Origin of the sequence: uncultured Aquabacterium sp. (assembly GCF_913773725.1) — a bacterium.
In the GTDB taxonomy this organism is placed as follows: domain Bacteria; phylum Pseudomonadota; class Gammaproteobacteria; order Burkholderiales; family Burkholderiaceae_C; genus Aquabacterium.
The window spans coordinates 1-115,343 of sequence record NZ_CAJYGK010000086.1; the positions used below are offsets into that span (position 1 = coordinate 1).

The following is a 115,343-nucleotide window of genomic DNA, read 5'->3' on the forward strand; positions in this document are numbered from 1 at the left end:
GTGCTCACGTTGATCACTCCTGCACCCCACTGCTGCAAAAAACAGCAGGGTAGGTGGATAACGTGGCTCAAAATTGGGCGTGACGGATGCCCTTTAGTGGCTCAGTTTTGCTCGTGATTCAACAGCCTTGACTTCGCCAAGGGTCTGAAACTCAGAGACAAGCTCAGACCAGCGCGGCGAAAGTCGAACCTTGTGCGGCAGATCGGGGGCGTCATGAGTTTGAATTCGCCATCCGGCAGCCGCCATTTGCATGCCGGTCTCATCGACGGCGTCGAGGTGACACGCCATCGGCAAGTGATGCAAAGCTTCTGTCTGAGCTTTACTTGACAAGGCGTGTATCAACATCGGGCTTCCTTCTCATGGGGGTGAAGTGCACCATCATGATAATGCGAATCGTTCGCATTTGCAATTTATGCACCCGATTTTTGAGTGACATTGCGATCTGGCAGGGCCGCAGCCTCACGAGGGTGTCGGAACGACGAGAAGCAGCCCGCCACCTACAGCGGTGTAGCGTTGCATGGAGTGACGGCACTTGCCTCTCTGCCTGCGGCTTGGTGGCGCCGTCGGTGGTCAAAGGTGGGCCGGTCAAGCCATCAACAGGCGAGCGTTCACGAATGATTCGACATGAAATAGAATGGAAACTATTAATGCATCCATGAGCATTATTCATTCATCGTGTTGGAGCGCATTCACCTGGCCATCGTCCAGGAGGTCGAAAAGCAAGGCTCGCTCACCGCAGCGGCGGATGTGCTGTGCGTGACGCAATCTGCACTCAGCCATTCGATGAAGAAGCTGGAGCAGCAGTTGGGCACGGACATCTGGCTGCGCGAGGGCCGCAGCCTGCGATTGACTCAGGCAGGGCAGTACGTGCTGGCAGTGGCCAACCGCGTGCTGCCACAACTCGATTTGGCCGAAGAGCGCCTGCGCCAGTTCGCACAAGGCGAACGCGGCACACTGCGCATCGGCATGGAGTGCCACCCCTGTTACCAGTGGCTGCTCAAAATCGTGTCGCCCTACCTGGCCGACTGGCCCGATGTGGAGGTGGACGTCAAACAGAAGTTCCAGTTCGGCGGCATCGGCGCGCTGTTTGGCTACGAGATCGACATGCTCGTCACGCCCGACCCGCTGCACAAACCCGGCCTGCACTTCGAGCCCGTGTTTGATTACGAGCAGGTGCTGGTGGTGCCTTTCGATCACCCATTGGCGGGCGCGGCCCACGTCAAGCCCAAGCACTTGACCAACGAGGTGCTCATCACCTACCCGGTGCCCACCGACCGTCTCGACATCTACACACAGTTTTTGATGCCTGCAGGCATTGCGCCAAATCGGCACAAGACCATCGAGACCACAGACATCATGATGCAGATGGTGGCCAGTGGCCGGGGCGTGGCGGCGCTGCCGCGTTGGCTGGTGCAAGAGTACGCAAGAAGGATGGACGTGGTGGCTGTGCGCCTGGGGCCCAAGGGCATCGGCAAGCAGATCCACCTGGGTGTGCGCGAGGCGGACACCAACATCGATTACCTCCAGGCCTTCATTGAGCTGGCGCGTCGCTCGGCCTGACACCTCAGCAGGTTGTCGAATCGTCGTTGCCGTAGAACTTCACGCCCAGTTGGATGTGCCCTCTGCCGCTCAGCGAGTGGTGCAGGCTGGTATTGCGCCGTGAATGGACGCAGCCGCAACGCGTTCTCTGGTGGAAATTCTCGCGCCTGCTGATCTCGATCAGGCGAGCAGAGCCAACGTCTTTGCGCCAGTTGTGGCAGCAGCAGCCGAAACCCCCATGACCTCGCCCGACCACGGCGCGCCGCAGGAATGCTGCATCACCTTGTCATGTCCGCCGGGCAGCAGCTTGCCTTCGACGGTGGGGGGCATCTTCGATGCTCCGGTGTCGCGACTCAAAGTTGAATGAATATTTCTCATGCATTGGTGAGAAAAGACCATTTTACGTCATTGGCTCAACTCAATACCATGGCGCCACTTGCATCACTCCACACGAAAGCAACCATGACACGACCTCTCCGCGTGGTGGCGGTTTCCGGCGCACTGCAAAGCCCTTCCAAATCGGCAGGCCTGGCTCAGCACCTGCTGAATCTGATCACTGAACAAATGCCCTGCCAGCCACGCCTGGTCGATCTGGGCCTGCTGGCGCCGCAACTCACGGGCGCGGTCTGGCGCACCCAGGTGCCCGATGCCGTGTCGCAGGCGCTGACCGCCGTCGAGCAGGCCGATGTGCTGGTCGTGGCCACCCCGGTGTTTCGCGCTTCGTACACGGGCTTGTTCAAGCACTTCTTCGACCTCATCGAACAAGACGCCCTGATCGACACGCCCGTCTTGCTGGCCGCCAATGGCGGCAGCGAGCGCCATGCCCTGGTGATCGACCACCAACTGCGCCCCCTGTTCAGCTTCTTCCAGGCCCGCACCTTGCCGCTGGGCGTCTACGCCACCGACAAGGATTTCGTGGATCGACGTCTGAGCGACGAGGCCGTGATCGAGCGCGCCAGGTTGGCCGTTCAACGCGCCGTGCCGCTGCTCGAATTGACCCGCCAGTGCCTCCGTGACGCGCTGCCATCAGTAGCCGAGCAGATGCTCGCTGCTTGAAACCAGCGACGCTCTCCGCCGCCCTTCACACCTGACTCCTTGCAAAGAACGCCGTCATGAGCAACGCCTTCACGTTCAGCCTCCAAAGCATTTGGTTCGATGAGAACTACCAACCGGCAGACAGCACGCGCCTGACCACCAATTTCGCCAACCTGGCGCGTGGTGAGAGCCGGCAGCAGAACCTGCGCAGAGCGCTGAAGATGATCGACAACCGTTTCAATGACCTGGCGCATTGGGACAACCCCACGGGTGATCGCTACGCGGTCGAGCTCGAGATCGTCTCGGTCGAAATGGACATTGGCGTGCAGACCAGCGCGGTGTTTCCGCTGATCGAGATCTTGCACACCCACATCGTCGACAAGAAACTGAACCGACGCATCGACGGCATCGTGGGCAACAACTTCTCGTCGTATGTGCGCGATTACGACTTCAGTGTCGTGCTGCCCGAGTACAACGCCGACCGGGCGCAGTTCAGCATTCCGGACGACTTCGGCGTGCTGCATGGCAAGCTATTCAAACAATTCGTCCAATCCAGCACCTACCAGGAACGCTTCAGCAAGTTGCCGGTCATTTGCCTGAGCGTGGCCACCAGCAAGACCTACCGGCGCACGGCCAATGAGCACCCTATCCTGGGCGTGGAGTACCAGCAAAGCGAGCTGTCATCGACCGACCAGTACTTCGCGAAGATGGGGATGCAGGTGCGCTTTTTCATGCCGCCCAAGAGCGTGGCCCCTTTGGCCTTCTACTTCTTTGGCGACCTACTGGCTGACTACACCGATCTCGAACTGATCGGCACCATCAGCACGATGGAGACTTTCCAGCGCATTTACCGCCCCGAGATCTACAACGCGAACTCGGTGGCAGGCCAGGTGTATCAACCCAGCCTGAGCTACGACGATTACTCGTTGACGCAGATCGTCTACGACCGGGTGGAGCGCAGCCAGTTGGCCGTCAAGCAGGGCAAGTTCACGCAAGAGCATTTCATCCAACCGCACCAGGACATCCTGGCGCAGTGGGCCGCCCAGTTTGACCAGCCTGGCCAACGCGCTGAACTTGCTCAGGCCGCCTGAATGGCCTGAGCCGAGCCCCGATACCCACCTCGTTTGCCTTGAAAGCCCCCTCGATGTTCGAAACCTCCATCACCGGCAGCCTGCCCAAACCCGCCTGGCTGGCCGAAACCCACAAGCTCTGGCCCCAATGGGCGGCGCAAGGCGATGCGCTCCTGCAGGCCAAGGCCGATGCGACCCTGCTGTGGATCAAGGCCCAGGAAGACGCCGGGCTGGACATCGTGTGCGACGGCGAGCAGTCGCGCCAGCACTTCGTGCACGGCTTTCTGGAGCAGGTCGAGGGCATCGACTTCGAGCACAAGGTGAAGATGGGCATCCGCGACAACCGCTACGACGCGATGGTGCCGCAGGTGGTCTCAGAGTTGCGCCTGAAGGGCCGCGTGCACGCCTTCGAGGCCCAACTGGCGCGCGCGCACACCAAGAAGAAGCTGAAGTTCACCCTGCCTGGCCCCATGACCATCGTGGACACGGTGGCAGACCGCTTCTATGGTGACAAAGCCAAGATGGCCTTCGCCTTCGCTGAGCTGCTCAACCAGGAGGCCCTGGCGCTGCAGGCCGATGGCGTGGACATCATCCAGTTCGACGAGCCTGCCTTCAACGTCTACATGAAAGACGTGGCCGACTGGGGCGTGAAGGCGCTGGAGCGCGCCGCGCAAGGCCTGAGCTGCAAGACCGTGGTGCACATCTGCTATGGCTACGGCATCCAGGCCAACACCGACTGGAAAAGCACCCTGGGCGATGAATGGCGTCAGTACGAAACCGTTTTTCCAGCGCTGGCCCAAAGCAGCATCGACCAGGTGAGCCTGGAATGCATGCACTCGCGCGTGCCGCTTGAGCTGCTGCGGCTGCTGGAGGGCAAGGATGTGCTGGTAGGCGTGATCGATGTGGCCACCGATGTGATAGAGACGCCTGAGGAAGTGGCCGACGCCATCGGCCAAGCCTTGCAGTTTGTGCCCAAAGAGCGGCTGTTTCCATGCACGAACTGCGGCATGGCGCCCATGTCGCGGGAGGTGGCTCAGCGCAAGCTACGAGCCCTGGCCGAGGGCACGAAGCTGGCCAAGGCGCGCTTGGCCTCGAATTGAGCGCCGGCCCCTTCCAGCCGGGGTCTTGTGGATGGGGATGGTCGCGCCTGCGCTGCGGGCGCGACCTTTGTTTTTGAAGACATGACGTGGTGAGTTCGAAATGGTGAAGGGTTTGAAGCCGATGGGGTCCATGAGCAGGATGGCGGGCCGCCATCTCCAGCGTGGAGCGATCGATTGGTTCCTGATGGGCATGGTGGGCGCTGTGCTGCTGGCATCGGTGGCGCCGGACCTGGGCCGCACCGGTGGCCTGCTGCGCCTGGACGTGGTGGGGGACATTGGCGTCTTCCTGATCTTCTTCCTGCACGGCATGGGCCTTAGCACCGACAGTCTCAAACACGGTGCCTCGCGCTGGAAGCTGCACCTGACGGTGCAGATCAGCACCTTCGCGCTTTTCCCACTGTGGTGGTTCGCGCTCAATGCGCTGGTGGGCCGCCACATCCCGCACGACCTGCTGCTGGGCTTCTTCTACCTGGCGGTGCTGCCGTCCACGGTGTCATCGTCTGTGGCGATGACGGCGATGGCTCGTGGCAACGTGGCGGCGGCCGTGCTCAACGCCAGCTTGTCGACCCTGCTGGGCGTGGTGCTGACGCCGTTGCTGGCCAGCCTGGTGTTCAGTGGCGCGGCCGACGGCCAGGCCATGGACGTGGGCGACACCATGCTCAAGGTGGCCAAGATGTTGCTGTTGCCCTTCGTGTTGGGGCAGTTGCTGCGCCCGGTGGTGGGGGCTTGGTTCCAGAAGGTCAAACCCTGGACGACCAAGGTCGACCGCACCGTGATCCTGCTGCTGGTGCTGAGTTCGTTCAGCGACTCGGTGGCCGATGGCCTGTGGAGCAAGCATGGCCTGGGCCTGATGGCGATGACGGCCGTGGGCGTGTGCCTGTTCTTGTTCCCCTTTCTGTGGCTGACCAAGCGCATCGCCAAGGCCCTGAACTTCCCGGTCGAAGACGAGATCGTGGCCGTGTTCTGCGGCTCCAAGAAGACGCTGGCCTCGGGCGTGCCCATGGCCAAGCTGCTGTTCGGCGGCAACCCGGCCTTGGGGGTGCTGGTGCTGCCCATCATGTTCTACCACCAGCTGCAGCTGTTCGTGTGCTCGGTGATGGCCAGGCGCTATGCGGAGCGGGGTGAGGTGGTGCACTGACAAGCACGAGCGAGCGGGCAGTACCTCCCATTGCCCGACGGCCACAAGAAGGTGCTGCCGCAACAACACTGACCAAAGACCGGCAGCACTCGGCAAGACAGGCGTTCTACTCCACGAACGAGCCGCAGTGCCGCTCACTCACCCGATCCAGATGCGCCAGCGGCTGCGTATCGTACGCACCGGCACTGACTCAGGCCATCCCTTGTGGCCAGGTGTGCGTCTCGCCTTGGCAAGATTGGCACCAGGCAAACAGAGCGTCGTACATCACCATGCCGTGACTCAACATTTCGTGATCGTCGGCAAACTTGCGCGACAGGCCCAGAGACAAGGCATACAGCCCCGCTGATTGCGGAGTGAGGTCAAGCCGGTCGGTATCAGCACCTCGAACGATGGTGGCCAATTGCTGCAGGGCTGGATCGCTCAACTCGTATTTCCGAAGGAAGGCGTCGAAGCTGCACAGCTCGCCCACATGCGACATCTCCACACCGGGGATGTCATAGGGTGTGGCGCTTTGGCTTACTGCTGTCGCTAACACTTGATTGGCTGGCACGTACAGAAACTCAGCTTGAGGATCAATGAAGCGCTGGATCAGCCACGGACATGCAATCCGGTCGATCTTGGGACGTTCTCGTGTCACCCATTTCATGGTCAATCTCCTCTGTGCAAACGGCATCAGTGACGGAAAGGGAACAAGGCCATGCCCACCAATGCAGCGGCCAGGATGATCCAAGGCTCTTGAACTTTTTTGAAACGCCACAGAATGGCTACCACTACCAGCGCCGTGAGGATGGTGGGCAGATCAACCAGCGAGCGTTTGGCAAGCACCACGACCGACCCGGTGATCGCGCCCACGGCCGCAGCCGTCACCCCGTCGATGAAGGCCAGCAAGCCTGGTCGCTTGCCATGCTTCTTGAAGTAAGGCGCAGGCCCGATGGTAAGCAGGTAGCAGGGAAGGAACGTTGCCAATGCGGCCACGCAGGCACCCGGCAGGCCCGCGACCAAGTAGCCAATGAAGCCCACCGTTATGACCACTGGGCCTGGTGTGATCATGGCCACGGCCACCGCATCAACGAACTGCTTCTCAGTGAGCCAGTGAAAGTCGTGAACCACCCCGCCGTAAAGGAACGGCACGATGGCCAGGCCCGAACCAAACACGAAGGTGCCAGCCTTGGCAAAGAACACCCCGATTTGCGTCAGGATGGCCGGGTCAGTGGTAAGTGACACACTTACAGCGGGGATCGCAGGCACGAGCGCCATTGCAGCATTCGACGAAAGCCGGGCTGATGGTCGCCACTTGGTACGCCATAGCCAGACCGTCACACCTGCGGCAATGAATAGTGACGCAATTTCCGACTCAGTGATGATGGTGGTGGTGGCTGTGATAGCCCAGATCGCCCACAGCAACTTGTCCTTGCCCAGGCTCTTGGTGGTGAGCTTCTGGGCGCTCATGGCGATGATGCCGATGACGGCTGCGCCCACGCCGTAGAACGTGGCCTGCATCCAGGTCAGCCCACCGAAGCGGGTGTAGGCCCATCCCAAGGCAACCACCATCAGGAAAGACGGCAGCACGAATGCGATGCCAACCAAGGTGGCACCCAGGGTGCGATAGTGGACGTAGCCCAGGTAGATGGCCAGTTGCGCGGCCATGGGCCCTGGCATCAACTGGGCCAGGGCGATACCTTCCTTGTAGTCCTCATCGCTGATCCAGCGGCGCTGCTCGACCAAGTCGCGATACATGTAGCCCGCCAGTGCCACAGGGCCACCAAAACCGATGGTGCCCAGACGCAGCATGTAGGCAACGACTTGCCAGAGTGAGTAACTAGGGCCGCTCATTGAGCACCTCCAGGCATCACAAATGCTGCTGACAAAAAAGAGAAGTCAGCACCGAAAGCTGAAATCAGTGAAAGACTGAAAGTGCGCGCGAGGCTTATTGGCCTTTTCAAGACGAACTCCTACCTGGGCTTGAGCCCATGGTCAGGAGCAGTGCTTGGACGCTAAGCGTCTTGTGCTTGCGGGGAGGACCGCTCTTACCCCCGCGTCGGGAGTCTATCACCCACCGCGACAGCATCTGTTCACGAGTTCGTGCCGCGGTTGCGTGCAAAGGGCGGGCGCTTTAGCCGCACCTCAGCCACAGCATATCGGGATTACCCTAACCCAAAAGCGGGACTCACTGCACCGAAACCGAGATCACCCCTGTTCGGGCTGCATTCCGGCGCGGCGCTGGCCACCGTGGTCGGCGTGCTGGTCGAGGTGCCCGTGATGCTGTCGCTGGTGGCACTGGTCAACCGCAGCAAGGGGTGGTACGAGCGCCAGCCCGACGGGGCCACCTGCCCCACCGCCGCGCGCTGACGCGCACGCAGCGGCTCAGACGCGCCGCTGCCCATTGGCGTCGATCACCACCTCACCGTCCTCTTTGGTGAACGGCCCCTGCTGCGGGTGGTGGAGGATGTCCAGCACCTTCTCCGAAGGCCGGCACAAGGCCGTGCCCTTCGGGGTCACGACGATGGGTCGGTTGATCAGGATGGGGTGGGCGACCATGAAGTCCAGCAACTGGTCATCGGTCCACTTGGGATCGGCCAGCCCCAGTTCGTCATACAGATCGCCCTTGGCGCGCAGCACGTCGCGCACCCCCAGCCCGGCATCGGCGATCAGCTTGACCAGCTGCGCGCGGCTGGGCGGCGTTTCCAGATACAGGATCACCTGCGGTTCGATGCCGGCGTTGCGAATCAAGGCCAGCGTGTTGCGCGAGGTGCCGCACTTGGGGTTGTGGTAGATCAGGGTGTCGGTCATGGTGGCATTGTGCCGCGCCCGGCTCACACCGACATCAGCACATCGCCCTGCGACTGCGCCAACACCTGCTTGGTCACGCTGCCCAGCAGCCAGTCCTGAAGCAGGCTGGCACCGTGCTTGCCGATCACGATCAGGTCGCTGTCGCACTCCTGCTCTTGCTCGACGATGCGGGAAGTGGGGTCGCCGTGGGCCACCACGAGGCTGGAGCGGGCAGCAGACAGGCCCGCTTCCTCGCGCAGCGCCTGCAGCTTCTGGATGGCCTCCTCGCGGGCCACGATGCGGTAGTGGTGGATGGTGTCCTCGTCCACGCTGGCGTAACGCAGATGGCCTTCGAACGGCACATCGAAGGCGTGCATCAGCACGATGTCGGCGTCGGGCGCCACGGTGCGTGCCGTGTGGATGGCCCGCAAGGACGACGGGGAGAAGTCGACGGGGATCAGCACGCGCCGGTAGGATTCGTGCGGAGGTTGTTTGACCACCAGCACCGGGCATGACGCCGTGCTCAGGATGCGCAGGGCGGTGGTGCCCAGCACCATGTGGCGAATGACGCTTTCGCCCCGCGCACCGCAGACCAGCAGATCCGGGCCGAGGGCAGTCAGTTGCCGGGACAGTTCCGGGAGCAGCCCCCCGGCCACAGCCTGGACAGTCGGTTCGACGCTGTAGCGCCGCTGCAGGGTCTCGGCCAGCGCCTGCAACTTCTGCTGCGCTGCGCCCAGAACCCGTGTCTCGAGGTCGGCTGGTTCCGCGTTCATCAACTGGCGCAGGCGGTCCAGCGGGCCCAGGTCGGCGACGTGCAACAGGTCGAGGTCGGCGCCGAGCTGCTGGCACATCAACGCAGCGCGCTCGGCGGCATGGCGGGCGGGCGCGGACAGGTCTGTGGCGGCCAGGATGCGGGTATGCGGGGTCATTGGGTCCTCCTCAAGCGGGCGAGGGCTTCGCCTTCATGGGCAACGCCCCATTATTGGCCTCAGGCGCGAGGCTGAGACCCATTCAGTGCGCCATCGGCTCGGCCTCTGCCGCCGGACGCAGCCCCCCGCCCTGCAAGGCCCACAGCACGCCGGCCACCAGCAGGGCGGCGCCGATCAGGGTGCCGGGCGGTGGCAGCACGCCGCGCAGGGCCAGGGCATAGGCGAGCGCGGCCAGGGTCTCGAAGACGATGAGCTGCCCGACGATGGCCGTGGGCAGGCGCTGGCTGGCCTCGTTCCAGCACAGTGTGCCGACCCACGATGCCAGCAGGCCGATGGCGAACATGGTGATGACGAAGGCCTCGGGCCGCGGGCCGAAGGGCATGGGGAATGCGTCGGCCCGAAAGCCGTTCCACAGCCCGAACCCGATGTAGCCGATGGCGGCCAGGGGCAGCGTGACCAGGCCCTGGGCCGTGGCCCAGGTGCGCGGGTTGCGATCCGGGTGGGCGCGCAGCCAGTCGGCATTGCGGATGGGGTACCAGGTCCAGCACACCACACCGCAGGCGGCCAGCAGCGCGCCCAGGCCGTAGTGAGACAGATCGAACCCACCCCGGTCGGCAAGCAAGGCCAGCTCGGCCCGGTTGACCAGAGCGATGCCGCCCAGGATGAGCCCGAGCGAGGGCAGCAGCCGCTGCCAGGGCAGCTTGCCATCACGCCAGGCGTTGCGGCCGTTGGCGCTCAGCGCAATGACCACGGGCAGCGTGCCGATGATGACCGTGGGCAAGGGAGCCCCGGCCAGCTGGATGGCGGTGGCCAGGAAGCAGTAGTACAGCAGGTTGCCCACCAGCGCGAGCTGGGTGGCCTCCCGCCAGTCCGAGCGGGTCAGCTGACGCAGGTTGGCACGGTCCAGCCAGCCCAGGGGCAGCGCGATCAGGCCGAAGGCCATGTAGCGCCCGAAGGACAGCAGCGCGGGCGGGTATTCCGGCAGCAGCACCGGGGCGATGAAGACGAGGCCCCAGACCAGGCCGGCAACGAGTGCAAAAAGGGTTCCGATCCACATCGGGCGGCATTATCCCCGCCCTGCCTCGGGGCCGTGTTCAGGTCGGTGGCTTGAAGCGCGCGCGCGCCGCGGCCACGTGCGCGCGGGTGACGCATTCAGCGGCATGGTCGTTGACCAGCCCCATGGCCTGCATGAAGGCGTAGGCTGTGGTTGGTCCGACGAACTTCCATCCCCGCTGGCGCAGCGCCTTGGACAGGGCGATGGAACCGGGGGTGGTGGCGACCAGTTCGGTGGGCGGGACGTCACGTTGGTCGCTCTCGTACCGCCAGAAGAAGGCCGCGAGCGAGCCGCACTCCTGCACCAGGTCCTTCGCCCGAGCGGCGTTGTGGATCACGGCTTCGATCTTCCCGCGATGGCGCACGATGCCCGGGTCGGCCAGCAGCCGCTGCACATCGGCCTCGCCGTAATCGGCGACCGCCTCGAAATCGAAGCCGGCAAACACCTCCCGGAAGCGGGGCCGCTTGTCCAGGATGGTTCGCCAGCTCAGGCCGGACTGGAAGCCTTCCAGGCAGATCTTCTCGAACAGGCGGCGGTCATCGGCCACCGGAAAGCCCCACTCCTGGTCGTGGTACGGGATGAACGACGGCGTGGCGCTGCACCAGCGGCAACGGGGCAGCCCGTCAGGGCCGGCAACAGTCTGGGTCATGGGGAGCTCCGTCAAGGGGCGGCGTGAGGGGGCATGAGGGCGGCATGCCGCTTCCAGCATATCAGCGCGGCGACGCGCGTTGAGGGGCGGGCACCGCGTTTGCCAGTCTGGTGTGTCCGCGCAAGAGCGCTGCGCACACAACCCCCTCCCCGCTGGCGGCGCGCTCGTTTTGCCCGCCCTGAGCATTCATGAAGGAAGACGTCATGCCCACATCCAAGTCCACCAGCACCAAGTCGAGTTCCTCGAAGTCTGCCTCGCATGGCAAGACCACGAGCCAGCCGGAAGCCGTCAAGCTGCTGGTCAAGGATCACCGCGAGGTGAGCAAGTTGTTCAAGGCCTACCAGAAGCTCGTCAAGGACGAGGCTTCGGCCGACGAGAAGACCGCCCTCGTGCAGGAGATCTGCACGATGCTGAAGGTCCACACGATGATCGAAGAGGAGATCTTCTATCCCGTGGCCCGTGACATCGTCGAGCAGGACATGGTCGACGAAGCCGTGGTCGAGCACGCGAGCGCCAAGGACCTGATTGCTCAGATCGAGGCCATGCAGCCCGATGAGGAACTGTACGACGCCAAGGTGACTGTGCTGGGCGAGTACATCGAGCACCACGTGAAGGAAGAAGAGGAAGAAATGTTCCCGAAGGTGACGAAGGCACGTTCCGACGTGGACTTCGACGAGCTTGGGGAGCAGATGAGCGCCCGAAAAGAAGAGCTCATGAGCGAGATGGGCGCCGACGGCGCAGTGCACTGAGACACGGAGAGAGAACATGGATACACCTGAATTGAACCCGACCGATCCCACCGTGGCGCCCTCCGAACTCACGGAAACCGCGATCCGGACTGCCGAGCAGATCTGCCAGATGAATGTGGCCGCCACCAGCGTGATGCTGCAGGCGCAGGCCCAGACGGCCTGCGCGCTGGGCATGCCCGACTGGTCCTCGGTCATTGCCGCAGGCAGCGAACAGACACGCCAGGTGCTGTCCGCTGGCACGGAGCAACTCGTGCAGGCGGCCCAGCAGACGGAAGCCGTCGTGGGTGAACTGCAGCGCAATGCATCGCAACTGATGGAGGACCAGGCCTCGCGCACGTCCCAGCTGATCCAGGACGGCATGGCGGAGTTGAGTCAGCAGACACGAGACCGCCTTGATCGCATCGAGGACTGGCGCGCGGAGGCGATCGACACCGCCACCTCAGGGGTGACCGCCATCCAGGACTGGGGGCAGTTGACGGCCGACGCCATGGATCATCTGCCCCGCCCTGACCTGCAGCTGGCGCCTTTGCCGCAAGCCGTGCAAGGTGTGCTGCCGGCCGGCCCTCGGTGAGGGCCTCCGAACCGGCCGTGTCGAATGGGCACGGTGCTTGCCCGATGTCGCATCCCCGAACCTTCCGCCACATCCACGGCGGAAGGACGAGGGCACAGGAGGCGGGTGATGGGTTCTGGATACGAGAGCGGGCGGCTGGCAGAAGGCTCGCCCTTTCCCCGGGGGGCCACTTACGATGGACACGGGGTCAACTTCGCGCTGTTCTCGGCGCATGCCACCAAGGTGGAGCTCTGCCTGTTCGATGAGGCTGGCGAGACCGAATGGGCTCGGGTGACCCTGCCCGAGTACACCGACGAGGTCTGGCACGGCTATCTGCCGGGACTGGGCCCGGGCACCCGCTACGCCTACCGTGTCCACGGCCCGTACGAGCCGGATGCCGGGCACCGCTTCAATCCGAACAAGCTGGTGCTGGATCCGTATGCCAAGGCGTTCATGGGCTCCCTGCAATGGGGCCCGGAACTGTTCGGCTACGAGATCGGGCACCCCGATGCGGACCTGAGCTTCGACACGCGCGACAGCGCCCACCTGATGCCCAAGTGCGTGGTGGTCGACTCGCGCTTCCAGTGGCAGCAAAGCGAGCGCTGGCGGGTGCCATGGGACCGCACCGTGCTGTACGAGTTGCATGTGCGCGGCTATACGCAACGGCATCCTGATGTCCCCGAACACCTGCGGGGCACGTTTGCCGGCCTGGCTCATGACGCCGTGATCGAGCGCATCCGCAGGCTGGGTGTCACCTCGGTCGAGTTGCTTCCTGTGCAGATGTTCGTGGACCAGCCCTATCTGCTGGACAAGGGGCTACGCAACTACTGGGGCTACGACACGCTGGGCTTCTTCGCCCTGCACCCGCGCTACCTGAGCGCGCCAACCATCGACGAGTTCAAGTACATGGTTCAGCGCTTTCATGCGGCGGGCCTGGAGGTAATTCTGGACGTCGTGTACAACCACACGCCGGAAGGCAACGAGCTGGGGCCGACCCTGTGCTTCAAGGGCGTCGACAACGCCAGCTACTACCGCCTTCTGCCCGATCAGCCGCGTTATTACATCAACGACACGGGCACAGGCAACACGGTGAACCTGAGCCACCCGCGCGTGCTGCAGACGGTGACGGACAGCCTGCGTTACTGGGCCACCGAGATGCGCGTCGACGGCTTCCGCTTCGACCTGGCGACCATCCTGGCGCGCGAACCCCATGGCTATGACGAGGGAGGCGGCTTTCTCGACAGCTGCCGCCAGGACCCGGTGCTCTCGTCGATCAAGCTGATTGCCGAGCCGTGGGACTGCGGCCCCGGCGGCTACCAAGTGGGAGGGTTTCCGCCGGGCTGGGCGGAATGGAACGACACCTTCCGCGACACCGTGCGCGCGTTCTGGAAAGGCGACGAGGGCCAGGTGGCCGAGCTGGCTGCGCGGCTGACGGCCTCGGGCGACAAGTTCAACCGGCGCGGGCGCCGACCCTGGGCCAGCGTCAACTTCATCACCGCCCATGATGGCTTCACCTTGCATGACCTGGTGAGCTACAACGACAAGCACAACGAGGCCAATGGCGAGGACAACCGCGATGGCCACGCCGACAACCGCTCGTGGAACTGTGGCGCCGAGGGCCCGACCTCCGACCCGGACGTGTGCCGACTGCGCGAGCGTCAGAAGCGCAACCTGCTGGCGACGCTGTTGTTGTCACAAGGCACGCCGATGCTGTTGGCGGGCGACGAGTTCGGTCGAACCCAGCAAGGCAACAACAACGCTTACTGCCAGGACAATGAGACCTCGTGGGTGGACTGGGAGGCCATCGATGACGAGGGCCGCAGCCTGACCGACTTCGTGCAACGCCTGCTGGCGCTGCGGCAGGCCTTGCCGGTTCTGCGACGCAACCGCTTCCTGACGGGTGCCTGGAGCGATGAGCTGGAAGTCAGGGACTGCGCCTGGGTCGACCCGCAGGGGCAGGACCTGTCGGAGGCGCAATGGCACGATCCAAACCAGAAGTGGCTGGGGCTGTTGATCGACGGGCGTGCGCAGTCTTCCGGCATTGCACGGCCGTCGGGTGACGCCACGGTGCTGATTGTCCTCAATGCGGGTCACGAAGAGGTGACCTTCGTGCTCCCGGACGTGGCGGAGGCCCGATGCTGGGTGGCGGTGCTGGACACCGCGGAGCCTGTTCCACCTGATCCGGAGCGGAGGGAGGCGGGCAGCACGCATGTGTCGGCAGCAAGGTCCTTGCAGTTGCACGTGCTGGTCACGGATGACAGCGACGAGCACGCCCGAACCGTGCGCGAGGCGCTCGGGGCGCTGCACTCACCCTGAGTGGCTTGACGATCAGGCGACCCGGGCGTCCACTGCGTCCGGCAGCTTGAAGATCTGCACGGTCTCCTTGACCGCCTGCGCCGTGTGCGCCAGTGTCTGTGCCGATGCCGCCATGTCGTCCACCATGGCGGTGTTCTGCTGCGTGATGGTGTCGAGCTCGCTGACGGCGGCGTTGATCTGAGCGATCCCGGAGAGCTGCTCGTTTGCCTTCTGGCTGATCGTGTGGACCAGTGTGTTGACGCGTTCGACGCCCTTGACGGCGGCGACCATGGCAGCTTGAACGGCCTCCGTCTTGTCCCGGCCATCGGCCACCTTGGCCCCCGCCCGGTCGATGAGCGCGCGGATTTCCTTGGCGGCCGAGCCGGCGCGATGCGCCAGTGCTCGCACTTCCCCTGCGACGACCGCGAAGCCGCGGCCTTCATCACCCGCCCGCGCGGCCTCGACGGCGGCGTTCAGGGCAAGGATGTTGGTCTGGAAAGCAATGTCGTCGATGAGGTGTGTGATGTCGTTGATGCGGCTCGACGCCTCTTCGATCTCCCGCATGGTTTCGCCCAGTTCGTCGACGGCCTGGCGACTGCCTGCTGCCTGCTCGCTCACGTGCTGAGCGAGGTCCGAGGCCTGACGTGCCGAATCGGCACTCTCTGTGACCGTGCCCAGCATGCGTTCCATCGAGGCGGCTGTTTCCTGGAGCTGGCTGGCCTGGGCATCCGTCCGGCGCGACAGATCCTCGTTGCCGCGTGCAATCGTTTGGCTGCCATCGACCATGAGGACACTTTCCTCGCGCGCATCCCGCACGATCGACATCAGGGTGACGTTGAGTTGGTTGAGCGCGCGCTGCAATTGGCCCACCTCGTCGTCCCGGTGGTTGAGCCGCACGGGGGTGAGGTCTCCGGCGGCCATGCGGTGCGCACAGGCGATCAGCGTGCCGATGGGCTGGACCAGTCGGGCTCGCAGATAAGCCCAGGCCAGCAGCGCACAGCCGGCCTCGATCAGCAGGGACAGCCAGAGCCAGTCACCCCGTTGCGCCATGGCCGACAGCGTGGCGCTGCCCATCACGAGCGCCAGCAGCACACCCAGGACCTGCCCGCTCATGGGCAGGTGCAGACGATCGACCCACCGTGCGATGCCGTGCTGGCGCAACACCCGACCCTCGCGCAAGGTCGTGGTCACACGGCCCGACGCCTGCTCGGCCCGCATGCGGGCATACAGCTGCTCTGCCTGATCGATCTGCGCGCGGCTCAGTTCGGTCCGCACCGACATGTAGCCGATCGGCCTGCCTTCGGACAGCAAGGGGGTGGCGTTGGCCATGACCCAGTAGTGGTCGCCATTCTTGCGCCTGTTCTTCACTGGTGCAGACCAGGGCCGGCCCGACGAGATCGTGGCCCACATGTCCCGAAAGGCCTCTTCCGGCATGTCGGGGTGGCGGATCAGGTTGTGAGGCTGCCCGATCAACTCTTCCTTGGAGAAGCCGCTGACCTCGATGAAGCGCTGGTTGCAGTACAGGATCCGCCCCTGTCGGTCGGTGGTCGACACCAGAGTCTGGCCGGTTGGAAAGGGAAACTCGGTGCCTGTGACGGGGAGGTTGTGGCGCATGGTTGTCACCGTGGTTGACCATCAGTGCACTCACTTTATGACGCGTGCAACAGGATTTGTTACATCGCCTTCGTGAAAACCCTTGGATTGCCAAACCGATCACGGAATCTGTCCGGAAATGAGGGCGCAGCTCGCACACCGGTCCTCTGGCCGCGCTCTGTTAGGCTCTGGCGCGAATCGATGAAGGTGTGGCGTGAGCGGAGATCCGGTTTTCTGGTTGGTGGCGGCGTTGGCCGTCTTGCTGATGGGCCTGAGCAAGAGCGGCTTTGCGAGTGGATTCGGCGCGATGGCGACCCCTCTGCTTGCGCTGGTCGTTCCCGTGCCGGAGGCGGCGGCCATCATGTTGCCGTTGCTGTTGGTGATGGACGCCACCAGCGTGCACCAGCTCTGGCGTCACCGTGATCCGGCTCAGCTTCGACTCCTGCTGCCGGCGGGGCTGGTGGGCACCTTGCTGGGCATGGGCCTGTTCACGGCCGTGCCGGCCCATCTGCTGGCTGCCGTGGTGGGGGCGCTCACCCTGTTGTTCCTGGCGCAGCGGGTGCTCGCGCGGTCGCCGGCCACGGCCCGTGTGCCGTCCCGCTGGTTCGGGCGGGCCATGGGCGTGGCATCGGGCTTCACCAGCTTCATTGCCCACACTGGCAGCCCCCCGCTGAACGCCTATCTGCTGCCCACCCGCCCTTCCCCGCTCTCCTTCGCGGCCACCTCGGCCGTCTTCTTTGCGGCCATCAACCTCGCCAAGTGGCTGCCTTACTTCTGGCTCGGGCTGCTGGATGGTCAGCGCCTCCTGACCTCACTCGCCCTGGTGCCGCTGGCGCCCATCGGCGTGTGGGTCGGCGTCAGGCTGAGTCAGCGCATCAGCCCCCGAGCCTTTTTCTGGCTCGTGTACAGCGGCATGCTGGTGACGGGGCTGAAGCTGATCTGGGATGGCTTCAAGCCTCACTGATCGGCGACAAAGGCATCGCGTGCCTGCTTGCCCAGCCAGGGGTGATCGGTGAAGAAGCCGTTCATGCCCAGACGCAGGAAGGCCTTGACCTGGCCGGCCATGTCGCCCAGGTCAGCCGGGCTGCTGCTGCTGTCGAATTCGTTCGGCAGGAAGGTGTTCTCGGCCCGGAAGGTCCAACCGTGCACGAGCAGCCCGGCCGCATGGGCGTCCGCCACCAGCGAGGTGGGGGTGCCCAGGGTGCCGTTGCGCAATGGGATCATCAGGTTGGTGTTGGCCCCGATGCCGCTTGCATAGGCGGCGATCTCCTTGAGCCCGGCGGGCTTTGCCAGGTCGGCATAGCCGCGCGCATCGCCGCTGACGACGAAGTCATAAGGCTTGCCCGAACCGTTCAGCAACTGGATGAGCGGAAGACGCGTCATGCGGGCCAGGTCCTTGAGGTTGGCCACCTCGAACGACTGGATGAACACGGGGGCGTCCTTGCCGCGGTAGCCATTGCGGTGCAGGGTGCGCACCAGCGGCTCTTCCAGCGACAGGCCGATGCTGTCGAAGTAGGTCGGGTGCTTGGTTTCCGGATAAACCCCGATGGGCTTGACGCGGGCCGCAGCACGGACGCCGCCTTCGGCGAAGGCCTGTTGACGCCGACGCTGGTTGGCCTGCTCTACCAGTTCGAGGACCTCCTGCAGCGTCGGGATCTCGAACATGTTGTCGAAGCGGGTGTTGGCGGTGCGCAACTGGGGCAGGCGTTCGCGTGCGCGCAGCGTCTTGAGTTCGGCCAGGGTGAAATCTTCGGTGAACCAGCCGGTGATGGCCGTCCCGTCGATCACCTTCGTCGTCTTGCGCGACAGGAACTCCGGGCGTTCGGCGACGTCGGTCGTGGCTTCCCGGATGCTGCCATCCGGGTTGACGATGGCGATCGCGTTCTCATGGCGTGCCACCAGCACGCCGTCCTTGGTGCTGACCAGATCGGGCTCGACATAGTCTGCGCCCTGCTCGATGGCCAGCCAGTAGGCAGCCAGGGTGTGCTCGGGCACATAGCCGCTGGCGCCACGGTGGGCAATCACCAGGGGTTGGGCGCCGTGCGCGGCATCCGGGCCGGGGCGATGCGCCGCGGCATGGTGCGCGGCAAGGGCCAGTGCGAGGGCGCTGAGGGTCAGTCGGATCATTGAGTGGACTCCTGTTTTGAGGCATGAGGACGGGGATGCCGTTCCAGTCTCGCCACACGATGTGTCAGGGCCATGATGGCCGATAAGGGCATCGGACCAAGGGGGCTGCGTGTCACAAACCTGTCAGCGATGGGTCAATAGGATCACGGCCGCTGCGTCAAATCTGGCGCCAGCCCGAACAAAGGTAGGAGTCCATGAAGCCCACTGGTGCACGCCGCAGCGCGGTGCCGTCTGCCCCGTTGTCACGGGGCTTCACGCTGCTGGAGTTGCTGGTGGTGCTGGTCATCATCGGCCTGCTGGCGGGCTATGTGGGGCCTCGCTTTTTCTCGCAGATCGGCAAGTCGGAAGTGAAGGCCGCCGCGGCGCAGATCGATGCGCTGGGCAAGGCACTCGATCAATATCGCCTGGATACCGGGCGCTATCCGAGCACCGATCAGGGATTGGGGGCGCTGTGGGTGAAGCCGGCCGATGAAGCCCGTTGGTGGGGACCGTATCTGCGCAAGGCCCCCCCGCGTGATCCATGGGGTCGGGACTATGTCTACAAGTCACCGGGCGAGCACGGTGACTACGATCTCCTGTCGTACGGCAAGGATGGCCGAGAAGGTGGTGACGGGGAGGATCAGGACATCACCAACTGGTGATGGGCCGGAGTTCACCATGATGTCAGCCAGCCCCACGCCGGGTGGACGCCTTCCGTCTGCTCGATCGCCGCGCCGCGTCGATTTTCCTCGTCGCCTGTTCTGCCAGGAGTTGGCGGTGCTGCTGGACGCGGGCATCCCGCTGTACGAAGCGCTGCAGACGCTGTGCGAGAAGGAGGCGAATCTTCAGGTGGCGGACGTGATGCGGGGGCTGACGCTGGCCTTGTCGCAAGGACGGACCCTGGCCCAGGCCATGCGTGCGCATCCGCAGGCGTTCAGCCCACTGCTGATCGCCTCGATCGAAGCCAGCCAGCGCACCGGCCAGACGCCTCAGGCCCTGCGCCAGCACGCCGCCTATCTGGCGTGGCTGACGGGGCTGCGTGACAAGCTCGTCAGTGCAGCCATCTACCCAGCCATTCTGATCGGCGCCAGCGTCCTGGTCATCGCGTTCCTCACAGTCTTCGTCGTGCCGCGCTTTGCCGAGATCTATGAAGGCATGGGGGGCGATCTGCCCTGGCTGTCGGGCTTGCTGTTGCGCACGGGCCGAGCAGTGGGCGAGCATCCCTGGCATGCCGTGGCGGCGCTGGTGGCCGTGGCGGCCGGCGTCGTCGCGCTGGCGCGTCACCCGGCGACCCGGGCCGCTCTGAGTGCCCGTCTGTGGCAGGCGCCGGTCATCGGCGAGCGCCTGAGGCTCATCGAGCTGGCCTCGCTGTATCGCACGCTGGGCCTGTTGCTGCAGGCGGGCGTGGCGGTGGTCCCGGCCATGGAAGCGTCTGCCGAGTTGATGGGCGCCTCGCTCAAGGCGGCGCTGGCCGAGGCGACGCGCCGGGTCCGGGAAGGCGCACGGTTGTCGGATGCCCTGCAGCAGCACGGCCTGATCACGCCGGTGTCGCTGCGCATGGTTCGCGTGGGTGAACAAACCGGGGAACTGGGAAGCATGCTCGAGCGGGCGGCCACCTTCTACGACGAAGAACTGGCCCGCTTCACCGAGTGGGTGGGCAAGGTCGTCAGCCCGGTGTTGATGCTGGTGATGGGTACCTTGATCGGCGGCATCGTGGTGCTGATGTACCTGCCCATCTTCCAGGTTGCGGAGCAGATTCAGTGAACGCCATGCTGCAGACCGATGAGATGGCGGTTGCCTCGCTGGAGGCCACGGTGGCCGCCGATGCAGACTCGCCGCTGAACTGGCGCTTGTGCTGGGAAGGCTGGCCCCTGGCCACGGCCCTGCGGCTCCAGATCGTGCTGGCCGAGGATGCCGCAGGCTCGGTCTGGGCCCTTGCTGCACAGGCGCCTTCTGCCATGCAGCGCGAGCTGGTCACGCGGGCGCGCGGCCGCCCTGTTCAGTGGCGGGTGCTGGATGACGACACCCTCGGGGTGCTGCTGGCCCGTGGCGAGCAGGCATTCGAGGCGCGTGGTGTGCTGCTGCACGCCGAGACCGAGACGTCTGCCCGTGACGAGGGCGCCTTGCACGCCCTGTCGGTCGAGGCGATCAGCCGGCAGCCCAGCCCGGTGATCCGCCTGCTCGATGCCACCTTGTTCGATGCACTGAAAGCCCAGGCAAGTGATCTTCACCTGGAGTCGACCCCCTCGGGCATGGTGATCCGTCACCGGCTGGACGGTGTGATGGTGCGTGTGGGCGAAGTGCCGTCGCGGGAGGTGGCCGAGCAGCTGGTGTCCCGGCTCAAGGTGATGGCCGAGCTGGACATCGGCGAGCGACGGCTGCCGCAGGACGGGCGGTTCAAGCTGCGCGTGCTGCAGTCGGCGGACGCCGGGGAGCGAGAGGTGGACTTCCGCGTTTCGATCATGCCGAGCAGCTTCGGAGAGGACGCTGTCCTGCGCATCCTGGACCGGACTCGCCTGACCGAGGAGGCTCAGACCCTGAGCCTGGAAGGTCTGGGCTTCGACCCGCAGGACAGCGCCATCGTCCGTGCACTGGCACGCAAGCCCTACGGCATGCTGCTTGTCACTGGCCCGACGGGCAGCGGCAAGACGACGACGCTCTACGCCGTGGTGCAGGAGATCAACGACGGCACGGACAAGATCATCACCATCGAGGACCCGGTGGAGTACCAGCTGGGTGGCGTGGTGCAGATCCCGGTCAACGAGAAGAAGGGGCTGACCTTCGCTCGTGGCTTGCGCAGCGTGCTGCGGCATGACCCCGACCGGGTGATGGTGGGCGAGATCCGGGACGCGGAAACGGCGCAGATCGCCTCCCAGGCCGCCTTGACCGGCCACCTGGTGCTGTCGACCATCCACGCCAACAACGTGTTCGACGTGGTGGGCCGCTTCATGCACATGGGGGTCGATCTGTACAACATGGTGTCTGCGCTCAATGGGGTGGTGGCGCAGCGACTGATGCGCAAGCTGTGCCCGCATTGCGCGCAGCCCTGGCAGCCTGATGCGCGGGCGCTGGCGCAGGCCGGCGTCGCTGCGGAGGCGACAGGGCGGTTCATGCGGGCGGTGGGGTGTACGGCTTGCCGGGGCACAGGCTACCGAGGCCGCAAGGCCATCACCGAGATCCTGCTGATGGACGACACCCTGCGTGATCTGATTGTCTCTCGCGCCCCGCTGACGCGGATCAAGGGCCACGCCCGGGATCGCGGCACCCGGCTGCTCAGGGAGTCGGGGCTGGCGTGCGTGCTCCGTGGCGAATCGACGCTGGACGAACTTCAGCGTGTGACGCTGGCGGAATGACGATGCACCTCACACCCTCCACCCCGTCGGACAGCGGTGGGTTGCCGCCCGCGCGGGGGCTCTGGCGCGCGCGCGCCCAGGGGCGCCTGCGTTCGCTATGGCGTCGGGAGCGACTCTGGCTCGCACCGGGGCCGGAAGCCCTTGCCCTGCCGCCGGTGGTCGACACCGTGAACGGCCACGCCGTGTTGCTGGGACCGGACCCGACGGCCATGCTGTCGGCCTGGGCAGCGTGGTGCGCGCGCCATCCGGGCGCCTGCTGCGAGATCGCCCTGTCATCCCATTGGGTCTGGGCCATGACATCGCAAGACCCGGTCGACCTGGCCGAGCAGCGGATCGCGTCTGCCCGTGCGGTCTGGGCTGAAGCTGCCGGCGTGTCGGCCGACGTGCTGGCCGACCAGATGATCTGGCGTGCCTTGCCGGCTGGCGAACCCCCGCTGGTGTGCGCCCTGCCACGCACGCTGATGGAGCGCCTGCTGACGGTGGCCACGCCATGGGGCGTGTCGATCGAGCGTCTGACCCCCTGGTGGTTGCCGGCCGCGCAGGGTTGGTGGGCCAAGGCACGAGGTGCAGCGGATGAGGCCGATGTGCACGTGGTGGCCCGTGAGCCGAGTCTGGGTGTCCACTTCCGGATCGAGCTTTCGTCGTCGGGAGGGAAAGAGCTGGCCGTGTGGTCCGAATGGCCGCGTGCGGAAGGCGAAATTGGGGACGCTTCCGTGCTGGTCGATGTTATCCGCGACGCAGGGAGCCCCCCAGGGGCATGCCTGGCCCCGCTGTCCGATCCGTCCTCGCGGACCTTCACGCGCAGGTGGCCCGCGCATGGAAAGGCTGGCTGATGCGGGTTGGACATTGGCTTGCCGCGATGAGCTGGCTGGATGAGATCGACTTCACTGCGCGGCACCGCCGTGCCTCCGTGTGGGGATGGGCAATGCTGGGCCTATCGCTGCTGATGGTGTTGATGGTCAGCGATGACGCCGCTCGCATCGAGCAGGTGCGGCGTGATGGCGAGGAGGAGGTAAGGCGGTTGGAGCGTGCCCTGGCACAGGCCTCGGCGGCACCACGTCGCCCCTCCCGACCCCTGACGCCGGATCAGCCCCACGCCGCCGGGGTGCCGACCTTGCAGAAGGGGGATTGGCGGCAGGCGGTCGAGATGGCTGAGGCGCTGGCCCATGACCCCATCGCCCTGCTCGACCGGGTGGATGAGCGTGCCGGCCGTCTGCATGTGGTGCTGACTGGCTTGCGCTTCACGCTGGCCAGCCGGACAACCGGTGGGGACGGCACCGAGGTGGTGTTGCAGGCGGCGGTACCGGACGACCGTACCGCGCTGGCCTGGGTGGACAGCCTGGGGCCGCAAGCCCGGCTGCATCGCCGGCAGCGCTTGACGGTGCCCGTGAGCGACGGTGTGCGGCAGCACGTGTGGCGGGTGGACGTGACGTGGCCGGAGGCCCAGCGATGAAGACGGCCCGAGAGGCGCTGACCTGGCTGGGTTGGCCCGGATGCCTGAGCCTCGTGCTGCTATGCGGGGTGGCGTGGGCAGAATGGTCGCTGTTGCCCGCGTGGCATGCCGATGCCGAGCAATCGGTCGATCAGGCGGTGATGCTGCGACGCCGCTTGCACCGGATGACAGAGCCGGCGGCACCGACCCTGCCGGTTTCGGGCGCCGCGGTGCTCGCCGTTCCGTCCGAGCCAGAGGCGGCCTGGGCCTTGCTGTGGCAGGCGCTGCCCACCGAGGACCAGCGCGCCACACTGCAGTCGCAGGTGCTGCAGGCGGCCGCGCGGCACGGCCTGCAGATCGAGACCGTGCAATACCGTGGCGAGCGCGTGCCCTTGTCGGACACCGGTGGCCGGCTGTGGCGGCAGCGCATGGCCATGCCGGTGCGAGGACCGTACGCTGCAGTGCGCCGCTGGCTTGCCGACATCCAGAAAATGCCGTCGGCCGCCGTGGATGAACTCGGCCTGGAACGTCAGGATCCCTCCTCGGACGAAGTGCAGGCCCAGGTGGGCGTGTCGCTGTGGTGGCGGCAGGTGGAGCCCGCACGATGAGGGCCCCGTTGATGTGGGCGCTGGCCGCCGTGCTGAGCGCCACCCTGTGGTTGGGGCAGCGGGACGACGACGCCGGCGTGGAGCCGGTGCGCCGGACGGATCGTCCTTCTGATCAGCGCCCCGCTCAGGCGCCCGGGGCACGGTCCGAAGGCCGACCGGCCCATCGGGTGGCGGAGGCCGGCAGTCGGGCGGCAGCACCGCCCACCGAGGCCGCGCACCTGCTAAGCGCGGTCGCCCGCTGGCAGCAGCGAAGCACGAGCCTGCCCGCCGTAACGCTTGCGGCCGCTTCTGTCTCGGCATGGCGCGGTGTGGCCCCTCCGCCACCGCCGGCGCCCGTGGCAGAAGCGCCGCCTCCGCCCCAGGCCCCGGCCTTCCCACATCGCTGGCTGGGGCGCTATCAGGACGCCGTGGCAGCGCCGCCGCCCGACATGGTGACGGCCGCCTTTTCGCAGGGGGCTGTCCGTCCTCGGCAGCGCGCGATCATCGCCGGCCCTGTCTCCACATGGGTGGTGGCCGAAGGCGAACTGATCGAAGGCCAGTGGCGGGTGGACCGCATCGAAGACCGATCCCTGCGTCTGACCTACCTGCCCCTGATGCAGCAGCAGACGCTCACGATGAGATGAAGATGAAGCTGTCCGTGATCTTTCTCGCTCTCGCGTGCGCCGTCCTGGCGAGCGGTTGCACGACGCCGGTCGTGCGGCAGGCTCAGGATCTGGCCCGCCAGGGCCAACATGAGGCGGCCGCCACGTTGTTGCATGCGGCGGCCACGGCCACCCCGGCGGATGCGAGCGTTCGCCAGGCCTGGTTCCAGCAGCGCGAGCTGGCGGTGTCGCAACTGGCGGTGCAGGCAGAACGTGCCCGCCAGGCAGGGCGTCCCGATGACATGGCCGAGATCCTGCGCCGCATGCAGGCCGCCGCCCCGGACCACCCCCGCACGGCCGCACTGCGGGACGAGGTCGGCAGGCGGGATCGACAACAACGCCTGATGAACGAGGCGCGGTCGGCCTTTGAGGCCCAGGCGCCGGAGCGCGCCGAGGCGGCATTGCGCACGTTGCTGGCGGAAGACCCGAGCCGGGCCGATGCCAGGGCTCTGCTGGCCCGCATCCAGGCCCAGCGCGAGAGCCAGACCCGCGTGCAGTCGACCCGCGCGCTCGCATCGGCGGCGCAGCCGATCACGCTGGAGTTCCGCGAGGCGCCCTTGAAGAACGTCTTCGAGGCCCTGGCCCGTGCCGCAGGCATCAACTTCGTCTTCGACAAGGACGTGCGAAGCGAGGCCAAGGTGACCCTCTTTCTGCGACAGACGCTGGTGGACGAGGCGCTGCGGGTCATCCTGAGCACCCAGCAACTGGGTGCCAAGCTGCTCAACGACAACACGGTGCTGGTTTTCCCGGGCACCCAGCAGAAGCAACGGGATGTGCTCGACACCGTCACCCGTTCGTTCTACCTGGTGAACGCCGACCCCAAGCAGGCGCAGACGCTGGTGCGGACCATTGCCAAGTCGCGGGATGTGTTTGTCGATGACCGGCTGAACCTGCTGGTGGTGCGTGACACCCCCGAGGTCATGCGGCTGGTGGAGCGGCTGGTCGAGAACATCGATCTGCCCGATCCCGAAGTCATGCTCGAGCTGGAGGTGCTGGAAGTCGCCGCCAAGGACGTGGACCAGATCGGGCTGAGCTGGCCCGGCACGGCCTCGTACGGCATACCGGATGCGACGGGTTCGATCTCGTCGTTCAGTGGCTTGCGGTGGAGCGCTGCCAACCCGCTGGCGCTGGCCACCCTGAAAGCCACCCGGGGGGCTACCAACCTGCTGGCCAACCCCAAGATCCGTGCGAAGAACCGCGAGAAGGCCAAGGTGCTGCTGGGCGAAAAGCTGCCCGTGTTCACGACCACCAGCACGGCCAACGTGGGCGTGACCTCGTCGGTGAGCTACATCGACGTGGGCCTGAAGCTCGACATCGAGCCTCAGGTTCAGCTGGACGGCGACGTGACGATGAAGGTGGCCCTGGAAGTGAGCAGCGTGACCGACAGAACGCAGCGCAACGATGGCTCGCTGGCCTACCAGGTGGGCACGCGGCAGGCCTCCACCACTTTGCGCCTGCGGGATGGTGAGACCCAGGTTCTCGCCGGTCTGCTCAATGACTCCGAAAGCCGCAGTGCGGCGGGCATCCCGGGCCTGGTCGACGTGCCGCTGCTGCGCCATTTGTTCGGCACCATCACCAGTACCCGGGACAAGACCGAGGTGGTGCTGCTGGTCACGCCACGCGTGATCCGCAACGTCGTTCAGCCGCCATCTGCCAGCGCCTTGATGCCTTCGGGCACCGAAGCCCAACCTGGCGCTGTTCCGCTGATGCTGCGGGAAGGCGGTGTGAGGAGCACGCCTTCTCAGGGGGCGGGGCGCGTGCCGTCCATTCGCCCTGACGACGGCAGTGGGCGTGGCAGCGTGCCCGCCGAGCCACTGCAGCTGTCAGGCCCGGAGGAGGTCGTGCCGGGTGCGGCATTCGCGGTGTCGGTGCGCAATGACACAGCGGCACCCATGTCCGGCACCCTGCTGGTGGACCAGTCCGTGCTCGAGCCCGCCGGGGCGGCGAAGGCGGGCGGGCTGGGCTTTTCTCTTCCGCCGCAAGGGCAGACCACGCTGATGCTGAAGGTGCGTGACGCCGTCAGACAGGCCGATACCGAAATCGGTCTGGATACGGGGGGCACCCCCCTACGTCTGCGTGTGCGCGGGACCGAAGGTGCCCAGGCGGCGCCCGCGGCCCCCAGCTCGCAGGACGATCCGCCGGATGCCGACCATGAGCGTTGAGCAGCTGGCAGCCGGCTCACGGGGCTTCACGCTCATCGAGATGGTGGTCGTCCTCCTGATCGTCGGGATCCTGGCCAGCGCCGCCATGCCCCTGGCCACCCTGCACAAGCGCCGCCTGCAGGAGGGCGAGTTGCGGGAGAGCCTGCGTACCATCCGCTCTGCCCTGGACGCCTATCGCAAGGCCTGGGATGACGGCCGCATCGAGAAGCGGGCGGGCGACACGGGCTACCCTCCTTCGCTCGAGGTGCTGGTGTCCGGTGTGCGCGATGTCAGCTCACCGAACGGCCCTCGCATCTACTTTCTGCGCCGCCTGCCCCGCGATCCATTTGCCCCTGCCGATATCCCGGCCGAGCAGACCTGGGGCTTGCGCAGCTACGCCAGCCCGCCCGACGCGCCGGCTGCAGGAAGCGATGTGTTCGATGTGTATGTGCGCACGCCCGGAATCGGCCTGGACGGCACGCCGTACCGGACGTGGTGAAGGCACGACCATGCAGACTGTGCCTTGCCTGACCCGGCGCGCGAAGCAGTTCGGCTTCACGCTGATCGAACTCATCGTTGTTTTTGCCATCATCGCGTTGCTGGCCAGCATCGCGGCTCCGCGCTACAACCGATCGGTGGATCAGGCTCGGGAGGTGAGCCTCAAGACATCGCTCAACGTCATGCGCGATGCGATCGACAAGTACACCGCAGACCGGGGGCAGTATCCCGAGTCGCTGGACGAGCTGGTGCAGCGCGGCTACCTGCGGCAGATCCCCGAGGATCCGATGACGGGCTCCCGACACAGCTGGCAGATGCTGCCGCCACCGGCGGACAGTGCCGTGATGGGCAACCTGGCCGATGTCCGCAGCGGGGCGGCCGGACGCGGCCAGAACGGTGTGCCCTTCACACAGTGGTAGTGAGCATGTGGCGCGTGCGCGGTTTCACTTACCTCATGCTGCTGTGGTGGGTGGCCATCGCGGGGATCATGCTGGCGGCGGCGGGCCAGAGCTGGCAGCAGGATGCTCGCCGCGCTCGCGATGCCGAACTTGCGTGGCGAGGCGAGCAGATACGTCGGGCGCTGGAGACGTACAGCCAGGCGCCCGTGGCCGAGGGCGTGCGCCGCCTTCCCCTCGATCTCGATGAGCTGCTCGAAGACGAGCGTGCCGGGCAGACCGTGCGGCACCTGCGGCGGCTCTGGCCAGACCCGGTGACGGGCGAAGCCTGGGGGCTCTTGCGCCGGGAGTCGGATGGTGCGATCACCGGGGTCTACAGCCGCTCGTCGCTGCGGCCCGTGCGGGCACCCGCAGGCGTGACGACCTATGCCGCGTGGCGCTTTGAGGTCACCCCTCAATGATGTGTGAATCGGCATTCGGATTCACACAAGTCAACAAAGCGTCACGTCCGCTTCCTAATCTGCCCCCCACATCAACACAGGGTAGTCATGCAATCCCATCCTTTTGCGCCCGAGCAGTCGGAGTACCTGCTCCGCGTCATGGAAGGCGCTCCCCACGTGTGCCGACGACACCAGTTCTTTGTCTGGAGCCAGGGCGATCTGCAACGCTGGTTGCCACACCACGTCGCGCTGTGCGGCGCCTATGACCGCGAACTGCGGGCCCTGTCGTTCGACCTCTTCAACAGCCTGCCGATGCCGGCCGACATCATCATGGGCTTGCTCGACTCGCAGTCTGCGCTGGTGCAGCAAGCCCTTCATGCGTGGCAGCGTGCGCAGCAACGGCCCACGCGCGTGAAGGTGCCCGCCTTGCAGGAGGGGTTCGGAGGCAGCCTGGCATATCGGCTGCACGATGCCGGCTATCGCGAGATGCTGGTACATGGCACGACCCGGCCCGGGCGATCGGACGAGCTCGAGAGCCTGTTCGTGCTGATGCGCCACGAGGGATCGTACGACGACGTGGCATTGGCCTCGCTCGGCATGCTGCTGCCCTGTCTTCACTTGACCTATCAACGCGTGGCGGTGACCGAACGGCTGCTGTCCTCTTCGACGCGAGAGGCCCCTCCAGGGGTGGAGTTCGCCCTGTCTCCGCCGCTGATGCGGATGCCGGTGATCACGGATCGGGAGCGCGAGATCCTCCGCTGGGTGCGGGACGGCCTGAGCAACCAGCAGATTGGCGAGCAGCTGGGCATCAGTGCGCTGACCGTGAAGAACCACGTTCAGAAGATCCTGCGCAAGCTGGGGGCATCGAACCGGGCGCAGGCGGTGGCCATGGCGATGACGATGAATGCCTTGGGCGGACCGGGCGCGGGAGGGGACCCCCTGAATGCGCTGCACCGCGGTGACGCGGGGACCAGCTCGGCTCCGGGATGAGGTGGAGGATGAAGAGCATGAACAGAGGTCTGGTCGCCTGGAGCGCATTGATGGTGGGGCTGGCCGTGGACGCGGGAGCCCAGTCGCTGGGCATGGCGCCGGATGCCACCGATGGGGTGACCGCTGTCTCTCCCTTGCAAGTCGAGATGCACCGGGCGCATCGGGACCGGGCGTGGGACGCGGTGGCGCATGGCGGGCCTTTGTTGCCCATCCCGCGTGGCACCCTGGGCGAGGCCGAACAGCAACTGTTCGAGCGCCTGCGCGCACGGGATGCCGGCGGTGCCATACAGCACCTGCAGAAGCACAACCCCCGGGTCGACCTGTCCGATGAACATCACCATACGGCTCTGACGTTGGCCGTGCCCCTCGGTGATGTCGGCCTGGTGCGTGAACTGCTGCGCCGCGGGGCGTCACCCGATGAAGCCGGCTGGCACGGCTTCACGCCGCTCGGCCTGGCTGCCTACCTGGGGCATGACGTGTCGGTGCGTGAATTGCTGCGCCGCGGTGCAGATCCGCTCGTGCGCAGCCAGGGGGGGCAGACGGCGCTGCACCTGGCCATGGCAGGCGGACAGACCGGCTCGGCCCGGTTGCTGCTGGACGCCCTCCCGCTGGATCAATGGATGAGCGCCTATAACGCCGCAGGCCGGCATCCTTTGGCCGAGGCCGCCTTCTTTGGTCGGCAGGAAGCCGTGCGAGACATGCTGGCGCGGGGTGCCAGCCCCGGCGCGCCGGATCGTCACGGGCTCGATGCCTTGCATGCTGCCGCACTCGGGCGTCAGATCCTGGTGGCAGAGCACCTGATGGCTGCCGGGTTGATGCCCCGCCAGCCCCTGACGGCCCTGCTGCTGTCGCGCATGTACCAGCCACTGGACGAGATCCCCGCCCCTTGAGCGTCGGTGCGCTGCGTCACCACAAGGCCCCGCTACCGGCGGGGCTTTGTCTTTGGTGGGCCGCGTTGGTTCCCCCGTCGGCCTGCGATCCCCCCAAGTCATGGGGGGCGCGCCCGGCCCCGATCTGATTCCGCGTGAGCCGTTCCGCCTACGTCGGCCGTGCCGTGGGTTCGGAGGGGTGACAACCCGTGTGCCTTCCGGATCACGGCGACGCCGAAAGGCGTGTGCCCCTGTGCGTTTCGGCTCATGCGTCGGCGCTTCAAGCTGTCACCCGTGCTCCGAATACTGCGCAGGCGCTCAAGGCCCTGCTTCGGTTCGGTCGGTGACCTTGACGAACTTCACTGTCCCGCCCACGGGACCCACCCTTTCACGGAGCACACATGAAACTCAATCTGATCGCGCTGGCCGCCCTGGCCGCTTCTGGCGCCGCCCAGGCCTCGCTGGACCTGCCCTCGAGCTACAACGGCTCGGTGGCCTTCATCGCCTATGACAACACCGGCGCCTCGAAGAGCTCGGTCTTCGTCGACCTCGGCTTCAACATCTATGACTTCGCGCCGGCTGCCAACCTGTCCAACGGCCAGACGCTGACCGAAGGCCTGCTGGCGAAGAAGAACACCTCGGTGGTCTGGGACTTCAACAACAACACCATCACGCTGAACGGCACCGTGCGCAGCGTGACCAACAACTTCTCGGCTGTCGCCTCGTTCCTGTCGACGGCGGACGCCTCTGACGTGCGTTGGGGCATCGCGGGCGCGTCCTTGTTCAACTCCGCAACGCAAGAGTCCCTGCTTACGCTCGCGACCGGCACGCCGAGCAACGCTCAGCTGAACGTCCAGGACGCCACCACCACGAGCGACGCCGGCTCTCTGGCCGAGCCCCTGTTCAAGACCTATGCCGGCCTGGTTCAGCCCGGCGTCGACAACGGCTCGTACTTCGCCCCGACTTCGGGCTCGGTCGGCTTCCTGCCCTCGACGGCCGGCTTCAACACCAACTGGAACAACAACCTGCGCTGGGCTTCGATGGTCTCGCTGGCGGTCGGCGCCACCAACCTGTGGCTGCTGGATGGCGAGGGTGACGAGTGGGCGGTGGGCGCCCAGCCCAACGGCGAAAACGCTGCCAACCTGGTCCGCGAGAAGGGCACGTTCCGATTCGACGCCGCTGCCAACAAGCTGAGCTGGGAAACGCCGTACTTCACCCCGTCGACCCCGGCCGTGCCGGAGCCCTCGACCTACGCCCTGGCCCTGGTCGGCCTGGCTGTGGCCGGCATCGCCGCTCGCCGCCGCCGCGCCGTCTGATCCAGGACGCCAAGCAAGCCTGACCTGATGTACCGGACCGGGGGTGTCCCCGGTCCACCTCTTCCCCGCATTCCTGAGAACGAGACCATCATGAACCTCTCCAAGCTGATGATTGGCGCGATCGCCGTGTGTGGCGTGTCGCAGGCTCTGGCGGCCGGCCCGGTCCGCCTGACCGGCGCCTCGGCCAGCTCGATCAACGTCGCCCGCGCAGCCAAGGTGCTGTGCGAGAACGCCGGCGGCACCTACACCCTCTTCAAGATCGGCGCCGCCACCAACGCGCTGGGCAACATCTTCACCGGCCGGTGCGATGTCGATTTCGAAGGCACCACCGAGAACGAACTGCGCGTGAACGTGTCGGGCGGCTCCGAGTTCGCCGTGATCAACGCGACCGCGGGCGGCGCCGTGCCCACCGACTTCATCAACGCGCTCACGGCCTCGTGCACCCCGATCGCTGCGGCGGGCACCGGCTCGCTGTCGTTCATGGGCGCCAACAGCATGCGCAACTGCGCGGCCGCCAACGAGAAGACCACCTCTGAAGGCGGCTACCTGGACGTCGAAGGTCCGGTGTTCAACCCGGCTTACAACGCCGGTGACTTCGTCGGATCGGGCTTCAGCCAGGTCTTCGGTGTGGCTGTGAACCAGCGCCTGTACAACGCCCTGCAGACCCACCAGAAGACCATCGGTCTGGTCCCGTCGGACTGCGCCATCGGCGATGCCACCGCCAAGTGCCAGCCCACCATCAGCAAGGCCGACATCGCCTCCCTGATCAACAGCAACACGGCCGGCAGCGGTCCGAAGTCGCTGGGCGGCGGCATGCTGATCCCCGGCAACACCACCAAGATCAGCTACTGCATGCGCCCGCAGACCTCGGGCACGCAGCAGGCGGCTCAGCTGTACTTCCTGAACTACGAAGCCACCGGGTCCTTGGGCGGCAAGGCCTCGATCGTGCCGGAAGGCGCGACGGTCGGCACCCGCTACTCGTCGATCGTGAACTCAGGTTCGAGCAACGTGCGCGCCTGCCTGAACGACACCGCACCTGCCACCACCACCGACTTCCGTTTCGGCGTCCTGTCGGCCGAGAACAACCCGCTGGGTGGCTCGGACACCTACCGCTTCGTGAAGATCAACGAAGTGGCCGCTTCGGAAGGCGTGGCCGGTGCCTCGCAGACCGCGACCGCCATCGCCGGCCGCTATGACTTCGTGTACGAGACGGCCGCCTACTGCCCCGAAGGCACCTGCGCTCCGATCATCGAAGCCATCGATGGCGCCCTGCCTGCCGGCTCCTCGACCCCGGGCCTGTTCCTGACCGGCGTGGAGTCGCGCTACGGCCGCGGCGGCAACTCGGCCTCGCCGTTCATCCGTCGCTGATCGACGGCGCTCCGCTGAGGATTCCGGCGCCCCGGTGCCCCGGAATCCACCTTGAAAACGACAGTCCCCTGCCCAGGGGACTGTCGCTTTGTGTTGTTGTTGGAAATGAAAAAACAGACCTTCGCCTGTGTGCGTCTCCTGTGGTGTGTGGGCGCCGTTGTCAGCGCGCCGTGGGCCGCAGCCCAGCCCCGATCCGATCAGGCCGGCGGCCCGGTGTTCGATGTGCTGGAGTACGTCGTCGAAGGCAGTGCCGCGCTCTCGCCCGCTGTGGTCGGACAGGTGCTCGAGCCGTATCTGGGGCCCGGGCGACGCTTTGCGGATCTGGAGGCGGCGCGCCAGGCGCTCGAGAAGGCCTATCAGGACGCAGGCTTCCTCTCCATCGTGGTGTCCTTGCCGAATCAGCGCGTCGATGCAGGGGAGGTGCGCCTGGAGGTGACCGAGGCGCGGGTCGAACAACTGCGCGTGACGGGGGCCAAGCACCACCTGCCCAGCCGGGTCAAGGAGGCCGTACCCGGCCTGGCGCCCGGTGCCCTGCCCTACTTCCCGCAGGTCCAGGATGAACTGGCGGCCTTGCAGACGCCGCATCGGCAGGTGACGCCGGTGATCGGCGCAGGCAGTGAGCCGGACCGGATCGACGTGGAGTTGAAGGTGGAAGACAAGCGCCCCGTGCAGGCAGCGCTCGAACTCAATTCGCGTCAGGGCTTCAACACCGAACGGGGCCGCCTGGAGACCACCGCCTCGTACGGCAACCTGTTTCAGCGCGGCCACACCTTGGGCCTGAGTTGGCAGGTTGCGCCCACGCGTCCGAGCGACGCCAACACGCTGTCGGTGCTGTATGACCTGCCGCTGACGCCCCGCGATGGGCTCACGCTGTCCGTGACGAACAGCGCGGCCGACACGCCCACCGGCACGTCCGTCGGTGGCGCCACGATCACGCGCGGCACGTTCTACAGCTTGCGCTGGCGGCATGAGCTGCCAGCATGGCAATGGCCAGTGGTCCACAGCTGGTCGGTGGGGCTGGACCGCAAGCTCAACCGAGACCGGTCGGTCACGGGCTCCGGGTTCACGACCCAGCGTCCCGCACTCAAGTACCCCGTGTTCAACCTGGGGTACGACCTGGCCTGGGACCACGGTGAGGCCACGTTGAGCACGCTGCGCACCTCGGTGGCCGGCTCCAGCCGAAGCTGGGCAGGACGGGAAGTGAACTGCGAGGGCCGCATCCTCGACCAGTTCGAATGCAAGCGGTCGGGCGCCAGCCCGGATTTCCTGGTGTGGCGCTTCGGCATGACGCACCGCCGGCCGCTGGGCGCGGGGTGGCAGTTCGACCTCAGTGCCGATGCCCAGCTTGCGTCGGGGCCACTGGCCTCGGGCGAGCAATTCGGCCTGGGTGGCATGGATTCCATTCGGGGCTACTACGACTACGAGCAGGTGGGCGATCAGGGTTGGAGCCTGCGGCTGGAAGCGCAGACGCCAGCCTGGTGGCAGCACGGTGACTGGCGTCTGAGCGCGCTCGGCTTTGTCGACCGCGGCAGCGTGCTGCTCAAGCAGGCGCTGGAAGGTCAGCTGGCGCGCGTGAACCTGGGTAGCTATGGCCTGGGATGGCGCATGCGCCACGGCGACGGGCTCACGGCCTCGCTGGACGTGGCCATGCCCGTGTACGCCACCCGCCGTGCCGCCGCGGATGGTGGCTTCGATGCGGCCACGCGCCGCACGCCACGCTGGGAGTTCAGCGTGCGTCAGGCGTTCTGAAGCAGGTCCGGGAAGAGGTTTTCATCATGAACAAGCATGTCCATCGTCTGGTGTTCGATCGTCGCCGCGGCATGTGTGTGCCCGCCGGGGAGCACACCCGCAGCGCCGGCAAGGCGTCCGGCACCGGTGAGCACGGCGCACGCCGTCGTCCCGGTGGCCTGCCAGGGGACCTGGCTGGCGCGGCCCTGGCAGCGGTCCTGGCCTATGGGCCACCGGGCGCGTGGGCGGCCGACCGCCCTTCGCTGTCCACGCTGATTCCGCGCAGTGGAGAGGTGACCGCCGCGCGTGCGACGGCCGGTCGTCCGATGGCCAACCTGCCCCAGCGGCTGCGGGACTTCAGCGGGGCGACACCGGGCAACCCGGTCGACGTCAACCGCTTCCGCATCGACACCACCGATCCGAAGACGATGCGCATTGACCAGTTCGACCAGCGCGTCATCATCAACTGGGACAGCTTCGACATCGGCCAGGGCTACACCGTGCGCTTCGTGCAGCCCACCGGCGGGGCCGCGCTCAACAACATCTGGGACAACCAGGCCAGCATCATTCTGGGCCGCATCCAGGCCAACGGCGAGGTGCTGCTGCAGAACCAGAACGGCATCCTGTTCGGGCCGACGGCACGGGTCGACACCCAGCGCTTCGTTGCCACGGCCCTGCGGCTGGCCGACGAAACCTTTCTCAAGGGGCTGCGGTCTGCACAGGGGGGCAGCACGCCGACATTCGGCGGAACCGACCAGGAGGACAAGGGCTTTGTCTCGGTGGAACGCGGTGCCGAGATCAAGGCTCTGGCCGGTGGCGACGTGATCCTGGTGGCACCCCGTGTGCTCAATGAGGGGCGCATCGAGACGCCATCGGGCCAGACCGTCATGGCCGCCGGCCAGAAGGTCTATCTCTTCAGCTCGACCGATGCCGCGCAGCGCGGCCTGTGGGTGACGGTCGATGCCTTCGACCCCGCGCTGACGGCCACCCAGGCCGGCGTGAACACGGTGGAGCAGGCCCGTGCGGGCTCCTATGCCGTGCGCGACGGCGAGACGGTGGTGGGAGACGCCACCGGCACGGCCGGGCTGGAACAGCGCATCAACGAGGTCGTGGCCGACAAGGGGCGCATCAACTTGGTGGGCATGGTCGTTCGCCAGAACGGCAAGCTCTCGGCCACCACTGCGGTGCGCGGCGAGAACGGCGCCGTCATGCTGCACGCGGTCGCAGCCACGGCGTTGAATGCGGACACCGCAGTCCATGGGGCACTGGGCACGCTGGAGATCGGCGCGGACAGCGTCACCCGCGTCACGCCCGCCGACAGCTCGGCCACCCAGAAAGATGCCGAGACCTTCTACCGATCCACCGTGGACCTGCTCGGCAAGGACATCCGCATCGGCCGCAACGCGCTGGTAGAGGCCGTTTCCGGCAACCTGTCCGTGATGGCGGCAGCGACCGCCCAGCATCCGCTCTTCACGGGTGAGGGCGTGGCCACGGGCGATGCCAGCCTGTTCATCGACCAGGGCGCCCGCCTGAGCGTGGCCGGGTTGCGCGATGTGGTGCTGCCCATGAGCCGCAACCAGCTGAGCCTGAACCTCTATCAGAATGAACTGGCCGACACCCCGGTGCAGCGCGGCGGCACCCTGTATCGCAACCAGGTCTACTTCGATGCGCGCAAGCCGGTGGCGGTGGCGAACGTCAAGGGCGCCTACAACCTGATCGAGCGCACGGCGCGCGAGCTGTCGGTGCGCGGTGGCAACCTCCGCCTGGAGGTCGATGGTGCCCTGGTGGTGGCCGATGGCGTGAAGCTCGATGTGTCGGGCGGCAGCAAGCGGTACGACGCCGGCGAGGTCTATTCCTCGGTGTTGGGGACGGGCAAGGGAACGGCGGTGCCCATTGAGCAGGCGCGTGCCGACGTGCGATACGACCGCCTGATCAACCCGGGGCAACTGCGCGGCGAGACGAGCGCGGGCGCAGACGGCACCTTGCTGGCCGCGGCCCCGCAGGCGCGGCAGAGCGGCTATGTGGAAGGCGCGGATGCGGGTTGGCTGAGCCTCAAGGGCGACACGATCTACCTGGGCGCCGACATCCAGGGCGACGCCATGGTGGGCCCGCTGCAATGGCGAGGCGATCCGACCGGCACCGTCGTCAGCGCGACCGATGCGAGCAGGCAGCTGAACACCCGCCTCTCGACCGAACTGGGGCGCTCGCTGACGCTGATGGGCTCGCCGCATCTGTATGCCAGCCTGCGGCCGCTGGGTGCCCGTGTCGACATCGAGAACACCCAGGGCGGAATGCGGCTTGTCGCAGACACCGAGGCACGGATGCCGAGCCTGCCCGCCCTCGACGAGGGCGCCTCGTCCAGCTGGTTGGCAGAGTTTGCCAACGAAACCCAGGTGTCCGCACGGAAGCTGCAGGCCAGCGGCGCCTCGGCCGTGGCGCTCAAGGCCACCCAGACGGCGGCCGTGCCCCACGACGTGGTGGTCGAGGCCGACGTGAAACTGGATCTGGGCGCGTCGGGCAGCTTCCTGGCGGCCAGCCAGGGCGCGGGCCATGTGCACGTCGCGGGTCAGATCCGGGCCGCGGGCGGCCAGATCGCGGTGGAAGCCGGCCAGGCTCGCACCAACGTGACGGGCGAAGGCAACGCCACGGGCGCCGGAACCGGCAGCGTGACGGTGGCCAGCACAGCCGTGCTCGACGTGTCGGGTGGGGCCGGACCGTCGGGGGCCCAGGCCGATGGAGGGCAGATCAGTGTGAAGGCGGGCCAGTCCGTCGCCATCGAGTCGGGCGCATTGCTGGATGTGTCGGCGGCCATGGTTCGCAGCACAAGCCAGGGACGGATCAAGGGCAAGGCCGGTGCCATCCAGGTGCAGGTGAACACCACCGTGCCGGCCGGTGTGCCGGAAGACACCGTGATCGGCAGCCTGCGCCTGGGCGGCACGCTGCGAGGACATGACTTCTCGGCCGGTGGCTCGCTGACCCTGGGTGGCATGCGGGCGCTGTGGATCGGTGACGGGCCCGTCGACAGCAACCTGGCCGATCCGCTGGGCATGGCCCTGACCCCTGCGTTCTTCTCGGAGGGCGGCTTCGGCCGCATCACCCTGCAGACCAAAGGCGACATCACGGTCGCCCAGGGCACCCGCATTGCACCCAGGCTGGTCAACCTGGTTGAAATGCGAGGCGGCACGCCGGCGCGGCAGGTGGGCGCGGTCACGGGCGGCAGCGGCCTCCTGAACGAGCTCGGCCTGGCCGTGCTCGACGAGGCTCTGCGCAAGCCGGTGTCCATCACGCTGGACGCCTCCAGCCTGCGGGCCGATGTGGCGTCGCTGGAGCGGCCGACCGGCCTGAACCTCGGGGGACGCGTCACCGTGGCCGAGGGGGCCGTGATCGATGCGGGGTTGGGCGGCAGCATCACCTTGCGCGGCAGCCACCGGGTCGACCTGTACGGGGCGCTGGTGGCGCGGGGTGGCCGGGTGAGCGTGGGACTGGGCACGGACGCCAACCTGCACCGCGTGGGTTCGTCTCCCACCAATGCCACCGAGCTCGACCCGGTGGGCTACCTCCCCGACCAGGGCGTGGCGCTGCACGACGGCAGCCGCATCGACGTGTCGGGGGCGGCGCGCGTGCGCACGGTCGCGGCTGGCAGCCAGCAACGGGTCGTGGGCGATGTGCTTGGTGGCGGCACCGTGCAGCTGAACCCCGATGCCCAGCGCGGCGGGGTGTGGATGGATGCGGGCGCCACCATCGACCTCAGCGGGGCACAGGCCGACGTGCAGATCGGGACATCGCGCACGCCAACGCGGCTGAGCGCGGGCGCCGGCGAACTGCAGGTGTCATCGCTGTATGGCTTCTACCTCGGGGGCACGCTGCTGGCGCACCGCCCGGACGACAGCGTGGCCGGGGGGCGCTTCGAAGCCCGCACGCTGGCGGGCAGCATCAAGGATTTTCTGCTGCAGGATGGGGTGACGCCGGGCACTGTGTTTCCGGTCGACAGCCTGGATCAGGTCGGCCGCATCCGACTGGTGGCCACGGCCGACCAGGTGGCGGGTGACGCCGCTGGACGGGTCTTCGGCGAGAGCCAGGTGTCTGCCGAGCAGCTGCTGAAAGGCGGCTTCGATCGCATCGGCCTCAGCGCCAGTGAACGCATCGTGCTGGGTAACGGGGCCAGCCTGAAGGGGGCGCCGTCTGTCATGCCCGGCTCGGTTGCGCTGCGCGCCGTGGTGCTGGACGCGCCCGTCATCGCGGCCGAAGGCGGCTCGTCCACCCCGAACCGTGTGGACGTCGAGGCTCAGTACGTGAGCGTGGGGTCCAGCCGGTCGGCCGACCCGGCCCTGGGCATGCGGTCCGCTGGTGCTGCGACGACGGGGAGTGCGACGCTGGACATCCACGCCGGTCTGATCGAATGGTATGGCAGCCATGCGCTGCAGGGCCTGAGCCGGACCGACTTGCGTGCCACGCTGGGCGCCGATGGCTCGGAAGGCCGGCAGGATGGCGAGATCCGGCTGATCGGATTGGGCGATGGCGCGGCGCGACCCGAGGCCCGTCTGGCCTTCGCTGGCGACCTCAACCTGACCGCCGGCAACCTGTATGCGAGCACCCTGACCGCTGCGCGCATCGAGGGGAACGCCGACGCCCGTCTGGCCACCTTCAACCCGCGAGGCGGATCGCGCAGTGCCGCGCCCCTGTCCGCCCTGGGCAGCCTGACCCTGAACGCCGGCACGGTGCGCCATGGCGGCACCATCGACCAGCCCTTTGGCGACATCGCCCTGACAGGAGCCCGGGTGTCCTTGCTGGATGGCAGTCGCTTGTCCGTCAGCGGGGCGGGCCTGACCGTGCCGGTCGGCTTCACGCTCAACGGCCAGACCTGGCTGTACGGCACCAACCTGGCAGGCGTGACGTCGTCGACCGAGGCCAAGGCCGTGCTTGACCTGGTCGATCTGCACAAGGACGTGCGCATCGAGTCGCCCGATCTGCAGGTGGCACCCACATCGATGGTTCAGGCGCAGGCTGGCGGGGATCTGCTGGCCTGGTCCTTCGTGCAGGGCGTGGGCGGCACGACCGACACGTTCAACCGGCCGGGCGTGTACGCGATCGTGCCGGGCTACCGCCATGACTTCGCACCCTACGACACCCAGACCGCGCTGGCCGCCGGGTTGAACGGCCAGCCGCTGCAGGCGGGCGAACAGGTCCGCATCACCTCGGCCAACGGGGTGCTGCCGGTGGGCACCTACACCCTGCTGCCCGCGCGCTATGGCGTGCTGCCGGGCGCTGTGCTGGTCTCGGCCACCCAGCTGGACGTGAGCCAGCCCCTGGCACGAGGACAACAGCAGGCCGATGGCAGCGTGCTGGTGTCGGGCTACCGCACGGCCGTGGGCACGGGCATCCGAGGTGGCAACCGCCCGGATCTGGCCCTGGTGCTGGAGCCGGCGGCCACGGTGGCGGCCCAGTCCCGCGTGGACCGCGTGTCCATCCAGGACTTCCTGCGGGAGGAGCCGGTGAGCCGGCCCGCAGAGGGCGGACGGGTGTCGCTGCTGTCCGACAAGGGCTTTCACTGGCAGGCGCAGTACCAGCTTCAGGGCGGCGAACTCGACCTGAGCATGGGGCAGGCGCTGGTCGTGGCTCGCGGGCCGGCCACCGGGCTCCCCCTGGAGGAAGACGAGGTGCGGGTGTCGGCCGAGGCCCTGTCGGCCACCCAGGCGGACAGCATTCTTCTTGGGGGCCGCCGCACCCAGGTGCAGGGCGAGGCCGTGGTCACCACGCTGGCCGATCGCATCCGATTCGAAGGCGATGTGGACGGCGGCGAACTGATTGCCGTGGCCCGCCAGCGCATCGACATCGGCCCGTCGGTGTCGCTGACGGTGGACGCCACGCGCCACGCGACCACCGACACACCGCGCGTCGTGCGCATCGACGGCGAGGGAGCTGCCCTGGCCGTGAGCCGCGATCTCGGCCTGGACCTGCAACGGGATCTCAGTGCGCAGGTGCCCGGCGCCGCGCCGCTGGGCACCGTCACGGTCAGGGCGGGCCATGGCGCACCGGCCTCTCTGGCGGCAGCCAACGTGGTGCTGGACGCGGCAGACCGCCTCGAGATGGCGCCGGGCATTGACCTGCGCAGCCGGGCCCTCGCACTGGCTGCGCGGGACATCGTGGTGGGGGCAGAGTCCCCATCCGACCGTGGGGCGCTGGGCATCGAGGGGCGCTTGCTCGACCAGGTCAACCAGGTCGAGCGGCTGCAGCTGCGCAGCTACGGCGGCCTGACCCTGGCTCAGGATGTGATCCTGGGCAGTGCGGCCACCCAGCGCCTGACGCTGGATGCGCCTAGCCTGCAGGGTCAGGGTGGCGAAATGCGGGTGCGCGCCCAGAACGTGACCCTGCGCAACACCACGGGCCGGTCGGCCTCGCCTGAGGTGACGGGTGCCGGCACCCTGAACGTGGCGGCGGACCCGACCTGGTCCGATGTCCGCACCGGGGGGCTCACCATCGGCCAGGGGGCTGTTCGCCTGGCGGTGGACGCCGCGCGCCTGTCCAGCCAGGGCGACATCGTCTTCGACGGTCCGGCGGGCACCTCGCACGCATTGACCGCACAGGGCGATCTGACCTTGTCGGCGGCGCGGGTGACGGCCACGTCCGGCACCACCCACGCGGCAGATGCCGGAGGGGTGCTGAGCGTGACGTCGACGCCGGGCGGTCGCACGCTCGGCGAGCACGTGGGCCTCGGCGCTGCACTGCAGTTGTCCGGTCAGCGGGTGGTTCAGGCGGGCCGGGTGGAACTGGCGTCCGGCCGTGTCACCCTGGAGGGCCGCGGTGCGGCCGGGCGGACTGACACCGTGGTGATGGCGGCCGGGTCGACCACCAGCGCGGCGGGCGCGGTATTGCAGGCTGGCCAGCAGTGGGCAGTCAGCACCGCGGGCGGGCAGGTCACGGCGCGGGCGCTGGAAGGTGATGTGCATGTGGGCGGCACCATCGATGTGTCGGCCGGTGGTGTCGCCGTGCGCGATGCCGCAGGCCGCGTGACGGGATGGCAGGCTGCTTCGGCATCGGATTCGGCCAAGGCGGCGGGCGGCATCATCCTGTCGGCGGCCACGGCAGCGGGTACCTTGCACCTGGCGGATTCGGCACGCCTCATCGGCCGCGCAGCCCCCGCCGCGCAGGCAGGCACGCTGCAGGTCGACGCCGGCCGGCTCCGGGCTGACGACGGCGGACAGATCACCGCGTCGGCAGCGCGCAGTGCGCTCGATCGACTCGCCGACCTGGCGAACCAGGGCGGTCTGCATGGGGCCTTCTCGGCCCGCGTGCGCGGCACCGAAGCCCAGAAGCTCGATACCTTGCTGAAAGCGGCCCGCGTGCAGCTGACGGTGGACCAGGCAAGCCTGACGCTCGGCGGGCACGCCCATGTGGACGCCACCGCGCCGCAAGGCGGGTTGGTGCAGCTGGCGGCGCAGGGGCTGACCCTGGAGGACCAGGCCCGCATCACGGCCGGTTCCACCCGACAGGGCGCGGCGGGGGGAGATGTCCTGCTGTCTGCCGTCGGTGGCTCACGCACCGAGCGGGTCGTGGATCCGGACACGGGTGAGGTCATGGAACAGACCCTGCCTGTGGCCGGTGTGCTGTCCTTGCAGGCCGGCGCCCAGGTCGACGCAGGGACAGGCCGCATCGTGTTGCGTGCCGAGCGCGACGACGACGCCACCTTGCTGGCGGTGTACGACGCGATGGCCCGCGCCGAATCGGACCCCAGCGGTGCCGATCCCCGGATGGAGGCCGACGCCCTGGTGAACGCGCTGCGCATGACCCCTGTGGCCGCCACCTTGACTGCGGGTGAGGTCCTGGTGGAGGCGGCGCGGGTGTATGCCCGCAACGAGGCCGGTGAGGCCTACACCGGGCTGCGCAGCGGTGGCAGCTCGGGCACCATGCTGGGTCAGCGCGACCTGAGCACCCAGGCAGGCGAGTTCATGGCCCACCGCGACATCCTGATGCGCTCGCTGGGCCTGGAGGGACAGGCCAGCCTGCGCGCAGGCATCGAACTGCGCGGAGCGGGTGATCTCACCATCGCCCAGGACTGGAACCTCTGGAATGCGGCGCGCACGGGTGAGGACCCGGTCGCCCCCTTCATGCTGACGGTTCGCGCGGGCGGCCACCTGCGCGTACAGGGCAGCCTCAGTGATGGCTTCACGAGCGCCGCGGCCACTGGCGTCATCGCTTCGGGGCCGGCGGCCTCGATGCGACTGGTGGCCGGTGCCGATCTGGGCAGTGCCGACCTGCTTGCTGTCGGGTCGGCCGGCACGGCAGGTGACCTTACCGTGGCGGGTGGCAAGCTGGTCCGCACCACGGCCGGCTCGATCGAACTGGCGGCCGCACGCGATGTGGTGCTGGCGCCCGGCTCAGGGGCGACCCCGACGCAGGGCCTGGTCTATGTTGCCGGTCAGCCGGCAACCTTGTCGCCGGAGCAGGTCTCGCTGGCGCCCGACATCGCCGCGCTGGGCTTCACCGACGGTGGTGGGCGCCTGGCGGTGCATGCCGGACGGGACATCCAGTCGGCCGCCCCGGTTCAGTTGCCCGGTAACTGGCTGCTGCATGCCGCCGTGGCCGACGGAGATGGCGGCGTGGGCGCGGGCGCCTGGGCCAGCTACCTGCCCGCCTTCAAGCAGGGGCTCGGCTCCTTCGGCGGTGGGGGCGTGCAGGTTTCGGCCGGACGCGACATCGTCAACCTCGGTGTCGTGGCGCCGACATCCGGCCGGCATGTGCAGACCTGGGAGACCGATGCCGACGGGATGCCGGTGCTGCAGGGCGTGCGGCTCGACGTCCGCAATGGCGGAGACCTCACGGTGCAGGCCGGTCGCGACATTCTGGGTGGCGTCTTTCTGCTGGGCCGCGGCGAGGGCCGCCTGGAAGCCGGTGGGGCGATGGCGCGTGGCAGCAACCAGAAGGCCGATGTGCCGGCGCAGGGCGCCATCCTGGCCTTGATGGACGGCCGATGGACGCTGCAGGCCCGCACCGGCATCGAGCTGGCCGCCTTGTACAACCCGACGGCCCTGTCGTCGCCGTCGACCACCCGCGTGCCGGCCGAGAACGCGGCCACCTTCTTCACCTACGGCGCGCAGAGCGGCCTGCATGCCAGCACCGCATCAGGCGACGTGGTGTGGGACGCACAGCGCACCTTCTCGTCGTTCGATGCTGTGGTCGGAACGGCCACGCGGCCCACTGCCGTGCAGGGCTACTTCAACTACCTGCACAGCAGCAGCCAGCTGATGCCGTCGGCAGACCGGCTGACGCGTGCACTGGCCGTCAGCAACCGACTGGCGCAGGTGGCGCCGCCCACCGTGCACCTGAGCTCGGGCACGGGCGACGTGAGGCTGCTCACAGCCGACCCGTACGCACTGTGGCTCTTCCCGTCGGCCACCGGCAACCTGAGCCTGTATGCCGGCGGCGACATGGTTCTCCGGGGGGGCGCCCGTGGCATCGTCATGCTGGAGGGCGATCCGGCGCGCTGGCCCAGCCCGAGCCGACCGGCCCTCGAGACCGGCTGGACGGATGGGGTGCAGGCCACGTTGCGGCCTGCCGAGTTGGGCCTGGCAGGGGACAACCGGCGTCTGTCGGTGGACACGCTGTATGCCAGCACCCTGCACCAGGATGACGCCCTGCCTGCCACGCTGTACGCGGTCGGCGATCTGTCCAGCAACACGCGGCTGACCTTGCCCAAGCCGGCGCGCATCGAAGCCGAAGGCGATGTGGTCGACCTGAGCTATGCCGGCCAGCATTTCCACCGCACGGACGTGACCCTCATCCGGGCCGGGGGGGACCTCATCGGGCGCAACAACATCCCGACAGACCGCGACAGCGGGATGATCCAGCTGGCCGGACCCGGCGAACTGCAGGTCGAGGCGGGCCGGCACATCGACCTGCGAACCTCGGGGGGCATCCAGACCATCGGCAACCTGCCCGGCAGCTACTACGGCATCTCTGCCTTCAACGTCGGTAACGCCGCGCTGCCGGACGAGGGCGCCAGCATCCGGGTGCGTGCCGGGATGGCGAAGACGGTGGACGTGGATGCCTTCGCCGAACGCCACCTGGCCGGCCACCCGGATGCGCAGGCCGCGCTGGTCAGCCATGTGCGTCAGGTGCTGGCATTGACGCCACAGCAGTTGCCCGAGCTGGATTACGCCGGCGCGCTGGCCTTGTACAAGGGCTTCAGCCGGGACAACCAGGTTCGCTTTGCGCAGGCCGTGCTCGACCGCGCCTTTGTCGCGCGCTACGTGATGGCCGGCCAGCCCTATGCGGCGGCATGGCAGGATCGGGCGCGATCGCAGGGCGTGGACGCCACCGACTGGCAAGGTGCGGCCTTCCAGCAGTTCAAGGACGAAATTCTGCTGAGCGAGGTACGCCGGCTGGGGCAGCAGGCGGTGGAGCTGGCTGATTCGACCGATCCGGTCGAGAACCAGCGGCGCAAGGCCCTGCGCGATGCGCTGTGGCGCGAGGTCGACGCGGCCACCAGCCTGGCGGGCCTCGGCGCGGGCTTCGTGTTCGATGGCGACATCAACCTGGCTTCCAGCAAGGTGCACACGCTGGCAGACGGCGGGCTGGGTTCGGGGGGCATCGACCTGTTCGCACCCGGTGGGCAGGTGCTGGTTGGCTACTCGTCGGCCACGGACACCGACCGGGCCAAGGCCGCGACGCGCGGGCTGGTCACCTACCGTGGCGGCAGCATCCGGTCGTTCTCGGACGGGGACTTCCAGGTGAACACGCAGAAGGCCTTCGTCGTGGGTGAAGGCGACCTCATGCTCTACACCCGGCAAGGCGCCATCGATTCGGGCCGTGGTTCGAACACCGACGTCACCGTGCCCGCGCCCGTGCCCGTGGTGGACCCGTCCACGGGTGCCGTCGTCTTCCGCTCACCGGCGGTGACAACGGGCAGCGGCATCGGCCTGCTCAAACAGCGTGACGGCACCTCTCAAGGCACCGTCGAGCTGTTTGCCCCGGTGGGCGGCGTGCTGGCGCTGGACACCTACATCCGCAACGAATCGGGCGGGGACATCCGCGTTGCCGGGCCGGTGAAGGGCGGTGACAACCTGAAGGGCAACGTGAAGGGCGCCCCGCCGGTCGTCTCGCGGCCCGCGGTCCGCGTCAACACACCTTTGCCTGCGGACGCCACAGCCGGCGCCGCGCAGCTTGCCGAGGCTTCGCAGGCCGGGCGCCGCAAGGAGGCCAACGGCATCGTGACCGTCGAGCTGCTCAGCCTGGGCGACGGTTCGTCCGTGCTGGCCTGTGCAGCCGACGACCCGGGCTGCACCCGTTGACCCCTTGATCGGACCACCCACCCCACCCGGGGGGCGGTGGTCCGATCAGCTCATCGCGTTTCCCGAGGGGGACACAGCCCCTTTTGACAATCCTCCATCTCTCCTGATCACCGCCGAGCCATGAACGCCGTACGGAAAGTTGTTTGCCTGTTTGCCTTGTTGTCCACGCTGGCGGCTGCGCCGGCCCATGCCTGGTGGAATGCCGAGTTCAAGCAGCGCACCCGCGTCACCCTCAACACCACGGACAAGGGCGTGCAGACGCAGGAGGCCCTGGCCGGCACCGTGATTCCCATCCGGCTGCATTCGGGCAACTTCGATTTCATCGCAGCCAAAGCAGATGGCAGTGACCTGCGCGTGGTGGCCGCCGACGACAAGACGCCGCTGAAGTTCTGGGTGGAACGCTTTGACAGCACCAACGAGCTCGGCGTGGTCTGGGTGCAGCTGCCCAATGTGGCGCCCGGCACCGACAAGAACACCGTGTATGTGTACGCCGGACACGACCAGGCCGGTGCAGAAGCAACCTCGCCCAAGCTGTTCGACACGGCCACGCGCCTGGTGGTGGGCTTCGCCGGCAAGTCGGGCGAGCCGGCGACCGATGGGGTCGGCGGGACGGCATCGACGGCGCCGGTTTCCCTCGAGAACAACGGCCTGATCGGTGCGGCGGGTGTGCTGCAGGGCCAGGCGCTGACCTGGTCCGGTGACACACTGAAATCGGCCGCACCGGGGCCTCACTCCGTGAGCCTGTGGATCAAGCCGGCGTCGCTGCAGGGCACGGTCTTCGAGCAGGGACCGCTGAAACTGGTGATGGAGGGCGGCGCGTTGCGTGCCACGCTCGGGTCGGCCAACGCGGCCGGGGGCAACGTGCCGGCCTCGGCCTGGACTCACCTGGCCGTCACCGTGGGCGCGGGCAAGCTGACCTTGTATGTGCAAGGCAACCAGGCTGCGCAGGCCGATCTGGGCAACACCCCGCCCGCCATCGGCGGACCGTTGAGCGTAGGCGCCGGCCTGACCGGCCAGGTGGACCAGATCGAAGTGGCCGATACCGTGCGCAGTGCCGACTGGATCCGGTTCGCGCAGGCTGCGCAGGGCGCTGAAGCGCGCCTGATGCTGGCCGTGGCCCAGACGCAGGACAGCGCCGAGGGCGGAGAAGGCGGTGAACCGGGTCACTTTGCCATCCTGGTGGACAACCTGACGACCGATGCCTGGGTGGTCATCGTCATCCTGGCCGTGATGTTCGCGATCGCCGCCTGGGTGATGTATGACAAGGCCGTGCTGGTCGGCCGCGCCGACAAGGACAACCGCCGCTTTCTGAGCGCCTTCCGCGACAGCCGCGATGTGTTGGATGTGCCGGTGCAAGGCATGGCGCACTCGCAGCTGGCGCGCCTGTATCTGGCCGGCATGCGCGAGCTCCACAAGCGCGACGTGGGCAAGCCCGGCGTGGCCCCGCTCAGCGGCCCCTCGCTGAACGCCGTCCGGGCCGCGATCGACGCGGATCTGGTGCGCGAGGGGCACAGCCTGAACAGCCGCATCGTGCTGCTGACGATCGCCATCTCCGGCGGACCCTTTCTCGGCCTGCTGGGCACGGTGGTCGGGGTGATGATCACCTTCGCGGCGATTGCCGCCGCCGGTGACGTGAACGTCAACGCCATCGCACCCGGCATTGCCGCGGCGCTGCTGGCCACGGTGGCAGGGCTGGCCGTGGCCATCCCGGCGCTGTTCGGCTACAACTACCTGGCTTCGCGCATCAAGTCCATCTCGGCCGACATGAGCATCTTTGTCGACGAGTTCGTGACCCGCGTGGCCGAGCGCCACGGCGCACGCTGACGGGGCCCGCGATGGCAGGCGATGTCAAAGGCGAGCTGCAGGCGTATGACGACATCAATGTCACACCGATGCTGGACCTGGCCTATGTGCTGCTGGTGGTGTTCATCATCATGACGACCGCGTCCGTGCAAGGGGTGAAGGTCGACAGCCCGCTGACCCAGGCGGCCAACAACCTGGCCAAGCCCCAGACCAAGGGCATCACCATCACCGCCGACGGGCAGGTCTACCTGGATGCCTACCCGGTCACGCTGGATGAACTGCGTGCCAGCCTGGCCCAGCACAAGGCCGCGAACCCGGCCTTGCCCGTGATCCTGAAGGCCGATGCGGCCACCCAGTACGACAAGGTCATGGCCGTGCTCGAGATCGCCAAGCGGCTCGACATCACCGAGATCGGGCTGGCGACCAAACGCGCGCAGTGAGTGCCGGCATGCAAGTTCAAGACGACACCCGACCCTACGACAGCATCAATGTCACGCCGATGCTGGACCTGGCCTATGTGCTGCTGGTGGTCTTCATCCTGATGACCACGGCCTCGGTGCAGGGGCTCACGGTCAACATGCCCAAGCCCAGCAACAAGCCCAGCACCGAGCAGCACGAACTCAAGGTGGTCCAGGTGATGCCCGACGGGGCCTTGCTGCTCAACGGCGCGGCCGTTTCTCTGACCGAGCTGGAACGCCATCTGTCCGAGGCGCGGGGACGTGACCCCGGCATGAGCGTCGCCATCAAGGGAGACGCCCGCACCCACTACGCCAAGGTGGTCGCCGTCATCGACCTGTGCAACCGGCTGCAGGTGAGCATGGGCCTGGTCACATCGCGGATCGGCACCTGAAGGACCGGATCGATGTCACAGACCACACTGGATCATCACCCGAGCGACCCGGGCCCGAAGCGACTGGTTGCGCGCATCGGGATGCCGCTGACCCTGGTGGCGTTGCTGGCCGGTGCGGCGTACTGGCTTTACGTGTCGCTGGGCAACGCGCCTGCATCGCCGCGCCGACAGACGGTGAAGATTGCGGTGCTGCCGGACACGCCGCCTCCGCCACCGCCGCCCAAGGAAGAGAAAAAGCCCGAGCCCGTGAAGCAGGAGGTGGCGCCGCAGCCCATGCCGACACCGCCCCGGCCCATGGACACGCCCCCCGAGCCACAGCAGCTCAAGATGGACGGGCCTGCCGGTGAGGGACCGAGCGCCTTCGCGGCCGGTGCCGTGAGCCAGGAGTACCAGGGCGGTGCCGTGGGCAGCGGCTCGGGTGGGGGTGCCAACCGCATGCAGTTCGCGTTCTTCACGAACCGGCTCACGCGCCACATCCAGACCGAACTGGCGCGGCGCCCCGAACTGAAGGGCAGCGACTACCGGGTGAACGTGCGCGTGTGGCTCCAGCCCGATGGCCATGTGCAACGCATCGAGCTGGCATCGACCTCCGGAAACCCCGAGACCGACCGCCTGCTGCAGGAGACCCTCACTCGCCTGCAGGGCATCGACCAGGTGCCTCCCAGCCTGCCCCAACCGCTGTCATTGCGCATCACCAACCGCGTGACTGGCTGACCGTGAACCACCCCATGAAGTCCCATCTCCATCCCGCTCGTCTCACCCTGGTGGCCCTGGCCGTGCTGTCGGCCCTCGCCGTGTCGCCCCTCGCCGCTCGCGCCGACCAGGCCGCGTCCATCGAGGCCGCCCGCCAGACCACGCTCAGCCTCATCGAGGTGCTGGTGGAGTCCGGCGTGCTGACGCGCGACAAGGCCGACGCGATCCTCAAGCAGGCGGAGCAGCGGGCGGCCCAGGCCGTGGCGAGCCGCGCGCCGGCCGCCCCATCGACGGCGACCCCGCCGAGCGCCGAGACCGTGGCCGGTGCACCGGGCGCGCGGCCCGTGATCCGCGTGCCTTACCTCAGCGATGCCGCGCGGGCGCAGTTGCGCAACGAGGTGCGCGAAGAGGTGCTGGCCCAGGCCCGGCAGGAGCGCTGGGGCGTGCCCAACGCGCCTTCATGGATCGACCGGGTCCGCATCGAAGGCGACATCCGCTACCGCTTCCAGAAGGACCGCCCTTCCAGCGACAACACGTCGGCCGACACCTATGTGGCCTCGTTGTTCAACGGCACCGGCGGCCTGACGCGGGCTGCGGACTTCATGGCCTACCGTGCCGTGCAGATCGATGGCACCGACTACGCGATTGCATCGGGCAACACCCAGGACGCGCGCAGTCGCGAACGGCTGCGCGCCCGGCTGGGCGTGTCTGCCAAGGTGAGCGACGAGGTGGGGGTGGGGATCCGCCTGGCCACGGGCAATGCGACCGACCGGGTGTCCACCAACCAGACACTGGGCCAAGACTTCAACAAGTACCAGGTCTTCTTCGACCGGGCCTTCCTTCGCCTGGACCCGAGCGAGTACTTCACGCTCCAGGCCGGCCGCATCCCCAACCCCTGGTTCAGCACCGAGATGGTCTGGTCCGAGAACCTGAACTTCGAGGGCGTGGCCGCGACCGCGCGCTGGTTCAGTGAAGACCGCGCCACCGTGCCGTTTGCCACGGTGGGCTGGTTTCCGCTGCGGGAGCAGCGTCCAGGCGAGCGACCGGGCCGGGCCCTCGTCGGGGCGCAGGTGGGCGCCCAGTTCGAACCGACCTCCCGCACCCGGGTCAAGCTGGGACTGGCCTATTACCGATACCAGAACCTCGAAGGCCGGGAGGACACCGGCTACTACACGGAGACCGGCGGCGGAAGCGTGGCCGATCCCCTGGTCTACGGACGGTATGAATATGGCAGCAGCCTGCGCCAGCGGGGCAACACGCTGTTCCAGACCAATCCGGCTGACCTGACGCCGGTGTGGGGCCTGGCTTACAAGTTCGAACCTGTGGTGCTGACCGGCTCGGCCGAGTTCCAGCACTTCGCCCCCTTCTCCCTGCAGGTGTCGGCCGAGTACGCACGGAACCTGGGCTTTGATGAGGCCGACTTCCGACGGCGCGCCGGTGCGGCCTTTGCGAGCACCAGCCCAGGGGGTCGTGATGACGGCTACATGCTCAAGGCGACCTTCGGCTGGCCCGCCCTTCAGGAACTGGGCCAGTGGCAGTTCGCCCTCTCCTATCGCCATGTCGGGTCGGACGCGGTGCTGGACGCCTTCACCGACAGCGATCTGGGTCTGGGTGGAACCAACCTGGAAGGCTACACGGCTGCCTTCAACCTGGGCGTGGCGCGCCAGACCACGCTCGGCATCCGTTACCTCGCGGGCCGGACGATCGACTCGCCCCTCAACAACCTGACCGACGCCTATCGCAAGGCGAAGTACCAGGTCAACACGCTGCAGGTGGACCTCAATGTGCGCTTCTGATCTCCGAGCCCAGGTTCGTCGGGGCCGCGTGGCGACACGGCTGCTTGTCGCTTTGACGCTGGCCAGCACGGCGTGGGGCGCCCTGGCCCAGTCCGGCACGGATCGCGACCGGGAGCAGATCCGCCGGCTGCGCGAGCAGGTACGCCAGCAACAGCAGGCGCAGGCTGAAATGCAGGCCAGTCAGCAGGCCGCACAGGCTGAGTTGTCTCGGCAGAAGGCGGCCGCGGAGGCTGCGACATCGGCGGTGCGTGCTCAGCATGGCGCGCTGCAGCGCCGCTTTCAGGCCCTGCAGGACGAAGCGGCCTTGCTGAAAGCCGAGCGGACACAGTTGCAGGACGAAGCCGCGCGGCTCCGTGCCACCCTGGCCGAGTCCGGAACGGCTTTGGCGCGCGTGCGAGACGGCGCGATGGCGGCCGAGCAGCAACACCGGCAACAACGTGCGGAGCAGGATCGCGCCCTGTCGCAATGCCGTCGCGACAACGCAGACCTGGCGCTGCTCGGCGAGGAACTGCTCACCCGCTACGAGCGCAAGGGGTGGGCCCAGATGCTGAGCGAAAACGAGCCGTTTGTGCAGGCCGGGCGCGTGCAACTGGAAAACGCCCGGGCGGCCTATGCCGAGCAGATCGCCCGCGCACGCCAGCGTCCGCAAAGCGGCACGCCGACCCACTGAGCGCACTCAACCTGGCGGGGTCGTTCCCGGCGGTGGCGTGACGGTGGAGGCCTCGGCCGTGGCCGGCATCGGGTCGTGCAGCACCTGCTGCACGTACAGCTTTTGCACGAGGATCATGGTGACCACCATCATCGGTGTGGCGAAGACCACCCCCATGACCCCGAACAGGAGCCCGAAGACCACGACGGACAGCAGGCCCAGCACCGGCGGCAACTCCACGGCACGGCGTTGCACGATGGGCATCAGGACGTTGCCTTCGACCTGCTGGATGACGACGGCCAGAATGGCCACATACAGGGCCTTGTCCGGGCCCTCGCCGAAGGCGAAGAGCACGGCCACGAGCCCGGAGGCGATCGGCCCGAAATAGGGCACGAAGTCCATGAGGCCTGCGATGATGCCCAGCGTGAGGGCCATGGGCATGCCGAGCAGGGCCAGCCCGATGGCCGTGCTGCATCCCACGAAGAGCATCGACACACCCTGCCCCAGCAACCAGCGCTGCAGCCCCTCCCCACTGGCTTCGAGCGCGCTGGCGACGCGGGTGCGCCATGCCAGGGGCACCAGCCGCAGCAGGCCTTGCCGATACAGACGTGGGTCGAGTGCGAGGTAGACGGCCAGCACCACCATCAGCCCGGCGTTGCCCAGCGCACCGAAGGTGAGGCCGGCAGCATTGAGGATGGGTGCCCAGGCAATGCCATCGCCGCTCAGGCCGCGCCACCAGTGCAGCAGGGCCTGGCCCGCGGGGCGTTGGCGGAGCCAGCGGGTGGCGGCGTCCATCGCAGCGGGAAGTTGCTCCCGAAGGCGGTCGACCTGCTCGGTGAACGGGTCGCCCACCAGCCATCCGCCCAGCAACAAGCCCAGTGTCACGAGCACGATCACGGCGACCACCGCGGGCCGGGGTGACAAGCCGGGCCATTGCTCCAGCCGCCGTGCGCCCGCCCGGATGGCCGTCGCCAGCACAACCGCACCGAAGGTGAGCACCAGCACGTCGTGAAGTCGCCAGGCCAGGATCAGGACGCTGGCGACGCCCAGCACAAAGCCCACCTGGCGCGCGAAGGTCGATGTCACCATGGTCGTGTACGTCGGTCGGAAAGCGGGTTCATGGCCGGCCCCATGCAGGCAGAGTGCCCGCCCCCCGCATCAGGGTGGCCGGGCTGCTGGGTACACCCCTTGCCCAGAAGACCCCGAGCCTCGGCCGCGTCATGCCTTCGCATGTGGGTGAGGCAGCGTCGGCAGCCCGGTCCGGGGCGGCCACATTGCAAAACGTGCCGCAGACCTTGCTGTGCTGTCACAGCAATTCGGGCGTGCCATCGCGGGGAGTCGGAGATGACCGAAACGGGCCAGGCCCGCTGGGTGGTGACGCTCACCGCCGTCGTGGCCCTGATCATGGGGACCGGATTGGTGGTGGGCGGGGCCTGGCTCATCAGCCTCGGTGACACACCCTACTACGCCGTCGCCGGGGCGTTGTTGTGGCTGGTGGGCGTCTTGCTCTGGCGGCGCGATCGCCAGGCGCTGGGCGTGCATGCTGCCCTGCTCATCCTGACCCTCGCCTGGGGCCTGTGGGAAGTGGGCCCGGACTGGTGGCCGTTGGCCATCCGCATGGACGTGCCCTTCCTGCTGGGCCTGTGGCTGTGCCTGCCCATGGTGGCTGGCCGGCTGCATGCGCGCCGGTCGCGTGGGCAACCTGGAACGGCTTCGGAAAGGCAGGCGACGTGGTCCCTGCCTCGCGCCCTGCTGGCCGTGTCGCTCGCAGCTTTCCTGGCCGTCGCCGTGGGCTGCTGGATGTACGACCCGCATGACGTGAGTGGCACCTTGCCTGCAGCGCCTCGCACCGCGTCGGCGGCATCCGACCCGGTTCCGGATGCAGATTGGCATGCCTATGGACGCTCGCAGTTGGGGCAGCGGTATGCGCCGCTGGCCCAGATCACGCCGGCCAATGTGGCCGATCTGAGCGTGGCCTGGCACTACCGCACGGGCGATGTCCGTGGTCGCCCGGGCGACCCCGAGGAAACGACCTTCGAAGTGACACCGCTGAAGGTGGGGGAGCTCCTCTACCTGTGCACACCGCACCAGATGGTCGTGGCCCTCGACGCCACCACGGGAGTGGAACGCTGGCGGATGTCGCTCCGCGTGCAAGGGGACATGGCCCTCCAGCATCTGACCTGCAGGGGCCTGGCCTATCACCCCGGGGCCTCAGCGGGGGCCGCGACGGGCACCGCCCCGGACCCGCTTGCCCCTGCCATGCCGCAGCCTGCCGCGTCCGCTCCGGTTACCCTGCCTGTGGCGACGCAATCCGGGCCTCGCATCAACCGGTGCGGTGCCCGACTGTTCATGCCCACGGCCGACGGGCGCATCGTGGCGCTCGATCCGGCCACCGGTGCCGTCTGCGCGGATTTCGGCGACGGTACGGGGCAGATCAACCTGTGGGAGGGCATGCCCCATGCGCGTGTCGGTGGCTACTACGCCACCTCCCCGCCAGCCATCGCAGGAGATCGGCTCATCGTTGGGGGAACCGTGCTGGACAACGTCTCGACCCGCCAGCCGTCGGGGGTGATCCGGGCGTATGACGTCCACACCGGACGTCTGCTGTGGAACTGGGATCCCGGGCGGCCCAACGACACATCGCCGTTGCCGCCCGGACAGACCTATGTGGAGAGCACGCCCAACAGCTGGTCGGTGTCTGCCGTGGACGAGACCCTCGGCCTCGTCTATGTCCCCATGGGCAATGCGCCGCCCGACCAGTGGGGCGCACGCCGCACGCCTGAAGCCGAGCGCTTCTCCTCCTCGGTGGTGGCACTGGACGTGGCCACGGGCCGGGTGCGGTGGGTCTTCCAGACCGTGCACCACGACCTGTGGGACTACGACGTGCCGGCGCAGCCCAGCCTTCTCGACATCACCTCAGGGGGGCGGCAGATTCCCGCGCTTGTGCAGGCCACCAAGCAGGGCGAGCTGTTCGTGCTGGACCGTCGAACGGGCCGGCCCATCTGGCCGGTTCATGAGCAGCCCGTGTCCCGGTCGGCGCAACACAGCGACCGGGCCGCGCCCACGCAACCCGTCTCGGCGATCAGCTTCGAGCCGCCTCGCCTGACGGGCGCAGATGCCTGGGGCGCCACCCTGTTTGACCAGTTGGGATGCCGTATCGCCATGAAGCGGCTGCACTATGACGGGCGCTTCACGCCGCCCTCGGTGCGGGGCTCCTTGATCCACCCGGGCAACTTCGGTGTGTTCAACTGGGGCGGGATTGCCGTCGATCCCCAACGCCAGGTGGCGTTTGTCACGCCCACCTACCTGGCCTTCACCTCACAGCTCGTACCCCGTCCTGATGACGAGAGCCTGGTGGTCCAGGGGCGGAATCGACCTCAGGACAGCCTGCCGGCGCTGAATGAAAACTTCGGCGCGCCGTATGCGGTCAAGCTGGCGGTGTTCACCTCTCCGTTCGGTCTGCCATGTCATCGGCCGCCCTGGGGCTTCGTCGCGGGTGTGGACCTCATGAGCGGCCGGGTGGCGTGGCGCCATCGCAATGGCACCGTGCGCGACCTGGCCCCGGTGCCACTGCCCTTCCGGATGGGGGTGCCCAATCTGGGCGGGCCCATCGTCACGGCCGGGGGCGTGGCCTTTCTCTCGGGCGCCCTCGACAACAGCGTGCGCGGATACGACCTCATCAGCGGCAAGGTGCTTTGGGAGGCCCGTCTGCCCGCGGGAGGGCAGGCCACACCCATGACCTATCTCGGGTCAGACGGCAGGCAGTATCTGCTGGTGGTGGCGGGGGGACACGGGTCACTGGGTACGCAGCCCGGCGACCATGTGATCGCCTATGCCTTGCCGCGGCCCTGAGGAGCAAACGGTGCTGTCACGGCTGATCGAGCAGGTAGCTGGCCATGAGGCGCGCGTGCTCGGGCGTGACGCCGAGCGCGGGCATCGCCGACCGTGGGTCGAGCGCATGCGGTGTCTGGAGCCACTGCGCGAGCTGCTCGGGGGTGTTGGGCCAGCGGCCCGCCACGCGCTGCTGCCGGCCCAGTCCCGACAGCGGTGGCCCCACATGGGCGTCCGGCCCGATGAGGCCGGGTGTGAGATGGCAGGCGATGCAAGCGTACTGCTGCAAGGCGAGTCGGGCCGCGGCGTCCCGTTCAGGACCCCGGACCGGCCAGGGCCCGGACGGTACGTAAGCCGGCGTGGCCGCGGCCCGTTCGTCGCGACAGTGCCCGGCGCGGCAACTGGCGGACAAGGTGGTGCATTGCCCCCCCTCGGCTCGGGTGACCGTGCGCGCGTAGTCGGCCGGCGACAGGTCGGGCAGGCGACCGAGGAAGGCGGTCAAGGCCCACAGGTCCTCCTCCGTCATCCGCATGCCCCATGCCGGCATGCCGCTCATCTTGATGCCATGGCGGGTGATCCAGTACAGCTCGGCCGGACGCCAGCGGTGGGCGGCGTCCATCAGGGGCCCGGGCAGCGGCTGCAGCCCCATGGCCAGGTCGGATGGCGCCACGCCGGGCCCACCGTGACATTGCGCGCAGTGATCGCGGTAGCAGAGGGCGCCCCGATGGATGCGCGCGGGCTCATGCAACGGGGGCGGCTCGATCCCGCGGGCGCGCACACGCACGGCCTGGTGCATGGCCTTTTCCAGCAGCCTGTAGACCGGCGGGGTGTGGCTGCTGGCAGCCGAGACGTCGTACCACCCGGTTGCCACGACGACAGCGCCGCCCAGCACGGCCACGGCAGCCGTGCCGGTCAAGGTCAGGACGAAGATCGCAAGGGGCTTCATGGCCGGCACAGGGCAAATCGCGGGCCGGGCTGCTGGAGCGGCTGCATGCTGGCCTTGGCCTTGCTGTCCGGCTGCGACCAGGCTCTGCCGGATGACGCCGATGCCCGCGTCCGTCACGGACAGGTGCTGATGACGCGTTACCAATGTGGCAGCTGCCACGTCGTGCCGGGCGTCGCCCAGGCGGATGGCCGCGTCGGTCCATCGCTGGCGCGCTTTGGCCGCCGCAGCTACATCGCGGGCGAAGTGCCCAACCGGCCAGAGGCGCTGGCACGCTGGATTGCAGCGCCGCAGAGCGTGGTTCCCGGCACGCCCATGCCGGACATGGGTGTGCCCGACCGCGATGCGCGGGACATGGCGGCCTACCTCCTGTCCCTGCAATGAAGGCCGGTCAGGATGCCCGCCACCTTGCTCGCGCCGCTCACCATACCGTCCATTTGGCGGCCGGCCGGCGCCGAGGCGGCCGTGCTGACGGAGCTGGCCTGGGTGCTCACCGTGGGCGCGGCTGTGATCACAGGATTGATGGCCGTGCTCATCGTGCTGGCGATCCGGCGACCGCGTGGCCGGCGCATGCGGCTGCGGTGGTGGGTGTGGGGCGGGGGCATCGCGTTTCCGGTGGTCGTGTTGACGGCCCTGCTGCTCTACAGCACACAGCGCACGGACACGCTGGTGGCCCGTGCTGCCCAGCCCGACCTGGTGGTCAGCGTCGTCGGGAGACTGTGGTGGTGGGAAATGCGCTACCGGGATCCGGCCAGTGGGCTCGACGTGGTGTGGGCCAATGAACTGCGCGTACCGGTTGGTCGCCGCGTCCATCTGGGTCTGGTATCGGAGGACGTGGTGCACAGCTTCTGGGTGCCCGAGCTGGGCGGCAAGATGGACCTGGTCCCAGGACGCGTCAACCGGCTGGTGGTCACCCCGACGCGGGCCGGCGTGTACAGAGGACAGTGCGCCGAGTTCTGCGGCGAACAGCACGCTCGCATGGCCCTGCACGTGGTGGCCATGCCGCCGGCCGAGTTCGATGCCTGGCTGGCTGGGCGTGTCCGCACGCTGGCAGCCCCCCCTTCCGGGGCGGCGGTGACGGCGGGACGCCGTGCTTTCGAAGCCCAGGGGTGTGCGGTCTGCCATGGCGCGGCCGATGGGCATCCGGGTCCAGCCCTCGGCCCACCGCTGTCGGGCGTGGCGCAGCGGCAGGCTCTGGGTGCGGGCGTGCTGCCCAATGGACCCGGGGCGGTCAAGCGCTGGCTGGTGGGTGTGCAGGGGCTCAAGCCGGGCGCTCGCATGCCTTCCTATGCTCATCTGGATGCCGAGACGCTCGATGCCCTGGCCCAGTATGTGGAGCAACTGCCATGACCGATGTGGCTCCGTCCCGGCCTGATCTTCCGAATGCCATGCCCCGGCCGGACGACGAGCTGCCTGCGCTCCAGCGCGCGTGGGCACGCCCGACCGGCTGGCGCGTGCTGACGGCCGTCAACAACACCTTCATCGGCCGGCTCTACATTGCCACAGCCCTGCTGTTTCTCGTGCTGGCCGGGGTGCTCGGCTTGATGATGCGGGCGCAGCTTGCCACCTCCGATGCCACCTGGCTCAGCCCCGGTACGTACAACCAGGTCTTCACCATGCATGGCACGGTGATGATGTTTCTGTTCGCCGTGCCCATCGTCGAAGCCATCGCGGTCTTCCTGCTGCCGAACATGCTGGGCGCGCGTGATCTGCCCTTTCCTCGGCTGTCGGCCTACGCGTACTGGGCCTATGCCTTTGGTGGGCTTGCCTTTTTCTGCACCCTGTTTGCCGGCCTGGCTCCCGATGGGGGCTGGTTCATGTATCCGCCTCTGACCAGCAAGGTCCATTCGCCGGGCCTGAATGCGGACTTCTGGCTGCTCGGCATCGGCTTCATCGAGATCTCGGCCATCGCCGGGGCCATCGAGCTCATCATCGGCATCCTCATGACCCGTGCCCCCGGCATGACGCTCAGCCGGATGCCCGTGTATGCCTGGTCGATGCTGATCGTGGGCGTGATGATCGTGGTGGCCTTCCCGGCCGTCATCGCCGGCACCGCCCTGCTGGAGATGGAGCGGGCGTTCGACTGGCCGCTGTTCGACCCCCGTCGGGGCGGCGATCCATTGCTGTGGCAGCACCTGTTCTGGTTCTTCGGCCATCCGGAGGTCTACATCATCTTCCTGCCGGCTGCGGGCATGGTCTCGGCCATGCTGCCTGCGCTGGTCGGTCGGCCCCTGGTGGGCCATCAGGCCATCGTGGCCGCACTGGCCGCTGTCGGCTGTTTCAGCTTCGCCCTGTGGGCGCACCACATGTTCACCGCGGGTCTGGGAACGCTGGCCGTCAGCCTGGTTTCGGTGGCCAGCCTGGCCGTGGCGGTGCCCGCCGGCATTCAGGTGTTCGCCTGGGTGGCGACGCTGTGGCGCGGACAGGTGCGTGCCGACACGCCCACCCTGTTCATCATCGGCTTTCTGCTGACCTTCGTGATCGGCGGCCTGACCGGCGTGATGGTGGCCGTGCTGCCCTTCGACTGGCAGGTGCACGACAGCTATTTCATCGTGGCCCATCTTCACTACGTGTTGATCGGCGGGCTGGTGTTCCCGTTGTTCGCGGCGCTGTACTTCTGGATGCCGCTGCACAACGGGTGGCGGCTGAGCGAGCGCTGCGGACGATGGGTGTTCGGACTGTGCTTTCTGGGCTTTCACCTCACGTTCTTTCCGATGCATCTGCTTGGCATGTGGGGCATGCCCAGGCGGGTCTACACCTACAGCCCCGGCCTCGGATGGGACGGCGCCAACCTGCTGTCCTCCGGCGGGGCACTGATGCTCGCGACGGGCGTGCTGTGTCTGTTGATTGACCTCGTCCGGACCGCCTGCCGCCCGGCACGGCCCGCCGGCAACCCGTGGCGGTCGGCGTCGCTCGAGTGGTTGCCCCAGCAGGCCTACGGGCCCCGCAGCGTGCCTCAGGTGCGCAGCCTGTGGCCGCTGTGGCGGCAACGGCGTCTGGCAGACGAGGTCGAGGCGGGAGGGCACTGGCTGCCGGGCACGGCCACCGGCCGGCGCGAAACCCTGATCACCCGAGCCCGGACGGCCGAGTTGCAGCACCTCATGATCTTGCCCGAGCCAAGTTGGTGGCCTTTGCTAGCGGCCCTGGGCACGGCGGGCTTCTTCCTTCTGCTGACGGTGAAGGCGACCCTGCTTGCCGGGCTGTTTGGCCTGCTGGCGTTGGGGGGCAGCTGCATCTGGTTGTGGGACACCGATCGGGCACTGCCGGATGCCCCGGCGCGGGCGGCAGTGGGACGCGGCGTGACGGTGCCCATCGGGGCTGTCCGAACCGCCTCGCATGCGTGGTGGGCCACCGTGATCCTGCTGGTGGTGGACGGTACGGTGCTGGGCTCGATGGTGTTTGCGCACCTGCACCTGGCGATGCGCCTGGACATCTGCCCACCACCGGGGGCTGCGCTGCCGCCCTGGTGGCGTGATGCCGTGCCGGTGGTGGGCGGTTTCCTGCTGTCGGCGGCGTTGTTTGCAGCGGCTCTGCGTGGCATCGGGCGGCACCCCTTGCCACGCTGGAGGATGGCCACGGTGCTGCTGTCGCTGGGCGCCGCGGTGTGGGCGTTGGTGGGGCTGCTCGAAGCGATGTCAGACGCCCATCTGCAACCCACGCGCCACGCCTGGTCGGCCAGCATCGCCGCGATGATCGGTTACCTCGGTGCGCACGTGGCGCTGAAGGTTCTGCTCGCGGTCTACCTGGCCGCCCGGATGTGGCGGAGCTGGGTTCAGCCGCACCAGCGGTCCACTGCGGACAACTGCGCCCTGCTGTGGTTCAACGCCTGTGCGCACGGTGTGGTCGTGACCGTCACGCCCTACGTTGTGCAGGGGCTGATGTGAAGGCATCGCCTGACGGTCTGCACGCTGAGCGCGGCTTCTGGCCCGTGGTGTGGAGCAGCGCAGCGCCGCTGCTGGTGTGGGCGCTCCACTTTGCGCTGTGCTATGTCAGCGTGAGTCTGGCATGTGATGTGCACACCAGTCAGGATCCAGACGGCAGCCCAGGCAGGGCCCATCTCGGCCTGTACGCCGGGTTGGCGTGCTGCACGGTGGCCGCCTTGGCAGCGGAGCTGTCGCTCTGCCGGCGAGCGGTGAGAGCCCGCCGCGAAGGGGCCCTGCGCAGCGTGGTCATCGCGACCACCGCTCTGCTTTCGGTGGTGGCCATCGCGTGGACGACCGTGCTGCTGGGGATGACGCGTTGGTGCGGGCTGGCCTGAAGGATGGGCAGTGCTGGCCCGTGTGCCGGGTCCCGAAACAGAGCCGACCGGCGTCGGCGTCAGACCTTCAAGTCGTCCAGGCTCTTGCCATCGGCCAAGGCGGCCTGGACCCATTTGGGTTTCAGTCCGCGTCCGCTCCAGGTGGAGCCTGTGGCGGGATCCTTGTATTTGGGCGCCACCTTGCTGCCATTACCCGACGCGCCGCGGGGCGATTTTGCGCTCATCAGATCGGCCACGGTCAGCCCATTGTCTGCCAGCATTTGGCGGATCTTGGTAATGACCCCTGCGCGTTCGGCTTGCATGGCCTCCTTGATCTGCCTTTCCAACTCGGCGGCCTGACGTTCGAGGTCGGCCTTCTTGGCGGCAAGTTCCTGATAGTTCATCTCTGTCTCCGATAAGTCAATACATTGAATGACAGCGATGATACATGCGTTGAGGGGCCCGCAACTTATTCAGATTCCACCCGCTCTTCTCTTATTTCACCTTCGCGTCGAGCTGCAACAGTTGGCAATTTCTTTCACATTCTGAAGGGGCGCACCGTGTCCGGGGCCGGCACTGGTGCTCAGCCCAGATAGCGTTCGATGGACGCGAGGTGATGAATGCCAAGGCGATTTTGCAGTTCCTGCGGAGGAACACCTTCTGCCAGCGCCATGTGAATATGTGCGCGCCGCAGCGCCTGAATGCCGCCATGGAAAAGCCAATGGTCCGGATCAGGTGAATGGGCGCCCAGCCCCTCCAGAATCCGGAAGACCGTGGAGGGTGTCAGGTGCCCCCCTTTGCCCGTCGACGGCAATATGGGGCGATCCGAACCTCGCAATGTCTCCGGCATGAGTTTCAGCCACCACTGAAGCAGGCGGTGCGCTCGAACCATTCCCGGCGAGGTGTCGATTTCGGAATCTCCGGAGGCCGTCACGAGCCGATGCCGAGCCGTGGGCGCCGTTTCATCACGGTGAATCGTCACCCGGGTCTCGTCCGCCTCGGTCGAAAATGAGCCTTGCCGCAAGCGTCTTATTTCCTGAAACCGCAAGCCCAAGTCCAACCCCAGCGAGAGGATGACCAGATTGCGTGCCAGTTTCCATGGCACGTCGCGCGGCAGGACGGGCACGCCCGGTGCCGCAGAGGCAGGGCCAGCCAGCGAAAAAACCGGGTCGGTCAGACGAAGCACTTCCTCTCCGGTGATCCAGGCGTCCATCCCCAGCGACCACGCCGCTTCGATTTCGTCGCTTTCTGCTGCCGTTTTGCTCAAGGCAGATGGCGCGGCCTCGGCCGTGGACGGCCAGCCTTTGATCACCACCAGCGAGCCGCCCTGCACCGCCCAGTGCAGCCGAGTCAGCAGACGCGCGTAACGGCGGTAAGTGCCCTCGGACCACCCGGAAGGACCAGCGCACTTGTGTTCCAAGAAGGCATTGATGGCCGCCGTCGGATCTTGCTTCGGGTCGAGCCCCTGCGTAAGCGCCCATTCCACATAGGCGCGAACCATGGTCCGGTAAACCGCAACAGCATCCTCCGAGAGCACATCGGGCGACCGAGCTCGTGCCCGACTCGTGGCGACATACGCCTGCTTGTGCAGCCCGGAGAGCAGCCATGCCACCCGGTGATCGACGAGGAAGGGATCCATTACAGATTTCAACTAACCGTAAATTGAATCTAAACAATCAAACGCACACGCTGCACGTTTAGAGGTAGGGCTCCTGCGGTTAGTTGAATTATGCGCGTCCGGCCCGGTACACCGCCGGCGTCTGCCCAGCCCATCGCTGGAACGCATGGATGAAGGCAGCCGATTCGGCGTAGCCCAGTTGGTGCGCCACCTCTTCGACGGACAGGCTGCTGTGCTTCAGCAGGTGCCGCGCCTTGGCGTAACGCGCCTCCGCCAACAGCTCGCGAAAGCCGCGCCCGTCCTCGCTGAGCGCCCGCCGCAGGCTGCGCTCGCTCATCTCGAAGGAGCGGGCCACCTCCTCCGCAGACGGAAACGCACCGCTGAACAGACTCAGGTGGGCCAGAACCCGCTCGGCCAGGGTGTCGTCGGACTGCGCCTGCATCTGCAGCTGTTGGTCGCACATGGCGCGGTACATCGCATGCCCGGAAGGATCTGCTGTGGGAAACCGCAGCTGGAGATGCTCGTTGCGCAACCAGAAGCGGGCCTCATGCTCGCCGAAGCGCACGGGACAGCCAAAGTAGGCTTCGTAGGCCGCCGCTTCCGGCGGACGCGGATAGGGCATGTCGATGCGCTCGGCCCGGATGTCCATGCCCAGCGTCGCCTGCATGTCACGCACCATCTTGTACGTGCCGGACACCTCGCCGTCGACCCGGAAGCGGAAGGCCTGGGGCGGCATCGGCATGGGCTGCAACACCAGCGCGCTCTGCCGCTCGCCCGGCTCCATGCGAAGCGTGCCGAACAGATAGGTCAGCTTCTGGTACCGGATCCCCGTCTGGAAGGCTTCGTAAGCATTGGGACAGGTCATCAACAGCATGACCAGAGGGCCGTAGCCCGCGAGCCCGTAGAACCCGCCCAGCCGCAGCCCCACCAGGGGGTCGTGCAGTCCTTCGGCCAAGTCTGCATAGATGCGCAGTTCGCGCGACCGCTCGATGCGTGTGCTCGGATCGAGCTTGTCCAGCGTGAGCCCATGCCGCTGCAGCACGGGCTCCGGGTCCTCGCCCAGCTGCTTCAGACCCTGAACCATGTAGATCAGGCCAAGAATGGATCGGGTGCTCATGTTGATTCAGGTCAATTAACTGGCCTGGGTAAACCCGAAAACGGCGGGTTTCTGGCCGGAAGAATCAATTGCTCGGTCGAATCTAGCATGGCTGCCTCGGGGGTGGGCGCGCACCATCGCGCCATGTTCGGAGACACGCCCCTGATTTGTGTCCGCCTCCCTCGGCGGCACGGGCCAGGGGGCAACACACCCAGAAAAGGCCTCGCCATGCAGCAGCACACCGCACCTCAACCGATTGTTCACCACGTCGACGTCGCGATCGCCGGCGCCGGCTTTGGCGGGCTGGCCATGGCCATCCAGCTGCAAAAGCGCGGCATCCACAGTTTCCTGATCCTGGAGAAAGCCGCCGAGGTCGGCGGCGCCTGGCGCGACAACCACTACCCCGGCGCGGCCTGCGATGTGCAGTCGCACATGTACTCCTACTCGTTCGAGAAGAAGGCCGACTGGAGCAAGCGCTACGCGCCCTGGCACGAGATCCAGCAGTACATCCTCGACACGGTCAAGAAGCACAACCTGCGCTCCAAGATCCATTTCAATCAGGAGGTGGTCAGCGCCGTGTTCAACGAAGGCACCGGCCGGTGGGTGATCAAGACCGCAGGCGGCGAAACCATCATGGCGCGGCACTGGGTGCTGGCGTCGGGCCCCCTGCACGTGCCCGCCTTCCCCGACATCAAGGGACTGGACACCTTCAAGGGCAAGGTGATGCACTCGGCGCAATGGGACCACGGCTATGACCTGCGCGGCAAACGCGTGGCGTCGCTGGGCACGGGTGGCTCGGCCATCCAGTACGTGCCCGAAATCGCGCCCAAGGTGGCGCAACTGCATGTGTTCCAGCGCACACCGGCCTGGGTGATCCCGCGCGACGAGCGCAGCTACTCCAGCCTGCGCAAGGCCCTGTTCAAGGCCCTGCCCTTCACGCAGACGCTCCACCGCTGGCGCTGCTACTGGACGAACGAGTCACGCCTGTGGCCCATCCTGAACCCGTGGATGGCCCGCATCGGCGAAGGTCTGCTCAAGAAGTTCATTGCCTACCAGGTGAAGGATCCCGCGTTGCGCGAGAAGCTCACGCCGGACTACACGCTGGGCTGCAAGCGCATCCTGATCTCCAACAAGTGGTATCCCACGTTCAACCGCAAGAACGTCGAGCTGGTCACGGATGCCATCCAGGAGATCACGCCCGACGGCATCGTCACCCGCGATGGCAAGGAGCGCAAGCTGGACTGCATCGTGCTGGGCACGGGCTTCGTCGTCGACCCGCGGATCTACATGAAGAACTTCGAGCTGCGCGGGTTGAACGGCCACACCGTGCAGGAAGACTGGAAGGTGAGCCCCACCAGCTACTACGGCATCACCACGGCGAACTACCCCAACATGTACCAGCTGGTAGGCCCCCACACCGGTCTGGGCCACAACTCGATCATCTTCATGATCGAGGCGCAGGTCGACTACATCATCCAGTGCATCGAGCTGGTCAAGCGCCGCCAGGCCGACTGGATCGACGTGAAGCCCGAGGCCATGCAGCGCTTTCTGGGCGAGATGACCCGCAGCCTGAAAGGCACGGTGTGGAGCTCGGGCTGCAAGAGCTGGTATCAGACCGCCGACGGCATCAACTTCGCCATCTGGCCGAAGTCGACCTGGCGCTACTGGCTCGAGACCCGCTCGGTGCGGGAGGCCGATTACGTGTTCGGGCGGTGCCAGGCGCACGCGGCCCATACCGGTGGCACCCCTGCCGGGCTGGCCGGACAGGCCATGGCCCGGATGGGTCAGCCGCGCTGACCGACCGGCCGATCACGGCGGACTCAGGCCGGGCGGCCTTCCACGCGGAAGACCGACACGAGGTCCGCCAGGCGGGCCGCCTGGTCCTTCATGCTGGCTGCCGCAGCGGCGGACTCCTCGACCAGCGCGGCATTCTGCTGCGTCATGCTGTCGAGGTCGCCGACCATGCGGTTGACCTGCGAAATGCCATCCGACTGGTCCTTGGTCGCCTCCGTGATCTCCGAGATGATGCGGTTGACCTGTTCCACCGCATTGACGATGGCACCCATTGACGTGCCAGCTTCCTCCACCAGGCGGGCGCCGGCCTCGACAGACTCCACCGAGGCCCCGATGAGGGACTTGATCTCCTTGGCCGCCTCCGCCGAACGCTGGGCCAGCAGACGCACCTCGCCCGCCACCACGGCAAAGCCGCGGCCCTGCTCACCGGCCCGGGCGGCCTCCACCGCAGCGTTCAGCGCCAGGATGTTGGTCTGGAAGGCGATGCCATCGATCACGCTGATGATGTCGACGATCTTCTGCGAGCGCTGGTTGATCTCGCCCATGGTGCTCACCACCTGGGACACCACCTCACCGCCCCGCTCGGCCGCACCCGCGGCCTGACGCGCCAGATCAGCCGCCGTGCCGGCCGATTCCGCGGTCTGCATCACGCCGGTGGCGATCTGCTCCATGGAGGATGCAGCACCCTGCAGGCTCGAGGCCGTCTGCTCCGTGCGGTTGGACAGGTCCATGCCGCCGGAAGCCACCTCGGAGCTCGCCACGCGGATCGAATCAGTGGAGTGCCTGACTTCCTGCACGATGCCACCCAGGGAAGTTCGCATTTCTTGCAAGGAGCGCAGCACCTCGGCCACCTCGTCCTCACCCTCGATGCGAGAGGTGCGCGTGAGGTCGCCATCGGCAATCGCCCGGGTCACCTTCACGACATGGGCCAGCGGCCGGGTGACCGACAGGGTGATGGCCCGTGCGACGAAGACACCCACCAGCACACACACCACGCCCAGCGCCACGATCGTGGTCTGGGCCGTGGCCACCTCGTCGTGCAGCGTCTGCTCGATGGCCTCCGCGCGGACCCGCTCCTGCTTGCCCAGTTCAGCAATGGCCTCGAGGTAACGCTCGACCAACGGCACCAGTTCCTTGTCGACAAAGGCGACCGCCTCGGCGTCGCCGGCCTTCAGCCGCCGGAGCGCTTCGTCACGTGCGGTGATGTACACCTTGCGGCGGGCAGCGATCTCCTGGAACGTGGCACGCTCCTGCTCCGAGGTTGCCGCGCTCTCCAGCGACTTCTGCAACTCGGTGATCTCGGCCGAGGTCTGCTTCATCAGGCCAGAGAAATGGGCCTGCACACCCTCATGGTTGCCCGACTTGGCAATGGCCAGCGTGCGGTTGGCGTTCAACATGGTGAGGCTGTGCCAGCGCGTGGCCTGGTCTGCGATGAGCCGGACCGCAGCCGCCTGCGATGCGTTGGCCCGCGTGTTCTGCAACTTGGTCCAGCCGAGCGCACAGATGCTCACGACCAGGGCGAGGACCACAGCAAAACCCAGACCCAGCCGGTGGCCCATTTTCAAGGTGTTCAGTGCTTTCATGAATGCCGCTTTCCGCCGGGTGCTCGGCCCCGGTTTTTCAGTTTCGGACACCGCAGCGCGACTCTTGATGGGGACAACCCCCTGCAACGTGACGGCCGTCACGCAAGCTCCCATCGACTCAGGGCCCAGCGAGGGCACGGCGGGAGGCGGCGGCCAGAATCAGCGCGAACAGCACGACCTGCGCCAAGGCCACCTTCAGGCTGTACGCCTGAGCCACCACACCGATGAGGGCAGGCCCGCCCATCATCCCGAGATAACCCATGGCCGACACCACCGCGATTCCGTGGGCCGGACTCACGCCGGGCACGCGGCCTGCGGCCACGAACAGCAAAGGAACGACATTGGCCAGCCCCAGCCCGACAAGGGCAAAGCCGATCAGGGCCCAGAACGCACCCGGTGCCCCCAACGCCACCCCCATGCCGCAGGCGGCCAGCAGCGCGCTGCCCCTCAGCAAGACACCTGCATCCAACCGGGCCCGGACCCAGTCGCCCCCGAAGCGGCCGGCGGCCATCGCCCCGGAGAAGCTGGCATAAGCCCACGCTGCCTGGCCCGGCGCGGCACCCTGCTCCTGACGCAGGTAGAGCACGCTCCAGTCGTACATCGCTCCCTCGCACAGCAGGCCAAGGGCGGCCAGCACGCCCATGAAGGCCAGAGCGCCCCCACCCACCGTGAAGCTCGCCGCCCCACCATCGCCTTCGCATCCTGACTGAACCTGGCTGGCGCCCCAGCAGCCCAGCAACAGGCACACGGCGCACGACAGCCACAGGTGGTGAAGGGGCGTCATGCCCGCCTGGAGGGCCAGGGCCCCGAAGCCGGCCCCGACCATGCCACCGGCGCTGAACATGCCGTGAAAGCCGCTCATGACGGGTCGCCGGCTTTGCCGCTCCAGGTCGGTGGCGGCCACGTTCATGGCCACATCGAAGGTGCTCGACACCAGCCCGAACGTGAAGACCATCGCCACCACCAGTGCGTAGGCATGCCCGATCAGGAGGAAGGCCAGCGTCATGGGGCTGATGACCGCAGCCACCCACAGCACCGTCCGCGGCCCCCATCGCCCGATGAGCCGGCCGGCCTGGGTCAGCCCCAGACAGGCCCCCACACCCATCGCCAGCATCGCCAGACCCAGCGCCTGTTCTCCCACGCCGTGGTGCACCTTCACCGTGGGCACGTGCACGCCCCAGGTGGCAAACAGGGCGCCGGCTGCAAGAAAGAGGGCCCGCACGCCGGCGGGAGAGTGGTGAAGTGCGCGCATCGGGGTGGGCAGGGCAAACGCCATACCTGCGAGGAGAGCCGCCTCACACCCTACACTGGATGCCGCACAGCCTCCTTCCTCGCGCAGACATGTCCTACCCTGCCCCGCCTCATGCGACCCCTGAAGGCCGTGGCCGGCTCGCCAGACAAAGGCATACCGGTGCACTGGTGATCCTGGCAGCCATGACCCTGAGCCCCCAGCTTGCACTGGCGCAGGACGCTGTCGCGCCCGAACTGCTTTGTGTGTTGCGCATGGCGGGCCACACCCAGCAGGTGCGCGCTCCCGCTGTGTCCGATCCGCACACCGTGCAAGGCGTGGCGGTGAAGGAGCGCTTCCGGTTCAGGGCAGTGCTGCAGCCGGCCTCACCCGATGCGCCGTCTCGCGCCGCAGTGACCGTCACCGACGTCGAGTCCGAACCGGATCCGGTGGTGCTCCAGCATGTCAGCTGGACCTTGCCGGCGGCGCGACCGACGGACGTCCTGACCGCCGGTGCCGCGTGGGCCCCCACGCTCAGCGGATGGCAACGGGTGTACTCCCCCTACCTCGGTCGTGAACTGACCTGGGGCTGTGCGCTGGTTGCGGCCGGTGCCGTTCCAAAGGGCGCCGACGACGCAGATGGCACCGTGCCACCGCTCACCATCGCACCGGCCGCCGTGGCGACCGCACAGCCCGCAGGGCCCGTGGTAAGGGTCGCCTGGGTGGGCGACATCATGCTGGCCGATGGCCCGGGCCGGCTCATCCGCCAGGGCGGCAACCCCTTCGCGCCCATGGCGGCCAGCCTGGCTCGAGCCGACCTGCGGGTCGGCAACCTGGAGTGCGTGGTTGCACGCGGCGGAAAGGCGCTCGCCAAGCCCTGGACGTTCCGGGCGCACCCGCGGGTTTTGCCGCTGCTGCAAAGACACGTCGATGTAGTGTCCCTGGCCAACAACCACTCTGGCGATTACGGCCCGGCCGCCTTCACCGAGATGCTGGACCGGCTGGATCGCGCCGGCCTGCCCTATGTGGGCGGCGGCCGGGACCGCCGGGATGCGCACCGGATCAGGGTGATCGAGCGCAAGGGCGTTCGGCTGGCCATCCTCGGCTTCAACGAGATGTTTCCCCGCCGCTTCGAAGCCGGCGATGCACACCCCGGCATCGCATGGAGTGACGATGAACAGGTGCTGCATGACATCCGCATGGCCCGCACCCAAGCGGACGTGGTGATCCCCTTCATGCACTGGGGACAGGAGGGCAACCTCCAGGCGCACGCCCGTCAACGGGCACTGGCTCGCCGCATGATCCAGGCGGGCGCAGACGCGGTGGTCGGAGCGCACCCGCACGTGGTGCAGGACACCGAGGTGATCGACGGCAAGCCGGTGATCTACAGCCTGGGCAACTTTGTCTTTGATGGCTTTTCCGACACGGCCAGCCGCACGGGGGCCGTCCTGTGGATGGACCTCACACGGCAGGGGGTGACGGCCTGGCACCTGGAGACCGTGCACCTCGACCAGCAAGGCACCCCCCACCCGGCTTCGCGGTCAGGAGCGCCGACCGTGTCAGGCCTCGCGCCACGGGTCCGGTAGCGCATCGCCCCGCACGGCTGCACGTCGCACCGCGCGGGCTTCCCGCTCGCTTTCGTCGCGCATGCGGATCAACGTGCGCTCGACGAAGTCGATGTGGGCCTCAGCCGCCGCCCGGGCACCGGCCGGATCGTGTGCTTCGATCGCGCGGAAGATCGCCAGATGCTGTTCCAGCAGCTCGCTCGACACCGTGCCGACCGCAAACAGATTGGCGATGTTGTCGTGCACGTGGGTGCGCATCATGGTGAACAGGCTGGCCAGCAGGTGGCTGAACATGGCGTTGTGCGCTGCATCGGCAATGGCCTGATGAAATGCAGCATCTGCCTTGGACAGCGCCCCGAGATCCTTGGCCTCGTGCGCCTGCTGCAGCGTGGTGACGACCCCGCGGAGTCGGGCCACATCGGCCTCGGTGGCGCGCTCGGCGGCATAGCGGGCCGTGCTGCCTTCCAGCATGCGCCGGAACTCGAGCACGTCGCGGCGCAGCTCCGGGTGGCTTGCCACCATGCTCTGCCATGGGCTGGAGAAGCTCGCCTCCAGCTTGTCCGAGACATAGGTGCCGCCGCCTTGCCGGCTCACCAGCAGGCCTCGTGCAGCCATCTTCTGGATGGCCTCACGCAGCGAGGGGCGCGAGACGCCCAGCCGCTCGGCCAAGGCGCGCTCGGGCGGCAAGGCATCGCCGGCCTTGAGGCTGCCCTCGAGGATCATCGATTCGAGCTGCTGGACGATGGCATCGGAAAGCCGGGGCACATTGACCCGCTTCAAGGACTGGGGAAGGGCGTCGTTCATGGTCTGACCAAAGTGCCAAGCCCCAACGATAGCAGGTCTGCCGCCAGCCCCGCGGCGCGTGTGACGCCGCGACACATCACAGCTGGCGGAACAGCGCGGCCACCACCACGCCTGCGGCGATGGCAGGCAGGGGCTTCTTGAGCGCCAGCATGACGACAGCGGTCGACAGCAGGGCGAGCCGGGCGCCACCATCCCCTCTCATCGCCATGGGCGCAAGCACCGCCACCAGCACCGAGCCCGACATGGCGGCAATGAAGCGCCTCGTGCGCTCGCCCAGCGGCACAAAGGACATGATGAAGACGCCGCCCCACCGGGTGGCCAGGGTCACGGCCGCCATGACGAGGACCACCGGGAAGGGGCCCCACGCAGCAAGGTCAATCGCCATGAGGTGCCTCCTTCCACGCAGCGCCCAGCAGGCCCCCGGCCAGCGCACCCACCACCACATGGCTGTTCTCTGGCAGGTGGCGGTAGGCAGCCAGCGACGCACAGGCCGCCACCCCCCAGATGGCGAAGGTGCGCCCGTTCTTCTCGCCCCCCACCGCCATCGCCAGCATGAAGCAGCCCATCACCATGTCGAGCCCCCACCGGCGGGCGTCGGCAATCAGGTCGCCCACTTGCGTGCCCAACCACGTGCCCAGCACCCAGAACACCCACAGCGCGGCGCCGCCACCGAGCAGCATGCCCAGGCCCGGCTGTCCGCGGGCCAGCGCCTGCATCGACAGGGCCCAGTTGGCGTCTGACGCCAGCGTCATCAGCCCGTAGCGGCGACCTGGTGGCAGGTCGCGAAGCCAGGGATAGAGCGACGCCCCCATCAGAAGGTGCCGTGCATTGATGGCAAACACCGTCAGGGCCATGGCCAACATCGGCATCGCGGGCCCCCACAGATCCAGCACCGCAAACTGGGCCGTGCCCGCAAAGACCAGGGCGCTCATGCAGACCACGGAGAGGGCATCCAGACCGCGCTGGGTGGCGGCCAGACCAAAGGCGGCACCGAAGACCATCACGAACAAGGCCATGGGCACCATCTGCCGAAAGCCGGTCCACACCAGATGACGGTTCAGCTCACTTTGAGAGAGGGTAGCAGGATCGGTCGAAGTCATGAGGGCATCGGCACAAGGGCAGGTGAGGATCTTCGTGCTTAGGCCTCACACTGTGATGAATTCGGGGCCTTCCGAAAAGCGCAAAATTCACATCGCTTGCATTCGATCATCGAATAGAAAGGAGCGGGCAATGCTGCAGAACCTCCAGATCGACTGGCTGAAGTGCTTTGTCGCCGTGGTGGACACGGGCTCGCTGTCGAGCGCCACCGGAGAGGTGCACCGGTCGCAGTCGGCCATCAGCATGCAACTCAAGAAGCTGGAGGAAGCCGTGGGCCGTCGGTTGCTCGACCGGGGGCCACGCAAGCTGCTGCTGACTCAGGATGGCCAGATGCTGCTGGGGTACGCGCGACGCATCCTGGATCTGCAGGCCGAGGCCTTGAGCGCCTTGCATGGCGACGAGCTGACGGGTCGTGTGCGATTGGGCGTGCCGGATGACTATGCCACCCGCTACCTCACGCCGGTGCTCAAGCGCTTTGCGCCGAAGCACAGCGGGGTCGAGATCGAACTCAACTGCGAACAGTCGCCCGCCCTCATCCCGCGTGTGGCTCGGGGTGAACTCGATCTGGCGCTCGTCTCGCGCGACCACGCGCGGCGCGGGACCCTGCTGTTTCATGAGCCCATGGTCTGGGTGGGCTCGCCTCAGTTCGAGCTCTGGCGACGCGATCCGCTGCCGATCGCGGTGTACGAAGAGGCCAGCCTGGCCCGACGCGGGGCCATTCAGTCCCTGGCGCAACAGGGGCGGCGCTACAAGGTTGTCTACAACAGCTCGAGCCTGGCAGGCCAGATTGCCGCGGTGGACAGCGGGCTGGCCGTGGCCGCGCTGACGCAGTGCAGTGCCCCGCCTCACCTGCAGGTCCTCGGGGCCGCGCACGGGCTGGGCCCGCTGGCCCCCATGGAGGTGGCGGTCTATCGGAGCCGCGAATCGCGCGGCAACAAGGCCGTGGACACCCTTCACGGCCTGCTGATCCGGACGCTGAGGCAGTCGACCTGATCGGGTCTACAGGCTACAAATTGGTCTGACCAATCATCATTTTATCTATCGCCAGGGTTAACCCTGAATTCGGGGCGTTGACGCCCCTTTTGCGCCTCTTCTACAGTCACGCCCTGTCGACGCTAAAATTGGTTTGACCAATTTACAGGCTTTCTGGCCTGGGTCTCCGAGCGTCGGGCTTCACCCCACAGAGCGCATGACTGCCCCGTCCGACGTCTACTTCTTCGCCACCTGCCTGGTGGACCTCTTCCTGCCCGACGCGGGCCTGGACGCCATCACCCTGCTCGAACGAGAAGGGGTGCGCGTGCACGTGCCTCAGGGGCAGAGCTGCTGCGGCCAGCCGGCCTACACCAGCGGCCAACGCGAGGAGGCCATGACAGTCGCCCGCGCCCAGCTCGGGCTGTTCCCGCAGACGGACTGGCCCATCGTCGTGCCCTCGGGTTCGTGCGCCGGGATGATGAAACACCACTGGCCGCAGCTGTTTGCGGGCACGCCCGATGAGGGCCGCGCCACGGCCATCGCCGCGCGCGTGGTCGAGCTCACGGACTTTCTGCTGAACACGCTGGACCTCACCCACCGGCCGAGCTGGCCGCAACACGGCGAGCCCACGCGCGTGGCCGTGCACACCTCGTGCTCGGCCCGGCGCGAGATGGGCACCCACCAGCACGGCTGGGCCCTCGTCGACGCGCTGCCCGGCGTCGAACGCGTGGTGCACGACCACGAATCGGAATGCTGCGGCTTCGGCGGCACGTTCTCCATCCGCCACCCCGACATCTCTGGCGCCATGGTGGCCGACAAGGCTGCAGCGCTGCACGGCACGGGCGCCGCCACCTTCATCACGGCCGATGGCGGCTGCCTGCTCAACATCAACGGCAAGCTGGCCAAGTCAGAGTGCGGCAGCTTCTGTGGTCAGCACATGGCCACCTTCCTGCTGAAGCGCCTGGAAGGCGCCAAGGAGGTCAAGGCATGAGCCACACGCACGCTGACGACGCCACGCCGCGTGGCCGCATCCTCGCCCGGCTGCGCGGTGCCCTGGCCGATGCGCCCGCCGCGCACACCCCTCCGGCGGCCACGGCCGTGACTAGCCACTACGCCGGCAACACGCCGAACTGGCCCCTGACCGAACGCCTGACCCGACTCGTGAACATGATGCAGTCGGTGCAGACCGAAGTGCACCTCGTGCGCGAAAGCGACTGGCCGGCCCGCCTGGCCTGGGTGGTGGGCGACAAGGGCGTGCGCCAGATCCTGCTGGCACCGCAGACCACCCACGGCGATCGTGCCGCCCGGGCTCTGCAGCAAGCCGGCGGCTCCGCCCGCATCCGCGCCTTCGACCGCGACATCGAGCACTGGAAGGCCGAGCTCTTCACCGACATCGACGCCGGCTTCACCACCGTGCGCTCGGCCATCGCGGCCACCGGCAGCCTCATCCTCTGGCCCGATGCCGACGAGCCCCGCACCGTGAGCCTCGTGCCGCCGCTGCACATCGCCCTGCTGGACGGCCGCAAAGTGCACACCCACTTTCATGAGGCCATGACGGCCGAAGGCTGGGCCGCCGTCGGCATGCCGACAAACGCCCTGCTCGTGTCCGGCCCCTCCAAGACGTCCGACATCCAGCAGACCCTGGCCTATGGTGCCCACGGCCCCCGCGCCCTGGTGCTGCTGCTCATCGTGCCCGACGAGGTCGACCTGACCGCCCTGGCCACCGCCACCGGAGCCTGCGCATGAAGCCGATCGTTCACAAACTCGAGTTCATGCCCTCGCGCGAGTTCAAGGCCCGCGCGCACGAGGCCCTGGGCAACACCGGCCAGCGTCGCAGCTTCCGCGGTGCCATGGACTTTCTGCAGGCCAAGCGCGCCGCGCAGTTCCCCGACGCTGCCGAGCTCGAGGCCCTGCGCACGCTGGGCGAAGGCATCCGCCAGCGCTGCCTGAGCAAGCTGCCCGAGCTGCTGGAAACACTCGAAGCCCGCCTGACCGCCAATGGCGTGCACGTGCACTGGGCGGAAACGCCCGAGCAGGCCAACGCCCTCATCCGTGGGCTGGTCGTGGCTGCGGGCGGCGACCTCGTGCTCAAGGGCAAGTCGATGGTGAGCGAGGAGATCGAGCTCAACCACCACCTCGCCGAACACGACATCACCGCGATCGAATCGGACATGGGCGAGTACATCGTCCAACTGGCTGGCGAAAAGCCCAGCCACATCGTCATGCCTGCCGTCCACAAGACGCGCGCGCAGATCGCCCGGCTCTTCCACGAGAAGGTGCCGGGCGCTCCTCTTACGGAGGACGTCGACGCCCTCATCCGCATCGGCCGCCACGCCATCCGTGACCTCTACCCCCAGGCCAAGGTCGGCCTGTCGGGTGTCAACTTCGCCGTGGCCGAAACCGGCACGCTGTGCCTGGTCGAGAACGAGGGCAACGGCCGCATGTGCACCACGGTGCCCGACGTGCACATCGCCATCACCGGCATCGAGAAGGTCGTCGAATTCCTGAGCGATGTACCGCCGCTCTACAGCCTGCTGACGCGCTCGGCCACCGGCCAGCCCGTCACCACGTACTTCAACATGATCAGCGGCCCCCGCCGCGACGGCGAGCGCGATGGCCCGAAGCAGGTGCACCTCGTGCTGCTGGACAACGGCCGCAGCCAGGCCTTTGCCGACGAGCAGCTGCGCGCCACCCTGCAGTGCATCCGCTGCGGTGCCTGCATGAACCACTGCCCGGTGTACGCCCGCGTCGGCGGCCATGCCTATGGCACGACCTACCCGGGCCCCATCGGCGCCATCATCTCGCCGCACCTGCTGGGCCTGCAGAACACCAAGGACCTGCCCACCGCGTCAAGCCTGTGCGGCGCCTGCGGCGAGGTCTGCCCCGTCCGCATCCCGATCCCCGATCTGCTGCTGCGCCTGCGCGAAGAGGCCGTGCGCGCGCCGGATCAATCGGTGAGCCACCCGCTCAAGGGCCAGGGCGCTGCGCACGACCCGCACCTGGCAGGCGTCTGGCGTCTGTGGGCCTGGCTGCACGCCAACCCGCTGCGCTACCGCGCCTACACCTGGCTGGCCACCCGCCTGCGCGGCCTGATGCCCCGCAAGCAACTGGGCTGGACCCTGCACCGCATCGCCCTGAAGCCTGCCCCGAAGACGCTGCAAGAGCGTCTTGCCGAACGCCAACGATGATGACCCCGCAACACCAGGCCTTTCTGGCCGACCTGTCCCGCCACCTGCCGGCCGAGCGCCTGCTGACCGACCCGCTGCGCACGCTGGCCTATGGCACGGACGCGAGCTTCTACCGCCTCGTGCCGCAGATCGTCGTGCTGGCGCGCAACGAAGCCGAAGTCGCCACGCTGCTGCGCCTGGCGCACCACCACCAGGTGGCCCTCACGCTGCGCGCAGCCGGCACCAGCCTGTCGGGCCAGGCGGTCAGTGACTCGGTGCTGGTGCTCGTCAACGAGGGGTGGACGCAGCAGGACGTGCTGGACGAAGGCGCCCGCATCCGCCTGCAGCCCGGCGTGATTGGCCAGCATGCCAACGACACGCTGCGTCCCTATGGCCGCAAGATCGGCCCGGACCCGGCCTCGATCGCCACCGCCCGCATCGGCGGCATGGCCGCCAACAACAGCTCGGGCATGTGCTGCGGCACCCGGCAGAACAGCTACCACACGCTGCACGCGCTGCGCGTGATGCTGGCCGATGGCACCGTGCTGGACACCAGCGATCCGGCCAACGTGGCGGCCTTCCGCATCAGCCACGCCGAGTTGCTGACGGAGTTGAGCTGGCTGGCCACGCAGGCCCGCGAGAACACCGCGCTGCACGCCAAGATCCGCCACAAGTACCGCCTGAAGAACACCACCGGCTACGGCCTGAACGCGCTCATCGACTTCGATGACCCGGTGGACATCCTCACGCACCTGATGATCGGCTCGGAAGGCACGCTCGGTTTCATCGCCAGCATCACCTACGACACCGTGCCCGATCTGGCCCACAAGGCTTCGACCCTCGTGCTGTTCGACGAGCTGGACGTGTGCTGCCGCGCCGTCACGGCGCTGAAGGAGCAGGGCCGCGTCGCCGCCGTGGAACTGGTCGACCGCCGCAGCATCGCCGCCGTGCAGGGCAAGGCTGGCATGCCGGCCTTCATGTACGGCAACCTGCCTTCGGATGCCGCCGCCCTGCTGATCGAGGTGCACGCTGGCGACGCGCAAGCCCTGCAGGCCCACATCTCGGCCGTCGACACGCTGCTGCACACCTTCTCGCCCGCCGCGCTCAGCGGCTTCTCCACCGACCCCAAGGTGTGCGACACCTACTGGGCGCTGCGCAAGGGCCTGTTCCCCGCGGTCGGTGCCGTGCGCCCCGTGGGCAGCACCTGCGTGATCGAGGACGTCGCCTTCCCCGTGGAGCGGCTGGCCGAAGGCGTGCGCGGCCTGACCGCCCTGTTCGACCGCTTCCACTACGACGAGGCCCTGGTGTTCGGTCACGCGCTCGAAGGCAACCTGCACTTCGTGTTCGCGCCGGCCTTCGACAGCGACAGCGAAGTACGCCGATACAGCGACTTCATGGACGCCGTCAGTCAGCTGGTGGCCGTCGACTTCGGCGGCTCGCTCAAGGCCGAGCACGGCACGGGCCGCAATGTGGCGCCGTATGTGAAGCTGGAATGGGGCGAGGACGGTTATGCGCTGATGCGGTCCATCAAGCGCCTGTTCGACCCGGCAGGCCTGCTGAACCCCGATGTCATCATCAGCGACCGGGACGACGTGCACCTGGCGGATCTCAAGCGCCTGCCCGCTGCCGACCCCATTGTCGACACCTGCATCGAATGCGGCTTCTGCGAGCCCGCCTGCCCGTCCAACGGCCTGTCGCTCACACCCCGCCAGCGCATCGTGCTGTGGCGCCGCATCCAGCAACTGCGCCGTGACGGCAGCGACCCCTCGCTGCTGGCCGAACTCGAAGCCGAGTACGGCTGGGCCGGCGTCGACACGTGCGCCGCCACCGGCATGTGCGCCACCCGTTGCCCGGTCGGCATCAACACCGGCGCACTGATGAAGCAGCTCAAGGGCCCGAGCGCCCATGCCGTCACGGCCAGCCGCATCGAGCGCAACCTCGGCACGGTGGTGGGCACCGCCCGCATGGGCCTGGGCGCCCTGCAACTGGCCCGCAGCATGGTGGGCGAGCGCGCCACACACAAGCTCAACACCCTGGCTCACAAGGTGATCCCGGTGTTGCCCGTTGCTCCGGCCGCCACCCCGGGCCCGGCCGCACCGCTGCCCCCCGCCCCCACGCCGGCCGCCACCGAAGACAGCCAGGTGGTCTACTACGCCAGCTGCGTGAACCGCTGCTTCGCCGAAAGCCCGCAAGGCGGCGACAACCTCGCCACCCGCACCTTCAGCCTGTTTGCCAAGGCGGGCCTCACACCGGTCTACCCGCCCAACCCGGCCACGCTGTGCTGCGGTCAACCGTTCGAGTCGGCCAACGCCACCGAAGCAGCGCAAAGCGCCCTCGCCCGCACCAACGCCGCGCTGCTCGCCGCCAGCCAGCAAGGCCGACTGCCGGTCTACCTCGACAACGCGCCCTGCTCGCTGCGCCTCATCGAAGCGCAACGTGCGGGCCAGCTCGACGCCCGGCTGCAGCTGTTCGACGCCACCCGCTTCCTGGCCGAACGCGTGCTGCCCCGCTTGGCCGTCGTGCGCCAGCTTGACCACCTCGCGGTGCACGTGCCCTGCGCCACCAGCAAGGCCGGCCAGCGCGACGCGCTGCTGCGCGTGGCCCGCGCCTGCGCCCGGCAGGTCACCGTGCCCGACATTGCCTGCTGTGGCTTTGCCGGCAGCAAGGGCTTCACGCTGCCCGAGCTGAACGCCAACGGCCTGCGCCACCTGCGCGCCGCCCTGCCCGATGCCTGCGAGCACGGTGTCTCCACCAGTCGCACCTGCCAGATCGGCCTGAGCACGCACAGCGGTCGCCCCTACGCCGGCCTCGAAGCCCTGCTCGATGACTGCACGGCGGCCCGCCCCGGTGCGGCCTTCCATTCCCCGCATCCCCATTCTTCCACCGCGACACCGAGGAGACACATGACAGAACACGCGACCACCTCTGCTCCGCTGACCCAAGACTGAGCCCGGCGCCCTCCGCGCCGCACCCCTTCCCTTCAACCTGAGCGCCAGGGCTGGCCACAAGCCCGCCTGCGCGCGAAAGCGCTTTCCATGACCACCTGGATCCAGAACTACGCCCCCTTGGGCAGCCTGGGCCTGTCGGCCGCCGTCGCCGTCCTGCCCGTGGTGTTCTTCTTTGTCGCCCTCGCGGTGTTCCGCCTCAAGGGCCACGTGGCCGGCACCATCACGGTCGCCATCAGCCTGGCCGTGGCCATCCTCGGCTATGGCATGCCGGCCGACATGGCCTTCGCCGCCGCGGGCTACGGCTTCCTCTACGGCCTGTGGCCCATCGCGTGGATCATCATCACCGCGGTATTCCTCTACAAGATCACCGTCAAGACCGGCCAGTTCGACGTCATCCGCGCGTCGGTGCTGTCCATCACCGATGACCAGCGCCTGCAGATGCTGCTTGTGGGCTTCGCCTTCGGTGCCTTCCTGGAGGGCGCAGCCGGCTTTGGCGCCCCGGTGGCCATCACCGCCGCGCTGCTGGTGGGCCTCGGCTTCAACCCGCTGTATGCCGCCGGCCTGTGCCTGATCGCCAACACCGCCCCGGTGGCCTTCGGCGCCATGGGCATCCCCATCCTCGTGGCCGGCAAGGTCACCGGCATCGACCCGTTTGCCATCGGTCAGATGACCGGCCGCCAGCTCCCGCTGCTGTCGGTGTTCGTGCCGTTCTGGCTGGTGTTCATGATGAACGGCTTCAAGGGCATCCGTGACACGTGGCCGGCCATCCTGGTCGCTGGTGGCTCGTTCGCCGTCACCCAGTTCATCACCGCCAACTACGTCGGCCCCGAGCTGCCGGACATCACCTCGGCCCTCGTGAGCCTCATCTGCCTGACGCTGTTCCTGAAGGTCTGGCAGCCGCGCGAGAGCTTCCGCTTCGCAACCGCGGGTGACGGCGTCGGCGCCTCGGCCGTGGGTGGCGCGGTGCTCCAAGGTGGCCCCGCACGCGGCCGCGCCTCGGGCTACACCGCCGGCCAGATCCTCAAGGCCTGGTCGCCCTTCATCATCCTCACGGTCATCGTCACCCTCTGGTCGATCAAGCCCTTCAAGGCCCTGTTCGACAAGACCGGCCCGCTGGCCAGCTGGGTGTTCAAGTTCGAAGTGCCGCACCTGCACAACCTGGTGATCAAGTCGGCCCCCATCGTGGCCGAAGCCAAGCCCTACGAAGCCATCTACAAGCTCGACCTGTTCTCGGCCACCGGCACCGCGATCCTGATCGCTGCGCTGTTGACCGCAGTCGTCCTGCGCTTCAAGCCGCGTGACTGCGTCGAGACCTTTGTCGAGGTGCTCAATGAACTGAAGCGCCCCATCCTGTCGATCGGCATGGTGCTGGCCTTCGCGTTCGTGGCCAACTACTCGGGCCTGTCCAGCACGCTGGCCCTGGTGCTGGCCGGCACCGGCGCGGCCTTCCCGTTCTTCTCGCCCTTCCTGGGCTGGCTGGGCGTGTTCCTGACCGGCTCCGACACCTCGTCGAACGCGCTGTTCTGTTCGCTGCAGGCCACCACGGCCCACCAGGTCGGCGTGTCCGACACACTCCTGGTGGCGGCCAACACCACCGGCGGCGTGACGGGCAAGATGATCTCGCCACAGTCGATCGCCGTCGCGTGTGCCGCTGTGGGCCTGGTCGGCAAGGAATCGGACCTGTTCCGCTTCACCCTGAAGCACAGCCTGTTCTTCGCCTTCCTGGTGGGCCTGATCACCATGGCGCAGGCCTACTGGCTGACCTGGATGATTCCCTGACGCCTCGTAGATCGACACCGTCCAAGGGCTGCCATCGGCAGCCCTTTTTCATGGCGTCACAACGCGCGCAGCCCGCCAGGGTCCACGGCACGGCTTAACCACACCTTAAGCCTCAGCAGACCCGAAGGACGTTGCCTTGCGCGGCGTCTGCGCTGCCTAGACTGGCCCGGGTTCACACTCCCGCCGGTCTTCATGCAAGCTCCTTCTCCCACACGCTGGCCCGTGGCCATCGTCGTCGTCCACTGGCTGACCCTGGCCCTGTGGATCGTGGCTGTCGGCGCCGTTCTCGCTCGCGAAGGCCTCGACGATCCCGCGTTGCGCCGCACGCTGATGCTCGCGCACCGCACGGCCGGTGTGCTCGTGCTGCTGGCCACCGCGCTCCGTGCGGCCGTGCGTCTGCGTGCCGCCCGGCCCGCGCACAATCTGCCCGCCCTCACTGCCCGCCTGGCGGCTGCGGGGCATGCCGTCCTGTACCTCGCGCTCCTTGCGGTGCCGCTCACCGGGGCGCTGCTCAGCGCCCTGCACGACGGCGCTGTCCGCCTGCTCGGCCTCACGCTGCCATCGCCCTTCGCGCGCGACCGTGACCTCGCCGAGCTGCTCGAACCTGTACACACCACCGCCGCATGGGCCATGGTGGCCCTCGTCGTCGCGCACGCCGCCACCGCCCTGTGGCACCACTTCGTCCGGCGCGATCAGGTGCTCCGGTCCATGACCCTGCCCGGGGCGCCCCCCCGCCCCCACTAACCCACCGAGGAGGACCATCCCATGTCGACCCATCTGAAGCGATGGCTGTGGCGGCTCAGTGCCGCCGTCACCGTGTTGTCTGTCGCAGCACCTGCTTGGGCCGTGCCCAGCTTTGCCCGCCAGACCGGACAGGACTGCGTGGCCTGCCACATTGGCGGCTACGGCCCGCAGCTCACGCCCTACGGCATCCGCTTCAAGCTCGGCGGCTACACCGACTCCGATGGCAAGGGTGGCAAGGTGCCGCTGTCGGGCATGGTCGTCGCCAGCTACAACCAGTTCAAGAACGACGACGGCAAGGACACGAGCAAGACCCGGATGTCCGAGGCCTCCATCTTCCTGGCAGGCCGCCTCACCGACCAGATCGGCGCCTTCGTCCAGGCCACGCACGATGGCATCGAGCGGCACTCGGCCATCGACCAGGCCGACATCCGCTACGCCACGCCCCTGACCCTGTACGGCAAGGACGCCATCCTCGGCGTTTCCGTGAACAACAACCCCACCGTGCAGGACCCGTTCAACACCTTGCCCGTCTGGAGCTTCCCGTACACCAGCTCGCCCTACGGCAACGCCATGGGCGCCGAATTCCAGGGCCTGGGCGGCGTCGAACAACGCGTGATGGGCACAAGCGCCTACGCCTTCGTCGACAACCGCTGGTATGGCGAGCTGGGTCTCTACAACACCATCTCGCCCGGCGTGCAATCCAGGCTGGGCCTGGGACACGCTGATGGCCAGGAACTCGGCCGTCTGCGCAACGCGCCCTACTGGCGCCTGGGCTACATGCGAGACCTGCGCACGCAGGCCTTCTCCGTGGGTCTGTTCGGCTTCGATGGCACGCTCAAGGACCGCAGCTCGGGCGACCGCCTGGCGCGCTTCAAGGATCTGGGCGTGGACGCCAGCTACCAATTCCTCGGCACACGCGAGCACGTGGCCACCGTCAACACCAGCTACATCCGCGAGCGCAGCACCGATGCCGAAGGCGCGCGCAACACCCAGCGTGACTGGCGCCTGAGCACCTCGTACCACTTCCAGAACACCTACGGTGGCACCATCGGCTACTTCCGCGGCACCAGTGCGAATGGCGAGGCTGGCAACCGCGGCATGCTCTACCAGCTCGACTGGACCCCGTGGGGCAAGGAGTCGTCGTGGATGTCGCCATGGGCCAACCTGCGCGTGGGTCTGCAGTACGTGGCCTACCGCCGTTACGTTCAAGGCACGACGGACGAGGCCACGGGCGAGACCTCGTATGCGCCGGTCGGCCGGCCACGTGACAAGAACACCGTGAGTGTGTTCGCATGGACCTCGTTCTGACACCGCGAGGCCGCATGCAGCCACACCGATCTGCCCTCATCCTGCTGGCTCTGAACGCGGGCATCGCCCTGGCCCACGCGGCACCGGGCGACGCCGGCCGCGGTGCCGGCGTGTTCGACAGCCAGTGCGCCGAATGCCACAGCCTCAAGGAAGGCAAGAACAAGAAGGGCCCTAGCCTGTTCGCCTCCTTCGGCCGCAAGGCAGGCACCGTCGCCGACTTCGTCTACTCCGAGCCCATGAAGCAGAGTGGCATCGTCTGGACCGCCGACCGCCTGGCGGCCTACCTGGCGTCTCCGAAGACCGTCGTCCCCGGCGGCAAGATGAAGCTCGACGAGCCCATCAACCAGCAGGACATCGCCGACGTGATCGCCTTCCTGGCGATACCGCGCGCCCATTGACCCCGGCCCTGCCACGTCGCCCCCTGGCGGATTCAACCAGGCCGGCCTCAGGAAAACCCTGAGCAAGGGAAACTTGCCCGCGGCATGAGCGGGTTTTCCCTTGGTTTTACGCGCCCGCGCCCTGCTCGATGGCGCCGCGTGCTCTCCGGCGCTGCCAGCGGCCGTGTCACTGCTTCAGGCTGGAGCAGTGTGCAACGTACAAGGTGGCACAGTTTCTTGGGTAAACCCTGCGCCCGGCGCTCGCCAAAGCCGCTTCAATTCCCTCCACTGTGTCAGCCATGCGCGTTTGACCAGCAAAACGAACTGGCACGGGCCTTGCCCTCAGCACACCTCGTCCTTCCCCCCAACACTGAGGAGACTCGAATGAAGTTGAAGACCCTTTCCCTGTTGATGGCCGCCGGCCTGGCCTCGTTTGCCGGCCACACCGCGGTCACCGACGCCATGCTGGCCAACGACGCCAAGACCACCGGCGACGTGCTCTCCTGGGGCATCGGCACCGAAGGTCAACGCTTCTCGCCGCTCAAGACCATCAACACCAAGAACGTGGGCAAGCTGGTCCCGGCCTGGTCGTTCTCGTTCGGTGGTGAAAAGCAGCGCGGTCAGGAATCGCAACCGCTGGTCCACAACGGCAAGATGTTCGTGACCGGTTCGTACTCGCGCATCTACGCGCTGGACGTCAAGACCGGCAAGAAGCTGTGGAAGTACGAGCACCGTCTGCCTGAAGGCATCATGCCCTGCTGCGACGTGATCAACCGCGGCGCCGCCCTGTACGACAACCTGGTGATCTTCGCGACCCTGGACGCCCAGCTGGTTGCCCTGAACCAGGAAACCGGTGAAGTCGTCTGGAAGGAAAAGATCGACGACTACGCCGCCGGCTACTCGGCCTCGGCCGCGCCGCTGATCGCCGAAGGCCTGCTGCTGACCGGCGTGTCCGGTGGTGAATTCGGTATCGTGGGTCGTGTGGAAGCCCGCAACCCCAAGACCGGTGACCTGGTCTGGGTGCGTCCGACGGTGGAAGGCCACATGGGCTACACCTACGACAAGGACGGCAACAAGAAGGAAAACGGCATCTCGGGCACCCGCAACGCCACCTGGACCGGTGACCTGTGGAAGACCGGCGGCGCAGCCACCTGGCTGGGCGGCACCTATGACGCCAAGACGGGTCTGGCCTACTTCGGCACCGGCAACCCGGCTCCGTGGAACAGCCACACCCGCAAGGGCGACAACCTGTTCTCGTCGGCCACCGTCGCCATCGACGTGAAGACCGGCCAGATCAAGTGGCACTACCAGACCACCCCGCACGACGGCTGGGACTTCGACGGTGTGAACGAGTTCGTCACCTTCGACCTGAACGGCAAGCGCATGGGCGCCAAGGCCGACCGCAACGGCTTCTTCTACGTGCTGGACGCCACCAACGGCAAGCTGGAAAACGCCTTCCCGTTCGTCAAGAAGATCACCTGGGCCAAGGGCATCGACCTGAAGACCGGCCGTCCGATCGAGAACCCGGAAAGCCGTCCGGGTGACCCGGCTGCCGGCGACGGCAAGAAGGGCAAGACCGTGTTCAGCGCCCCGTCCTTCCTGGGCGGCAAGAACCAGATGCCGATGGCCTACAGCCCGAACACCGGCCTGTTCTACGTGCCGGCCAACGAATGGGGCATGGACATCTGGAACGAGCCGATCGGCTACAAGAAGGGTGCTGCGTTCCTGGGCGCCGGCTTCACCATCAAGACCGTGTTCGACGACTACATCGGCGCCATGCGTGCCGTGGACCCGAAGACGGGCAAGATCGTCTGGGAAGTCAAGAACAACGCCCCGCTGTGGGGTGGTGTGCTGACGACCGCTGGCGACCTGGTGTTCTGGGGCACGCCGGAAGGCTACCTGCAGGCCGCCGACGCCAAGACCGGCAAGATCCTGTGGAAGTTCCAGACGGGTTCTGGCGTGGTTGCACCTCCCGTGACCTGGGAAGACAAGGGCGAGCAGTACGTCGCCGTGGTCTCGGGTTGGGGCGGCGCCGTGCCTCTGTGGGGCGGCGAAGTGGCCAAGAAGGTCAACTTCCTGGAGCAAGGCGGCTCGGTCTGGGTCTTCAAGCTCGTGAAGTGATCTGGTTCCATCCAGAGCCCTGAGACCCAGGGCTCCTTCCAGAGGCCTCGGCGTTCCTCCACCGCCGGGGCCTTTTTTTCGTCTGTGCAGGGCGCATGACCCGCACCCGGCCGCTGCGAAAAAAAAGCGCACACCCTCTCGCGGGAATCGAGCAGCGCCCACGATCTGATTGCCGGCAGCTTTTATCTCGTACGCGATGACATCAGGCACAGCGCAGACTTCAAATTGAACCCGGTGACCTGCAAGGCATCCGACGTGCTTTTGCACGGCAATGGCCACCAATATGCCAAAAGCCATTTTCTGGCCTCGCTGTCACTTGCAAAAAGGCATCCCGACAGGCCTGTGTTACCAACGTCTGTCGGTTTCTGGAAGCCCTCGAGCAGGACCTGTCCGAGGTGTGGGATCACCCGCTTCCGGTGGTGGCGGCCTGCCTGACGAAGTACGACACTGACGATCTGGTGTTCGCCAACCTGCCCGACATCGAACTGCCAACCCGGAGAATGTCGCTGTGCCCCCGGGGACACCGGTGAGGTCCCCCGATCGACGGTGCAGCAGACGCCAGAGACGGTGTCGTGCCGACTGTCGTGCTGGACTGTCGTGCTGGTGTCGCCTGCTGTCGTGCCCGTGTCGTGGCACCCACCTGTCACTTGAGCCAAGCTATGGGACGTGACAACAAGGACTCCTGATGAACGTTCAAAAACTGCGTCTGCAACGAGGTTGGTCCCAGCAGCAGCTTGCCGACCTGAGTGGCCTCAGCACCCGCACCATCCAGCGCATCGAAAATGGCCAACCGGCAAGCGCCGAGTCCTTGAAATCACTGGCGTCGGTCTTCGAGATCGACTTTTCATCTCTCTCCAGTGAGCAAGACATGGCCGTCCCCCCCACCGCCTCCAGGCTTGACGAACAACTGGCGCTTGCCAAGGTGCGCAAACTGCGTGCTTTTTACATCCACCTGTTGAGGTACGTCGTGGCCATCGCCGTCCTGGCCGTCATCAACCTCGCGACGCATCCCACCAGGCTGTGGTTCATCTGGCCCGCCATGGGCTGGGGTATCGCAATCCTCTTCCGTGCGGCGGCCACCTTCGAATTCCTCCCCTTCTTCGGCGCGGAATGGGAGCGAAAACAGGTGGAAAAGCACCTGGGTCGGCCGCTTTGATTCAAGGCCGCTGCCCCGAATATTCTGCAAGGGCGTCTCATTGAAAAAGGACGAGATGCGACGCACCATGCGGGTCCATCTCAATTCGTCCGACCACATATGCCGGCATTTCCAAAAGCAGCCGAACATGAACAATCCATCTGAAGTGGTTTTCCGTGTCGCGGTCGGTGTGGTCGTGGTCACGTGGTTTGCCGTACGCGGCCATTTTCAGAAAAAGGTCGGCAGCAGCAAAAAGATCTCGTCTCACCACGGACGGCGCGAAAAGCGCTCCTACATGCTGGTGAGCGTGTCCTTTCTGCCCATCCTTCTTTATGTATTCACGTCCCCGTTCAGCTTCGCACACATCGCCATTCCAAGCTGGCTGCGCTGGGCAGGCCTGATCTCGGGGTTGTCGGCGAGCGGCCTGTTCGCGTGGACCCATTTCGCACTGGGCAGGAACTGGTCGGGCCTGCTGGAGATCGCCAAGGACCATGAGCTGGTGACGGGCGGACCCTACCGGTTTGTGCGCCACCCGATGTACTCGGCTTTTTTTCTGATGGGGATCGGCGTCCTGCTGCTGTCCTCGAACTGGCTGGTCGGTGGCCTCAACCTGGCCGCCGTGACCGCCATGTACCTTGTCCGGGTCGCCGACGAAGAAGCGATGATGCTGGGTCACTTCGGTCAGAGCTACCAGACCTACATGGACCACACCGGCCGGGTGTTCCCCCGGTTGAGGACCTGACTGGAGAGTCAGGTCGAAGGAAGTCACATACGGCGGCATCGTGGTCACCGCGGGCGGCCAGAAGCCTCCGGGACGGAACACGAGGTCTCTGCGCCGCGCTTCCAACGCATCACCGCTTCTCGAAGCGTTCGTTACCCGCCATTAGCATCCATCCCGTCGGCCGCTGCCTACACTGACTGTCCCGCAACCTTTTCGCTGTCCAGCCTCATGAAACTTCCGACTGCCGCCGCCATCGCGCTCGCCCTCTCCAGTGGTTTCGCCCACGCGGCCGAAGTGCCCGACAGCCTGATCGAGAAGACGCTCGGCATCACCGGGGTCAAGCACGAGAAGGTCACACAGACGAAGTACGGCATGACCTACTCGGATGTCTCGTACAAGACGCAAAACGGCGAAACGCTGCTGGTGTTGCGGCTGGGAACTGCCGAGCAATACGCCTTCTGGAAGCAGGCGGCCGGCCCCGCCCTGCAACCCGTGTCGGGTATCGGCGCAGAAGCGTTCCAGATCAAGAAGCCCAAAACCCTGTGTGCAAAGAGCCAGGCCACCGCTGCGTGCGCCACCCCGGATTACTTTCTGAAGAGCCCCAAGATCACCGACGAGCATCTCCAGATCATCGTCAAGGCAGCCCTGTAAGAGCGCGGTTTTTCTTCTATGGTGTCGGCCATGGAAGAAGACCACACCCCCGACACCGAGCCCCCCGCCCCGTCCTCCACCGCCGCGCGAGACGCCATGCTCGTGCTGTGTGCGGTGCTTGTCTACTTCGCCCTGGCAACGCGTTTCGAGGCGTTCGAGTACGTGCTCGGCTTCACACGAGGCTATGAACACTGGCAGATCGACGAGTTGCCGATGACCGCCCTGGTGCTTGCGCTCGGGATGAGCTGGTACTCCTGGAATCGCACCACCGAGTCCCGTGCCGCCCTGCAAGGACGCATCCAGGCTCAGCGCCACGCACAGGCCCTGCTGCAGGACAACCGGCGGCTGTCCCAGGCATTGCTGCGCATTCAGGACGAAGAGCGCCGGGCCCTGGCCCGCGAACTGCACGACGAGTTCGGCCAGAGCTGCACGGCCATCCGCGCCGATGCCAGCTACATTCTGCAGCGCAGCGAGGACCCGGACATCGGGGACAGCGCACAGCGCATCACCGAATCAGCCGCCCGCCTGAACCTGCTCGTGCGCGACATGCTGGGCCGCCTGCGACCGCCCGACCTCGACAGCCTGGGCCTGGAGGCCGCGCTGCAGACCCTGTGCGAGCGCTGGGAGCAACAGACCGGCATTCCGTGCAGCCTGATCCCGAGAGGCCTGCAGCAGCCCATCCCGGACGAGGTGGCCGTGGCCCTGTACCGCCTGGTACAGGAGGCGCTCACCAACGTGGCACGACACGCGGAAGCCACTTACGTGCATGTGAGCACACAGGTGGACAAGCGCGCAGACGGCACTGCCCGCCGGGTCGGGCTGCGCATTGAAGACGATGGCCGCGGCCTGCCAAGCGAGTTCTCGCCCGGGCAGCAGGGCTACGGCCTCGTCGGGATGCGGGAACGGGTTTCTTCGCTCGATGGGACCATCGCGTTCCGGCCGGTTTCCAAACAGGGCTTGCGCATCGAGGTCGAGATCCCGGTGGGCGGCCCGGACAAGGAGGGCCGATGAGGCCGACCGGATCCCCCCCCTGCGCGCCATGCTCACGGCCTGGCATCGGCCGGCGCTGGCGCCTCCAGGAATGTGCGCACGGCCCACAAGGCCTCGGGCGTCAACGCCTCGCGCCACGCGGGCATGTGGGTCACCCCCAGCTTCACCTTGCCCTCCATCACCGACTTGTAGAAATAATGGTCCGCATCGCCCTGGCAGCGCGATCTGAGCGACACATCCGCGATTCGCTGACAGAAGCGCCCCACGATCCGAAGCGCAGGCGCGGGCCCCAGCCGGTTGGCATCGGCGCCATGGCACACCGCGCAGGACTGGTTGTAGACACTGCGCCCGACCTGAACGATCACGGCACGGTCAGGGTGGTGGCGATAGGGGTTGCCTTCCATGCCCGCGGTCACGGGCGGCAGCAAGGCGGCATCGAACACAGGCGGCATGGGCGAAGGCGTGGCGCAGACGAACCCGGCCCACGCCGCCATCGTCAGCGCACAGGCCCCCCTCAGCAAGCGGCGTGCTGTCATGCTCATTTCCACTCCTCCTGAGGCGGGCATCCGAGGCAGCCCGTGAAGTCGGAATCCGGGAAGATGGTGTAGCGAAGGAAGTTGCCCTCGAACGTCGCTCCACGCAGGTTGGTCGTCACGAACTTGCCCTCCTGCAGGTTGGCGCCCACGATGCGCGCCCCGGCCAGCCACGCAAACTGGAAGCGGGCCATCTCGAGGTTGGCCCCGGTGAAGTCGGCCTCGGTGAAGTCGCTGCGCATCAGCCGGGCCTGTTCGAGGTCGGCGCCGACGAAGCGCGCCCGCCGGAACGTCGCTGCGGGCGCGTTGACATGGTTCAACTTCGCCGCGGTCAGGTCGGCGTCGTCCAGCCGTGCGCCCGCCAGGTTGGCCGCATGCAGATCGGCTCGCACGAGCATCGCGCCGGTCAGATCCGCTCCGACCAGATTGGCACCGGCAAGACGGGCATGCCGCAAGTCGGCACCGGGGCACCGGGTGTAGGGCCAGATGGGACAGCCGTTGACGACCATCGGCTCGAAGGCCGCGTTCTCCGCTGCGGGCGGGGCGGCCCGCAGGCCCGCGGAGGACAGCGCGGCCGCCACGACGAGCAGACGCAGGATGCAGGAAGCCATGGGTACTCCTGTATGGGACAGGCAACAAAGCAGGGCCACCGGCCCCGCTTCTCCACGAAGACTCAGACGTGGCTCACTTTCTGACCTTCGGCAGCTTGAAGGCCCAGAACGACCCGCCTTGGGTCACCTGCTTGGTCAACGCAGCCATGTCACCGCCCCACAGCGGCACGGCGCCCCCGAAGCCGCTGGACACCCCGATGTACTGCTCGCCATCGGTCTCCCACGTGACGGGCACCGACACAATGCCGGAGCCGGTCTGGAACTTCCACAATTCCTTGCCGGTCTTCGCATCGAATGCCTTGACGTAGCCATCGGTCGTGCCCGTGAAGACGAGGTTGCCCGCGGTCGTCAGCGTACCCGCCCACAGCGGGAACTGCTCCTTGTGCTCCCATGCAATCTTCCCGGTCTTGGGATCGATCGCCCGCAGGATGCCCACATGGTCATCGAACAGCCGCTTGATCCGGAAGCCCTGCCCCAGGTAAGCCGAGCCGGCCTTGTAGGTCAGGTGCTCGGTCCAGTAGTCCATGGCCCAGTGGTTGGCCGGGATGTAGAACAGGCCCGTGTCGGGGCTGTAGGACATGGGGTGCCAGTTGGTGCCCCCGAGGAACGGCGGCGACACGAAGACGGTCTCACCCTTCTCCTGGCCATCCTTGGGCTGAGGTGGGCGGTTGCCCGTTTCCACCGGGCGCCCCGTCTTGAGATCGATGCTCTTGGCCCAGGTGATGCCGTCCACGAAAGGCCATGCACCGATCAGCGAGGTGGGCTTGTTGGGGTAGCCGCTCCCCGTGGCCAGCTTGGTCCGGTCTGTGACGTAAAAGAAGCCGTTGCGGTCGGCGTGGGCGCCGGCCTTGACCAGGTTGCCGTTCTTGTCCTTGTATTCGAACAGGACGATGGAATTGTTGCCCGAGAAGTCCCAGGCATCGTTAGGCGTATGCTGGTAGAAGCCCTTCAATTCGCCGTTGGCGGCGTCCACGTAGGCCTGGCCCGAGGTGAACAGGCTGTCCCAGTTGCGCGGGTCATCCCCCTCTTTCGTCCGCTTCCATGTGTTCCATGGCGCAGGATTGCCGGCACCGATCACAATGGTGTTGGTCTCGACGTCGAAGCTGGCGGTCTGCCAGGGAGCTCCACCTCCGTGGCTCCATGCCTCTACCAGCTTTCCTTCCTTGTCACGGGGCCACGAAGGCGCCTTCGGGTCCCCCGTGTATGAGCTGTCCTTGCCGTTGAGACGACCCTTGTGGCCTTCCACGAAGGGGCGAGCCCACACTTCTTCTCCGGTCTCCGGATCCCGCGCAAAGAGCCATCCCACCACGCCGAACTCGTCTCCGGATGAACCGTGAATGAGCAAAACGCGGCCCGTCTTCTGGTCCTTCACCACGAACGGTGCGCCAGTCATGGTGTAGCCCACCTTGTGATCCGCGAACTTCTCCTTCCAGATCAACTTGCCGGTGTCCTTGTCCAGCGCGATGATCCCGGCATCGAGCGTGCCGACAAACAGCTTGTTGCCGTAGATGGCTGCGCCACGGTTGACCACATCGCAGCAGGGCCGGATGTCATCCGGCAGACGGGCCTCATACTCCCACAGGCGCTTGCCCGTGCGGACATCCACCGCAAAAACCCGGGAGTAGGAAGCAGTGATGTAGGCCACACCATCGTGAACGATCGCCTGTCCTTCCTGACCCCGCTGCTTCTCTCCCCCGAACGAAAAGCTCCACGCCGGCACGATGCCCGCAACGTTGTCCTTGTGAATCTTCTTGAGCGGACTGTATCGCTGAGCCTTCATGCCCATGCCATAAGTGAGCACATCGGTGGTCGTCTTGTCGTCGTTGACGATGTCTTCCCAGGTCACCTTCTTGGCTTCGGCAGCCGCGCTGGCGCAAAGGCAGGCAACGACCATCGCGGAAAGGACGGTGCGTGGCTTGCTTCGATGAAGAGCAGGCTTCATGGACTTCATGGTCGGTCTCCAGTGTGTTTGTGACGGTGAACACGTGTGCGGGTGCACACCAACCGTTCAAACGCACCTCCCATGCCCGTCAGAGCCCGATTCAAGGAATTCTTCCCTTGAAGAACGGGAAGCCTTCCTGACATGATCGCCAACCGCGTACCAGGGCGAGGATTTCCATCAAAGTGGCCAGCCGTTCCGCATGCCCGGCACCGAGAACGCTACGCTCTTTATGTGGCTCATCAGATGAGCTTGGGTGGTAACCCGTATTTCTGATCCGCTGCTCCCTCGGTCGTTGTGGCAAGCGCATGCATTCCGAGACAGTCTTTGCTTCAAAGTGAGACGGTGCTGTGCAGCGGTTGAAGCAAAGACAGAGATGGAGAGAGATGACGACATGACGATCAACGTGATGCTGGTCGACGACCACGCCGTTGTGCGCGCGGGATACAAGCGCCTGATCGACAACGAGCCCGGCCTGCGCGTGATCGCAGAGGCCGAATGCATCGCGGACGCCCAGGAAGCCATGCGCGCACACGAGATCAACGTGGTGGTCATGGACCTCGCCTTGAGAGGTGAGAGTGGCATTGAAGGCATCAGGCGGCTGGGTGGCCGCTATCCGCACCTGCGCATCATGGTCTTCAGCATGTACGACCACTGCGTGTATGTGACGCAGGCTCTGAGGTATGGTGCACTGGGCTATGTCACCAAGTACGCCAGACCCATGGAGATGCTGTCTGCGCTGCGCAAAGTGGCCTCCGGTCAACGCGCGCTGTCGTCCGATATCGTCGAGCGCCTGGCCCAGCATGCCGCAGGGGGAAGCTCACCGCTGCACGACCTGACCCCCCGGGAGTTCGAGATACTGCGCATGACAGCCAACGGGCTGACGCCCAACGACATCGCCGTGCAGATCCGGCTGAGCCCGAAGACCATCTTCAATCAACTGTCCGTCATCCGCGCGAAGCTGAACGTCCGGTCCGACATCCAGCTTTACCGGTTGGCCCTCGAAGAGGGCCTGGTGGACTGAACGCCGGCAAGTTCAGATCTGCCGCAACCCGGGCGTGGTGCCCACGTTGCCCTGCTTGTCGACCCACATCACGTCCACGCCCCATTGCCTGGCGATCTGGTCGACCTGTTCGGGGCCCGCCACGAAGAAGACCTTGGTCAATGCGTCGGCCAGGGCCCCGCTCGGCGCCGCCACGGTGACACCGGAGAGCGCCAGCGGCGAGCGTCCTGTGCGGGGATCGAAGATGTGGTGATACCGATAGTCCGGCGTGAAGGTGGTGAGGCTGTCCGACGAAGTGGCCAGTGCACGCCCATCCGAGACCAACCGGGTCAGGAAGCGCGACTCGTCCCGAGGGTCTGCAACCCCCAGCACCCACGGCACCTGACGGACGCTGCGACCCACGGGCAGCCACTCCCCGGTGTCAATCAAGGCATGGGCCACACCATAGGACTGCAGCAGCGCCTTGACGCGATCGGCCGCATGCCCTTGGGCGATGCCATTGAGGGTGACGCCCATGCCTTTCTGAGCAAGGCGGATGCGGTCCGGCTCCACGTGCATCTTGCGCCAGCCGACCAGCGCCCGCGCTGCCGCCAGGCGCCGGTCGTCCGGCACGCCGCCTTGCCCCCGGGCGCCATCGAAGGCCTCCCACAGCGGCTGGACGGTGACGTCGAACTTGCCGTCACACCGCGCCGAAATCGATTGCGCCACTTCCAGCACCTTGACCAGCTCCGACGGCGGCTTGCGCAGCTCTCCCTTGGCATTGAGCTGCCGCACCGCGCTGTCTTCGCGGAACAGGCTCAGGATCTGATCAAGGTGCTGCAGCAAGGACACGGACTCGTCCAGCGCATCGGCCAGGGCGCCAATGTCCGTGTGGGCGGCCTTGATCGTCAACGTGGTGCCGAATCCCTGTAGCCGACGCTCCCGCCAGACCAGTTCGGTGGTGGCAGGGGCGGTGTGACCGGTACCCAGCGCCCAGAGTGTCCCCAGGCCCATGGCCTGACAAAGGCGACGACGCGACGTGTTCATGCCACCTGCTCCTTGATTGTTCTGATGGGTATGGTCTGTCCCTTGCGCGCACTGATCAATGGGGCACAACGCGTATCGCTGTCGTGAATCGCCACGCAGTCCATGCACTGGAAGCACTCGTTGTAGTCAATCTGCCCCTGCGGCTCGATCGCCTGGTAGGCGCAGCGGTGACGGCAGGTCTGGCAGGGCTGGCCACACTCGGCGCGACGGGGGATCCAGCGGGTCAGGCGCAGACGACCGAACACCGCCATCGTGGCGCCCAGCGGGCACAGGTATCGGCAGTACCCCTTGTAGACGAACACGCTGAGCAGCACCATGGCCACGGCCCACACCACAAAGGGCCAGTTGCGCACAAAACCCAAGGTGATGGCCGTCTTGAACGGCTCGACCTCGACCGCCGTGTCCACCAGGTTGGAGCCGGGGATCAGGGCCAGCCCCACGATCCCGGCCAACACGGCGTACTTCACATTCTTCAAGCGCCGGTCCCATACCCGGGATACCGTGCGGCGCTTCAACCGCTTGTGGATGCCCAGGAAGCCGGCAAGCTGGCTGACCAGATCCTGGAGGGCCCCGAAGGGGCACAGCCAGCCGCAGAACGTCCCACGCCCCCAGACGAAAAAGGTCACCGCCGCATAGGCCCACAGCGACACGGTCATCGGGTCATACAGGAGGAAGCCGAGGCTGCGGCCATTGACGATCGCCTGGATCACGCCCGTGAGGTTGACGATCGAAAGCTGCCCTTGAGCGAACCACCCGATGAAGCCCAGGGTGTAAAGCAGGTAGGCGTTGCGCACCCAGCGCATGCGGCGCTCGTCGCGCACCAGCCAGGCCGGGCGGGCCAACATCACCGACAGCAAAGCCAGGCCCGCTGCCAGAACGCCCAGTTCCGTCTTCCGCCCGCTCCAGCTCGTCTTCCAGCTCTGCTGCTCGTTGCCGGACGGGATCGCGTAGTCCTCGGGAAGGAGCACTTCCATGTCGAACTCCTTGCGAACCTTTTCCGGCAGGATCAACCCCTTTTCTCTCGTCACGCTCAGCGCGAACTTCATGGGCTGAGTCGGATCCAGGCTGGCCTGACTGATCACCTTGAAGACCTTCCAATGCACGTCTTCACCCTGCCAGGAGGCCGGCAGCCGGATCTTGTCATCGACATCCAGATCGCGCAGTTCGATCGGAAGACCTCCCTGGCTGAGCGTCAGGCGGCTCGGAACGGCTCCGCCCTGGTAGTCCTCGCCCACGAAGCTGTAACGGCCCCGGGTGGCCACCAGGAAGGCGTGATCGCCAGGCTCGATCCAGTTCTGAAGGTAGCGCCACCCCTTTTCCGTCAGGACGTTGCGCCCGACGGTGGGCACATTCAGGTGCAGGACCATCCACTCGGTGAAGCGGCCGTTCGGATCACGCCGGGCTTCCTCATCCTGCCCCTCTCCGGCCGTCCCGGCAAACGCAGCCTCGACATCCCGGTTGCGCAGAGCCTGGCGCGTGACCAGGCCGGCGCGTTGCAAGGCATCGAAATCCAGTGTCTCGAAGACATCCTCGCGGATGCGCCCGATCAGCGACGGGTCCCGCCCCTCGGAAAAACCCATCTTCGCGCGGGCCACCGCCAGCGCAGAGGACATCAGGCTCTGGTTCACGATCCGGACCGACGCGGTCGCCTTGGCGACCCCATCGATGACCACGTTGGCGCTGCCCTCCTGCCCGTCCCGCTTGGCGCGGCTGTCGATCTTCACGTGCTGCTTGAGGTTCAGCCCCTTGTATTGCGCCACGAACTTGTCCAGCGGCTCGGGGCCCAGCCCATCCAGAAACACCGGCTCGTGTTGTGACAGCACCCGGACATCCCGGAACTCCCCTCGCGCATCCAGCAACACCAGCAGGTTCACGGGTGTACCAGAGAAGCCCGGCAGCGGGGCCAGGTCGATCGACTCGAAGGCATAGCCCACGAGCACCGTCTCGGTTGCTTCCTGCTTGTAGATGGGCCACACAGGCAGGGCCTTGTCCTTCTCACCCACGATCAGGGGCAAAGGAAAGGCGCTCTTCATCGATGCGGCATCCATCACACCGGCGCCAGCCACGTGTGGCGTCAAGCACATCCACAGCGCGAACAGGCATGCCGCAGCCAGCCGCCAGAACGGGGTACCCATTGTTTGTCGCCTCATTGTGTTTGTTATGGGGAGCGGCCTTTTCAGCAAGCCATGTGCCGTGACGAAATGACCGATTTCATGGCGGTTGTAACGGTTTCCCCGGGGTGTCACATGCTCCACGCTGGAGCACACTGGGGTGGCCCCTTGGGTGCAAACCCGCGGTACGTTGTGTCATGTGTCCCGTGACACCTCTGCGAACAAAGCCCGGTCAATGGCGCCGATTCACATGGCGTATCAGGGTTAGCCCTCGGCTTTCGGGCTGGATCGGCCGGTGGCATGGCCTTTGCGAAAACAGCCCCCATCGTTTGACCCCCCGGACCCTGGAGACAAGACCATGACCGACCGCACCGCCCGCTGGCTTCGCCGTTCCGCCCTCGCCGTTTTCCTCGCCAGCAGCAGCCTTGCCGCCATGGCCCATGGCGATGTGGTGCCCCATGCCGTCGACACCACCGGCCTGCCTGACCTCGGGAAAGAGTGGCTCGCCACCAACCCGTACATCGGCGACAAGAAGGCCATCGAAATCGGCTCGTCGGCCTTCGGCCAGAACTGCGCCCGCTGCCACGGCATCGACGCCATCTCGGGCGGCATCGCGCCCGACCTGCGCAAGCTGGACAACGAGTGCGCCACGCAATCGAACCCGCGCAAGCGCGAAGCCTGCCTGGCCGAAGTCGACAACTACTTCCTGACCACCGTGCGCAATGGTCGGACCCGCAACGGCGCCGTGTACATGCCGCCGTTCGAAGGCATCCTGAACCAGGAAGCCATCTGGGCCATCAAGAGCTACCTGGTCTCGCGCCGCGAGAAGCCGTTCTGATCGGCCGCTGAACGCAGCGTGGCCCGCTGGCTCATCACATGAGACAGCGCGCGAACACCTCACAGCCCGTCTGCTGCAAAGCGCGGGTTGTCCCTCACGGGCCTGGCCTTCCTCTGCCAGGCCCATCGTGTTTTCAGTGCCTGAAAGACAGCAATAAGGAGACAGTCATGCATGCAACCGATCGTCGCGCAGTCCTCCGCAAGTTGGCCCTCGCTGGGCTGGCTGGCACGGGCGCGCTGGGCCTGCCCGGCCTGGCCCGGGCCGAAAGCGGCAACCTCGACAAGATCAAGGAACGCGGCGTGCTCACCGTGGCGGTGTACGACGACCTCCCTCCGTTCAGCACCGACAAGGGTCTCGGCGGCATCGACGCCCTGATCGCCCAGGCCATTGCGGCGCAACTGGGCGTCAAGGCCAAGTTGCTGCCTTTCCCCGGCGGGGAAGACATGGAAGACGATCTGCGCTTCATGGTGTGGAAAGGCCACTACCTTGGCTATGGTCCGGCCGACGTGATGCTGCACGTGCCCGTGGAGCGACCGCTGATGAACGCCAATCCGCAGGTCACCATCTTCGCGCCGTACTGGCGCGAGCGCGTGATGCTGGCCCGCAACCGCGAGCTGGTACCCGCCGTGGAAAGCCTGGACGCGCTCAAGCCCTATGACATCGGTGTCTCGGGCCAGACCCTGGCTGGCTGGCTGATGGCCAATGCGGACGGCGGGGCCCTTCAGCCGCGTCTGCGCACGACCTACAAGGATGGCGTGGCGGCCGCACAGGCCCTGCTCAAGGGCGAGGTGCAGGTGGTGGGCGGCATGAATTCCGAGTTGCTCCACGTTCTGGGGCAGGACAAGCGCTTCGCCGTCGAGCCCTTGCCTTCGCCACGCGTCTCGCGCGATGGCTGGGCCATCGGCTGCGCCGTGAAGCGCGACGCAGAGCCGCTGGCCCAGGCTGTGGCAACGGCCATGAGCACCCTGTCGGATTCCGGTGAGCTGCGCAAGATCTTCCAGACTGCTCAGCTGGAGTGGCGCCGGCCCTGAGACCGGGTCAGCCGGTTCGGCCGGTCAGGTGGCGGCAGGCAGACCCAGCCGCCACAACGACGTGACCTCTCTGGCCCGCGCCTGGTGGAGCGGGTCGGAAGCGTCGCGCGACTTGGGGTGCACCGGCCGGGCATCGACGCGGCCCTTGACCGTCAACCCGCCCGCTTCGATCCAACCGAGCAGCTCCTCCCGGCTGCGTAGCCCGAGGTGCTCGGCCAGATCGGACAGGATCAACCAGCCTTCGCCGTCGGGGCGAAGGTGCGCCCCCAGCCCCTGCAGGAAGCCCCGCAGCATGCGGCTGTCCGGGTCATACACCGCCTGCTCGACCACCGAGGTCGGGTGCCCTGGCAACCACGGCGGGTTGCACACCACGAGAGCCGCCTGCCCCTGAGGAAACAGGTCGGTCTGCACCAGGGTCACCGCATCCTGCAGGCCCAGACGGCTCAGGTTGTCTCGCGCACAGTCGAGCGCCTGCCGTGACAGGTCGGTGGCCACGATGGGCTGCACACCACGGCGTGCGAGCACCGCCGCGAGCACGCCCGTGCCGGTGCCGATGTCGAACGCGGGCCCGGGCGGGGGCAAGGCGGCCTGCGCGACCAGGTCGACGTACTCTCCGCGCACCGGTGAGAAGACGCCATGGTGAGGGTGGATGCGCCCCTGCACGGCCCCGACCTGCACCCCGCTCTTGCGCCATTCGTGGGCTCCGATCAGCCCGAGCAGGTCACGCAGGGGCAGCACATAGGGCTGATCCGTCTCACCGAAGACGGCACCGCAGGCCATGCGCACGTCGGGCGCCCGACGCAGCGGGCAGACATGGTGCGCCCCGAAAGGCAGCAGCACCATGCCCAGAACCCGCGCACGATGACCCTGCGCACGCCGGTGCGCCAGAAAGGCCGCACGAGCCGCCTCCGGCCCCTCGCCGGAGACGGGCTGCGGACCGGGGCGGCGCTTGTCCAGCCGCCGCTGCAGGGCCTGCAGCAGATGGCGGGCGTTCTGGAAGTCACCTTGCCACAGCAGGGCCGTGCCTTCGCAGGCCAGCTTGTAGGCACGGTCCGCCGGCAGCGTGTCGTCTGCCACCGCCACGCGCCGAGGCGGAGGCAGACCGGCCACCGACCGCCAGTGCGCCTGGTGGTCGCCGCCTTCGTCCGACCAATGAATGAGGGGGGTGTCTTGCTGCATCGCCGCCTTTCGAGCCCCGCAGTGTAGGCCGCCCTCGACAGGGCTTCTCTCGCGGTGATCTCCCGTTTACCGCCGGACCACGGATAAAATGACGGTTCTGTGTCAAAACCATGTCGTCAGTGCGACATGCGCGATCATGATCTTTGGAAAACTGCTGCCCCGTGAGGGCAATTTTTTTTGAGCTGTTCAACCAGCACGCCACCCACCTGGTTGCAGCGGCCCACGCGTTCTCGAAGCTGGTTCACCACTACAACGACCTGCAGCTGCGCGAGAAGTACAACATCGAGGTCGACAACGCCGAAGGCGCAGCGGATCAGGTCACCAAGGAAGTGAACCGCCTGCTGCACACCACCTTCATCACGCCGATCGATCGCGAGCAGATCCACTCCCTGATCAACACGATGGACGACGTGGCCGACCTGATGCAGGATGCCGCCGAGACCATGGCCCTGTACGACGTGCGCCGGATGACCGACGAGATCGTGCGCCTGACGGACCTGTGCGTGAAGAGCTGCGAGCGCCTGAAGGATGCCGTCAACCTGTTGGACGACATCGGCGATGCCAAGACGGCCAGCGCCGCACTGAAGACCTGCGAGGAGATCGACCAGCTCGAATCGGACGCCGATCGCGTGATGCGCGCGGCCATGAGCAAGCTCTTTCGGGACGAGCCGGACGTGCGTGAGGTCATCAAGCTCAAGGCGATCTACGAACTGCTGGAAACCGTCACCGACAAGTGCGAGGACGTCGCCAAGCTGATCGAGGGCGTGATCCTCGAGAACTCCTGATCGGGGCGGAGTCCAACATGGCAACCATGCAGGTGGCCCTGTGGGTCATCGCAGCGCTCGTGCTTCTGGCGCTGCTCTTCGATTTCATGAACGGCTTTCACGACGCGGCGAACTCGATCGCCACCGTCGTGTCGACCGGTGTGCTGCGCCCGACGCAGGCCGTGGTGTTCGCGGCGTTCTTCAACTTCGTCGCCATCTTCATCTTCCACCTCAGCGTGGCCGCGACTGTCGGCAAGGGCATTGCCGATGCCGGGGTCGTGGACGTGCACGTGGTGTTCGGCGCACTGACGGGTGCCATCACCTGGAACGTGATCACCTGGTACTACGGCATCCCGAGCAGTTCGTCCCACGCACTGATCGGCGGCATCGTGGGCGCGGTGATCGCCAAGGCCGGTGCGGGGGCCCTGATCGCCACCGGCATCATCCGGACCGTGACCTTCATCTTCGTCTCGCCGCTGCTGGGCTTCACGCTTGGCTCGCTGATGATGGTGCTCGTCGCATGGGTCTGCCGCCGCACCCCGCCCTCCAAGGTGGACCGGTGGTTCCGGCGGCTGCAGCTGCTGTCGGCCGGGGCGTACAGCCTGGGCCATGGCGGCAACGATGCGCAGAAGACGATCGGCATCATCTGGATGCTGTTGATTTCCACGGGCTACGCTGCGGCCGGAGACACGTCTCCGCCGATGTGGGTGATCGTGTCGTGTTACGCCGCGATCGGCGCCGGCACCATGTTCGGGGGTTGGCGCATCGTCAAGACCATGGGGCAGAAGATCACCAAGCTCAAGCCGGTGGGTGGTTTCTGTGCCGAAACCGGCGGGGCCCTCACGTTGTTCCTGGCCACGGCCATCGGCGTGCCGGTTTCCACGACGCACACCATCACCGGCGCCATTGTCGGTGTCGGCTCGGTCCAGCGAGCCAGTGCCGTGCGCTGGGGCGTGGCAGGCAACATCGTGTGGGCCTGGATCTTCACGATCCCGGCTTCGGCCACCGTGGCGGCCATCGCCTACTGGTTGAGCCTGACGCTGTTCTGACGGGCTTGCCCTCTTCCCGAAAGGCCGCGCATGCGGCCTTTTCCTTTTTCCCGGTTACCCGGATCGAAGCAAGCCCGCCGGCCGAGCTTCATCCCTGCTTGGGTCGCCCCTTCTTGATGGGCGCCAGGGCGGCCAGCGCCGCCTTCAGCCGGGCATCGCTGAGCCCGACGAGCGCGTGCAACGCGGCGCGCAAGACCTCGCTTTTCTTCACGGGCTGCTTCCACTCCAGTGCACGGGCCTTGATCCGCTCGATGAGGGCGAAATCGTCACTCGGCATCGTGAACGAGTCGCGCACCATTTTCACCTTGGCCGAAGGGGGCTTGGCAGGCGCAGCGGGGGCAGTCGGCTCGGCCGCCTTACGGGCTGCCTTGGACGGCTTGTCCTCCTTCACGGGCTTGGCCCCTTTGCTGGTCTTGACCGTTTTCGCGGCTTTGGTCGGCTTGGCGGCAGGCGGCACGGGGTCGACCTGCTGATCGGCGACCGTTCGCGCGGCCTTCTTTCCCGCGGCGGCAGTCGCGGTCTTCGACGCGGCGGCCCGTCTGGAGGCCGCTTTCGGCTTGCCGGCCGGCGTGGGCGCCGACACATCCGCCGGGGTGTCCGGCAAATCGACGCTGACGGGCACCCCTGCAACCGGCTCAGCGGGCGTGGGCCGGGACGCGGCGGGATCAGGCTTGGGGGACATGGCGAAACATCCTTTCGGTGACAAGACGATGAAATAGTATAAATAATATGCCTCATTTGCTGACGGGGCACCGCAGTGGCCTGCCGTCGGCCTGCTCGAGCGATGTGATCCAGCTCAAGTCGGGCGCCCGGCTGCCACGGCTTCGTCACATGCCATGCACACACTCAGGCCCAGACCAAGGCAGGAGAACCGTGATGCAGAAGAACCGCGCCATTGCCTCGCTCGGACACCGAGGACTGCTGATGCCCGTGTGGGTCAAAGCCGCCCTGGCCGCCAACGACCGCCTCAAGGTCTACCTGACGGTCCTGCAGGCGTGCTCGGCCCATGCAGACCATCCGGATCGGGAAGCACTGGATCTGGCGAACGAGCTGCAGGCCGCCGGCCTCGACCACGCCACATGGCTGCACGAGCTGCCTGCTTCCGCCAGCCGAGTCGATGGCGTGCTGCTCGTTCCCGAGCTGCCCACCCTGATTCATGCCCTGGCGGAAGACCTGACCCTCATGGCGCGGCCAGTGCTGGAGGCCAGCACCACGGACGCCGAGCCGCACGCCAGGGTGCAGCACTGGCAGGCGTGGCTGGCGGAACGCCAGGGAGATCAGCTCGACGCGGTGCAGCTGCACCACCTGACCCACGGACAGCGGTCCGACGGCGACAGCCTGCACCTGCTGGTCATGGACCTGCACAAGGCCATCAACCAGCTTGCGGCCGAGCTTGCCAGCGAAGTGATCGACGGGGCGCATGTCTGGCAGATCGAGGATGCGGACCGGCCCTTGATCCAGGCCTTCATGCGGGGGCTGAATCGCACCATGCCGCTGAAGTTCGACCATCCCGGGCTGGACACGGCGGCCACGCGAGACGGGCCACGGCTGCTGCTGCAGAACGACATCGGCACCAACGATGCGCATGTACTTGTCATCCAGGTGGTGCAGCGCACGGTCACGCTGACCTATTCCGATCTGCATCGCAGCCGCTTTGCGTTCTTCCAGGCGCTGCTGATGCCGCTGGGGGCGACCTGGTCGGGCGTCGCGCCGCGGCAGTCGGCCGACCTGAATGGCGGCAAGGCCTACACCGTGGGCACCGCCCGCTTCGAGCCAGACAGCGATGCCGCGCTGGAAGCCACGCTCGAGGGGCTGGGCGCACGCATCGTCTACCTGATCGACTGGAACCGGGCCCGCAAGCGCCTGCTCCATTTCGTGGACAAGGTGGGCGCGGTGGCGGTGCTGACAGCAGCGGCTGAAGCCGAGGCCGGTCACATGGGCTGGCTGAAGGCAGGAGGAGAGCACCTCATCTGGCAGGCCATGCAGGACGTGGACCGAGGTGCCTTCCGCATCGGAGACCGTCTGGACGACATCCTGGGTGCCGAGCCTGCACAGCACTTTCTGAGCGACATGCTGGTTCGCGCCAGCGCGGCCTTGCGCCGCAACGAACCCGCCGCGCTGCTGGCCGACGAAGCCCGCGCCCTTCTGGCACGGCTCGTTCACCAGCGGGGGGCCGGGTTCGACCTGCTGGAGGAGCACGCAGGCTGGTGTCATGCCCTGGCGCAAGGCGTCAGTGACCTGCTGCTCCTCGACCATGATGGCCTGCGCGCCGGTGCCGCCGATCTGGCCGCCCGCGCCAAGGCGTGGGAGCGCCGCGCCGACCACCTCGTGATGCAGGCCCGTCAGGAAGCCGAGCGGCGCCCACGCTGGCAGGCGGTGGTACAGCTGCTGTCCTTGTCGGACGATGTGGCCGACGCGCTCGAGGAGGCCGCGTTCCTGCTCGGCCTGATCGCCGACCGTTCTCAGCAGGAATGGCGCGCCGAGGTGCGGCAGGCGCTGTCGCGGCTGGCCCAGACGGTGCTTCAGGCAGTGCAGGAGCACGTCAAGGCCCTGACGATCGCGCGCACGCTGGACCACGCCAGCGAAACAGGCGACATGGACGCCTTCCTGGCTGCGACCTGGAACGTGCTGCGCGCCGAACGGCAGTGCGACGAGCTGCTGCGGCATGCGCGCCGGCAGATCGTTGCTTCCGTCCAGGCAGCGCCGGCCCTGATGCTGGCCAACGACCTGGCCCTCACGCTGGAACTGGCGTCGGACCGCCTGCTGGCCGTCGGCCACGCACTGCGCACATCGGTGCTGGACCGCACCGTCCGGGGAGACTGACATGCACGGACCGGATCTTCCGCTTTTTCTGATCGGGTGCGGCCCCAGCACGCCGGACGCCAGCCCCCAGACCATGGGTTTCAAGGCCTGGAACCTGCTGCAAATGGCCGAGATGGGGTTGCCCGTGCCCCCCTGTCTGGTGCTGGGCACACCGTGGTGCCGGGACACCGCATCCCGTGCGGCCGCCGCCCGGCCGGCCACCTGGCGCGATGCGCTGTCGGCCCTGGAAGCACGCACTGGCCTGCAACTGGGGCACCGGCGTCACCCCTTGCTGCTCTCGGTTCGTTCGGGCGCCCCGATCTCGATGCCAGGGATGATGGAAACGCTGCTCAACGTCGGGTTGTGCGACGCCACGGTCCCGGGCCTGCTGAGCCGCACCGGCAACCCTCGGCTTGTGTGGGATGCCTATCGGCGCCTCGTGGCCACCTTCGGTGAGGTCGTCGCGGGCCTCGACGCCCACCTGTTCCAGACACAGACCGAGACGCTGGCCGGCTCGCGCCCCGATCAGGATCTGGATTTCAGCGAATTGCGAACCCTGACGCAGCGCCATCTGGCCCTGTACCGGGAGCAGACAGGCGCGGCCTTTCCCCAGGACCCGGAGGCTCAGCTGGCCCAGGCCATCGAGGCCGTGCTGCATTCGTGGGACGCCCCGAAGGCCGTGCACTACCGGGAAGCCCATGGGATCGCGAACGACATCGGTACCGCAGTGACGATGCAGGCCATGGTGTTCGGCAACGCCGGCGGACGCTCGGGTGCAGGGGTCGGATTCACCCGCAACCCGTCGACGGGCGAGCCGGGCCTCTGGGTGGACTTTCTGTTCAACGCACAGGGTGAGGACGTGGTGTCCGGCCGGCAAAGCGCACACGGTCACGCACGCCTCGCAGCCGTCCTGCCGCTGGCGTGGCAGCATCTGTGCGACGCCAGCAAGCGCCTGGAAGACGCCTTGTGCGACATGCAGGACTTCGAGTTCACCGTGCAGGATGGTCAGCTGTGGATGCTGCAGACCCGTAGCGGCAAGCGCAGTCCGCTGGCGACCGCACGCATCGCCCTCGACATGCTGGACGAAGGTCGCATCACCCCAGAGGAGGCCGCGCGCCGCACGGCTCACCTCACGGAGGCGATGTTGCAGTCCACGCGCGTGGTCGGCTCGGGCGGGGATGCGCTCGCACCCGCTGCGCGGGGTGTGGCGGCCTCACCGGGCGTGGTCATCGGAGAGCTTGCGCTGGATGAGTCGCGGATCCGGGCCCGTCAGCACGCCGGGGTCGACCAGCTTCTCGTGCGCGCCGAAGCCGACACCAGCGACATCGCGGCCCTCGAGCAGGCGGCGGGCCTGCTGACACAACGGGGAGCACGCACCTCTCACGCCGCCGTCGTGGCCCGGCAGCTGGCCAAGACCTGCGTGGTGGGGTGCGAGGGGCTCCGGATCGACCTCGGATCCCGCTCCATCACACTGGGCGGGCAGCGTCTTTCGGAAGGCGACATCCTGACGCTGGATGGCCAGACGGGCTGCGTCTATGTCGGCACCGCACGCACCGAGGTGGACGTGCCCCATGCGTTGCTGGACAGGCTGCACGCACTGCGCAGCCGACCGGCCTGACGGCTCAGGTGCCGCAGAACGTGCGGTAGCACGCCGTGACCTGGGCCGGAGCAGGCTGGCCGAAGACCGCGTTGTCGGGTGTCTCGTCGAAGGGGCGAGCCAGGGCCGCCAGCAGCCGATCGAACGGCTCCAGGTCGTCACGCTCGAAGGCCGCGGTCAGTGCCGCTTCCACCTGGTGGTTGCGGGGGATCACGAAGGGGTTGACACGGCGCATGGCGTCCGCCCGCTCGGCGGCGGACACGGGCTCGCTCGCACAACGCGCCTGCCAGCGCACCAGCCAGTCCGTCAGCGCATCAGGCTCCGACATCAAGGCCTGCAGGCCGCTCGGGTCACCGTCGGCCGCGTCCGCCAGGCGGCGCCACGCCAGCGTGAAGTCCACCTGCTGGCGACGCAGCAAGTCCAGCCAGTCCTGCACCAGCGCGCGATCGCCCGTCTCGTCCTCCGGCCGTGCGAGCTGCAGCCCCAGCTTGGCGCGCTGCCCACGCAGCAGGGCCGCCTCGTACTGTGCCGGAAAGTCGTCCAGCACCTCGGTGGCCTGCGCCACCCCTTCCCGCACGGCCGCCTCCGACGGGTCCGCCACGATCAACGGCAACAACGCCTCGGCCAGTCGAGCGAGGTTCCAGCGGGCAATCGCGGGCTGGTTGCCATAGGCGTAGCGCCCGCGCTCGTCGATCGAACTGAAGACGGTGTCCGGGTCATACGCCTCCAGAAAGGCACAAGGCCCGTAGTCGATCGTCTCGCCCGAGATCGCCATGTTGTCGGTGTTCATCACCCCATGAATGAAGCCGACGTTCATCCACTGGGCCATCAGTTCGGCCTGCCGCGCCACCACGCGACGCAACAAGGCCAGGTCGCGCTCCGGCGCATCACGCAGGTCGGGGTCATGTCGGGCGATGGCGTAATCCGCCAGCCGTCGCAAGGCCTTGCCATCCCCACGGGACGACAGGAACTCGAAGGTGCCGACCCGCAGGTGGCTGGCGGCCACGCGGGTCAGGACCGCACCGGGCAGCACGCGCTCACGGTAGACCGACTCGCCCGTGGCCACGACGGCCAACGCCCGCGTGCTGGGAATGCCCAGTGCATGCATGGCCTCCCCCATGAGGGCCTCGCGCAGCATCGGGCCGACAGCCGCCTTGCCGTCCCCCCCGCGCGAAAACGGCGTGCGGCCCGAGCCCTTGAACGCGATGTCCCGTCGATGGCCACGGGCATCGATCACCTCGCCGAGCAACAGCGCCCGGCCGTCCCCGAGTTGAGGCGAAAAGTGACCGAACTGGTGGCCGGCGTACGCCTGGGCCAGCGGCTCGGCGCCCGCCGGCACGGCATTGCCAGCCAGCATGGCAACACCTTCTTCGCCCGCCAGAGGGACGGCGTCCAGACCGAGCTCGTCGGCCAGCGGCCGGTTCAGGAACAGCAGCCGCGGCGCGGTCACCGTGTCAGGCTGGCAGCGGGCGTACAGGCCCTCCAGGTCACGGGCGTAGCTGTTGTCGAAACGGAAGTCGAGGGAGGCGGACATGGCGGCACGGCGGATCGGGCGGACGAGCCGGAAGTATGCGCACATCCCGCTGTGGTGTCCGGACCCTCACCCCATGACCCTGTGGCCGCATCAGGCGGCGGCCAGGCGGAAGGCGTTCACCGCGTGAACAAGGTCCATCGCCTGGTTGCGCAGGCTCTCGGCCGCTGCCGCACTTTCCTCCACCAGCGCCGCGTTCTGCTGCGTCGTGGCATCCATCTGGGTGACGGCCAGGCCGATCTGGCTCACGCCGGCCTTCTGCTCTTCGCTGGCCGAACGAATCTCACCCATGATGTCGGCCACGCGCTGAACCGAGGTCACGATGGCCGTCATGGCCTCACCGGCCGCTTCGGCGTGACTGCGCCCATCCTGTGCGCTCTCAGCGCTGGCAGCGATCAGGCTCTTGACCTCGCGAGCCGCCTCGGCGCTGCGTGAGGCGAGCAGGCGGACTTCGCTGGCCACCACGGCAAAACCACGGCCGTGTTCACCGGCCCGCGCGGCCTCCACCGCCGCATTGAGGGCGAGGATGTTGGTCTGGAACGCAATGCCATCGATCACGCCGATGATGTCATTGACCCGGCGCGCATGGTCGTCGATGCTGCGCATGCTGGCCACCACGCTTTCAACGATCTGGCCGCCCTGCACCGCCGAGGCGTTGGCTGCCTGCGTGAGCGCATCGGCCTGTGCCGCGCTGTCGGCGTTCTGCCGCACGGTGGCGCCCAGCTGCTCCATCGATGACGCGGTCTGTGCCAGCGCGCTGGCCTGCTGTTCCGTTCGCTGCGACAGGTCCCCGTTGCCCTGGGCGATCTGCTGGCTCGCGCTGGCCACACATTCGGCGTTGGCCCGCACGGCTCCCACGGTGGACGACAGGTGTTCGGTCATGCGGTCCAGCGCACGAATCAGCGTGCCGACCTCGTCGCGGTGAACGGAGGTGACGCGGCGCGTCAGATCCCCTTCGGCCACCGCCGTGGCCACCTCGACCGCCTGGGCCATGGCTCGGGTTGTCGAGCGCGTGGTCGACAGCATCAGTGCGGCACCCGCCGACGCCAGCACACCCAGCACGCCCAGGACCGTCAGCATGCGGTGGCGTGTGGCATCGGCATTGGCCTGCAACTTGGCCTCGAGCGCGCCGAATGCAGCATCTACCAGCGCGAACTGGGTATCGATGACGTCTGTGGTCCGGGCAAAGTAATCGGCTGGCGGGTGGCGCAGTTGTTCAGCATGGATCAGGGCGCTGTCGACCAGGGCCACACCGCGCTCGCCTGCCTGCACGGCGGCATCGATGCGGGCCTTGAGCAAGGTGCCGATCCCGGCATCCTGCCGGACCGCCTCGTCCAGCGCACGCCGCGCCTGCGCCAGGTTGTCCTTCATGGCACCAGCCAGGGCCGACACGCTCGCCCGCTCGTCGGCCGTGGCCTCGCCGTGGGTCAGCAGCAGGGTGCCGCGCGCGCGCATCTGCCCGAGGTTTTCGGTGAGGCTGGGCAGGTACTCCAGCACGGCCCGCTGCAGCTGGTAGCCTGCTGGCTGCTCATGGATGGCGATGCCGGTCAGCCGGGCAATGTCCTGCACGAGCGCGCGCTGGGCAGACACCAGTTCGGTGTGCAACCGAAAGCTCTCCGCGCCGCTCACGGTCCTGGCGGTCACGGCCTGTGCCACGGTGCGCCAGTCCCGCGCGATCTTCCGCGCCGCCTCTCGCGCCTCGCCATGGTCGAGCTTCTCCACCGCGGCCAGCATCGCATCGGCCGCGGCGTCGGCCTCACGCTGACGTGTCAGCCGCGGTTCAGGCTGCTGCTCCTTGCCGCCCAGAAACAGCGCCGACAGCCCGCGGTGCTGCTGCGTCAGACGCATCAATCGCAGCAGGCTGCCCGCGGGTGCCAGGCCTTCCACCTCCAGGTGCGCCCGATCGATCGCCCGCAGGTCGGCACGGATCAGCAACGCCGACGGCACGATCATCATCAGCGCAGCCAGCGCGGACAGCAACAGGAACTTGTGGGCAAGGCGGAGGTCGTTGATGGATCGCATGGTCAGGGCTCGGCTCACGACGGGCGTCGTGCTTCTCAAGCCCCGGACTGTAGGGAGACCGATTCGGTCCCGCTGTCAGGAGTTCTGGACAGTGTTCGCTGCCCTGACCCCTGTCAAAAGGCTTTCCCGGTCAAACGTGACTTACGCAACATCCATGTGCTGCGCGCGCACGGCCAGCACCTCGGGCAGCCGCGCCAGGAAGACCGGGACCAGGGCCGGATCGAAATGGGTGCCGGCATCGAGCCGAAGCCGCTCCACCGCCTCCTCGACCGGCCAGGCTTTCTTGTAAGGCCGCGCCGTGGTCAAGGCGTCGAACACGTCGGCGATGGCCACGATGCGGGCCTCGATGGGGATGGCTTCTCCGGCCAGCCCATAGGGGTAGCCCGAGCCATCCCACTTCTCATGGTGGCTCTCGGCAATGCGACGCGCCATGCGCAGCACCGACGACGGGTGGTCGCCGATGATCTCGCCGCCAATGAGCGGGTGGCGCTTCATGGCGGCCCACTCCTCCGGGGTCAGCGGGCCGGGCTTCTGCAGGATCGCGTCGGCAATCCCGATCTTGCCGATGTCGTGCATGGGCGCCGCGTTGAGCAGTTCCTCGGCCTGCACCGCGCTCCAGCCCAGCCCCAGCGCCAGGATGCGGGCGTAGTGGCTCATGCGGACCACATGCAGCCCGGTCTCGTTGTCCTTGTACTCAGCGGCACGCCCCAGTCGCTGAATGATCTGCAACCGGGTCTCGCGCAACTCCTCGACACGCACCAGCGAGAGGTGCGTCCGGACCCGCGCCCGCACAATGGGCGGGCTGACCGGCTTGGTGATGTAGTCCACCGCGCCCAGTTCGAAACCCCGCGCTTCGTCGCCCACCTCGGCCATGGCCGTCACGAAGATGACGGGGATGCCTGCCGTCACGGGGTCGGTCTTGAGCTGGGCGCACACGTCGTGCCCGGTGAGGCCGGGCATCATCACGTCGAGCAGCACGAGCTGCGGCTGCTCCTGTCGGGCCAGCTCCAGCGCCTTCTGGCCGTCACGGGCAAACAGCAGTTGGTAGTCGGCCTGCAGGATCTGGCGCAGGACCTGCAGGTTGGTCGGCTCGTCATCCACCACAAGGATCACGGGCTTGGCGGTGTCGGTCGGCTGGGTCATGATCATGCAGCTTGGAGGCGCGCCGTCAGGTCGTCGCGCAGATGGTCAACCTGGGTCTGTGCCGCGTCGAAATCGAAGTCGTCCACGGCCTGGATCAGGCGCTTCAGGTCGTCGGGATGCCAGATACCCTGTGCCTCCTGCGGCAACCGTTCCAGTACCACATCCAGTCGGTCGCCCCGACCGAACCCGTCGTGCAGCTGTCGCAGCAGGCTCAGCAGACGCTCGGCCTCGGCGGAATCCGGCGTCCGCAAGGCCCCCGTCCCGACATCGGTGGACAGGGCCTCTTCTTCGCCGGCGCTGTAGTACACCGCCAGCAGGGTTTCACGCAGCACGCCGAGCAAGGCCATCCACGCCGGATGCCAGCCGGCCTGGCCCTCGCTGCCGACGGCCGCACGGGCATCCCGCTCGAGCTGCGCCGCAGCGGCCTGAAGGGCAGGCAGGCCCAGGTTGGCCGCCACACCCTTGAGCCGATGGCCGGCGTTCTCGGCCGCGTCGGCTTCCGGGGTTGACTGGGGATTCTGCTCGGCCAGCCAGGTGCGTTTGGCTTCGCCAAACTGGCTCAGTGCATGAGCCAGCGCCTTGGCATCACCCCAACGCCGCAGCCCCGCTTCCATGTCCACCAGGGGCAACAAGGTGGCATCGCCCCCGGCCCCCGCGCCTTCCGGATCGGCTCCATCGTAAACGGCGCTGTGCGCATGCAAAGCCAGTGCCGTGTGCCCGGTCACACGGGCTACCTCCCGCATGAGCGCGTCGAGCTCGACCGGCTTGAAAGCGAACCCGTCCATACCGGCATCGGCTGCGTTCTGTCGGTCTTCCTGGAAGACGCTTGCGCTCAAGGCAACCACCGGTGTGCGGCTCAGGCCCAGCAGGGTCTCGCGTTCCCGCAGGCGGCGAGTGGCCTCGAAGCCGTCGAGCTCCGGCATTTGCAGGTCCATCAGGATCAGGTCGAAGCGGGTCTGATCGCAGCATGCCAGCGCAGTCAACCCGTTGTCGGCCTCGGTCACGGTGTGGCCATGCCGGGCCAGCAGCACGCTCAACAGGCTACGGTTTTCAGGCACGTCGTCCACCACCAGCACGTGCATGGGCGGCAGCGCCGTGGGGGCCTGGGTCACCATCGCGGGCAGCGTGCCCATCGGTGCGGCGTGCAATGGCAGGCGCACGGTGAAGGTGGTGCCCACGCCCAACGTGCTCTCCACGTCAATTGTGCCCCCCATCAGGTCGACCAACTGGCGGCTGATCGTGGTGCCCAGTCCGGTCCCCCCGTAGCGTCGGCTCATGGAGGCGTCTGCCTGGGTGAAAGCGTCGAAGATGTGGTTCACGCGGTCCGGCGCGATGCCGATGCCGGTGTCCCGCACCGCGAGCGTCAGGTAGGCACCATCCCGGCGGGCCCGCAGCGTGACACTGCCGTGCTCCGTGAACTTCACGGCATTGCCGACCAGATTGAGCAGCACCTGCTTGAGACGATGGCCGTCGCCCATGACCACAGCAGGGATGGTCGGGTCGAAGTCGAGCGAGAGGTTCAGCCCCTTCTTGCGGGCCTGCAGCCGCTGCTCCTCCACCACCTGATGCAGCAGTTCTGGCAGATCGTAGGGCAGCGATTCGAGCACCACGGCACCCCGCTCCAGCTTGGACGTATCCAGGATGTCGTTGAGCAGCACAAGCAGCGATCTGGCGGCATTGCGCACCGTCTGCAGGTGCTGGCGCGCATCTGCAGACAGTTCGCCGCCCAGCACCACGTCGGTGAAGCCGAGGATCGCATTCATGGGCGTGCGGATCTCATGGCTCATGTTCGCCAGGATGGCCGATCGGATCTGCACGGCCTCCTCGGCCCGGGCCTTTGCGCTGCGCAAGGCCTCTTCCATCTCGTGGCGGTCGGTGAAGTCCAGGATCACGCCGTCCACCCACAGGATGCCGTCGTCGTTGTCATCGCGCACCGCACGGCCGTGGCTCCACATCCAGCGCGTCGAGCCGTCCCGATGTCGCAACTGGAACTCGACCTGAAAGGGCTGGCCCAGATCGATCGCCCGCCGCACCTCGTGCGTGATGCGCGCGGCGTCGTCGGCAGTGACCAGCTCGGCAAAGCGGATGCGCGGTGATTCACCGATGAAGTCGGCAGCGGGGTATCCCGTCAGGTTCAGCGCGGCGTCACTGAGGAAATCCAGTGGCCAGCCCGGCTCGGGCCGGACACGGAAGGTCAGCCCGGGCAGATTGCCGATCAGCGAGCGCAAGCGCTGCTCGCTATGGCGCAAGGCCTTCTCCATCTCCACGCGCTCGCTGACATCCGAGAAGGAGGACACGTAGACCAACCGGCCGTTGACCTCTGCCTGGCGCACCACCACGCGCACCGGCACCATCCCACCCGTCCGGCGCGGCACCTTCATCAGGTACTCGCGACCATCTGCGAAGCCTTGTGCAAAAACCCCGAAGTTCTCCAGGGCTTGAGCGCGCATGGATTCCGGCATCAGCGCCACACAGCTGCGCCCGACCACCTCGTCGCGAGTGACGCCGAAGATCTTTTCGGCTGCGACGTTGAAGTCGGCGATGGTGCCGCGCGCGTCCACCACCACCATGCCATCCAGGCCCGTGGCAAACACAGCCCGCAGCTCTCCGGTGCTGTGCTGCAGCGCCTCGAGCAGGTCGCGGTAGCGCATCAACCCCGCCGCTGCGGCAACCAGGCCGGTTCCCACGACGGTGACGAGGGCAACGCCCAACGCCATGGGCAACGGGTTGACCAGAGCCAGCCCGTCAACGGCCGGACGCTCGCCGATGAAGCGGGCCGCGGCCATGCCGGTGTAGTGCATGCCGGCCATGGCGAGACCCATGGTGCAGCCGGCCAGCAAGGTGCTGGTGAGGTGGCTGACACGCAGGTGCCGGTTCAACCCGAACCGGACCCACAAGGCCAGGATGGCGAGCCCCACCGCCACCACGAGCGACACACCGAACATCCAGGGGTCGTAGCGCAGCACCGCGCTCATCTCCATGGCAGCCATGCCAAGGTAATGCATGGTGCCGATGCCACCGCCCACCAAGGCACCGCCCACGACCAGTTGCGCCCGGCTGATGTCTTCCCGGCGAAGCAGGCCCAGGGCCACGCGGGAAGCCGCAATCGCCGGCAGGATGGACAACAGGGTGGGACCGGCCGCGTACCGGACGGGCAGGCACAACTCGAAGGCCAGCATCCCCACGAAATGCATGGCCCACACACCGCCCCCCAGGCTGACGCTGCCCGCAGCCAGGAGCATCCGCGCAGCGCGATCGTCTGCTTCGCGCGCCTGCCAGGCGGCCTGCAAGGCCATGGATGACGAGAACACCGCCACAGCCACGGACAAGGCGACCAGCCAGGGATTGAACTGGCCGGACAGCAGCAGGCCGGGATCGACCTCCCAGGCAAAGAAGGGATGCAACGGTGGCATGGCGACGGGACGTACGTGGACACGGTGGAGTGTCCAGCACAAGCCGCCGCGCCATACGGCATAAAAGCGCAGAAACCCCGCCCTTCATGCCGCAGTGCACGGTGCGCAGGACGGCGTAGCAAGACCAAATGCACGCTGTACTTGTATCATTGTGTAACCGACCGCACACTGATGACCTCGCGGCGCCGTCTGGCGCACCCGCTCCCGCTCCATGATCGACTCAGAAAACCGCCGCCGCCGGCGCGCCGTCCTGGCGCTGGGCGCGGGTGGCGGCGCCCTCGCCCTGCTGATGGGAGGCGCCGCGGCATTGCCGACCTCCGCCATCGAGCCCTTGATGGACGACTTGCCCGCCCTGTTGGTGCTGTTGCGCTTTCTGAGCATCATGCTGGCGTGCCTGACGGTGACGACTGCCTGGTACGCATTGCGGCGAGAGCGCTCGGACATGGCAGGCCTGATGCTCGCGGGCTTCACGCCGGTGGCCGGCGCGCTGTTCCTGCTGACCCTGAGTCCCCTCGGCCTGCTGCCCTGGTTGCCCTTCAGCCCGCACGTCGACGGCTTCCTCCGTGTCACGGGGCGCGCCGCAGAGGTGCTGACGCTGCTGGCCGTGGCGGCCCGCATCGGCCTGCCGCTGAGCCGGCGCGCCGCGCTCGCGACAGGCGGGTTGGTGCTGCTGTCCGTCGTCGCGCTGAGCGCTGCCCTGGCCCATGAAACCCAGCCAGAGCCGGCCTTGCTGCTCTTCACACTCGGATGGTTGCTCTTCGGCCTCAATGCGGTCGCGGGCGTCACCCATGTCTGGCGCTACCTGCGGTCGCACGAAACCCGCCACCGCTGCTTTGCGGCCGCCTGCATCTTCGCTGGTCTGGCCGAAGTGGCGCTCCTCTCGCACGCAGAGGGCGTGGTCCGGTTGCTGGCCGAGGTCAGCCGCGTCTTCGCCTTCGTCATGGTCTACCGGGGGGTGTTCACCGCCAGCGTGGCCGCGCCCTACGCCCGGCTCGAGCAGTCCGAAGCCACCATCCAGCGTCAGCAGGAGCAGCTCAACACCCTGTTTCGCAATGTGCCAGTGGGGCTGGCGCAGCTGGACCGGGAACTGCGCTACCGCTACGTCAACCCGACCCTGGCCCACCACCTGCACGCCGTGCCGGAACAGCTGACCGACACCCACTGGCGGGCCGCGCTGCCCCCCCAGTGGCAGCAACCCGTCGGCGCACATCTGCACGAGACCCTGGAGGGCAAACGCACCGAGTTCGAGTTCGAGTATGGCGGCGAAGAGGGTGACCCGCGTCATGCCAACGCCATCATGGTGCCCGAGCGGGCCGACAACGGGGCCATCGAAGGCGTGCTGGCCATTTTCACCGACCAGACAGAACGGGAGCGAGCCCGTCGCCAGCTGGCGGAATCCGTGCGAGAGGTCTCCGAGTTGAAGGCCGCGCTGGACGCCCATGCCATTGTGGCCGTCACCGACGCAAACGGCGTGATCACCCGCGTGAACGACAAGTTCTGCATCATCTCGAAGTACCGCCGAAGCGAGCTGCTGGGCAGCACGCACCGCATCATCAACTCGGGGCACCATCCCGCCTCGTTCTTCGACAACCTCTGGAAGACCATCAGCTCCGGCATGGTCTGGACAGGTGAGATCTGCAACCGCGCGAAGGACGGCTCGCTGTACTGGGTCTACACAACCATCGTGCCGTTCGTGGGCGAGGAAGGCATACCGGTCCAGTACATCTCGATCCGGGCCGACATCACGGAGCGCAAGCGGGCGGAGCAGGAAGCACAGCACATGGCCCTGTACGACGCGCTGACCGGCCTGCCCAACCGGCGCCTGATGGGCGACCGGCTGCGGGATGCGATCTCAGCGTCGCAACGATCCGGCCAGCATGGGGCCTTGCTGCTGCTGGACCTGGACAACTTCAAGCAGATCAACGACACGCTGGGGCACGACCAGGGAGATGCCCTGCTGCAGCAGGTCGGAGACCGCCTGCTGTTCAGCGTGCGCCAGGCCGACACCGTGGCCCGCATGGGCGGAGACGAGTTCGTGATCGTGCTGTCCGATCTGGGCAAGGGGGTGCGCGAGTCGGCCCTCGGGGTCGAGGCGGTCAGCGAGAAGATCCGCACTGAACTGGCTGCACCTTTCCAGCTCGATGGCCTCACGGTGAACGTGACCGGCAGCCTGGGTGCGGTCCTGTTCCGTGGGCAGGACGAGCGGGAAGACAAGCTGCTCAAGCGCGCCGACATGGCGCTCTACCGTGCGAAGGCTCAGGGCCGCAACCGCCTGAGCCTGTTTGACCCCGCCCTGGAAGCGGCGGTGCTGTCACAGGCCAGCATGCTGCAGGACCTGCGCCAGGCGCTGCCACGAGGGCAACTGGCCCTGCACGCTCAGCCCATCGTGGACCAGACGGGCCGTGTGCGCAGCCAGGAGATGCTGTTGCGCTGGCATCACCCCTCGCGCGGCATCGTTCCCCCGACCCAGTTCATTCCGCTCGCGGAGCAGCATGGCCTGATCCTCGACATCGGCAACTGGGTACTGCAGCAGACCTGTGCCCTGCTGGCCGACTGGCAGTGCGATCCGTCGCGCTGTCGCTGGACCGCGGCGGTCAACGTCAGCGT

Annotated in this window: 91 protein-coding genes and 1 pseudogene (1 of these 92 running past the window's edge); 61 read left to right on the top strand and 31 right to left on the bottom strand. The window is 67.1% G+C overall.

Features of this window, described 5'->3' with window-relative positions:
• Positions 1-93 precede the first annotated feature (93 nt).
• Positions 94-345, bottom strand: coding sequence for a hypothetical protein (locus QZ709_RS09265; protein ID WP_294636986.1), 252 nt, complete (start codon positions 343-345; stop codon positions 94-96).
• 330 nt (positions 346-675) lie between these two features.
• Between QZ709_RS09265 and QZ709_RS09270 the strand changes: the two genes are divergently transcribed.
• Complete coding sequence (locus QZ709_RS09270) at positions 676-1,560, top strand: LysR family transcriptional regulator (protein WP_286747427.1); 885 nt, start codon at positions 676-678, stop codon at positions 1,558-1,560.
• A gap of 159 nt (positions 1,561-1,719) precedes the next feature.
• On the opposite strand, the gene QZ709_RS09275 is transcribed toward QZ709_RS09270, so the two are convergent.
• Positions 1,720-1,869, bottom strand: coding sequence for a hypothetical protein (locus QZ709_RS09275; RefSeq protein ID WP_286747426.1), 150 nt, complete (start codon positions 1,867-1,869; stop codon positions 1,720-1,722).
• 132 nt (positions 1,870-2,001) lie between these two features.
• Here QZ709_RS09275 and msuE point away from each other — a divergent pair, with 132 nt between their 5' ends.
• The 4 genes from msuE to QZ709_RS09295 all read left to right on the top strand — a co-directional run bounded on the left by msuE (position 2,002) and on the right by QZ709_RS09295 (position 5,882).
• Complete coding sequence (msuE, locus tag QZ709_RS09280) at positions 2,002-2,595, top strand: FMN reductase (protein ID WP_286747425.1); 594 nt, start codon at positions 2,002-2,004, stop codon at positions 2,593-2,595.
• Positions 2,596-2,651: 56 nt separating this feature from the next.
• Complete coding sequence (locus QZ709_RS09285; protein WP_286747423.1) at positions 2,652-3,665, top strand: DUF1852 domain-containing protein; 1,014 nt, start codon at positions 2,652-2,654, stop codon at positions 3,663-3,665.
• A 53-nt stretch (positions 3,666-3,718) separates the two neighbouring features.
• Entirely contained in the window at positions 3,719-4,744 is a 1,026-nt protein-coding gene (locus tag QZ709_RS09290; protein WP_286747421.1) for a methionine synthase, read from the top strand.
• A gap of 130 nt (positions 4,745-4,874) precedes the next feature.
• Entirely contained in the window at positions 4,875-5,882 is a 1,008-nt protein-coding gene (locus QZ709_RS09295; RefSeq protein WP_286747420.1) for a bile acid:sodium symporter family protein, read from the top strand.
• Positions 5,883-6,072: 190 nt separating this feature from the next.
• On the opposite strand, the gene QZ709_RS09300 is transcribed toward QZ709_RS09295, so the two are convergent.
• The 6 genes from QZ709_RS09300 to QZ709_RS09325 all read right to left on the bottom strand — a co-directional run bounded on the left by QZ709_RS09300 (position 6,073) and on the right by QZ709_RS09325 (position 11,283).
• Positions 6,073-6,528 carry a chromate resistance protein ChrB domain-containing protein gene (locus QZ709_RS09300; protein WP_286747418.1) on the bottom strand — a complete coding sequence of 152 codons (456 nt, stop codon included), beginning with the start codon at positions 6,526-6,528 and terminating at the stop codon, positions 6,073-6,075.
• A 26-nt stretch (positions 6,529-6,554) separates the two neighbouring features.
• Positions 6,555-7,715 (bottom strand): chromate transporter, encoded by a 1,161-nt coding sequence (locus QZ709_RS09305; RefSeq protein ID WP_286747416.1) that lies wholly within the window; start codon positions 7,713-7,715, stop codon positions 6,555-6,557.
• A 531-nt stretch (positions 7,716-8,246) separates the two neighbouring features.
• Positions 8,247-8,672 (bottom strand): arsenate reductase (glutaredoxin), encoded by a 426-nt coding sequence (gene arsC, locus QZ709_RS09310; protein WP_294636987.1) that lies wholly within the window; start codon positions 8,670-8,672, stop codon positions 8,247-8,249.
• A 23-nt stretch (positions 8,673-8,695) separates the two neighbouring features.
• Complete coding sequence (locus QZ709_RS09315; RefSeq protein ID WP_294636988.1) at positions 8,696-9,580, bottom strand: universal stress protein; 885 nt, start codon at positions 9,578-9,580, stop codon at positions 8,696-8,698.
• A gap of 82 nt (positions 9,581-9,662) precedes the next feature.
• Positions 9,663-10,637: a DMT family transporter gene (locus QZ709_RS09320; RefSeq protein WP_294636989.1), complete on the bottom strand. Its 975-nt coding sequence runs from the start codon at positions 10,635-10,637 to the stop codon at positions 9,663-9,665.
• 37 nt (positions 10,638-10,674) lie between these two features.
• Positions 10,675-11,283 (bottom strand): DNA-3-methyladenine glycosylase I, encoded by a 609-nt coding sequence (locus tag QZ709_RS09325; RefSeq protein ID WP_294636990.1) that lies wholly within the window; start codon positions 11,281-11,283, stop codon positions 10,675-10,677.
• Between the two features lie 203 nt (positions 11,284-11,486).
• On the opposite strand from QZ709_RS09325, the gene QZ709_RS09330 reads away from it, so the two are divergent.
• From QZ709_RS09330 to glgX, 3 genes are all read left to right on the top strand, one after another.
• Complete coding sequence (locus tag QZ709_RS09330; RefSeq protein ID WP_294636991.1) at positions 11,487-12,032, top strand: hemerythrin domain-containing protein; 546 nt, start codon at positions 11,487-11,489, stop codon at positions 12,030-12,032.
• Positions 12,033-12,048: 16 nt separating this feature from the next.
• On the top strand, positions 12,049-12,603 hold the full coding sequence (locus QZ709_RS09335) for a hypothetical protein (protein WP_294636992.1): 555 nt from the start codon (positions 12,049-12,051) through the stop codon (positions 12,601-12,603).
• Positions 12,604-12,711: 108 nt separating this feature from the next.
• Positions 12,712-14,898 carry a glycogen debranching protein GlgX gene (gene glgX / locus QZ709_RS09340; RefSeq protein ID WP_294636994.1) on the top strand — a complete coding sequence of 729 codons (2,187 nt, stop codon included), beginning with the start codon at positions 12,712-12,714 and terminating at the stop codon, positions 14,896-14,898.
• Between the two features lie 12 nt (positions 14,899-14,910).
• Here glgX and QZ709_RS09345 read toward each other — a convergent pair whose 3' ends face one another.
• On the bottom strand, positions 14,911-16,491 hold the full coding sequence (locus tag QZ709_RS09345; RefSeq protein WP_294636995.1) for a PAS domain-containing methyl-accepting chemotaxis protein: 1,581 nt from the start codon (positions 16,489-16,491) through the stop codon (positions 14,911-14,913).
• A 193-nt stretch (positions 16,492-16,684) separates the two neighbouring features.
• Here QZ709_RS09345 and QZ709_RS09350 point away from each other — a divergent pair, with 193 nt between their 5' ends.
• Positions 16,685-17,434, top strand: a complete 750-nt coding sequence (locus QZ709_RS09350; RefSeq protein ID WP_294636996.1) for a sulfite exporter TauE/SafE family protein — start codon at positions 16,685-16,687, stop codon at positions 17,432-17,434.
• On the opposite strand, the gene QZ709_RS09355 is transcribed toward QZ709_RS09350, so the two are convergent.
• The gene (locus tag QZ709_RS09355) at positions 17,428-18,597 is read right to left on the bottom strand and encodes a glycerophosphodiester phosphodiesterase (RefSeq protein WP_294636997.1); all 1,170 of its coding nucleotides are present in this window, start codon (positions 18,595-18,597) and stop codon (positions 17,428-17,430) included. The genes QZ709_RS09350 and QZ709_RS09355 overlap by 7 nt on opposite strands.
• Positions 18,598-18,791: 194 nt before the next feature.
• On the opposite strand from QZ709_RS09355, the gene gspG reads away from it, so the two are divergent.
• The 23 genes from gspG to QZ709_RS09470 all read left to right on the top strand — a co-directional run bounded on the left by gspG (position 18,792) and on the right by QZ709_RS09470 (position 51,455).
• Positions 18,792-19,238 carry a type II secretion system major pseudopilin GspG gene (gene gspG / locus QZ709_RS09360; RefSeq protein WP_294636998.1) on the top strand — a complete coding sequence of 149 codons (447 nt, stop codon included), beginning with the start codon at positions 18,792-18,794 and terminating at the stop codon, positions 19,236-19,238.
• Between the two features lie 16 nt (positions 19,239-19,254).
• The gene (locus tag QZ709_RS09365) at positions 19,255-20,340 is read left to right on the top strand and encodes a type II secretion system F family protein (protein ID WP_294636999.1); all 1,086 of its coding nucleotides are present in this window, start codon (positions 19,255-19,257) and stop codon (positions 20,338-20,340) included.
• Between the two features lie 5 nt (positions 20,341-20,345).
• Complete coding sequence (locus tag QZ709_RS09370) at positions 20,346-21,929, top strand: GspE/PulE family protein (protein ID WP_294637000.1); 1,584 nt, start codon at positions 20,346-20,348, stop codon at positions 21,927-21,929.
• Positions 21,930-21,931: 2 nt separating this feature from the next.
• On the top strand, positions 21,932-22,762 hold the full coding sequence (locus tag QZ709_RS09375; protein WP_294637001.1) for a hypothetical protein: 831 nt from the start codon (positions 21,932-21,934) through the stop codon (positions 22,760-22,762).
• A 26-nt stretch (positions 22,763-22,788) separates the two neighbouring features.
• A complete protein-coding gene (locus tag QZ709_RS09380; RefSeq protein ID WP_294637002.1) occupies positions 22,789-23,382 on the top strand; it encodes a hypothetical protein in 594 nt (197 codons plus the stop codon).
• Complete coding sequence (locus QZ709_RS09385; RefSeq protein WP_294637003.1) at positions 23,379-23,969, top strand: GspMb/PilO family protein; 591 nt, start codon at positions 23,379-23,381, stop codon at positions 23,967-23,969. The genes QZ709_RS09380 and QZ709_RS09385 overlap by 4 nt, the downstream gene beginning before the upstream one ends.
• A complete protein-coding gene (locus QZ709_RS09390; RefSeq protein ID WP_294637004.1) occupies positions 23,966-24,592 on the top strand; it encodes a hypothetical protein in 627 nt (208 codons plus the stop codon). The genes QZ709_RS09385 and QZ709_RS09390 overlap by 4 nt, the downstream gene beginning before the upstream one ends.
• A gap of 2 nt (positions 24,593-24,594) precedes the next feature.
• Positions 24,595-26,772: a secretin N-terminal domain-containing protein gene (locus tag QZ709_RS09395; protein WP_294637005.1), complete on the top strand. Its 2,178-nt coding sequence runs from the start codon at positions 24,595-24,597 to the stop codon at positions 26,770-26,772.
• Positions 26,762-27,250, top strand: coding sequence for a type II secretion system protein (locus QZ709_RS09400; RefSeq protein ID WP_294637006.1), 489 nt, complete (start codon positions 26,762-26,764; stop codon positions 27,248-27,250). The genes QZ709_RS09395 and QZ709_RS09400 overlap by 11 nt, the downstream gene beginning before the upstream one ends.
• 10 nt (positions 27,251-27,260) lie before the next feature.
• A complete protein-coding gene (locus tag QZ709_RS09405) occupies positions 27,261-27,668 on the top strand; it encodes a type II secretion system protein (protein WP_294637007.1) in 408 nt (135 codons plus the stop codon).
• Positions 27,669-27,682: 14 nt separating this feature from the next.
• Complete coding sequence (locus QZ709_RS09410; protein ID WP_294637008.1) at positions 27,683-28,105, top strand: type II secretion system protein; 423 nt, start codon at positions 27,683-27,685, stop codon at positions 28,103-28,105.
• An 87-nt stretch (positions 28,106-28,192) separates the two neighbouring features.
• Positions 28,193-29,074 (top strand): XrtB/PEP-CTERM-associated transcriptional regulator EpsA, encoded by an 882-nt coding sequence (gene epsA, locus QZ709_RS09415; protein ID WP_294637009.1) that lies wholly within the window; start codon positions 28,193-28,195, stop codon positions 29,072-29,074.
• Positions 29,075-29,091: 17 nt separating this feature from the next.
• Positions 29,092-29,964, top strand: a complete 873-nt coding sequence (locus QZ709_RS09420; RefSeq protein WP_294637010.1) for an ankyrin repeat domain-containing protein — start codon at positions 29,092-29,094, stop codon at positions 29,962-29,964.
• A gap of 380 nt (positions 29,965-30,344) precedes the next feature.
• Positions 30,345-31,259: a PEP-CTERM sorting domain-containing protein gene (locus tag QZ709_RS09425; protein WP_294637011.1), complete on the top strand. Its 915-nt coding sequence runs from the start codon at positions 30,345-30,347 to the stop codon at positions 31,257-31,259.
• A 90-nt stretch (positions 31,260-31,349) separates the two neighbouring features.
• Positions 31,350-32,627 (top strand): hypothetical protein, encoded by a 1,278-nt coding sequence (locus tag QZ709_RS09430; protein WP_294637012.1) that lies wholly within the window; start codon positions 31,350-31,352, stop codon positions 32,625-32,627.
• Positions 32,628-32,732: 105 nt separating this feature from the next.
• Positions 32,733-34,376 carry a ShlB/FhaC/HecB family hemolysin secretion/activation protein gene (locus tag QZ709_RS09435; protein WP_294637013.1) on the top strand — a complete coding sequence of 548 codons (1,644 nt, stop codon included), beginning with the start codon at positions 32,733-32,735 and terminating at the stop codon, positions 34,374-34,376.
• Positions 34,377-34,402: 26 nt separating this feature from the next.
• Complete coding sequence (locus QZ709_RS09440; RefSeq protein WP_294637014.1) at positions 34,403-45,643, top strand: filamentous hemagglutinin N-terminal domain-containing protein; 11,241 nt, start codon at positions 34,403-34,405, stop codon at positions 45,641-45,643.
• Positions 45,644-45,763: 120 nt separating this feature from the next.
• Complete coding sequence (locus tag QZ709_RS09445; protein WP_294637015.1) at positions 45,764-47,467, top strand: DUF2341 domain-containing protein; 1,704 nt, start codon at positions 45,764-45,766, stop codon at positions 47,465-47,467.
• Positions 47,468-47,478: 11 nt separating this feature from the next.
• Complete coding sequence (locus QZ709_RS09450; protein ID WP_294637016.1) at positions 47,479-47,886, top strand: biopolymer transporter ExbD; 408 nt, start codon at positions 47,479-47,481, stop codon at positions 47,884-47,886.
• 8 nt (positions 47,887-47,894) lie between these two features.
• Complete coding sequence (locus tag QZ709_RS09455) at positions 47,895-48,296, top strand: biopolymer transporter ExbD (protein WP_294637017.1); 402 nt, start codon at positions 47,895-47,897, stop codon at positions 48,294-48,296.
• Between the two features lie 12 nt (positions 48,297-48,308).
• The gene (locus QZ709_RS09460; protein WP_294637018.1) at positions 48,309-49,010 is read left to right on the top strand and encodes a TonB C-terminal domain-containing protein; all 702 of its coding nucleotides are present in this window, start codon (positions 48,309-48,311) and stop codon (positions 49,008-49,010) included.
• Positions 49,011-49,024: 14 nt separating this feature from the next.
• On the top strand, positions 49,025-50,785 hold the full coding sequence (locus tag QZ709_RS09465; RefSeq protein ID WP_294637019.1) for a putative porin: 1,761 nt from the start codon (positions 49,025-49,027) through the stop codon (positions 50,783-50,785).
• On the top strand, positions 50,772-51,455 hold the full coding sequence (locus QZ709_RS09470) for a hypothetical protein (RefSeq protein ID WP_294637020.1): 684 nt from the start codon (positions 50,772-50,774) through the stop codon (positions 51,453-51,455). Before QZ709_RS09465 ends, QZ709_RS09470 begins: the two co-directional genes overlap by 14 nt.
• A 6-nt stretch (positions 51,456-51,461) precedes the next feature.
• Here QZ709_RS09470 and QZ709_RS09475 read toward each other — a convergent pair whose 3' ends face one another.
• Entirely contained in the window at positions 51,462-52,523 is a 1,062-nt protein-coding gene (locus QZ709_RS09475) for an AI-2E family transporter (protein ID WP_294637021.1), read from the bottom strand.
• 255 nt (positions 52,524-52,778) lie between these two features.
• Between QZ709_RS09475 and QZ709_RS09480 the strand changes: the two genes are divergently transcribed.
• Positions 52,779-55,286, top strand: coding sequence for a membrane-bound PQQ-dependent dehydrogenase, glucose/quinate/shikimate family (locus QZ709_RS09480; RefSeq protein WP_294637022.1), 2,508 nt, complete (start codon positions 52,779-52,781; stop codon positions 55,284-55,286).
• A 16-nt stretch (positions 55,287-55,302) separates the two neighbouring features.
• Here QZ709_RS09480 and QZ709_RS09485 read toward each other — a convergent pair whose 3' ends face one another.
• Positions 55,303-56,211, bottom strand: a complete 909-nt coding sequence (locus QZ709_RS09485) for a c-type cytochrome (protein WP_294637023.1) — start codon at positions 56,209-56,211, stop codon at positions 55,303-55,305.
• Positions 56,212-56,256: 45 nt separating this feature from the next.
• On the opposite strand from QZ709_RS09485, the gene QZ709_RS09490 reads away from it, so the two are divergent.
• From QZ709_RS09490 to QZ709_RS09505, 4 genes are read left to right on the top strand one after another with little or no spacing between them, the layout of a single operon-like run.
• Positions 56,257-56,592: a c-type cytochrome gene (locus tag QZ709_RS09490; RefSeq protein WP_294637024.1), complete on the top strand. Its 336-nt coding sequence runs from the start codon at positions 56,257-56,259 to the stop codon at positions 56,590-56,592.
• 12 nt (positions 56,593-56,604) lie between these two features.
• A complete protein-coding gene (coxB, locus tag QZ709_RS09495) occupies positions 56,605-57,558 on the top strand; it encodes a cytochrome c oxidase subunit II (RefSeq protein ID WP_294637025.1) in 954 nt (317 codons plus the stop codon).
• On the top strand, positions 57,555-60,092 hold the full coding sequence (locus tag QZ709_RS09500; protein WP_294637026.1) for a cbb3-type cytochrome c oxidase subunit I: 2,538 nt from the start codon (positions 57,555-57,557) through the stop codon (positions 60,090-60,092). The genes coxB and QZ709_RS09500 overlap by 4 nt, the downstream gene beginning before the upstream one ends.
• A complete protein-coding gene (locus tag QZ709_RS09505; protein ID WP_294637027.1) occupies positions 60,089-60,466 on the top strand; it encodes a hypothetical protein in 378 nt (125 codons plus the stop codon). The genes QZ709_RS09500 and QZ709_RS09505 overlap by 4 nt, the downstream gene beginning before the upstream one ends.
• 59 nt (positions 60,467-60,525) lie before the next feature.
• Here QZ709_RS09505 and QZ709_RS09510 read toward each other — a convergent pair whose 3' ends face one another.
• The 3 genes from QZ709_RS09510 to QZ709_RS09520 form a co-directional block, all read right to left on the bottom strand.
• On the bottom strand, positions 60,526-60,849 hold the full coding sequence (locus QZ709_RS09510; protein ID WP_294637028.1) for an H-NS histone family protein: 324 nt from the start codon (positions 60,847-60,849) through the stop codon (positions 60,526-60,528).
• Between the two features lie 179 nt (positions 60,850-61,028).
• Positions 61,029-62,084 carry a site-specific integrase gene (locus QZ709_RS09515; RefSeq protein WP_294637029.1) on the bottom strand — a complete coding sequence of 352 codons (1,056 nt, stop codon included), beginning with the start codon at positions 62,082-62,084 and terminating at the stop codon, positions 61,029-61,031.
• A gap of 88 nt (positions 62,085-62,172) precedes the next feature.
• Positions 62,173-63,180, bottom strand: coding sequence for an AraC family transcriptional regulator (locus tag QZ709_RS09520; RefSeq protein ID WP_294637030.1), 1,008 nt, complete (start codon positions 63,178-63,180; stop codon positions 62,173-62,175).
• Positions 63,181-63,387: 207 nt separating this feature from the next.
• Between QZ709_RS09520 and QZ709_RS09525 the strand changes: the two genes are divergently transcribed.
• Positions 63,388-64,956: an NAD(P)/FAD-dependent oxidoreductase gene (locus QZ709_RS09525; protein ID WP_294637031.1), complete on the top strand. Its 1,569-nt coding sequence runs from the start codon at positions 63,388-63,390 to the stop codon at positions 64,954-64,956.
• Positions 64,957-64,979: 23 nt separating this feature from the next.
• Here the strand turns inward: QZ709_RS09525 and QZ709_RS09530 are convergent, their stop codons facing one another.
• Positions 64,980-66,536 (bottom strand): methyl-accepting chemotaxis protein, encoded by a 1,557-nt coding sequence (locus tag QZ709_RS09530; RefSeq protein WP_294637032.1) that lies wholly within the window; start codon positions 66,534-66,536, stop codon positions 64,980-64,982.
• A gap of 118 nt (positions 66,537-66,654) precedes the next feature.
• Positions 66,655-67,788: an MFS transporter gene (locus QZ709_RS09535; protein WP_294637033.1), complete on the bottom strand. Its 1,134-nt coding sequence runs from the start codon at positions 67,786-67,788 to the stop codon at positions 66,655-66,657.
• A 182-nt stretch (positions 67,789-67,970) separates the two neighbouring features.
• Between QZ709_RS09535 and QZ709_RS09540 the strand changes: the two genes are divergently transcribed.
• Positions 67,971-69,350, top strand: coding sequence for a CapA family protein (locus QZ709_RS09540; protein WP_294637034.1), 1,380 nt, complete (start codon positions 67,971-67,973; stop codon positions 69,348-69,350).
• Here the strand turns inward: QZ709_RS09540 and QZ709_RS09545 are convergent.
• The 3 genes from QZ709_RS09545 to QZ709_RS09555 form a co-directional block, all read right to left on the bottom strand.
• Positions 69,324-70,133 carry an FCD domain-containing protein gene (locus QZ709_RS09545; RefSeq protein ID WP_294637035.1) on the bottom strand — a complete coding sequence of 270 codons (810 nt, stop codon included), beginning with the start codon at positions 70,131-70,133 and terminating at the stop codon, positions 69,324-69,326. The two genes, QZ709_RS09540 and QZ709_RS09545, sit on opposite strands and share 27 nt — an antisense overlap.
• Before the next feature lie 76 nt (positions 70,134-70,209).
• Positions 70,210-70,518 carry an AzlD domain-containing protein gene (locus QZ709_RS09550; RefSeq protein ID WP_294637037.1) on the bottom strand — a complete coding sequence of 103 codons (309 nt, stop codon included), beginning with the start codon at positions 70,516-70,518 and terminating at the stop codon, positions 70,210-70,212.
• Positions 70,508-71,233 (bottom strand): AzlC family ABC transporter permease, encoded by a 726-nt coding sequence (locus tag QZ709_RS09555; RefSeq protein ID WP_294637038.1) that lies wholly within the window; start codon positions 71,231-71,233, stop codon positions 70,508-70,510. The genes QZ709_RS09550 and QZ709_RS09555 overlap by 11 nt, the downstream gene beginning before the upstream one ends.
• Positions 71,234-71,363: 130 nt before the next feature.
• On the opposite strand from QZ709_RS09555, the gene QZ709_RS09560 reads away from it, so the two are divergent.
• The 14 genes from QZ709_RS09560 (at position 71,364) to QZ709_RS09625 (ending at position 88,165) form a co-directional block, all read left to right on the top strand.
• Positions 71,364-72,224, top strand: a complete 861-nt coding sequence (locus tag QZ709_RS09560) for a LysR substrate-binding domain-containing protein (RefSeq protein WP_294637040.1) — start codon at positions 71,364-71,366, stop codon at positions 72,222-72,224.
• Positions 72,225-72,420: 196 nt separating this feature from the next.
• Complete coding sequence (locus QZ709_RS09565) at positions 72,421-73,194, top strand: (Fe-S)-binding protein (protein WP_294637041.1); 774 nt, start codon at positions 72,421-72,423, stop codon at positions 73,192-73,194.
• Positions 73,191-73,949 carry a lactate utilization protein gene (locus QZ709_RS09570; protein ID WP_294637042.1) on the top strand — a complete coding sequence of 253 codons (759 nt, stop codon included), beginning with the start codon at positions 73,191-73,193 and terminating at the stop codon, positions 73,947-73,949. Before QZ709_RS09565 ends, QZ709_RS09570 begins: the two co-directional genes overlap by 4 nt.
• Positions 73,946-75,391 (top strand): LutB/LldF family L-lactate oxidation iron-sulfur protein, encoded by a 1,446-nt coding sequence (locus QZ709_RS09575; RefSeq protein WP_294637043.1) that lies wholly within the window; start codon positions 73,946-73,948, stop codon positions 75,389-75,391. Before QZ709_RS09570 ends, QZ709_RS09575 begins: the two co-directional genes overlap by 4 nt.
• The gene (locus tag QZ709_RS09580; protein ID WP_294637044.1) at positions 75,388-78,318 is read left to right on the top strand and encodes an FAD-binding and (Fe-S)-binding domain-containing protein; all 2,931 of its coding nucleotides are present in this window, start codon (positions 75,388-75,390) and stop codon (positions 78,316-78,318) included. The genes QZ709_RS09575 and QZ709_RS09580 overlap by 4 nt, the downstream gene beginning before the upstream one ends.
• A gap of 87 nt (positions 78,319-78,405) precedes the next feature.
• A complete protein-coding gene (locus tag QZ709_RS09585; RefSeq protein ID WP_294637045.1) occupies positions 78,406-80,097 on the top strand; it encodes a lactate permease LctP family transporter in 1,692 nt (563 codons plus the stop codon).
• Between the two features lie 192 nt (positions 80,098-80,289).
• A complete protein-coding gene (locus tag QZ709_RS09590; RefSeq protein ID WP_294637046.1) occupies positions 80,290-80,841 on the top strand; it encodes a cytochrome b/b6 domain-containing protein in 552 nt (183 codons plus the stop codon).
• A 21-nt stretch (positions 80,842-80,862) separates the two neighbouring features.
• Entirely contained in the window at positions 80,863-82,149 is a 1,287-nt protein-coding gene (locus QZ709_RS09595) for a hypothetical protein (protein WP_294637048.1), read from the top strand.
• Positions 82,134-82,547: a c-type cytochrome gene (locus tag QZ709_RS09600; RefSeq protein WP_294637049.1), complete on the top strand. Its 414-nt coding sequence runs from the start codon at positions 82,134-82,136 to the stop codon at positions 82,545-82,547. The genes QZ709_RS09595 and QZ709_RS09600 overlap by 16 nt, the downstream gene beginning before the upstream one ends.
• Before the next feature lie 363 nt (positions 82,548-82,910).
• Positions 82,911-84,647, top strand: a complete 1,737-nt coding sequence (locus QZ709_RS09605; RefSeq protein WP_294637050.1) for a PQQ-dependent methanol/ethanol family dehydrogenase — start codon at positions 82,911-82,913, stop codon at positions 84,645-84,647.
• Positions 84,648-85,332: 685 nt separating this feature from the next.
• Positions 85,333-85,803 carry a helix-turn-helix domain-containing protein gene (locus QZ709_RS09610; protein WP_294637052.1) on the top strand — a complete coding sequence of 157 codons (471 nt, stop codon included), beginning with the start codon at positions 85,333-85,335 and terminating at the stop codon, positions 85,801-85,803.
• Positions 85,804-85,858: 55 nt separating this feature from the next.
• Complete coding sequence (locus tag QZ709_RS09615; protein WP_294637053.1) at positions 85,859-86,524, top strand: protein-S-isoprenylcysteine O-methyltransferase; 666 nt, start codon at positions 85,859-85,861, stop codon at positions 86,522-86,524.
• A gap of 207 nt (positions 86,525-86,731) precedes the next feature.
• Entirely contained in the window at positions 86,732-87,154 is a 423-nt protein-coding gene (locus QZ709_RS09620; protein ID WP_294637054.1) for a hypothetical protein, read from the top strand.
• 30 nt (positions 87,155-87,184) lie between these two features.
• Positions 87,185-88,165, top strand: a complete 981-nt coding sequence (locus QZ709_RS09625) for an ATP-binding protein (protein WP_294637055.1) — start codon at positions 87,185-87,187, stop codon at positions 88,163-88,165.
• Positions 88,166-88,197: 32 nt separating this feature from the next.
• Here QZ709_RS09625 and QZ709_RS09630 read toward each other — a convergent pair whose 3' ends face one another.
• From QZ709_RS09630 to QZ709_RS09640, 3 genes are all read right to left on the bottom strand, one after another.
• Positions 88,198-88,686: a c-type cytochrome gene (locus QZ709_RS09630; RefSeq protein WP_294637056.1), complete on the bottom strand. Its 489-nt coding sequence runs from the start codon at positions 88,684-88,686 to the stop codon at positions 88,198-88,200.
• The gene (locus tag QZ709_RS09635; RefSeq protein ID WP_294637057.1) at positions 88,683-89,288 is read right to left on the bottom strand and encodes a pentapeptide repeat-containing protein; all 606 of its coding nucleotides are present in this window, start codon (positions 89,286-89,288) and stop codon (positions 88,683-88,685) included. The genes QZ709_RS09630 and QZ709_RS09635 overlap by 4 nt, the downstream gene beginning before the upstream one ends.
• Before the next feature lie 73 nt (positions 89,289-89,361).
• Positions 89,362-91,230, bottom strand: a complete 1,869-nt coding sequence (locus QZ709_RS09640; protein ID WP_294637143.1) for a methanol/ethanol family PQQ-dependent dehydrogenase — start codon at positions 91,228-91,230, stop codon at positions 89,362-89,364.
• Between the two features lie 391 nt (positions 91,231-91,621).
• On the opposite strand from QZ709_RS09640, the gene QZ709_RS09645 reads away from it, so the two are divergent.
• On the top strand, positions 91,622-92,251 hold the full coding sequence (locus QZ709_RS09645; RefSeq protein ID WP_294637058.1) for a response regulator transcription factor: 630 nt from the start codon (positions 91,622-91,624) through the stop codon (positions 92,249-92,251).
• A gap of 12 nt (positions 92,252-92,263) precedes the next feature.
• Here the strand turns inward: QZ709_RS09645 and QZ709_RS09650 are convergent, their stop codons facing one another.
• A complete protein-coding gene (locus QZ709_RS09650) occupies positions 92,264-93,256 on the bottom strand; it encodes an FAD:protein FMN transferase (RefSeq protein ID WP_294637059.1) in 993 nt (330 codons plus the stop codon).
• Complete coding sequence (locus QZ709_RS09655; RefSeq protein ID WP_294637060.1) at positions 93,253-95,391, bottom strand: 4Fe-4S binding protein; 2,139 nt, start codon at positions 95,389-95,391, stop codon at positions 93,253-93,255. Before QZ709_RS09655 ends, QZ709_RS09650 begins: the two co-directional genes overlap by 4 nt.
• A 334-nt stretch (positions 95,392-95,725) precedes the next feature.
• On the opposite strand from QZ709_RS09655, the gene pedF reads away from it, so the two are divergent.
• Together pedF and QZ709_RS09665 are read left to right on the top strand one after the other, a co-directional pair.
• Entirely contained in the window at positions 95,726-96,205 is a 480-nt protein-coding gene (gene pedF / locus QZ709_RS09660; protein ID WP_294637061.1) for a cytochrome c-550 PedF, read from the top strand.
• Positions 96,206-96,372: 167 nt separating this feature from the next.
• Positions 96,373-97,236, top strand: coding sequence for a transporter substrate-binding domain-containing protein (locus tag QZ709_RS09665; RefSeq protein ID WP_294637062.1), 864 nt, complete (start codon positions 96,373-96,375; stop codon positions 97,234-97,236).
• 24 nt (positions 97,237-97,260) lie between these two features.
• Here the strand turns inward: QZ709_RS09665 and QZ709_RS09670 are convergent, their stop codons facing one another.
• The gene (locus tag QZ709_RS09670) at positions 97,261-98,415 is read right to left on the bottom strand and encodes a class I SAM-dependent methyltransferase (protein WP_294637063.1); all 1,155 of its coding nucleotides are present in this window, start codon (positions 98,413-98,415) and stop codon (positions 97,261-97,263) included.
• Between the two features lie 136 nt (positions 98,416-98,551).
• Here QZ709_RS09670 and QZ709_RS09675 point away from each other — a divergent pair.
• Together QZ709_RS09675 and QZ709_RS09680 are read left to right on the top strand one after the other, a co-directional pair.
• Positions 98,552-99,200: pseudogene (locus QZ709_RS09675) on the top strand (DUF47 domain-containing protein).
• A 17-nt stretch (positions 99,201-99,217) separates the two neighbouring features.
• Complete coding sequence (locus QZ709_RS09680) at positions 99,218-100,228, top strand: inorganic phosphate transporter (protein ID WP_294637064.1); 1,011 nt, start codon at positions 99,218-99,220, stop codon at positions 100,226-100,228.
• 88 nt (positions 100,229-100,316) lie between these two features.
• Here the strand turns inward: QZ709_RS09680 and QZ709_RS09685 are convergent, their stop codons facing one another.
• Entirely contained in the window at positions 100,317-100,850 is a 534-nt protein-coding gene (locus QZ709_RS09685; protein WP_294637065.1) for a hypothetical protein, read from the bottom strand.
• Positions 100,851-101,104: 254 nt separating this feature from the next.
• Here QZ709_RS09685 and QZ709_RS09690 point away from each other — a divergent pair, with 254 nt between their 5' ends.
• Positions 101,105-103,051, top strand: coding sequence for a phosphate transport regulator (locus QZ709_RS09690; protein WP_294637066.1), 1,947 nt, complete (start codon positions 101,105-101,107; stop codon positions 103,049-103,051).
• Position 103,052: 1 nt separating this feature from the next.
• Positions 103,053-104,648 (top strand): PEP/pyruvate-binding domain-containing protein, encoded by a 1,596-nt coding sequence (locus tag QZ709_RS09695; RefSeq protein WP_294637067.1) that lies wholly within the window; start codon positions 103,053-103,055, stop codon positions 104,646-104,648.
• Between the two features lie 4 nt (positions 104,649-104,652).
• On the opposite strand, the gene QZ709_RS09700 is transcribed toward QZ709_RS09695, so the two are convergent.
• From QZ709_RS09700 to QZ709_RS09715, 4 genes are all read right to left on the bottom strand, one after another.
• Positions 104,653-106,161 carry a YdiU family protein gene (locus QZ709_RS09700; protein WP_294637068.1) on the bottom strand — a complete coding sequence of 503 codons (1,509 nt, stop codon included), beginning with the start codon at positions 106,159-106,161 and terminating at the stop codon, positions 104,653-104,655.
• A 90-nt stretch (positions 106,162-106,251) separates the two neighbouring features.
• Positions 106,252-108,180 carry a methyl-accepting chemotaxis protein gene (locus tag QZ709_RS09705; RefSeq protein WP_294637069.1) on the bottom strand — a complete coding sequence of 643 codons (1,929 nt, stop codon included), beginning with the start codon at positions 108,178-108,180 and terminating at the stop codon, positions 106,252-106,254.
• 141 nt (positions 108,181-108,321) lie between these two features.
• A complete protein-coding gene (locus QZ709_RS09710; protein ID WP_294637070.1) occupies positions 108,322-109,323 on the bottom strand; it encodes an HD domain-containing phosphohydrolase in 1,002 nt (333 codons plus the stop codon).
• A gap of 2 nt (positions 109,324-109,325) precedes the next feature.
• The gene (locus tag QZ709_RS09715) at positions 109,326-112,736 is read right to left on the bottom strand and encodes an MHYT domain-containing protein (RefSeq protein WP_294637071.1); all 3,411 of its coding nucleotides are present in this window, start codon (positions 112,734-112,736) and stop codon (positions 109,326-109,328) included.
• Positions 112,737-112,947: 211 nt separating this feature from the next.
• On the opposite strand from QZ709_RS09715, the gene QZ709_RS09720 reads away from it, so the two are divergent.
• A protein-coding gene (locus QZ709_RS09720) for an EAL domain-containing protein (RefSeq protein ID WP_294637072.1) crosses the window boundary here: on the top strand, positions 112,948-115,343 show its 5' portion. Its footprint extends 463 nt past the window's final position; only the first 2,396 of its 2,859 coding nucleotides appear in the window; it begins with the start codon at positions 112,948-112,950; the stop codon falls past the right edge of the window.

Bases quoted from the DNA above. Each gene is read 5' to 3' on its own strand.
- QZ709_RS09490 (WP_294637024.1), top strand. From the start codon at position 56,257: ATGCTGGCCTTGGCCTTGCTGTCCGGCTGCGACCAGGCTCTGCCGGAT.
- QZ709_RS09620 (WP_294637054.1), top strand. From the start codon at position 86,732: ATGAAACTTCCGACTGCCGCCGCCATCGCGCTCGCCCTCTCCAGTGGT.
- QZ709_RS09465 (WP_294637019.1), top strand. From the start codon at position 49,025: ATGAAGTCCCATCTCCATCCCGCTCGTCTCACCCTGGTGGCCCTGGCC.
- QZ709_RS09550 (WP_294637037.1), bottom strand. From the start codon at position 70,518: ATGGCGATTGACCTTGCTGCGTGGGGCCCCTTCCCGGTGGTCCTCGTC.
- QZ709_RS09295 (WP_286747420.1), top strand. From the start codon at position 4,875: ATGAGCAGGATGGCGGGCCGCCATCTCCAGCGTGGAGCGATCGATTGG.
- epsA (WP_294637009.1), top strand. From the start codon at position 28,193: ATGCAATCCCATCCTTTTGCGCCCGAGCAGTCGGAGTACCTGCTCCGC.
- QZ709_RS09695 (WP_294637067.1), top strand. From the start codon at position 103,053: ATGCACGGACCGGATCTTCCGCTTTTTCTGATCGGGTGCGGCCCCAGC.
- QZ709_RS09710 (WP_294637070.1), bottom strand. From the start codon at position 109,323: ATGACCCAGCCGACCGACACCGCCAAGCCCGTGATCCTTGTGGTGGAT.
- QZ709_RS09705 (WP_294637069.1), bottom strand. From the start codon at position 108,180: ATGCGATCCATCAACGACCTCCGCCTTGCCCACAAGTTCCTGTTGCTG.
- QZ709_RS09330 (WP_294636991.1), top strand. From the start codon at position 11,487: ATGCCCACATCCAAGTCCACCAGCACCAAGTCGAGTTCCTCGAAGTCT.
- QZ709_RS09665 (WP_294637062.1), top strand. From the start codon at position 96,373: ATGCATGCAACCGATCGTCGCGCAGTCCTCCGCAAGTTGGCCCTCGCT.
- QZ709_RS09480 (WP_294637022.1), top strand. From the start codon at position 52,779: ATGACCGAAACGGGCCAGGCCCGCTGGGTGGTGACGCTCACCGCCGTC.
- QZ709_RS09645 (WP_294637058.1), top strand. From the start codon at position 91,622: ATGACGATCAACGTGATGCTGGTCGACGACCACGCCGTTGTGCGCGCG.
- QZ709_RS09400 (WP_294637006.1), top strand. From the start codon at position 26,762: ATGAGCGTTGAGCAGCTGGCAGCCGGCTCACGGGGCTTCACGCTCATC.
- QZ709_RS09500 (WP_294637026.1), top strand. From the start codon at position 57,555: ATGACCGATGTGGCTCCGTCCCGGCCTGATCTTCCGAATGCCATGCCC.
- QZ709_RS09320 (WP_294636989.1), bottom strand. From the start codon at position 10,637: ATGTGGATCGGAACCCTTTTTGCACTCGTTGCCGGCCTGGTCTGGGGC.
- QZ709_RS09275 (WP_286747426.1), bottom strand. From the start codon at position 1,869: ATGCCCCCCACCGTCGAAGGCAAGCTGCTGCCCGGCGGACATGACAAG.
- QZ709_RS09305 (WP_286747416.1), bottom strand. From the start codon at position 7,715: ATGAGCGGCCCTAGTTACTCACTCTGGCAAGTCGTTGCCTACATGCTG.
- QZ709_RS09525 (WP_294637031.1), top strand. From the start codon at position 63,388: ATGCAGCAGCACACCGCACCTCAACCGATTGTTCACCACGTCGACGTC.
- QZ709_RS09700 (WP_294637068.1), bottom strand. From the start codon at position 106,161: ATGTCCGCCTCCCTCGACTTCCGTTTCGACAACAGCTACGCCCGTGAC.
- QZ709_RS09570 (WP_294637042.1), top strand. From the start codon at position 73,191: ATGAGCCACACGCACGCTGACGACGCCACGCCGCGTGGCCGCATCCTC.
- msuE (WP_286747425.1), top strand. From the start codon at position 2,002: ATGACACGACCTCTCCGCGTGGTGGCGGTTTCCGGCGCACTGCAAAGC.
- QZ709_RS09600 (WP_294637049.1), top strand. From the start codon at position 82,134: ATGGACCTCGTTCTGACACCGCGAGGCCGCATGCAGCCACACCGATCT.
- QZ709_RS09520 (WP_294637030.1), bottom strand. From the start codon at position 63,180: ATGAGCACCCGATCCATTCTTGGCCTGATCTACATGGTTCAGGGTCTG.
- QZ709_RS09385 (WP_294637003.1), top strand. From the start codon at position 23,379: ATGAAGACGGCCCGAGAGGCGCTGACCTGGCTGGGTTGGCCCGGATGC.
- QZ709_RS09635 (WP_294637057.1), bottom strand. From the start codon at position 89,288: ATGGCTTCCTGCATCCTGCGTCTGCTCGTCGTGGCGGCCGCGCTGTCC.
- QZ709_RS09540 (WP_294637034.1), top strand. From the start codon at position 67,971: ATGACCCTGAGCCCCCAGCTTGCACTGGCGCAGGACGCTGTCGCGCCC.
- QZ709_RS09450 (WP_294637016.1), top strand. From the start codon at position 47,479: ATGGCAGGCGATGTCAAAGGCGAGCTGCAGGCGTATGACGACATCAAT.
- QZ709_RS09585 (WP_294637045.1), top strand. From the start codon at position 78,406: ATGACCACCTGGATCCAGAACTACGCCCCCTTGGGCAGCCTGGGCCTG.
- QZ709_RS09290 (WP_286747421.1), top strand. From the start codon at position 3,719: ATGTTCGAAACCTCCATCACCGGCAGCCTGCCCAAACCCGCCTGGCTG.
- QZ709_RS09605 (WP_294637050.1), top strand. From the start codon at position 82,911: ATGAAGTTGAAGACCCTTTCCCTGTTGATGGCCGCCGGCCTGGCCTCG.
- QZ709_RS09365 (WP_294636999.1), top strand. From the start codon at position 19,255: ATGATGTCAGCCAGCCCCACGCCGGGTGGACGCCTTCCGTCTGCTCGA.
- QZ709_RS09670 (WP_294637063.1), bottom strand. From the start codon at position 98,415: ATGCAGCAAGACACCCCCCTCATTCATTGGTCGGACGAAGGCGGCGAC.
- QZ709_RS09265 (WP_294636986.1), bottom strand. From the start codon at position 345: ATGTTGATACACGCCTTGTCAAGTAAAGCTCAGACAGAAGCTTTGCAT.
- QZ709_RS09545 (WP_294637035.1), bottom strand. From the start codon at position 70,133: ATGAACGACGCCCTTCCCCAGTCCTTGAAGCGGGTCAATGTGCCCCGG.
- QZ709_RS09335 (WP_294636992.1), top strand. From the start codon at position 12,049: ATGGATACACCTGAATTGAACCCGACCGATCCCACCGTGGCGCCCTCC.
- QZ709_RS09535 (WP_294637033.1), bottom strand. From the start codon at position 67,788: ATGCGCGCACTTCACCACTCTCCCGCCGGCGTGCGGGCCCTCTTTCTT.
- QZ709_RS09610 (WP_294637052.1), top strand. From the start codon at position 85,333: ATGAACGTTCAAAAACTGCGTCTGCAACGAGGTTGGTCCCAGCAGCAG.
- QZ709_RS09565 (WP_294637041.1), top strand. From the start codon at position 72,421: ATGACTGCCCCGTCCGACGTCTACTTCTTCGCCACCTGCCTGGTGGAC.
- QZ709_RS09420 (WP_294637010.1), top strand. From the start codon at position 29,092: ATGAACAGAGGTCTGGTCGCCTGGAGCGCATTGATGGTGGGGCTGGCC.
- QZ709_RS09580 (WP_294637044.1), top strand. From the start codon at position 75,388: ATGATGACCCCGCAACACCAGGCCTTTCTGGCCGACCTGTCCCGCCAC.
- QZ709_RS09690 (WP_294637066.1), top strand. From the start codon at position 101,105: ATGCAGAAGAACCGCGCCATTGCCTCGCTCGGACACCGAGGACTGCTG.
- QZ709_RS09455 (WP_294637017.1), top strand. From the start codon at position 47,895: ATGCAAGTTCAAGACGACACCCGACCCTACGACAGCATCAATGTCACG.
- gspG (WP_294636998.1), top strand. From the start codon at position 18,792: ATGAAGCCCACTGGTGCACGCCGCAGCGCGGTGCCGTCTGCCCCGTTG.
- QZ709_RS09640 (WP_294637143.1), bottom strand. From the start codon at position 91,230: ATGAAGCCTGCTCTTCATCGAAGCAAGCCACGCACCGTCCTTTCCGCG.
- QZ709_RS09615 (WP_294637053.1), top strand. From the start codon at position 85,859: ATGCGACGCACCATGCGGGTCCATCTCAATTCGTCCGACCACATATGC.
- QZ709_RS09430 (WP_294637012.1), top strand. From the start codon at position 31,350: ATGAACCTCTCCAAGCTGATGATTGGCGCGATCGCCGTGTGTGGCGTG.
- glgX (WP_294636994.1), top strand. From the start codon at position 12,712: ATGGGTTCTGGATACGAGAGCGGGCGGCTGGCAGAAGGCTCGCCCTTT.
- QZ709_RS09285 (WP_286747423.1), top strand. From the start codon at position 2,652: ATGAGCAACGCCTTCACGTTCAGCCTCCAAAGCATTTGGTTCGATGAG.
- QZ709_RS09470 (WP_294637020.1), top strand. From the start codon at position 50,772: ATGTGCGCTTCTGATCTCCGAGCCCAGGTTCGTCGGGGCCGCGTGGCG.
- QZ709_RS09325 (WP_294636990.1), bottom strand. From the start codon at position 11,283: ATGACCCAGACTGTTGCCGGCCCTGACGGGCTGCCCCGTTGCCGCTGG.
- QZ709_RS09475 (WP_294637021.1), bottom strand. From the start codon at position 52,523: ATGGTGACATCGACCTTCGCGCGCCAGGTGGGCTTTGTGCTGGGCGTC.
- QZ709_RS09575 (WP_294637043.1), top strand. From the start codon at position 73,946: ATGAAGCCGATCGTTCACAAACTCGAGTTCATGCCCTCGCGCGAGTTC.
- QZ709_RS09395 (WP_294637005.1), top strand. From the start codon at position 24,595: ATGAAGCTGTCCGTGATCTTTCTCGCTCTCGCGTGCGCCGTCCTGGCG.
- QZ709_RS09655 (WP_294637060.1), bottom strand. From the start codon at position 95,391: ATGGGTACCCCGTTCTGGCGGCTGGCTGCGGCATGCCTGTTCGCGCTG.
- QZ709_RS09405 (WP_294637007.1), top strand. From the start codon at position 27,261: ATGCAGACTGTGCCTTGCCTGACCCGGCGCGCGAAGCAGTTCGGCTTC.
- QZ709_RS09555 (WP_294637038.1), bottom strand. From the start codon at position 71,233: ATGACTTCGACCGATCCTGCTACCCTCTCTCAAAGTGAGCTGAACCGT.
- QZ709_RS09345 (WP_294636995.1), bottom strand. From the start codon at position 16,491: ATGCGCCACAACCTCCCCGTCACAGGCACCGAGTTTCCCTTTCCAACC.
- QZ709_RS09510 (WP_294637028.1), bottom strand. From the start codon at position 60,849: ATGAACTATCAGGAACTTGCCGCCAAGAAGGCCGACCTCGAACGTCAG.
- QZ709_RS09590 (WP_294637046.1), top strand. From the start codon at position 80,290: ATGCAAGCTCCTTCTCCCACACGCTGGCCCGTGGCCATCGTCGTCGTC.
- QZ709_RS09440 (WP_294637014.1), top strand. From the start codon at position 34,403: ATGAACAAGCATGTCCATCGTCTGGTGTTCGATCGTCGCCGCGGCATG.
- QZ709_RS09435 (WP_294637013.1), top strand. From the start codon at position 32,733: ATGAAAAAACAGACCTTCGCCTGTGTGCGTCTCCTGTGGTGTGTGGGC.
- QZ709_RS09355 (WP_294636997.1), bottom strand. From the start codon at position 18,597: ATGATCCGACTGACCCTCAGCGCCCTCGCACTGGCCCTTGCCGCGCAC.
- QZ709_RS09515 (WP_294637029.1), bottom strand. From the start codon at position 62,084: ATGGATCCCTTCCTCGTCGATCACCGGGTGGCATGGCTGCTCTCCGGG.
- QZ709_RS09485 (WP_294637023.1), bottom strand. From the start codon at position 56,211: ATGAAGCCCCTTGCGATCTTCGTCCTGACCTTGACCGGCACGGCTGCC.
- QZ709_RS09530 (WP_294637032.1), bottom strand. From the start codon at position 66,536: ATGAAAGCACTGAACACCTTGAAAATGGGCCACCGGCTGGGTCTGGGT.
- QZ709_RS09630 (WP_294637056.1), bottom strand. From the start codon at position 88,686: ATGAGCATGACAGCACGCCGCTTGCTGAGGGGGGCCTGTGCGCTGACG.
- QZ709_RS09390 (WP_294637004.1), top strand. From the start codon at position 23,966: ATGAGGGCCCCGTTGATGTGGGCGCTGGCCGCCGTGCTGAGCGCCACC.
- QZ709_RS09375 (WP_294637001.1), top strand. From the start codon at position 21,932: ATGCACCTCACACCCTCCACCCCGTCGGACAGCGGTGGGTTGCCGCCC.
- QZ709_RS09300 (WP_286747418.1), bottom strand. From the start codon at position 6,528: ATGAAATGGGTGACACGAGAACGTCCCAAGATCGACCGGATTGCATGT.
- QZ709_RS09425 (WP_294637011.1), top strand. From the start codon at position 30,345: ATGAAACTCAATCTGATCGCGCTGGCCGCCCTGGCCGCTTCTGGCGCC.
- arsC (WP_294636987.1), bottom strand. From the start codon at position 8,672: ATGACCGACACCCTGATCTACCACAACCCCAAGTGCGGCACCTCGCGC.
- coxB (WP_294637025.1), top strand. From the start codon at position 56,605: ATGCCCGCCACCTTGCTCGCGCCGCTCACCATACCGTCCATTTGGCGG.
- QZ709_RS09460 (WP_294637018.1), top strand. From the start codon at position 48,309: ATGTCACAGACCACACTGGATCATCACCCGAGCGACCCGGGCCCGAAG.
- QZ709_RS09715 (WP_294637071.1), bottom strand. From the start codon at position 112,736: ATGCCACCGTTGCATCCCTTCTTTGCCTGGGAGGTCGATCCCGGCCTG.
- QZ709_RS09625 (WP_294637055.1), top strand. From the start codon at position 87,185: ATGGAAGAAGACCACACCCCCGACACCGAGCCCCCCGCCCCGTCCTCC.
- QZ709_RS09370 (WP_294637000.1), top strand. From the start codon at position 20,346: ATGCTGCAGACCGATGAGATGGCGGTTGCCTCGCTGGAGGCCACGGTG.
- QZ709_RS09595 (WP_294637048.1), top strand. From the start codon at position 80,863: ATGTCGACCCATCTGAAGCGATGGCTGTGGCGGCTCAGTGCCGCCGTC.
- pedF (WP_294637061.1), top strand. From the start codon at position 95,726: ATGACCGACCGCACCGCCCGCTGGCTTCGCCGTTCCGCCCTCGCCGTT.
- QZ709_RS09560 (WP_294637040.1), top strand. From the start codon at position 71,364: ATGCTGCAGAACCTCCAGATCGACTGGCTGAAGTGCTTTGTCGCCGTG.
- QZ709_RS09680 (WP_294637064.1), top strand. From the start codon at position 99,218: ATGGCAACCATGCAGGTGGCCCTGTGGGTCATCGCAGCGCTCGTGCTT.
- QZ709_RS09650 (WP_294637059.1), bottom strand. From the start codon at position 93,256: ATGAACACGTCGCGTCGTCGCCTTTGTCAGGCCATGGGCCTGGGGACA.
- QZ709_RS09380 (WP_294637002.1), top strand. From the start codon at position 22,789: ATGAGCTGGCTGGATGAGATCGACTTCACTGCGCGGCACCGCCGTGCC.
- QZ709_RS09315 (WP_294636988.1), bottom strand. From the start codon at position 9,580: ATGACCCCGCATACCCGCATCCTGGCCGCCACAGACCTGTCCGCGCCC.
- QZ709_RS09445 (WP_294637015.1), top strand. From the start codon at position 45,764: ATGAACGCCGTACGGAAAGTTGTTTGCCTGTTTGCCTTGTTGTCCACG.